Genomic DNA, 110863 nt, shown 5'->3' with positions numbered 1-110863 from the left:
GCCCAGCACGCGGCGGGCCCAGAGATGGTTGAAGCGTGCCAGGGCCTCCCCGATCCGGGTGCCGCCCGACCAGTCCGGCAGGATGTGCGAGACGGCCTGGAAGGCGACCTCCGGGTCGCGGTTGCGGAGCGCGCGCGTGATGTTGGTCAGCCGCGTGCCGAACACAAAGGAGTGGACGCGGGAGCGGTCGTTCGCGACCGCATGGAGGAAATGCAGCAGGATCTGCGCGTAATGCGCCATGCTCCCCGAGACGTCGCAGAGCAGCACCAGGGGCGGCGGCTGGGTGACGCGGCGGCGGCGGGACAGGGTCGTGATCTCGCCGCCCAGGCGCATGGAGGCGCGGATCGTGGCCCGGAGATCGGCGCGCGGACCGGACGGGTCCGGGCGGAAGCGGCGGGTGGGGCGCTCGGCCAGCGGCAGGGCGAGGCGCCGGATCTCCCGCTTGGCCTCGGCCAGTTCCTCGGCGCTCATGGCCTCGAAGTCGAGCCGGTTCAGACGTTCCCGGTCGCTCACCGCCAGGGCCGCGTCCTCGCGCCGCTCCTGCTCCCCGGCAGGTGGGGGCGGGGGGCTGGCGCCGGGCATGGCGTCCGAGACACGGCGGGCGGCGGGGGGAAGGCTCTCGGGAGGCGGTTCGTCGGGGTTGAAGGGTGCGACGGGGGCGTCGGGGTTGCGCCAGAACAGGTCGAAGGCGGTGTCGAACACCTCGAAATGGTCGCGCCGGTGGATCATGGTCGCGCGCAGGGCGGCGCGAAAGGCGGTGCGGTCCGAGAGCGGGACGTGGGACAGCGCCTCGGCCGCGCCGAGCGTCTCGGCGGGGCCGACCGGCAGCCCGGCGCGGCGGAGGACGCGCCCGAAGGCCAGCAGGTTGGGCGCGAGCGCGCTCACGAGGCGGCCTCGCGCGCCTCCTCGACCCGGCGGGCCAGCTCGGCGCCGCGCAGGCGGGCAATGTCGTCCTGGTATTTCAGCAGCACGCCCAGGGTGGCATCGGCCGTGGCGGGCTCAAGCTCCCGGCGGTCCAGGGCGGTCAGGGCGCGGGCCCAGTCGATGGTCTCGGCGACGCCGGGTGGCTTGAAGAACTCGTCGCCGCGCAGCCCCTGGGCGAAGGCCACCACCTGGGCCGAGAGGCCGGCGGGCACGTCCGGGGCGCGGCGGGCGAGGATGGCGCGCTCGCGCGCCGCGTCGGGATAGTCCACCCAGTGATAAAGGCAGCGGCGGCGGATGGCGTCATGCACCTCCCGCGTGCGGTTGGAGGTGATGATCACCACCGGCGGCGTCTCGGCCCGAATGGTGCCGAGTTCGGGCACGGTGATCTGGAAATCGGCCAGGATCTCGAGAAGAAAAGCCTCGAAGGGCTCGTCGGCGCGGTCCAGCTCGTCGATCAGCAGCAGGGCGGGGCTGCCCTCCAGCGCCTGGAGCAGTGGGCGGGCTTCCAGGAAGCGCCGGTCGTACAGGCCCCGCTCCAGGCTCGCGCGCTCCGACACGCCCGCGCTTTCGGCCAGGCGGATGGCCATAAGCTGCCGGGCGTGGTTCCACTCGTAGGCCGCCGAGGACAGGTCCATGCCGTCATGGCATTGCAGCCGCACGAGGCGGCGCGGAAGCTGCGCCGCCAGGACCTTGGCGATCTCGGTCTTGCCCGTCCCCGGCTCCCCCTCCAGCAGGATGGGGCGGCCCATGGTGAGGGCGAGGTGCACCGTGGTGGCCAGGGCGCGGTCCGCGACGTAGCCACCGGCTTCCAGCAGGGCCTGGGTGTCGGCGACGTCCCGCGGCAAGGCCGCCGATGGCTCAGCCAACGACAAAGAGCAGCGTCAGCACGCCGAGCATCACGGCGCCGCCGATCCAGAGGTTGATGGGCAGGCCCATGGGCTGGCGCGGAATGGCGTCCAGCGTGTCCCAGATGGTGCGCTTGGCATTGGCCGGGCGCAGCGCCGCGGTGGCGGTCCGGCCGGCGGAAATGGGGCTGCCATCGGGGCGCGGTGCGGTGGGAACGGTGTCGGTGCTGGCCATGCTGTCGGGTGCCGTCGTGTGTGTTGCGGGAATAGCCGCGGGAGCGGGCGCGAGTTGCGCGGCGAAGCGGTCGAAGAACTGGTCGGCCATCTGGCGGGCCGTGCTGTCCACCAGCCGGGCGCCGAGCTGGGCCATCTTGCCGCCGACCTGGGCCTTCACGGTGTAGTTCAGCGTGGTGGCTTCCGGGCCTTCCTCGACCAGCGCGACGTCCGCGCCGCCGCGGGCGAAGCCCATGGCGCCGCCGGAGCCCTCGCCGGTGATGGTGTAGCCCTCGGGCGGCCGGACGTTGGTCAGCGTCACCTTGCCGCCGAACTTGGCGGACATCGGCCCGATGCGGACGGCGACCTTGGCGGCGAAGCTGTCGTCGCCCGTGCGCTCGACGGACTCGCAGCCGGGGATGGCAGCCTGCAGCACGGCGGGGTCGTTCAGAGCCTCCCACACGCGCTGCCGCGGCGCCTCGATGTGGCGGCTGCCCGTCATGTCCATGCGTGCGCTCCGTTCCTGCCGTTCGGTGTCGCGGCGCAAACTAGGCGCTGGGACGGCCCGGGGAAAGGGCACCCCGCCCGCGCGGGGGCATTTGCCGGCACGGGCGGCCGGGCGCGCCGGCTGTCTGGCCGATGGGAAGGGGGGGTGGTAGCTTCCTGGCGCGGCGCACGGGCCGCGCGCGGGCGCCGGGGATGCACCCTGTCCGTTCCTGCGCGCGGAAGGCCCGGCGGCCGGGATCGCGGGAGGCGGTGCATGCCCTACGTCATTGGTGAAGACCTTCCGGAGGCGCCGGCCGGGGCGCGGTTCCGCGCCCTGCTGGACCGGCCGGGCATCCTGCGCCTGCCGGGCGCCCATACGGGCATGGCCGCCCTGCTCGCCAAGGGGGCGGGGTTCGAGGCGCTCTATATGTCCGGCGCCGCCATGTCCGCGAACATGGGCCTGCCCGACCTCGGCATGATCACGGTGGACGACGTGTGCTGGTACATCCGCCAGGTGGCGCGTGCCTCCGCCCTGCCGGTGCTGGTGGATGGCGACACCGGCTATGGCGAGGCGCTGAACGTCATGCACATGGTCCGCGCCTTCGAGGAGGCGGGGGCCGCGGCGGTGCACCTGGAGGACCAGCTGCTGCCCAAGAAGTGCGGGCACCTGAACGACAAGAAGCTGGCCGACCCGCACGACATGGCCGCCAAGGTGGCCGCGGCCCGCAAGGCCCGGCGGCACCTCCATATCATCGCGCGCACCGACGCCGCCGCCAGCGAGGGGATCGACGGCGCGGTGGGGCGGGCGAAGCTCTACCTGGAGGCCGGCGCGGACGCGATCTTCCCGGAGGCGCTGGTGACGGCGGAGATGTTCCGCGAGTTCGCGCGGCGCATGCCCGGCGTGAAGCTGCTGGCCAACATGACCGAGTTCGGCCGCACGCCCTTCTTCACGGACCGCGAGTTCGAGGAGATGGGCTATGCGATGGTGATCTGGCCCGTCTCCGCCCTGCGGGTCGCGAACAAGGCGATGGAGGAGCTTTACGCCGCCATCGGCCGCGACGGCGGCACGCACCGCATGGTGGAGCGGATGCAGACCCGCGCCGAGCTCTACGAGACCATCCGCTACCACGAGTACGAGGCACTCGACGCGAGCCTGGTCAGGACCGTGATCCCCGAGGGGATGCCCCAGCGATGAACCGCCGCGCGCTTCTGGGCCTGCTGGCTCTCCTGCCCGCCGTTGCCCTGGCGCAGGACGGCCCGCAGCCCAAGCTGCCGACCGAGCCGCTGGTGATCGTCACGCGCGACGGCAAGCGCCACGAGTTCCAGGTGGAGATGGCGCTCGATCCGCAGCAGCAGATGGTCGGCCTGATGTTCCGCCCCTCCGTCGGGGCCAACGAGGGGATGCTGTTCGACTGGGGACAGCCGCGCGAAAGCAGCATGTGGATGCGCAACACCATCACCTCCCTCGACATGGTGTTCATCACCCAGAACGGCACCGTGTTGCGGATCGCCGAGCGGACGGTGCCGCGCAGCCTGGCCACCGTCAGCTCCAACGGCCCGGCGCGGGCGACGCTGGAGCTTGCGGCGGGCACGGCGGAGCGGCTGGGCATCCGCGTGGGCGACAAGGTGGAACAGCGGATCTTTGGCACGGCACGCTAGCCCAGGCTTCGCCGCGCGGGCGGCCTTTCCGTGAGCGGCGGCCACGCGCCGCCGGCCGAGATCCTGCGCGGCTACGCCCCGGGCGTGCTCGGCCGTTGCGTGGAGCTGCACGCGCTCACCTATGCCCGTCTTTCCGGCTTCGGGCGCTTCTTCGCGAGCCGGGTGGGCGGCCGGGCTCGCCGACTTCGCGGATCGCCTGGACAGCCCCGGCAACGGCTCCTGGTGCGCCCGGCGGGGTCGCCCACCTGCGCTGGTTCGTCGTGGAGGAGGGCAAGCGCGGCGGCGGCCTGGCGCGGCGCCTGCTGGCGGAGGCGCTGGCCTTCCGCGACGGGCAGGGCTTCGCCGCCACCCGCCTCTGGACCTTCCGGGGCCTCGACGCGGCGCGCCGCCTTCACAAGGAGGCGGGGTTTCGCCTGATCGATGAGCGGCCCGGGCGGCAATGGGGCGGGGATGTCATGGAGCAGATCTTCGAGCGCCCGAGCCGCTAGGTTTTCCCATCGGTCTGGAAGGGAAGCACCAGCGTCTGGCCGAAGCGGGGCACGATGAAGTCGCCTTCCGCCAGCCCGGCCGCGGCGCGGGCCCGGGCCAGGGCGCGGGCGGGCTCGTCGATGCCTTCCTGGGTGAGCTTGAAGGTTCCGAAATGCATGGCGACCGCCGTGCGGACACCGAGCGCGTCGCGGGCCTGCACGGCCTCCTCCGGGTTCATGTGAACGGCCCGCATGAACCAGCGGGGCTCATAGGCGCCGATCGGGATCAGCCCGATGGGAAAGGGGCCCATCTCCGCGCCGATCTCGGCCAGGTGCGGGCCATGGGCGGTGTCTCCCGCGAAGAAGAGGGAGCCGGCTGGGGTGCGGATGGCGAAGCCGCCCCAGAGGGAGCGGCCGCGGTCGCGGATGCCGCGGGCGGAGAAATGGCGGGCGGGGAGGTAGGTGACGGTGGCGGTGCCCACGGTGGCCTCCTCCCACCAGTCCAGCTCCTCGGCACCGTGGATGCCGTTGCGGGCCAGGATTGGCGCGTTGTTCAGCCCGGTGATGATCCGGGGGGCGCCGAGGCGGCGGAGCGTGGCGACGTCCAGGTGGTCGTAGTGGTTGTGCGAGAGCAGCACGGCGTCGATGGCGGGCAGGGCCTCCAGCGCCAGGCCCGGCGCCCGGGCGCGGCGGGGGCCGAGGAAGGTGAAGGGGCTGCAGCGCTCGGACCAGATGGGATCCGTCAGCAGGGTGGGGCCGCCGGGCAGGCGGATCAGGAAGGTGGCGTGGCCGATGAAGGTGATGGCCGCGTGGCCGGGGGGCGGCTCGGCCGGCGGGGCCTCGGGCGGGTCCTGCACGGCGCGCGGCCAGGGGGTGCCGCCGCCCTCCCTCATCATGCGCCAGACCTGGCCGAGGGGCTGGCCGGACGGGCCGCCATCGGGGTTGAGGAAGCGGCCCTCGGCGTCGCGCCGGGCACCCCGGCGGGGCGAGCCTTCGCCGCTCAAGCCTGCACCTTCACGCCCAGCTCGCCCGCCATGTCCAGCGCGAACTGCCAGGCGACGCGGCCGGAGCGCGAGCCGCGGGTGATCGTCCATTCCTTGGCCCGGGCCAGCAGGGCCTCGCGCTCCATCGGCAGGCCGAGCGCCTTGGCGTAGCCTTCCACCATCGCGAAATAGGTGGGCTGGTCGCAGTTGTGGAAGCCGATCCAGAGGCCGAAGCGGTCGGAAAGGGAGACCTTCTCCTCCACGGATTCGCTCGCGTGGATGGCGCGCTGCTGCTCGTTCTCGATCATGTCGCGCGGCATCAGGTGGCGGCGGTTGGAGGTGGCGTAGAACACCACGTTGGCCGGGCGACCGGCGATGCCGCCGTCCAGCACCGACTTCAGCGCCTTGTAGTCGGCGTCCTCGCGCTCGAACGACAGGTCGTCGCAGAAGACCAGCACGCGGCGGGGCTGCTCGCGCAGGATCTCCAGCAGCTCGGGCAGGGTGACGATGTCCTCGCGCGCGATCTCGATGAGCGCCAGGCTGCCCGGGACCTCGGCATTGGCCTTCGCGTGGGCGGCCTTGACCAGCGAGGACTTGCCCATGCCGCGGGCGCCCCAGAGCATGGCGTTGTTGGCGGGCAGGCCGCGGGCGAAGCGCAGCGTGTTCTCCAGCAGCAGGCGCTTCTGCTGCTCCACGCCCTGGAGCAGGGCGATGTCCACGGCCGAGACGCGGCGCACGGGGGCGAGGCGGGGCAGGGGGTGGGGGTGCCAGATGAAGGCGTCGGCCCCGTCCAGGCGGGCGGCCGGGGCGGGCGGGGGCGCCATGCGCTCCAGCGCCTCCGCGATGCGGGTCAGGAGGGCTTGTTCCATCGTGGTTCCTGGGATGCTTCCGGGGCGCCCCGCCCGGCCGCGCTTGACGCGGGGGGGCGGGAAGCTAGTTTCCGCCCCTCTTCGCACCCACAACGCCCGGACGGAAGCCCAGCCCCATGTTCATCTCCCCCGCCTTCGCGCAGGACGCGGCCGCAGGCGGCGCCGCCGGCATGCTGATGCAGTTCGCGCCGCTCCTGCTGATCTTCGGCGTCTTCTACTTCATCCTCATCCGCCCCCAGCAGAAGAAGATGAAGGAGCACCGGGACATGCTCGGCCAGCTCAAGCGCGGCGACCGCGTGGTCACCGGCGGCGGCATGGTCGCCACCATCACCAAGGTGAAGGAGGGCTCGGACGAGATCGAGGCCGAGATCGCCCCCAACGTGCGCGTGACCATCGTGCGCACCACGATCGGCAGCGTGATCCGCCCGGTGCCCGCCAACGACGCGGCGCCCGCCAAGGCCTGACCCGGGCCTCCGGATGCGCGAAGGGCGCCGCGGGGATGACCCGCGGCGCCCTTCTTCGTTTCGGGCGAGTGCTTTAGGCCGACTGGCCGGAGGTCATGCCCTTGCCCATGAGGGAGGCCACGAACTCCCAGTTCACCAGCTTGTCCAGCCAGTTGGTCAGGTAGTCCGGACGGCGGTTGCGGAAGTCGAGGTAGTAGGAGTGTTCCCAGACGTCCACGCCCAGCAACGGCGTGCCCTCGCCGGTCGCGAGCGGGTTGGAGCCGTTCGGGGTCTTGGTGATCTTGAGCTTGCCGGAGGCGTCCTCGACCAGCCAGGCCCAGCCCGAGCCGAACTGGGTAACGCCGGCCTGCTTGAAGTCGTCCTTGAACTTCTGGAGGCCGCCGAGGTCGCTCTCGATGCGGCTCATCAGCGCGCCCGGGATCTTGTCGTCGCCGCCATTGGGCGACATGACCTGCCAGAACAGCAGGTGGTTCCAGTGCTGGCCAGCCTGGTTCAGCACGGGCAGGCCGTCGGCGCCGGCCTTGCCGGCCTCGGACACGATCTGCTCGAGCGTCTTGCCCTGCAGGCCCTTGCTCTCGACCAGGCCGTTCAGCGCCGTGACATAGGCCTGGTGGTGCTTGCCGTGGTGCAGCTCCAGCGTCTCCTGCTGCATGCCGCGGGCGGCCAGTGCGCCGGGATCATAGGGCAGGGGGGGAAGGCTGAAGGCCATGGGCATCTCCTGTTGGTGTGTCGGCGCGCAATGTCGCGCTTGTGAGCCGCCCGGCCAAGGCCGGCCGGCGTCACGCCGGCGCGAGACATGGGAGGCCGGAGGGCGCTTGCCACCGGCGCCCGGCGGGTCCAATTCGCGGCGATGCCCGCCACCACCGACCTTCCCGGCCTGGCCGGCTTCGCACGCCAGCACGATCCGGACCGCTTCCTTTGCTCCCTTTTCGCCCCCGCCGAAGCCCGGGACACGCTGTTCGCCCTGATCGCCTTCAACCACGAGCTGGCCCGTGCGCGCGAGGCGGCGCGGGAACCGATGATGGCGCTGATCCGCCTGCAATGGTGGCGCGAGGTGGTGGAGGAGGCGGCGGCCGGCGGCGCGCCGCGGCGGCACGAGGTGGCCGGCCCCCTCTCCGATGCGATCCGGCAGGGGCAACTGGAGCCCGGCGCCCTCCTGGCCATGGTGGAAGGGCGCGAGGCCGAGGAAACCGGCGAGGACGCGCCGCCATTGGCGGAGCGGATGCGCAGCACGGCCGGGATCATGGCGGCGGAAACGGGCCGGGTGCTGGGGGCGGGCGAGGCCGCGATGCCGGGGCTGCGGCAGGTCGGCACGGCCTATGGGATCGGCGGCACGCTGCGGAGCCTCGCGGTGCTTGCGGCGCAGGGCCGCGATCCCCTGCCGCCCCATGCCGACCCGCGGGAGGCGGCGCGGTCGCTGGCGCGGGATGGGCTTTCGCTGGAGGAGGCCGGCCGGAGGTCCCTGGCCGGGCTGCCCGCGCGAGCGGTGGCCGCGGCGCTGCCCGCCGTCCTGGCGCGGCGGGACCTCGGGCGCGTGCTCGCCCCGGGATGGCAGCCTGGCGATGCCCCTGCGCCGCGCGGCGCCGGAGACCGGCTCGCGGTCGCCTGGGCGGGGTGGCGCGGCCGCCTTTGACGGGTGACGGCCGCCTGATCACGCATTCTCGCCAGGACGCGCGGAGCACCGGCCCGTAGCGTCGGTGCCGAAACGCTTCGGATGATTCGCTTGAACCTTCCCTCCATACAGGCCGCCTTTCCAGAGCGGCCGCTCCGTATCGACGCGCCGGTGTCGCGCTGGAAAGGCTGGCTGACGGCGCTCGGCCTGCTGGTGGTCGCGCTCGGCTTCGGTTGGTGGGCGACGGCATCGCTGCTGCCCAACCTGCTCTCGGATTACGAGATCCGGGGTGGGGCGGTGCCGGCGGCGGGGCGTGTGGAGAACGGGCGGTGCAGCACGCGGCTGGGCTTGCTCCAGACCTGCTCCATGACCCTGATATCCGCCGCGCCGACCAAGAACGGCGAGCCGCTCCGCCAGGGCGCGGAATACATCTTCGCCGAGCCGCATCTCGGGAACTACAGCGTCCAGCTGCTCGCCGATCCCACCCGCCCGGGCAAGCTGACGACGGATATGGGTCTGAACCATCTGACCAACCGCGCCGTCACCTTCGCCGCGGCGGCCTTGCTGGTGCTGGGGCTGCTCGCTGGCGGGCTGCTGCTCGCCCGCGCCGGCGGGCGGGCGAGGCGCGACATGGAGGCGCTTTCCGGACGGCCGCTGATGCCGGTGGCGGTGGTTGTCGGCGCCGATCCCAACGGGTGGCAGGTGAGCCCGGCCGGGGGAGGCCGGGCGACGCTCTGGCCGCTTCCGAAGAAGGCTCAGCCGTTCTGGCTGAACCCGGAGCAGCGGGTGGCGCTCGGCGTGACCGCGCCGGGACTGCCGGTTTTCGCGCTGGACCGGGACCTGAGCTGGGCCGACTTTTCCGAGGAGGAGCGCGAGCGGCTGCGGCGGGCCGTGGCGGCCTGAGCCGCCTCAGGCCCGCTTGCGGCGCTTCGCCGGCGCCGCGGCGGGCCGGCCGGCCAGGAGGGGCGCGAGGAAGCGTCCCGTGTGGCTGTCAGGGCTGGCGGCCACCTGCTCGGGCGTGCCCTCGGCCACGATGCGGCCGCCGCCGTCGCCACCCTCGGGGCCCATGTCGAGCAGCCAGTCGGCGGTCTTGATGACCTCGAGGTTGTGCTCGATCACCACCACCGTGTTGCCCTGGGCGACGAGCGCGTGCAGCACCTCCAGCAGCTTCCGGACATCCTCGAAGTGCAGGCCGGTGGTGGGCTCGTCGAGGATGTAGAGCGTGCGGCCGGTGGCGCGGCGGGAGAGTTCCTTGGCCAGCTTGATGCGCTGCGCCTCGCCGCCCGAGAGGGTGGTGGCCTGCTGCCCCAGGTGGATGTAGCCGAGGCCGACCTCGGTGAGCACCTTCAGCTTGTCGCGGATGGCGGGGACGGCGGAGAAGAACTCCAGCCCCTGGTCCACGGTCATGTCCAGCACGTCGGAGATGGACTTGCCGCGGAACTTCACCTCCAGCGTCTCGCGGTTGTAGCGCTTGCCCTTGCAGGTGTCGCAGGTGACGTAGACGTCGGGCAGGAAGTGCATCTCGATCTTGATGAGCCCGTCGCCGCCGCAGGCCTCGCAGCGGCCGCCCTTCACGTTGAACGAGAAGCGGCCGGACTTGTAGCCGCGGGCGCGGCTGTCCGGCAGCTCCGCGAACCAGTCGCGGATGGGGGCGAACAGGCCCGTATAGGTCGCGGGGTTGGAGCGCGGGGTGCGGCCGATCGGGGACTGGTCGATGTCGATGATCTTGTCGAGGTGCTCCAGCCCTTCCAGCCGCTCGTGCGGCGCGGGCACGGTGCCGGCGCCCATCAGGCGGCGGGCAGCGGCCTTGTAGAGGGTCTCGATCACCAGCGTCGACTTGCCGCCGCCAGAAACGCCCGTGACGCAGGCGAAGGTGCCGATGGGCAGGGAGGCCGTGACGTTCTTCAGGTTGTTGCCCGAGGCGCCGACCACGCGGAGCTGGCGCTTGGGGTCCGGCGTGCGGCGGACCTCGGGGGTGGGGATCGAGCGGCGGCCCGACATGTAGGCGCCGGTGATGCTGTCCGGGTTGGCCGCGACCTCCTCGGGCGTGCCGTGGGCGATGATGCTGCCGCCGCCCGCGCCCGCCGTGGGGCCGATGTCCACGAGGTAGTCGGCGGCGCGGATCGCGTCCTCGTCGTGCTCGACCACCAGCACGGTGTTGCCGATGTCGCGAAGGCGCCGGAGGGTGCCGAGGAGGCGCTCGTTGTCGCGCTGGTGCAGGCCGATGGAGGGCTCGTCCAGCACGTAGAGCACGCCCGTGAGGCCGCTGCCGATCTGGGAGGCGAGGCGGATGCGCTGGCTCTCGCCGCCCGAGAGGCTGGCGCTGCCACGGGCCAGAGACAGGTAGTCCAGGCCCACATCGACCAGGAAGCGGAGGCGGTCGTTGATCTCGCGCAGGATGCGGCGGGCGATCTCCTGGCGCTGCGGGGTCAGCTGGTCGTAAACGCCGGCGAACCACTCCATGGCCTTGCGGATCGAAAGGTCCGAGGACTCCGCGATGTTGAGGCCGGCCACCTTCACGGCCAGGGCCTCGGGCTTGAGGCGGGCGCCGCGGCAGACGTGGCAGGGGCGGTCGGACTGGTAGCGGCTGAGGTCCTCGCGGATCCAGGGGTTGTCCGTTTCGCGCAGGCGGCGCTCGAGGTTGGGGATCACGCCCTCGAAGGGCTTCTTCACCTCGTAGGCGCGGAGCCCATCCTTGTAGCGGAGGGTGACGACCTCGGAGGTGCCGTTCAGGATGGCCTCCCGCACGGGCTTGCCGAGGTCGGCCCAGGGGCTCCTGGCGGAAACCTTGAAGTGGCGGGCCAGGCTCTCGAGCGTCTGGTCGTAATAGGGGGAGGAGGCGCCGCCGGCCCAGGCGGCGACAGCGCCCTCGGCGATGGACCGGGCGTCGTCCGGCACCACCAGGGCGGGGTCGAAATAGGTCTCGCTCCCGAGGCCGTCGCAGGCGGGGCAAGCTCCCTGGGGGGAGTTGAAGGAGAAGAGCCGGGGCTCGATTTCCTCGATCGTGAAGCCGGAGACGGGGCAGGCGAAGCGGGAGGAGAAGACCGTCCGCTCGCCATTGTCGGCGCCCTCCAGGTAGACCACGCCGTCCGAGAGGCCCAGCGCCGTCTCGAAGCTGTCGGCCAGGCGCTGCGCGGCGCCCTCCCGCACCACCACGCGGTCCACCACCGCCTCGATGTCGTGCTTCTTCTTCTTGTCGAGGGCGGGCACCTCCTCGATGCGGAGGAGGGCACCGTTGACCTTCACCCGCTCGAAGCCGCGGCGCTGGAGCTCGGCCAGCTCCTTCTTCCACTCGCCCTTCTTGCCGCGGGCGACCGGGGCCAGGATCAGGAGGCGCGTGCCCTCCGGCATGGCCATGACCCGGTCCACCATCTGGGAGACGGTCTGGGCCTCGATCGGCAGGCCGGTCGCGGGGGAATAGGGGATGCCGACCCGGGCCCAGAGGAGGCGGGTGTAGTCGGCGATCTCGGTGACGGTGCCCACGGTGGAGCGCGGGTTGTGGGAGGTGGTCTTCTGCTCGATCGAGATGGCTGGCGACAGGCCCTCGATGCTGTCCACGTCCGGCTTCTGCTGCAGCTCCAGGAACTGGCGGGCATAGGCCGAGAGGCTCTCGACGTAGCGGCGCTGGCCCTCGGCATAGATCGTATCGAAGGCCAGGGAGGACTTGCCCGAGCCCGAAACGCCGGTGATGACCGTCAGCGTCCCCTTGGGGATGTCGAGGTCGATGTTCTTGAGGTTGTGCTGCCGGGCGCCCCGGATGCGGATATACCCGCCGGTGCCCATCTCAAGGCTGCCGCGGTTGGCCAGGCGGTTCGCGCCGGTGCGGTTCGAAGCAGGCTCGGGGAGGCTGTCGGGCAAGGGAAATCCGGCCTTCGTTCGCATTGTGTTCTGGGGCTTGTGCCACCATATGTGGGCGGCGGGAAGGGGTCGCCGGGGGGCGCCCCGACCTTGGGCTCTCCCCGGGGGGTGGTCTCACCGCTCCCCGGGGGGTAGCTTCGTCGGCCCGTGCGCGAATCCCAAGGGGATTTTGCACGGGTCGGCGATGCGCGGGCTCGCGCGGGGCGGGCAACCGCCGGGTTGTTGATGGTTTCAGGCCGGGCTCGCCCGGCTATTCGAGGATGTGGGTGGCATGGCCGGCAGCGTCAACAAGGTGATCATCCTGGGGTCGCTGGGAAAGGACCCCGAGGTCCGAAACTTCCAGAACGGCGGCAAGGTGGTGAACCTGCGGGTGGCGACCAGCGAGCGCTACAAGGATCGCGAGGGCAACCAGCAGGAGCGCACCGAGTGGCACTCGGTCGCCATCTTCAACGAGAAGCTGGGCGAGATTGCCGAGCGCTACCTGAAGAAGGGCAGCCAGGTTTATCTCGAGGGCCAGCTCGAGACCCGCAAGTGGACGACGAACGAGGGGCAGGAGCGCTACTCGACCGAGATCGTCCTCCGGCAGTTCCGGGGTGAGCTGACCCTGCTGGGCGGCCGGAACCAGGGTGGCGGCGGCGACGAGGCCGGCGGCGGCTTCGGCGGGGACCGTGCCGAGCGCTCGGGCGGCTATGGCGGCGGCGCCTCCGGTGGTGGCGCCTCGGGCGGCGGCTATGGCGGCGGGCGCGGCGGTGCGCCCTCGGGCGGTGCCTCCAAGCCTGCGCGTGGCGGTGGCGGGGGCGGCTGGGATGCGCCCAAGGCCGACCTCGACGACGACATTCCGTTCTGAGACGGCATGCAGAGCCCTTCCCGACGCCCAGGCTGATCCATCTGGAACCCGATAAGTGAGCGATACCGAGAGCGGCGGTCCCTCCGACGAGCGGATGCCCGACGAAACCCGGCCGGTGACGATCGAGGCGGAGATGCGCCGCTCCTACCTCGATTACGCGATGAGCGTGATCGTGTCGCGCGCGCTGCCGGATGCGCGGGACGGGCTGAAGCCCGTGCACCGCCGCATCCTCTTCGCGATGAACGAGAACGGCTTCACGGCCGACAAGCCCTACAAGAAGTCCGCCCGCGTGGTGGGCGACGTGATGGGTAAGTACCACCCGCACGGCGACAGCGCGATCTACGACGCCATGGTGCGGATGGCGCAGCCTTTCGCCATGCGCGTGCCCCTGATCGACGGCCAGGGCAATTTCGGCAGCATGGACGGCGACCCGGCCGCTGCCATGCGCTACACCGAGGCGCGGCTGGCCAAGTCGGCGACGGCGCTGCTGGCGGGCATTGACGAGGACACCGTCGATTTCCAGCCGAACTACGACGAGAGCGCGGTGGAGCCGCGCGTCCTGCCGGCAGCCTATCCGAACCTGCTGGTCAACGGTTCCAACGGCATCGCCGTGGGCATGGCCACCAACATCCCGCCGCACAACCCGGGCGAGGTGATCGACGCGACGCTGGCGATGATCGCCGATCCGGCGATCACGCTGGAGCGGCTGATGGAGATCATGCCGGGGCCGGACTTCCCCACGGGCGGGCTGATCCTGGGCCGCGCGGGCATTCGCGCCGCCTTCGAGACGGGGCGCGGCTCCGTTCCCGTGCGCGCGCGCTGCGAGATCGAGGACATGCGCGGCGGGCGGCAGGCGATTGTCGTCTCCGAGGTGCCCTACCAGGTGAACAAGGCGACGCTGATCGAGCGCATCGCCGAGCTGGCGCGCGCCAAGCAGGTGGAGGGCATCTCCGACCTTCGCGACGAGAGCGACCGCGACGGCATGCGGATCGTCATCGAGGTGAAGAAGGACGCGACGGCCGAGGTGGTGCTGAACCAGCTTTACCGCTTCACGAACCTGCAAACCTCCTTTCCCGTCAACTTCCTCGCGCTCGACGACGGCACGCCCCGCCAGATGGGGCTGCGCGATGCGCTTCAGGTCTTCATCCGCTTCCGCGAGGAGGTGATCACCCGACGCAGCCGGTTCCGCCTGGCGAAGGCGCGGGACCGCGGGCACATCCTGATCGGGCTTGCCATCGCGGTGGCCAATATCGACGAGGTGATCCGCGTGATCCGCGCGAGCCCCGACGCGGCCGCGGCGCGGGAGGCGCTGATGTCCACCGACTGGCCGGCCGGCGACGTGGGCGCGCTGCTGGCGCTCGTGGACGATGCCGGCAACGTCGTCACCGGGGAGACGGTGCGCCTGACCGAGGCGCAGGCGCGCGGCATCCTGGAACTCACGCTGCGCCGCCTGACCGGCCTGGAGCGGGAGAAGATCCTGCAGGAGCTGGACGAGATCGCGGCCAGCATCCGTGAGCTGCTGGACATCCTTTCCTCCCGGCCTCGCCGGCTGGAGCTGATGGCGCAGGAGCTGGCCGAGGTGCGGGCGCAGATCGCCGTGCCGCGCATGACCTCGATCCTGGATGGCGTATCCGACCAGGACGACGAGAGCCTGATCGAGCCCGGGCTGATGGTGGTGACGCTGACGCGCGACGGCTACGTCAAGCGCACGCCGCTGGAGACCTTCCGCGCGCAGAACCGCGGCGGGCGCGGGCGCAGCGCTGCCGGGACGCGGGAGGACGATGTCGTCATCCGGTCGTTCAACGCGCACACGCACCAGCACGTGCTGTTCTTCACCAGCCGGGGCATCGCCTTCCGCGAGAAGATCTGGCGCCTGCCAGAGGCGGGGCCGACGGCGCGCGGGCGCTCGCTCCGGCAGCTGCTCCAGCTGCAGGACGGGGAAACGGTGACGGCCGTGCTGCCGCTGCCGCAGGACGAGAGCCTTTGGGAGAACCTGCACCTCGTCTTCGCGACGGAGTGCGGCAACGTCCGGCGCAACCGGCTGTCCGACTTCCGCAACGTGCGCGCGGCGGGGCTGATCGCCATGAAGCTCGACGAGGGCGACAGCCTTGTCGGCGTTCAGACCTGCCGGGAGGGCGACGACATCCTGTTGGCGACGCGCCTCGGACGCGCCATCCGCTTCACCGCGGAGGAGGGCGTGCTGCGCGTGTTCGCCGGCCGTGACTCGACGGGCGTGCGGGGCATCAAGCTTGTGGGCAAGGGGGATGCGGTGATCGCCCTCTCGGTGCTGCGCAACGTCCCGGCGACGCCGGGGGAGAGGACGGCCTATCTCAAATTCGCCGCGGCGAAGCGGCGGGCACAGGGAGAGGCCGCCGGCGAGGCACCGGAGGAGGCCGGGGACAGCGCGGCCGGCGCCGAGGAGGGCGAGGACTCCGCAGAGGAGGTCGCGCTCAGCGCCGAGCGGGCGGAGGACCTGGAGCAGGCCGAGGAAATCCTGCTGGTCGTGACGGATACCGGCTTCGGCAAGCGTGCCTCCGCCTATGAGTATCGTCGCAGCGGGCGTGGCGGGCAGGGGATCGCGAGCATCCCGCTCGGGCGCGGCAAGGGCCATGCGGTGGTCGCGACTTTCCCGGTGCGGCCGGGCGACGACGTGATGCTGGTGACCGATAACGGGCGCCTGATCCGCCTGCCTGCGGACCAGGTGCGGGTGATGGGCCGGCAGGCGGCGGGCGTCACGCTGTTCCGCCTGGACAAGGGAGAAGCCGTGACCTCCTGCTTCCCCGTGGTGGACGACGGCGCGGTGGTGAGCGAGGGCGTTGCGGCCGATGCCTGAGCGGATCGGGGTTTATCCCGGCACCTTCGACCCCGTGACCAACGGGCATATCGATGTGATCCACCGTGCCGCCCGTCTGCTCGACCGGCTGGTGATCGGAGTGGCCATGAACGCCGGTAAGGGGCCGATCTTCCCGATCGAGGAACGGGTGGAGCTGGTGCGGGCGGAAACCGACAGCGTCGCGGCGGTAACCGGCGCCACGATCGAGGTCGTGCCTTTCGACGGGCTGCTGGTGACGCTGGCGCGCGAGCACGGCGCGGGCATGATCGTGCGCGGCCTGCGGGCTGTCTCCGACTTCGACTACGAGGTGCAGATGGCCGGCATGAACCGCCGCCTGGACCAGGGCGTCGAGACCGTCTTCCTTATGGCCAGCGAGACGAACCAGTTCATCTCGTCGCGCTTCGTGAAGGAGATCGCGCGCTTGGGGGGAGACATTTCCTCCTTCGTGCCCCAATTGACGCTCGAGCGCACGCTCGCCCGCGTCCGCCCGGGCAACTGACTGGCGGCGCACCACGCCAACCACTCCGGGGAACAAACGCCATGCAGCGCCGGATCCTTATCGCCACCTCGATTGCGACCGCCACGGGAGTCATGATGAGCGACGCCACCACCAACGAGGCCGAGGCCCAGGCCAACGCCGACAATACGCTCTACCTGGACCTGAAGGACGGTCGGGTGACCATCGAGCTTCGGCCCGACCTTGCGCCCAAGCACGTGGAGCGGATCAAGACGCTTTCGGCACAGGGCTTCTACGACAACACGCCGTTCCATCGCGTGATCGAGGGCTTCATGGCCCAGGGCGGTGACCCGACCGGCACCGGTACGGGTGGCAGCCAGCTTCCCAATGTTCCCGCCGAGTTCTCGCCGCCGGCGAAGGCGCGCTTTCTGCGCGGCACCTGCGGCATGGCGCGCGCGGGCGACCCCAACAGCGCCAACAGCCAGTTCTTCATCATGTTTGGGCCCTATCCGAGCCTGGATGGCCAGTACACGATCTGGGGGCGCGTGACCTCCGGTATGGAGCTGGTGGACAAGATCAAGCGCGGCTCGGGCAGCAGCGGCCAGGTGCAGAACCCGGACCGAATCGTGAAGATGCGCCCGGCGGGTGCCGCCTGACCCCACCTTGACAGCAGGGGCGCGCACTTCCCATAGGACGGGCGGTGCGCGCCTGTAGCTCAGTCGGTAGAGCACGAGACTTTTAATCTTGGGGTCCTGGGTTCGAGCCCCAGCGGGCGCACCAAGAAAGCCGAACGGGTAGAGGGCTCGGTCCGTAGAGGCACGTTCCCTGCCTGGGCATCGCCCGGACAACTGAGCCGAAATGATTTGCTCGTCGGTGAGCGGCGGTCGTCTCGGTCGCGGCGCGCTGCCAGCCTGGCCAGGAGGTGTTCGCGAGAGGGCAGGGGGCTCCACCGGCACCAAGGCCGTAAGCGGGACCTTGTGCCGCCTTCCTGGAGACGTCGCTTCCCAAACTCGGGCAGGGAGCAGACATGCCCCAAACCTACAGCCCCGCGCGTCCTGCCTTTTGGTTTATTTCAGACTCCATGCTGCGGATGCGCGTGTTGCTGCGCGGCTTCAAAGAACCGGCCGCTTGAAGACGGGCATGCCGTGCCCCTTGAGCGTCGCGAAGGTGGATGGGTGATGCTGGCCGGGAGCAGACCCACCGCTTCCGGTATTCAAGCCAGAACGGCTGCACCGCGCAGCCATGAACAGCGGCCGAGGCGTGGCCTGGTCAGCCCGCCACACTTTCCGCCGCGATCCCGTTCAGCCGCCCCATCGCCGCCTCCGGCAGCTCGAGCCCGGCCGCCGCGAGGTTCTCCCGCAGATGCGCGACGGAGGAGGTGCCGGGGATGAGCAGGATGTTGGGCGAGCGGCGCAGGAGCCAGGCGAGCGCGACCTGCATGGGCGTCGCGCCCAGCCCCCCCGCCACCTCCGACAGGATCGAGGATTGCAGCGGGTTGAACCCGCCGAGCGGGAAGAAGGGCACATAGGGGATGCCGTCCCGCGCGAGACCGTCGATCAGCGCGTCGTCGCCACGATGGGCGAGGTTGTACTCGTTCTGCACGCAGGCGATGGCGCAGATGCCGCGCCCCTGCGCGACCTGGGCGGGGGTGACGTTGCTGAGGCCGATGTGCCGCACCAGCCCCTCTCGCTGCAGTTCGGCCAGCGCCGTCAGCGGCGCCTCGATCGAGCCCTCGGCGGGGCCATGGACGCTGAACATGATGCGCAGGTTCACCACCTCCAGCACGTCGCGGCCGAGGTTGCGGAGGTTGTCGTGCACCGCCTGCGTCAGATCCTCCGCCGAGAAGGCCGGGAGCCAGGAGGCGTCCTCGCCGCGGCGGGCGCCAATCTTGGTGACAATGACGAGGTCGTCCGGATAGGGGGCGAGCGCCTCGCGGATCACCTGGTTCGTGGCATGTGGGCCGTAGAAGTCGCTCGTGTCGATGTGGTTTACCCCCGCCGCGACCGCCTCGCGCAGCACGGTGAGCGCTTCCGCCCGGTTCCGCGGCGGCCCGAAGACGCCGGGCCCGGCGAGCTGCATGGCGCCGTAGCCGAGCCGCCGCACGCGGCGGTCGCCGAGGTGGAAGGTGCCGGAATTGTCGATGCTGGCCATGACCGTTCTCCTTGAACGCCCCCTAGCTAAGCCCTCCTCCGGTGCACGATAATCGGATATAATCCGTACAAGCCGTACGAAATGGCGGACAATGTCGGCAGACCTCAGCGACCTCAACGCTTTCCTCGCGGTGGCGCGGGCGGGGGGCTTCCGCGACGGCGCGCGCGCCGCCGGTGCCAGCGCCTCCGGCCTCAGTGACGCGGTGAGGCGGCTGGAGGCGCGGCTCGGCGTGCGCCTCCTGCACCGCACCACCCGCAGCGTCGTGCCGACCGAGGCCGGCCGGCGCCTGCTCGAGCGCCTCGGCCCCGCGCTGGGCGAGGTGGAGGCGGCGCTGGACGCGGTGAACAGCTTTCGCGACCGGCCCGCGGGCACGCTGCGGCTGAACGTGCCCGTCAGCGCCTCCCGCCTCGTGCTGCCGCGCCTCGTGCCGCCCTTCCTCGCGGCCTATCCCGAGATCCGGCTGGAGGTGATCGCCGAGGACGGCTTCGTGGACGTGCTGGCCGCCGGCTGCGACGCCGGCATCCGCTACGACGAGCGGCTGGAGGCGGACATGATCGCGGTGTCGATCGGGCCGCGCGTCCAGCGCTACGCCACGGCGGCCTCGCCGGACTACCTCCGCCGCCACGGGCGGCCGGAACACCCGCGGGATCTCCTCCACCACGCCTGCCTGCGCGGCCGCTTCGCCAGCGGTGCCATGACGGTGTGGGAATTCGAGCGGGAGGGGGAGGTGGTGCGCGTGGACCCGACCGGCCCCCTCCTAGTCAGCGTCGGTGGGGCGACAGACCTTGCGGTGGAGGCGGCGGTCGCGGGCACGGGGATCATCATCCTCTTTGAGGACTGGCTCCGCCCCCACCTCGACAGCCGCGCCCTGGAACCCGTGCTCGAACCCTGGTGGCAGGCCTTTTCGGGGCCGTTCCTCTATTATCCCGGCCGTCGCTTGGTCCCGGCGCCGCTGCGGGCCTTCATCGACTTCATCAAAGATGCAGCACGCTGAGCATCAGCCGGGAAAGCGGATGCCTCGCGAGCCGCACAGCCCAGGCTTGTGCTCGCGTCGCATCCTTGCGGCGGTGAGATCAAAGGTTGGGCGAGCCTCCCGTCACCAGCCGCCTCCGCCGTTCTCAGCCCCGACATAGGTGGTCAGTTCGTCAGGGGACCCCTTCGGCAAAGCGTCTCTGCTGCGTCATGGGCTTCTCCCCTTTCATGGGGAGATCCCACTATGTGCCTTACCGGACAGCAAACCTCTTGTTGCAGATACTGTTCAGGAACCCAGCTCGCGGTTGGGTTGCCACCATGCGGCTACAGCAGAGGTTTTTAGTTTCGTTAACCAGTTCATCCAACTTGCGCGTCTGGACGGGTTGCCAAAGGCGAGGGCCTGTTGATTGTTTGGAGGTGTCCAAGGCCCCGCCATCCCGTGCGGCTTGTAGAGCACCGCAGTGACCTGATCGCCGTTGTGTCCAACGGACCATTCAAGCCAGTGCTCGCGCTTGGCCGACCGGCGGAACTTCCTGATCGCCCGCTCGCTGTCTGCCCGCAATTCGATGAAGTCCCATCCGGCTGCACCACCCCAGGGGTGGCCGACATTTTCCCTGATGGTGACTGCGCACGGTCTCGTTTTCATGTCAGCCGCGGGACCCAAGATGATGATCGGAGATGTGGCTGGCCCGGCGCCGCTGAAAAAGGCCCATGCCGAGGAGGCCCATGCCGAAGACGGCAAGGGAGGTGGGCTCGGGGACGCTGATCGGAGCCGTGGATGCAATGAGGCCGGCTGCCTCGAAGGAAACAACGCCGCTCGACAGGGTGATTGTCGTGAAGGGCGTATCCGAGAGCACGCTGATATAGGCGCTTCCGCCCGGACCCTGGAAGCCGTTGCCAACAAAGCCGGCGGCGAGGCTCTGCACGGCGGAGCCAGTCAGAGTGTCGGTGGCCGTGTTGTTGAAGGTGATGGCATTGGAACTGTCGATCGAGCCCCAGAGCAGCGCAAGAGCGGTCTGCGGCGCGGCGAAGGTGATGATGATGCTCCCCAGCCCGGTGGACAGGTAATTCCCGCTCAGGCCCGCATTCGTGGTCTGGTCGGAGGCGAAGTCACCGGTCAGGTAGGTGGGATTGCCGCTGCTGACGCCCGCCACCGGAATGGCGTGGAGCCCTGAAGAGGCGCCCCGCACGATGCCCTGGTTCGCCCCGACAGCGAAGCCGATCGTGTAGCCGTCGCCGGAGAAAGCGGCCTGCGACGGTGCCGTCGTACCCTGCAGGCCGATGGTGGTCGTGGTGCCTGGAACAGGCACGGGCGTGAACAGGCTGGTAGTGGTGATCAGCGCCGCATCGGCATGGGCGGAGAGCCCGATCAGGGCAACTCCGGCGAGCAGGAGGTTTCGCATGTATAGCTCTTGGCATTCCAGCGGCAGGACCATCCCACCGATCGTTTCATATTGGTATCATGACCACCGTCCCAAAAACAAGATTAAGTTTCGTTTAAGCAACACAAAATGAGCGGTTCTGGCTTGCCGGCAGGAAGGCGTGTGGGCGCTGGTTGCCGCGGAGCTTGAGTTCGTCGTCCAGGCACCCGGGATGTCCTGTGAGCCTCGGCTACGGCGCAAAGCGAGGCGCGCTACCGTGCAACCTGCGAGCCTCCCGAAGTGCCGACGCACGCGCCTGGTGGCTCGCCGCCTTCCTGAGCGCCGAGCAATCCACGGTCACGCGTGCCTTGGACCGCCTCCCCGAACTCGATCTCACCCGTCGCAGGGGTGACCCCAAGGGTCGTTGCTCCGTACCTTTCCGGCTCATCGTGCTAGGTGCCGCCCCGCTGCGCGGGTTGCGCGCCCCTTGGGTGAGGTCGTCAAAGCATCCGCGCTGCAAGGCCCGGTCGGCGAAGCGCCCGAGGTTCGGACATGCTGTTGCGCCGACAAGGTGGCTGAGTTCGCCGGATTGGCCCCCTTGGACGACCGGAAGTGACGAAAAGGCGATGCGGCTGCCGCAGCGGAGGGGTAGCGGTGGGCTCCGAACTGCCTTTCCTGAGATAGGTTCACGGATGATTAACGAATCACGTGTGTTTCCGCTCGGCCGGGCCCTGCACTGCGGCGGCCCGGATCACCCTAGCCCTGCTGGAGCTCACCATGCACATCCAGAAGCGCTCCGGCCTAACCGCTTCCCGCTTCCTGTTCATGTTGGATGCAGCCTTTCTCGCTCTGGCCTGCTACGCCGCGGTTCTGCTTATCGCCACGGATCATCCGATCGGTCCCGCGGCCTTGGCCTTTCCAGCGACTGACCTGATGTTCCTCTACGCGCTGGGCCTCTACCGACGTGAGGCGTTAATCGAGACTGGGGACATGCTCGGGCGTGTGCCGATCGCGGCCGGTGCAAGCAGCTTGATCAGCTGGGCCGCAACGGCAGCCCTGCCGGGCGGCTTCGCTCTCCCGAATGCCCACCTGATGTTCGCCGCCTGTGTACCGTGCTTCGCGGCCGCTGGCCTTGCCGCACGCCTCACGCTCCAGTTGCTTCGACGCCGCGGTGCCTTCCGCCGCCGCCTCCTCGTTATCGGCGCCGGACGCCGCGCCTGGGACCTGATCTGGGTGCTGCGCCGGGAGGCACGAACCCTGGCCTTTGATGTCATTTTCGTCCACGCCGACGTCATGGGCGAAGTTGATCCACGCCTGACAAAAGATCCTGGCAGCCGAATTGTTGTCGGCCTGAAGGATCTTCTCGCGACGGTTCGCGGCCTCAACCCCGACCAGATCGTGGTGGCGCCGGACGAGCGGCGCGGCCTGGCCACGGACAGCCTGCTCGCATGCAAGATGGCGGGGTACCCGGTAACCGAGTACGCTCAATTCCTGGAGAAGGAGATCGGCCGGATCGACCTCAAGCGCCTCGATCTCGGCTGGCTGCTGTACTCAGACGGCTTCGTCATGGGAACGATGGACCGCTGCTTGAAGCGCGCACTCGACCTCACCATCGGCGCCGTGCTGCTGTTCCTCGTTTCGCCAACTCTCCTGGTCGCCGCCCTGGCGGTGAAGCTTGAGGACCCCGGCCCCGCGCTCCACCGTCAAGATCGCGTTTCGCGTGGAGGACGCGTGTTCCGCATTCTCAAACTTCGTACGATGGCATCGAACGCGGAAGGCTGTGGCGCTGTTCGTGTGGCGAAGGCCGACCCGCGCATGACAAGGATCGGCCTGATCCTGCGCCGCACGCGCCTGGATGAACTGCCGCAGCTTCTGAATATTCTGCGCGGTGATATGGCCTTTGTTGGACCGCGTCCGGAGCGGCCCGATTTTACCCAGAAGCTCTCCAGCCAGCTGCCCCTCTACGAGGAACGCCACCTTGTGCGGGCCGGCCTTACCGGATGGGCTCAGGTCAACTATCCTCATGGAGCATCACTGAACGATGCGCGCTCCAAGCTGAGCTACGACCTCTTCTACGTGAAGAACTTCGGCATCCTGTTCGACCTGCGGATCATCCTGCAAACCCTGCATGTCATGTTCTGGCCGAGTGGAGCTCGGTGAGGCGCCCTTCCCACCATCTGTTTTGGTTCGTCAGACGCCGGCACAAGGTTGAATGCAGTAGACCCGGGGCCTATCAACGATCCTCTTGATCTTCGATGCTGCTGCGAACCCCTGGTGTCCGGAGGTGCTGCCATGACTGACCTGTTCTGGCTCACGAAGACGCGGATCCAGCGGCCCGCCCTACCACCCGCTCTCGCGTGGAGTACCAAGCGTGGAGGACCGGCGAGTTGTCAGTGGCATCATCCACGTGAATCACATCCACCTTCGCTGATGCGTTGCGTCTGCCGAGTACGGCTCGCAGGAGAGACGCCATAATCGCTTCGTCCGACGGCCACATGGTCCGGAAAGTGCGGACCCACCAAGGCTGGCGAGCACGGAGCCAGCGCCCGCGCGTGCTGTGCGGCCAGTGCTACGAATGAAGCCCCCACTGCGCTGTCGTCCAACCGGCCACCGGTGTGGACTTCGCCCCCTGCTGCCGGTGGTCTCCACCGCAGCGAACCTGAACTTTCACTCTTCCGCACGGCAATCCAAAGTCAGGATAACGGGCTGGTGGTCGGACAAGCGTGTTTCCGTGTCGTATCGGACCGAATGAACCCTCGGAGCGAGGTCCTCCGTGACGAAGATGTAGTCACAGCAATGCGGCTGCCCATAGGTCTGGTCCGTGATGCAGAAAGAAGGTGGGTGCGGCGCGCCTCCATGGCGGATTTCCCAGCTGTCCAGAAACGGCGGTGCGCCGCGCTCCAGAGGCGCAGACAGGTGACGCTTCGTGGGATCCGACGGCGGCATATTAAAGTCGCCCGTCAGGATCGCGGAGGATGGATGCGGCTGAAGGGCATAGGCGCCGGTCCCTGGCTCCCGAGGCCGCGCGGCGCGGTCGTGGGCAAGGGCGTGCGCGACGCGGATCGCTTCCACCTGCAACCGTCGGTGCTCAGCCGAATGATACTCCAGGTGTGTCGTCATGATGCGCACGGGGCCGAACGTGGTCAGAACCGTCGCCTCAAGCAGCATGCGCGGCATGCTGTGCGGCCCTCCCCCAGGCCAGGGAAGCGTGTGGCGAAGGACCTGGCACACGGGCAGGCGTGACAGAATCATGTTGCCGAAGCGCCGGACCGCTCCGCCCTCGCCCATGACCTCCAGCCCTGCTCCGGCAATTGCCTGGAATCCAGGCAGCAGGTCCGCGACTTCGGCAAATTGGTTCTCGCCCCTGTTTCCCTTGAGATCGGGCAGGTTGTCGGAGAGCTCCTGCAGGCACAGCACGTCGAAATCCGCGAGCGACCGCGCGTGGGCAATGATGCGCGCTAGGTCAGCTCGTCCGTCCATGCCAAGTCCCCACTGGACGTTCCAGGTAGCAATCTGCATGGGTCAGCGGATTCCGGCGCGCATGAAGCTCTGAACGAATTGCCGCTGGAACAACAGGAAGCCGATCAGGAGCGGCGCTGAGGTCATCAGGGTCGCGGCGCAGATCACGGCCCAGTCCACACCCTGATCTCCACCTGCGAACACCTGGAGGCCAACCGTCAGCGGGCGCGCCCCAACCGAGTTCGTCACGATGAGCGGCCAGAGGAAGTTGTTCCAGTGGTAGCTCACCGAGACGAGGCCGTAAGCGATGTAGATGGGACGTGCCAGTGGGACGTAGATCTTGAGCAGGATCTGCAGGGCGCTCGCGCCCTCCACCCGCGCAGCGTCGTCGAGCTCGCGCGGGATCGTCTTGAAGGTCTGCCGGAGCAGGAAGATGCCGAAGGCCGAGGCGATGTAGGGCAGGGCGATGCCGGGGATGGTGTCGACCAGGCCGAGCTGGCTCATCGTGCGATAGTTCTCCACGATCAGCACGTCCGGCATGATCATGAGCTGAACCAGCACGAGCGCGAAGGCAATGCCTCGTCCAGGAAACTCGAAGCGCGCGAAGGCATAGGCGGCCAGCGTCCCCAGCACGACTTGGCAGAGGAAGATCAGCGTCACCAGAATGGTGGTATTGAGAAAGTAGCGCGCGAAGGGCGCCGCATCCCAGGCGCGCCGGAAGTTCTCCAGCGTCAGCGGCGCGTCCAACTGCAGGCGTGTCGTGTATTCCGCCTCGTGGAAGGCAGCCCAGAATGCAAAGAGCAGGGGCAGGATCCAGAGAACCGCGAGCAGGATCGCCCCCGTTCCTTCGAGCAGGCGCCAGGTGCCGGTGGGCGCATAGGGGGAGGCGCGCTCCTCCAGCCCTGCGCCGCGGCGGCCGGCTGGCCGGCGGGCCGGAACGGCAGGTTCCGCGAAGCCGTCTCTCACTGGTAATGGACCCTTCGTTCGAGCCAGCCGTACTGAACGAGCGCCGCGATCGCCAGGAGAGCGAGGAGCACAACGGTCAGGGCGGCCGCGTAGGACGTGTCCCAGAAGTTGAAGCCGACCTGATAGATGTAGAACAGCAGCAGCGAGGTGGCGTTGTCCGGGCCGCCCCGTGTCATGACGATGATGTGGTCGACGGTGCGGAAGGCATTGATGACGGCGTTGATCAGGACGAACAGCGTCGTCGGCATGAGCAATGGGAACTGGACGCGGCGGAAGAACGTCCACCGCGACGCCCCTTCGAGGGAGGCGGCCTCCGCCAGCACGGGCGAGATCCCCTGCAAGGCCGCGAGATAGAAGATCATGAAGAAGCCGGCCTCCTTCCAGACGGCCACGAGCGTGACGGCGGCCAGCGCGGTTTCCCTTGACCCGAGCCAGTTGTGCGAGCTGAACCCGAGCGCGCCGGTGATCTGCTCCAGAAGGCCGTATTGCGGCGTGTAGAAGAAGAGCCAGATGTTGGCGACTGCGATCATCGGCAGGATGGTGGGCGTGAAATAGGCCATGCGTGCGAAAGTGCGGCCGGGGATACGGTCGTTCACCCAGATCGCCATCAGCAGCGCGAGCCCGATCGCGAGGGGAATGGTGCCGAGCGCGAACCACAGATTGTTGGTCAGCGACTGCCAGAAGACGGGATCGGCGAGGATCTGCTCGTAATTCGCGGCACCGACGAAACGCGATGGGCGGCGCGGGCGGGCGGTGGAGGTGAAGCTCTCCACGAAGCTCGCGACCGCGGGCCAGTGCGTGAAGGCAACGAGAAGCACCATCGCCGGCAGCAGCAGCAGCCAGCCGTGGGCGGCTGAGGAAAGGCGGCTTTTCATCGATCCCTGTTGCTGGCTGCCCCCGCGGCATAGGGGGCTGTGACACGGAGCGGGCGGCACCAGGGTGCCGCCCGCGAGGCTTGAGGAGGGCTAGCGGTACGGACGGAGGATGCGCTCGGCCTCGGCCTGCGCGTCCCGGAGCGCCCGTTCGGGCGGCTTGCCGCCCGTCAGGGCTGCCTGGATGTTGTCGCCAAGCGCCTTGGTGACGCGCTGGTTCTCGTGGGTGGAGAGCTCGGCCACCGCGAACTCCAGCTGGTCGCGCGCCACCGCCGCCGCCGGGAAGCCCGCCACGTAATCCTTCATGGTCCCGGTGTTGTAGGTCGCGCGGCTCACGCCGACATAGCCGGTGTCGATGCTCCAGCGCGCGGCACGCTCAGGCTGGGTCATCCACTTCGCGAAGCGGAAGGCGGCCTCCTGCTGTGCTGGCGTGGACTTCTTGGCGATATTGAAGTTGCCGCCTCCGGTTGGGCTGCCGCGGCGCTTGTTGGCTGGCAACATGGCCACACCGAAGTCGAATCGGGCATTGGTCCGGACGTTCGTCAGGTTGCCGGTCGTGGTCCACATCATCGCGGTCTTTCCCTCGAAGAAATCCCGCGGCGTCGTGCCCCACTCCACGATGCCGGGTGCGTGGACCTTTTGCTTCTGGGCCAGGTCCACCCAATACCGCAGGGCCTCGACGACACCTGGCTTGTCGAAGAAGGTCCTGTCCCCCTCCTGGTTGGCGAGCACCTCGCCCGCCTCGATCGCGAGCGCCTGAAGCATCCAGTAGCCGAAGCCTGTTGAGGGGATCTGGGTGCCCCATTGGCTGACATTGCCGGCGGCGTCGCGCTTCGTGAGCTTCTCGGCGAAGGCTGCGTGCTCCACCCAGCTGGCCGGCGCCTTCTCCGGATCGAGACCGGCCTGCCGGAACAACTCCTTGTTCCAGTAAAGCACGATGGTCGATCGCTGGAACGGGATGCCCCAGGTCTGGCCGCCCGTCTGGCTGTTCAGCATGAAGGCGGGGAAGAAGTCGGCCAGCCACGCCTTGTCCGCGTCCGTCCTGATCAGGCCATCGAACGGAATCACGGCCTCCTCGTCGATCAGCGTGAACATGTCCGTGGAGAGCAGGACGGACAAGGTTGGGGGCGTGCCGCTCTTGTGGGCTGTCAGGACCTTGACGAGGGTCTCCTGATAGGTGCCGGCATAGACCGGCATCACCTTGATATCGGGGTTCTCCCGCGAGAAGTCGGCGGCGTAGCCGTCGATCACGCGGGTGATCGTGCCGCCGACGGCGACGGGATAGAAGAACGAGAGTTCGGTCGGGCCACCCTGCGCGAGGGCGGGCCTGGCCAGTGCCGCGGCCGAGAGCGCGGCGGAGCCCGCCATGAAATGTCGCCTGTGCATCATCCCTCCATTATCCGGCTTGCTCCGGAACGCCTTCTTATCACGACATCGATGACGCCTGCGTGACGGTGGATCAGGCCACCCGCTGCTCGCTGCCGCGCTCGAACCAGTGGGCGTCCTCGGGTGACCAGGCGAGATGGACCGTGTCACCTGCCTTGATCCCGACCCGCCCGCCGGTGCGCGCAACAAAGGTCGCGTCGCCAAGCCGCGTTTCGATCAACGTATCGGCACCGAGATATTCGGCTGCCACGATTTCGGCGGGAATACCGCCCGGGTCCAGCCGCACCGCTTCAGGCCGGACTCCCACGGAGAGATCTGGCAGCTGGTGAGTCTGGAAGCGCGGGAGTGCCCAGTCGCGCCCGGCCAGCACGGCGGCCGGCACGACATTCATCGGCGGTGTGCCGACGAAGCGAGCCGCGAAGGCGGATGCGGGGCGGCCATAGAGCTCGGCCGGCGTTGCGTTCTGCTCGATACGTCCGCCGCGCATCAGGATGACGCGATCAGCCATGGTCATCGCCTCCACCTGATCATGGGTGACGTAGATCATCGTCATGCCCAGGCGCTGCTGCAGGGCGCGAATCTCGCGGCGCATCTCCAGGCGCAGCTGCGCGTCCAGGTTGGAGAGCGGCTCGTCCATGAGGCAGACCGAGGTCTCGGCCACAATGGCGCGCGCAAGGGCCACGCGCTGCTGCTGACCGCCCGAGAGCTGGGATGGGCGACGTTCGAGGAATGGCTTCAGGCCCAGCATGTCAGTGGCCCGTGCAAGGCGGAGGTCGCGCTCGGCGCGCGGAACGCCGCGAACCTTCAGGCCGAACAGAATATTCTCCGCGACCGACAGGTGTGGGAACAGCGCGTAACTCTGGAAGACCATGGAAATGCCGCGCTTCGCTGGCGGCAGACTGGTTACATCCCGCCCGGCGATCTCGATTCTGCCGGAGGTGGGCGCATCCAGCCCGGCAATGAGGCGCAGGGTGGTGGACTTGCCGCAGCCTGAAGGCCCGAGCAGCGCGACGAGGTTGCCGGCCTCGGCGACAAAGCTCACCCTGTCGACGGCGGCCGTGCCCGCCCAATCCTTCGACACCCCGTCGACGACGATGCTGTGCATTCCTGACGCCCCTGACAAAGCGGTGGGGTTCCAGCTGCACCCCGTCGTTCTAGGCAGCCCGGATGTACATGCGGCTTCGTGCCACCCCATCCCTTGCTTCGATGTGGAATGTCGCACAGCATATTTTGAAGGTCAAACATCCCGAGACGATCAGGAAACCTGCGGGGAGACCACAGGTGCCGACCCGATGCCCCATCTATCTGACCTCCGCGGCTGGTTTCCTGCCCTGAACCGAAGGGGGATGAAGGGGGAGGGATACGGCAAGAGGCTGAGCGCGCGTGGGAACCCGATGGCGTGAGGCTTCCTTGGCATCCTCGCACGCAGCGAGGATTGCAGGCCGGAGGACCAGCCGCCCGTCCTGAGGCCAGGGTGGCATGGAACGGACGGAGGGGAAGCCCCGGGCAGCCGGAACGGCCGGCTTTGCGGAGCATTGGTGGCAGCGGTAGCGTCCCTCAACCGGCAGGGGAGGGGAGCATGGGCAAGCTCGACGGCAAGCTCGCGTGGATAACCGGCGCAGGCAGCGGCATCGGAGAGGCGGTGGCACGGCGCTTCGCCGCCGAAGGCGCGACCGTTGTGGCGACCGGGCGCCGTCTGGATCGGCTGGAGCAGGTGGCGGAACAGATCCGGAGAGAAGGCGGTCGTGCTGATGTGCAGTCCGCCGACCTGACGGCATCGTCCGAGGTGCAGCGGGTCGCGGACTGGATCGGCGCCACCTTTGGGCGGCTGGACATTCTGGTCAGCAATGCCGGACTGAACGTGACGGCGCGAAGCTGGGCCGATCTCACTCCGGAGGGGATCGACCAGCTCGTGCAAGGCAATCTCGCCTCGGCCTTCTACGTCGCACGGGCGGTGTTGCCGATCATGCGCGCACAGGGCGGCGGCGTGATGATCCATACGGCGTCGATGGCCGGCCGCAACGTGGGCGTGATGAGCGGCGCGGGCTACAACGCGGCCAAGCACGGGGTCGTGGCAATGAGCCATAGCATCAACATGGAGGAGTGCGTCAACAACATCCGCAGCACCGCCTTCTGCCCGGGCGAGGTGAACACAGAGATCCTGAAGAAGCGGCCCAACCCGCTGAGCGAGGAGGATCTGGGCCGCATGCTTCAGCCGGAGCACTGCGCGGACTTGATCCTTTATGCCGCAACGCTGCCGCCAGGCGTCACGATGAACGAGGTCTGGCTGACGCCGACCTACAACCGCGGCTATGTCGCGGCGCTCGGACGGAAGCTGTAGACGAACAGGGACCTGCTCCTCGAAGCCGTCTCGTTCTGCTGCCTGTGCGGTCAACCCTCGATATCCAGTCGGCTCGTGGCGCCACTCCATGTTGCGGTGCGACCCGAAAGATGCCGGAGGCCAAGCCGCAGAAGGCTGACCGGCCGCGGAAGGCGCCATAGGCGACACTCCCAGGGTGCCGGAGCGTCTCCGCCGGTTCGGAGACGCTCCGAGGTCCTGCTGTCTCAGCCGAGCATGCTGTCCGTAAGCACCTGGCGCCCCTCCGCTGCGCCGGCGAGCAGGAAGTGCAGCAGAGGGTTCACGCCTGCTGCCGCGACGTCTTCATAAGTCGCCAGGTATCATTTGGTGTCAAACGCGGCAGAAGGGTCACGTCCTTCACGCCAGCCGGTGGTCATGTAGTGTTCAAAGGCATCAATGCCGGCGCTGGCCACATCCGTGTAGCGGGCGAAGTCGCCATCCGTATCGAAATAGGCGTTGGGATCGCGGTGTTCCGCGCGGCCGCTGATTTCATAATGGGTCCTCGCATCGATCCACGCGAAACCGACGTCCGGATTGAGCAGTAGGTATGCCTCGCTGTCGAAGCCATCCGCGCTGACCAGCCCGGCACGACCCACGGCATTGAGGGCCACTCGTCCTTCCGACGCACCATTGGTGAGATAGTGGCTCAGCGGGTTGATGCCGGCGTCCCGTACGTCCGTGTAGCGAGCCAAGTAGTTGGCCGTGTCGAAATTGAAGGAAGGATCGCGTCCCTCCCTCCAGCCCGAACTCCGATAGTGCTCGAGAACGCTGACCCCTATCGCCATCGTCGTAGGGGGTGACACCATTGGCGAATCGCAGCACTTCACCCCCGATCACCGTATCGGCACCACTCAGACCCGTCACTTGGACGCGCGTGCCCAGGTCAATGACTGCGTAGTTCTCGAAGTTGGCGGAGAACACGATTGTATCCCGGCCAAGGCCGCCGTCTAGAAGATCGTTCCCGGCACCGCTGGCCAGGAGGTCGTTCCCGGCACCGCCAAGCAGGGTGTTCTCGCCGGATGAGCCGATCAGCGTGTCGTCGAACTCGCGGCCCCGCACGTTTTCGATCCCGGCCAGCACGTCGCCCTCGGCCGAACCGCCGGAGCCGGAGCCGGTGTTGAGATCGATGTTCACAGCTGCAGGGCTCCCGGAGTAGTCGGCCCAGTCATTGCCGTCGCCGCCGTTCAGGGTATCTGCGCCGGGGCTTCCGGACAGCGTGTCGTTCCCACCGAGGCCGATCTGCTGATCGTTGCCGTTGCTGCCGGAGAGCGTGTCATTACCCGGCTCACCAAGAACCGGAATGATCCCACCCGGGTTCGGAATCACGCCGAGGTTGAGGTCCGCCAGGTCAAGCGTGATCGCCGTTTGCGGGGCGTTCTGGCCGTCCGAGACAAGCTGGATCTGGACGTCGAAGGATTGCTGCCCCGCCGTCAGGGCGACGGTGTCGAGCAGGCGAAGGGTGTTGCCATCGAGGCGGACGAGAGCCGCATCGGCTCCGCCAGCAATTTGTGCGACGAGGCCATGTGTTGTGTCCGGATCCATCAAGGCAAGGTCGCCCAGCGCAGCACCCGTTACGCCTTCCAGGATGCCGCCGGCGATCGGCACGAAGTCAAGCCCCGTTTGGCGCGTTGTCGTTGGCGTCCGTTACGGTCACGCTGATCGGGTCGGACACCAAGGTGATGGCGCTGCCGAGAATGCTGCCCAACAACGCTGCTTGAAGGGCGACGTCGAAGTTGCGCTGGGCGGCATTCTCGAAGTCGAAGGGCTGCTTGGCGAAGATGTTCACCGCGAAGGTACCGTCCGGACCCAAAGTGGGCGAGGTAAGCCCGAACTTGTCAGCGTCGTCCCCCACCAAGGTCAGGGTGGATAGGTTGAGTGCGCCGAGAGCGCCAGCCGCGAAGCCAATAGTCCCGAAAGCTTGGTTGGGCGTGCCGTTCTCCTGGATCGTCAGCGGACCGGATGGCAGGGTGACCGAGAGCAAGGACATGGCGTTCCTTCTGGAAACGATGATTTGTCTTTGCGGCTTCTCCGATGTGGCTTTCCCCATCGGGTCGGCGGACCAAGCTTGGATTCATCGATCCGTACTCGCAATTGATCGTTCGGCCGGAAGATGCTTTTTTTGGATGTGAATGTACTGCGTTTCCAGCGCGACTATCTAACTGGGATTTTTGGCACTTTGCCGGACTAGGCATCAGCTTTGGCAGCCGCGCATAAATTTTACGGCAGTGATGTTCATTCCGGAAGCAACCAAACTGATAAATCGAAACCGGCCAATCGGCTGTTACTTCCTTTCCATGCCGGCGACGGAGGGATTTTTGTAATCTGATCGTCGCGCGAAAAGTGCTTTGGAGGCATTTTCAATGCGTCTGCGAGCGACATGTCGCAATAACGGGCTCAGGCATGACGAGGCTGTTTGCAGAAATCCTGGAAGGAACCGTCCTGAGATGAGTAATATGCATACGGTGTGGAGCAGGGAGCGGAGGAAAAAGACCGCAAGGGTTGTCGCCGAGATCCAATCGCCTTTTCTCAAGCAGCCCTGCGCCGGTGCGCTTCACTGACGGGTGCCGTTTGCCCAGACGCAGCCGTAGCCTTCGATGATCGGATGCGTGGTTGCCCGAAAATGGGTCCATGCGTGGCGATACAGCCCCTGGTCACAACAGCCGACATGACCGGGTCACGGTACAGGCGGAGACGCCCCCCTGCGGCTCCCGATCCTCGGGTGCTCCTTTACGCCGGGCGCTGCCGCGCGGGCTGTCCCATGTGAGGGCAGCACATCAATTCGGCGCCCTGGCGGGCTGCGCAGCGAACATCGCGTGAAGCTGGGACACAACGGCGGCTCCCTCGCCGACGGCGGCCGCAACGCGCTTGGTCGAGCCCGCGCGGACGTCGCCGATGGCGAAGACGCAGGGCATGCTGGTTTCGAGCGGCGAGGCGCCCGATCCGGTGACCACGAAACCCTTGGCGTCGGTGTCGACGCAGTCGCGCGCCCAACCCGCATTGGGGTCTGCGCCGATGAACAGGAAGACATGCCGCACCGCGCGCCGCTGCAGCGTGCCGTTGCCACGATCGCGGAAGGTAGCCGCAGCAAGGCCGGTTTCACGACTGCCCTCCAGGCCGACAATCTCGCTGCCGACGTGCAGCTCCACGTTGGGGAGCCCACCGATGCGATCGATCAGATAGCGTGACATCGTCTGTGCAAGGTCCCGCCGCACGACGAGGTGGAGCTTCTTGACCTGCGGGGCCAGGAACACGACGGCCTGGCCGGCAGAGTTGCCGCCGCCCACCAGGACGACCTCCTCGCCGGCGCATAGCCGCGCCTCAACGGCCGAGACCCAGTAGGAGACGCCGGCTCCTTCAAACTCCTCGAGGTTGGGGATGTCGGGCCTGCGATAACGGGCGCCGGACGCGATCACCACCGCGCGCGCCTTCACCCGGCGGTCGCCAGTGCAGAGCAGGGTCAGTGCGGAGCGATCGCACTCCATCCCCTGCACCGCGACGGGGATGGCCATCTCGGCGCCGAACTTCAGCGCCTGGTTGAAGGCCCGTCCGGCGAGCGCCTGTCCCGATATGCCCGTTGGGAAGCCCAGGTAGTTCTCGATCCGGGCGGAGGCTCCGGCCTGTCCACCCATGGCGCGCGAATCCAGCACCATCACGGACAGGCCCTCGGATGCCGCATAGACGGCCGTCGCCAGCCCGGCCGGCCCGGCGCCAACGATCGCGACGTCGTACAGCCGTTCGGGATCGATCGCCGGAACGATGCCCAGGCAGGCCGCCAGCTCGTCGTCGCTCGGGCGCTTGAGCAGCGGTCCGCTGGGGCAGACCACCAGCGGCAGCTCCTCCGGCAGCACGCCGGTGCGCTCCACCAGCGCACGGCCTTCCTCATCTGCCCGGATGTCGAGGACCAGGTTGGGCAGGCCGCTGCGGCCGAGAAAGTCCTGGAGCCGCAGGACGTCTGGGCTGCCGGGCACGCCGACCAGGATCGTGCCGGCGCCGCCCTCCTCGATCAGGGCGACCCTGCGCAGGATGAGGGCGCGCATGACGACCTCCCCCAGGTCCGCCGACCCGACCATCAGCGCGCGCAGGTGAGCGGGATCGAAGGGGAGCGCCACGCAGCCGTCCGGCCCCGCACGACCCGCCGCGATGGAGGGGCGGCCCGCCAGCTGATTCACCTCCCCCGAGAACTGACCGGGGTGGTGGGTGGTGATCACGGCATCGCGGCTCAGCCCGTCGCGCCGGACGACGTCGATCGACCCTTCCAGCACCAGCCAGGCGGGCGCGCCGTGGGCCCCGATCGCATAGAGCGTTTCGCCAGGAGGAAAGCGCACCGCGGCGCCGCTGGCGAAGCGTCGGGCCGTCTCCATCTGCGCGGGGGTGAGCACGGGGAACATCTGGTGCTCGCGCGTGTGGATGGTGCTCATGCCGCCCTCCGTGGCGCCGGCCAGCAATCTCCACACTATGGGGACACGGAGATTAGCGGGGCAGCGATCGTCAGAAAACCCGTGGGAACCATCCCCGCGTGGCGAGGCAGATGCCAGCTATACGGAGGCAGGCGCCGGCTATACGGAGGTCTTGGGTCCGCCATGAAGCCAGCGCAGAAGCCGACGGAGAGATGGAAGGCCGCGCTGCCCACGTCCGGCGAGGCAGCCCGGCCGCTGACGCCCACTTGCCGACGCCAGCGCACGAGCCAAGCGGGAGGGCTGACCTGGTCGGGTGTGTCCCGCTGATATGTTGCAACTGTAGGCCTCGCCGCCTCAGGTGGGCGCGATCGCCAACTCTCGATCTGAGAACATCGAATGGGCCGGGATGGCTGGGGAACCTGGATTCGAACCAAGACTGCCCGAGTCAGAGTCGGGAGTTCTACCGTTAAACTATTCCCCAACGGCAGGCGCCCGGCCCTATAGCCTCAGGTGCCGCACACTGCAACCCTCCGCCGCGTCCTTCCTGATGATCGCTGCCGAGCTTGGTGCAGCCGGCAAGCAGGCCCCCGCCATCGCGTCAGCGCGGGCGATCCCCCTGCGCCCAGGGCCGCGGATACGCCACGTCAGACCGCGGCAGCCGCTTCGTCATCAGCCGGCGGAAGCGAGAGTTGGAATACGCCCTTGCCGCGCCCCATCTAGGCATGGAAAATCCTGAATCCAACATCATGCAACCTCGGAACGCGCCCCAGCCATCGGGCGGCAGGCGGGGGGGAGCTCCCCCGGTGCCATCCAACACCGCCCACACGAACGTCCCGCCGGGGGCGCCGCTTTATGCCGCGCTCGACCTCGGCACCAACAACTGCCGCCTTCTCGTCGCCAGCCCTTCCGGGCCGGCTGGGTTCAGGGTGCTGGACAGCTTCAGCCGCATCATCCGCCTGGGGGAGGGGCTGAGTTCCACCGGCGCGCTTTCCGATGCGGCCATGAACCGCGCCGAGGCGGCGTTGGAGGCCTGTGGCCAGAAGCTGGCCCGCCGCCCAGTGCAGGTGGTGAACGCGGTGGCGACCGAGGCCTGCCGGCGCGCGACCAACGGCCCTGGCTTCATGCGGCGGGCCGAGCGGGCGCTGGGCGCCCCCATCCGCGTCATCCCGGCACGGGAGGAGGCGGAGCTGGCGATGGAATCCTGTGCCCCGTTGCTCCGGGAGGGTGACCGGCGTGCCCTGCTGTTCGACATCGGCGGAGGCTCCACCGAGATCGCCTGGATCCGGACGGATGGCCCGGAACAGCCGCGCCTGATCGGCACCATTTCCGTGCCGCTGGGCGTGGTCACCCTGGTGGAGCGCGACGGTCCGGCCTGCTTCAGCGGCGACGGCTTCGACCGCGTCGTGCAGGAAGTTGCCGGCCGCTTCGAGACCTTCGACGGCGTCCACCGGATTCGCCAGGAGATGCGGGCCGGTGGGGTGCGGCTGATGGGGACCTCCGGTACGGTCACCACCCTTGCCGGCATCGCCCTGGACCTGCCGCGCTACAGCCGGGCGGCCGTGGACGGGCACGAGCTGGCCATGGGCTGCGCGGATCGCGCGCTGGAGGCATTGCGGAGCATGGGGCCGGAGGGCTTGGCCGCGCATCCCTGCATCGGGCCCGAACGGGTTGATTTTGTGCTGCCAGGCTGCGCCATCTACGCCGCGATCCGCCAAGTCTGGCCGGCAGTCGGCATCACCGTCTGCGATCGCGGCCTGCGCGAAGGCCTGCTGCTGCGGGCCATGCGCGACCGTCGCCGCGCCCGCCGCGCCTGACGGACTGATCCCCGGAGCTGTCCGGAACCTCGAGGAACCACCCGTGACCGAATCCCAACGGCCGGGCGGCCAGCGCAGCGCCACGACCCGGCTGCGCACCGCCAAGGGCCGCACCACCGCCAGCCAGAAATGGCTCGAGCGGCAACTGAACGACCCTTACGTGAAGGCGGCCCAGGCCGCCGGCTGGCGCTCGCGTGCCGCCTTCAAGATCCTGGAGCTGGACGAGCGCTTCAAGCTGTTCCACCCGGGCCAGCGGGTCGTGGACCTGGGCGCGGCCCCGGGTGGCTGGACGCAGGTGGTGCTGCGGCGCATCGGCGATCGGGGCAAGGTGGTGGCGCTGGACATCCTGCCCATGGAGCCCATCAGCGGCGCGATCGTGCTTCAGGGCGACTTTCAGGAGGAAGCGGCCGAGCGCGCGGTGCTGGAGGCGCTGGACGGCCAGGCCGACCTCGTGATCTCCGACATCGCCCCCAACACCACCGGCCACAACGCGACCGACCACCTGCGCATCCTGGCCCTGGTGGAGCTCGCGGCGGACTTTGCCCGGAGGGTTCTCTCCCCCGGCGGCGGCTTCGTGGCTAAGGTCTTCCAGGGCGGCACGGAAAGGGAGCTGCTGGCCCGCCTCAAGCGGGACTACGCCACCGTCCGCCATGCCAAGCCCCCGGCCAGCCGCAAGGACAGCGCGGAGATGTATGTGGTGGCCCAGGGCTTCCGCGGTGGGAGCATCCGTGGCGAGGACCTGCGGGAAGGACAGGGGCGGTAGGGAAGGGGCACCCACGCCCCCGCCGGGCATCAGCGTCTCGCCCCGGTCATGGGATGGTCGCGCGCGCGGCCTTGCGGCCCGCCCCCGGGAGAGCGTAGGAGGGATCGCCAAGGCAGCGCCGCCCCGTTTCCGAGAGGCCCCCGCCAATGGCACCCGATAGCACCCCGCCCCGTTTCCTCGCCCGGTTCGAGGAGGCCTATGCCTTCGACGACGTCCTGCTCGTGCCGGCCTACTCGAAGGTGCTGCCGGCGGGCACCGACACCCGCACCCGCATCACGCGCGAGATTGCGCTGAACATTCCCCTCGTGGCGGCGGCCATGGACACCGTCACCGAAGGACCGATGGCCATCGCCATGGCCCAGGCCGGCGGGATCGGGGTGGTTCACAAGAACCTCACCATCGCCGAGCAGGCGGCGCAGGTCCGCCGGGTGAAGAAGTTCGAGAGCGGCATGGTGGTGAACCCCGTCACCATCCAGCCCGACCAGACCCTGGCCGATGTCCGGGCCCTGCAGGACCAGTACAAGATCAGCGGCATCCCGGTGGTGGAGCCCGAGAGCGGGCGGCTGGTGGGCATCGTCACCTCCCGCGACGTCCGCTTCGCGACCGACCCCAACCAGCGCGTCTACGAGCTGATGACGCGGGAGCACCTGGTCACCGTCCCGGCCGACGTGACGCCCGAGCGCGCCCGGGCCCTGCTGCACAAGCACCGGATCGAGAAGCTGCTGGTGGTGGACGAGCGCGGCCGCTGCGTCGGGCTCGTGACCGTGAAGGACATGGACAAGGCCCAGGCCAACCCGAACGCCGTCAAGGACGGACTGGGCCGGCTGCGCGTGGCCGCCGCCACCGGCACGGGGGAGGACGGGCGCGCCCGGGCCGAGGCGCTGGTCGCGGCCGAGGTGGACATCGTCGTGGTGGACACCGCCCACGGCCATTCCGCGGGGGTGCTGAAGTCGGTCGAGCTGATCAAGCGCCTCTCCAACTCCGTCCAGATCATCGCCGGCAACGTAGCCACCCCCGAGGCCGTGGAGGCCCTGATCGAGGCAGGGGCGGACGGGGTGAAGATCGGCATCGGGCCGGGCTCCATCTGTACCACGCGCATCGTGGCAGGCGTCGGCGTGCCCCAGCTCACCGCCGTGATGGAATGCGCCGCCGCCGCGCGCGAGAAAGACGTGCCGGCCATCGCCGATGGCGGCATCCGCACCTCCGGCGACATCGCCAAGGCCATAGCCGCCGGGGCGGACTGCGTGATGATGGGCAGCCTGTTCGCCGGCACGGACGAGGCGCCCGGCGAGGTGTTCCTCTACCAGGGCCGCTCCTACAAGTCCTATCGCGGCATGGGCTCCCTCGGCGCCATGGCCCGCGGCTCGGCCGACCGCTACTTCCAGGCGGACGTGCAGGACAGCCTCAAGCTGGTCCCCGAGGGCATCGAGGGCCGGATCGGCTACAAGGGGGCAGTGGGCAACGTCATCCACCAGCTCGTCGGCGGCCTGCGCTCCGCCATGGGCTACACGGGCAACGCCACCATCCCGGAAATGCAATCCAACTGCCGCTTCCGCCGCATCACCGGCGCCGGGCTGCGGGAAAGCCATGTCCACGACGTGGCGATCACGCGCGAGGCGCCGAACTACCGGCAGGACGGGTGACGCGCCGGCCGCGCTCCACCTGGCGCGCGGCCTGCCCCCGGTCCGGGGTGCCAGGATGAACCGGGCTGCTGCCTGGGCCCGCACCGTTGCCCTTCTTTCCGCGTTCAGCCTTCTTCCGGAACACCCGCCCGCGTGACCCCCACCGCCCGCATCGCCGCCGCCATCGCCCTGCTGGACGCGCTGGAATCCGCACCCCGCCGCCCCGCCGACGCGGTCGCGAACGATTTCTTCCGTGCCCGTCGCTTCATCGGCTCCGGTGACCGCCGCGCCATCGCCGACCGCGCCTGGGGCGTGGTGCGGGAGCGGGCGCGGCTGGACTGGCACCTCGACCATGTGGGTGCCGCTCCCAGCGGCCGCCTGTTGATGGCCGCCCACATGATCCTGGCAGAGGGTGCCGGGATGACCGGGGTCGAGGCCGCCTTCACCGGCGGGCAGTACGCGGAGCGGCCCCTCTCGGCGGAGGAGCGGCGCTTCGTGGCCAAGCTCGATGGCCGCCCGCTGCACCACCCCCGGATGGACGAGGCCACACGCCTGAACGTGCCCGAATGGGCGCTTCCCGGCCTTCGGGCGCGCTTCGGCGAAGGCTTGCCGGCGGCCGCTGCGGGGCTGGAGGGCTCCGCCCCGCTGGACCTGCGCGTGAACCTGCTCCGCACCACGCGGGAGACCGCCGCGGCCGCGCTGGCGGCGGAGGGGATCGAGACGGCGCCCACGCCCTTCTCCCCATGGGGCCTGCGCGTGGCGGAGCGCCGCCCGGTGCTGGCCACCCGCGCCTTCGAGGAAGGGCTGGTCGAGATCCAGGACGAGGGCAGCCAGCTGATCGCGCTGCTTGCCGACGCCCGGCCGGGCATGAAGGTGGCCGACTACTGCGCCGGCGCTGCCGGCAAGACCCTCGCCATGGCCGCCACCATGGGGAACCGCGGGCGGATCGCGGCGCTCGACGTGTCCGTGCCGCGCCTGGCGGGCGCGACGAAGAGGCTGAAGCGGGCCGGGGTGGACAATGCCGAAACCCACCTGCTGGAGGCCGGTGACCGCTGGGTGAAGCGGCGCGCCGCCAGCTTCGACCGCGTGCTGGTGGACGCGCCCTGCACGGGCACCGGGACCTGGCGGCGTAACCCCGACGCCAGGCTGCGCACCACCGAGCGCGACCTGGAGGAACTGATCACGAAGCAGCGCGCGATCCTGGATCGGGCCGCCTCGCTGGTGCGCCCGGGTGGAAAGCTGATCTACGCTACCTGCTCGGTGCTCCCCGGGGAGGATGACGAGCAGGTGCGACGCTTCCTGGACGACCATGGCGACTTCGCGGCGGTGGATCTCGCGCAGGCCTGGTCCGAGGCCGGGATGAGCGGGCCGGCGCCGGGTGAGGGGACCTTCATGGCCCTGGCCCCGCACAGCCACGGCACGGACGGCTTCTTCGCTGCCGTTCTGCAACGCCGACCCTAGCACCAGGAACGAGGTCGTCATGGCCGGGACGGGCGGATGATCCAGATCAGGCGTGCCCGGCCGGACGACGCGGCAGCCGTCGGGGCGATCCACCGCATCGCATGGCAGGATACCTACCCGGGCATCCTGCCCGACGCTTACCTGGCCGGGCTCGACCAGCGGCGCATCGGCGCGGGCTATCTGCGCTCCATGCTCGCCCGTGGCGGCGGCGAGGCGCTTTTCGTGGCCTGCGCCCCCGATGGCGCCGCGGTGGGCTTCGCCTCCGCCGGGCGCGCCCGGCGGACCGGCATCGCGGAAGGCGAGATCGAGACGCTCTACATCCTGCCGGACTGGCAGGACCAGGGAATCGGGCGGCGCCTGATGCGGGCGGCGGCCGCCCATCTCTCGGTGATCGGCTGCCGCTCCGCCATGCTCTGGGTGCTTTCGGCCAATGGCGCCGGCTGGTTCTACCGCCGCCTCGGAGGGCGCCTTGTGGGGCGGGAACGGATCTCCGTGGGAGGGCAGGCGGTGGAGCAGACCGCCATCCGCTGGGATCCCATCAGCCTCCTGCTGGACGCCACCGCCGCTTCCCGCGACGGCTCCTTCCCGGGGGAGAGCAAAGGGGAGGGTTGAAGCAGGGCGCATTCTGTGGTGATGGCCGCCATGCCCGACACGTCGCCCGAGCCCTCCGCCATCCTCCCAGGCAGCGAGCGCCACCAGCGCCTGCTCATCCTCGATTTCGGCAGCCAGGTGACCCAGCTCATCGCGCGCCGCCTGCGCGAGGACGGGGTTTACTGCGAGGTCTGGCCCTACACCGCCGACGAGGGCCGCATCCGCTCCTTTGACCCGCAGGGCATCATCCTCTCGGGCGGCCCGGCCAGCGTGACGCATGGCGAGAGCCCCCGCCCGGCCCCGGGCATCTTCGGCATGGGCCTGCCCATCATGGGCATCTGCTATGGCCAGCAGACCCTCGCGGCCCAGCTCGGCGGCAAGGTGGAGACCAGCGACCACCGCGAGTTCGGCCGCGCCTTCGTGGACGTGACCGGCGAATGCGCCATCACCCAGGGCGTCTGGGCCCCGGGCGCGCGCGAGCAGGTCTGGATGAGCCATGGCGACCGCATCACGGAACTTCCCCCCGGCTTCCGCGTGGTGGCCAGCAGCGAGGGCGCGCCCTTCGCGGTGATCGCCGACGACGCCCGCCGCTTCTACGGCACCATGTTCCACCCGGAGGTGGTCCATACCCCCCACGGCGCCCAGCTTCTGCGCAACTTCTCCCGCCTGGTCTGCGGGGCGGCCGGCGACTGGACCATGGGCGCCTTCCGCGCGGAGGAGATCGCCCGCATCCGCGCCAAGGTCGGGCAGGGTAGGGTGGTCTGCGGCCTTTCGGGCGGCGTCGACTCGTCGGTGGCCGCGGTGCTGCTCCACGAGGCGATCGGCGACCAGCTCACCTGCATCTTCGTCGACCACGGCCTGCTGCGGGCCGGGGAGGCGGAGCAGGTGGTCTCCACCTTCCGCGACCGCTTCAACATCAAGCTGGTCCATCGCGACGCCCGCGACCTCTTCCTGGGCGCGCTCGCGGGCGTGACGGACCCCGAGGTGAAGCGCAAGACCATCGGGCGGCTGTTCATCGAGGTCTTCGAGGAGGAGCAGGCCAAGATCGGCGGCGCCGACTTCCTGGCCCAGGGCACGCTCTACCCGGACGTCATCGAGAGCGTCTCGGCCACGGGTGGCCCTTCGGTCACCATCAAGTCCCACCACAACGTGGGCGGGCTGCCCGAGGGCATGCGCATGCGGCTGGTGGAGCCGCTGCGGGAGCTGTTCAAGGACGAGGTGCGAGCCCTCGGACGGGAGCTGGGCGTGCCCGAGGCCATCGTCGGCCGCCATCCCTTCCCGGGCCCGGGCCTTGCCATCCGCATTCCCGGCGAGGTGACGCCCGAGCGCGTCGCGATCCTGCAGAAGGCCGACACCATCTTCCTGGAGGAGATCCGCGCCGCCGGCCTCTACGACGCGATCTGGCAGGCCTTCGTGGTGCTGCTGCCCGTCCGCACCGTGGGCGTGATGGGCGATGGCCGCACCTATGAGCAGGCTTGCGCCCTGCGCGCCGTGACCGGCGTGGACGGCATGACGGCCGATGTCTTTCCCTTCGACGTTTCCTTTCTGTCCCGGGTCGCGAACCGCATCGTCAACGAGGTGCGCGGCATCAACCGCGTGACCTACGACGTGACCAGCAAGCCCCCCGGCACCATCGAGTGGGAGTGACCGCCCACCGGGGCGGCGCCCTGCCCAAGGCTGAGGCAGGAGAGCGCGCCGCCGGGTGAAACGCGGCGTCAGCGGGCCTTGCAGGGTGCCGGTGGGGCAGGGAAGAATTCCGCTTCGGAACCGCAACCGGCACAGAAGCCCGGGCGGTCCCCTCGGGAGAGCTTCCACAATGCGACTTGCCACCCTGGCCGCGGGCCTGCTCGCCGCGGCGGCCGCCGCGCTGCCCGCCATCCCATCCGCACAGGCCCAGCAACCGGCCGACACCGTCGCCGCCATCCGGGCGCGCGGAGTGCTGACCTGCGGCGTCGCCCCCTCCACCGCCGGCTTCTCCATTCCGGACAGCCGCGGGGAATGGCGCGGGATCGACGTCGATTCCTGCCGTGCCGTGGCCGCGGCCGTGCTGGGCGATGCCACCAAGGTCCGGTTCATCCCGGCCAGCACGCAGCAGCGCTTCACCATGCTGCAGTCGGGCGAGGTCGACCTGCTCGTGCGCTCCACCACCTGGACGCTGGGCCGGGAGGCCGCGCTCGGGCTCGCCTTCGCCGGCGTGAATTTCTATGACGGCCAGGGCTTCATGGTGAAGCGGGCCTCGGGCGTCACCTCGGCCCGTGCGCTGGACGGCGCCACCGTGTGCGTCCAGCCCGGCACCACCACCGAGTTGAACATGGCCGACTACTTCCGCGCCAACCGCATCCGGTTCACGCCCGTGATCATCGACAACATCGAGGAGCTTCGCGCGGCCTTCATCGCCGGGCGCTGCGACGTCTACACCAACGACGCCTCGTCGCTCGCCTCCTTCCGCGCGAGCCAGGGCGCGAATGCCGAGCAATACCTGCTGCTGCCCGAGATCATCTCCAAGGAGCCCCTGGGCCCGGTGGTGCGCAAGGGCGACTGGAAGTTCTTCGACGTGGTCCGCTGGAGCCACTTCGCCATGCTGACCGCCGAGGAGATGGGCATCAAGAGCACCAACCTGGCCAGCTTCAACGACAGCGCCAACCCCGACATCCAGCGTTTCATGGGACGCTCCGGCGATCTCGGCAAACAGCTCGGGCTGAACAACGACTTCGCGGTTCAGGTGGTGCGTCAGGTCGGCAACTTCGGCGAGGTGTGGGAGCGGAACATCACGCCGCTCGGCATCCAGCGCGGCATCAACAATCTCTGGACCCAGGGCGGGCTGCAATACGCGCCGCCGATGCGCTGAGGCCGGCGAAGAGCGGGGCCGGACCGGTGCGGGGCGCCGGTCCGGCCCCTTCTGATTCCAGGCCACCGGAGGACCGGCGCCCGGACGGTCCTGTGGATTGCGGGGATCACGGGGGCATATTCCTCTCACAAGAATGTTTCCGTGGAGCGGGACCGTGAAGCTCGCCGGGCGACTCGCTGAAATCGCGCGAGTCGTTGACCTCTGTGCGGTGCACCGTGTCCTGGACGCCACGGGAAACCGCTAGATGTGGGGTTCGTTTTCCCTTCGAAGCCCGATATCTTGTGCGGGCCGCCCACCAGGAGGCATCCTCCGGCGCGGGGGAATTCAGGGGTTTCGTTCCGATGTTTGACGCCATCCAGCTCGAGGGCCACGGCCAGGTTCAGGTCGACCGCTCGCGCGACGACCTGCTGACCGCGTTCGGCAAGGCCACGCTAAGCGACCGCTACCTGCTACCCGGCGAGTCCTATCAGGATCTCTTCGCGCGGGTCGCCAGCGCCTATGGCGACGATGCCGCGCACGCGCAGCGGATCTACGACTACATCTCGAAGCTCTGGTTCATGCCGGCCACGCCCGTTCTGTCCAACGGCGGCACCAAGCGCGGCCTTCCGATCTCGTGCTTCCTGAACGAGGCCGATGACAGCCTCGACGCCATCGTGGGCCTGTGGAACGAGAACGTGGCGCTGGCCTCCAAGGGTGGCGGCATCGGCTCCTATTGGGGCAACCTGCGTTCCATCGGCGAGAAGGTGGGGATGAACGGCAAGACCTCCGGGGTCGTGCCCTTCATCCGCGTGATGGACAGCCTGACGCTTGCGATTTCCCAGGGGTCGCTCCGCCGCGGCTCGGCGGCCGTCTACCTGCCGATCTCGCACCCCGAGGTCGAGGAGTTCGTCGAGATCCGCCGCCCCACCGGCGGTGATCCGAACCGCAAGGCGCTGAACCTCCACCACGGTATCCTCATCTCCGACGCCTTCATGCGCGCGGTCGAGGCCGACGAGGAATGGGCCTTCACCAGCCCCAAGGACGGCGCGCTGGTGCGCAAGGTGTCCGCCCGCGCGCTCTGGATCCGCATCCTCACGGCGCGCATCGAGACGGGCGAGCCCTACCTCATCTTCTCCGACCACGTGAACCGCGCGCGTCCCGAGCACCACAAGCTCGCGGGGCTGGAGGTGAAGACCTCCAACCTCTGCTCCGAGATCACGCTGCCGACCGGTCGCGACCACCACGGCAAGCAGCGCACGGCGGTCTGCTGCCTGTCCTCGCTGAACTGCGAGACCTGGTTCGATTGGAAGGACGAGCCGCGCTTCATCCCGGACGTGATGCGCTTCCTGGACAACGTGCTGCAGTCCTTCATCGACACCGCGCCGGACACCATGGCGCGCGCCAAGTACAGCGCCATGCGGGAACGCTCCGTCGGCCTCGGCGTGATGGGCTTCCACTCCTTCCTGCAGGCGCAGAACGTGCCCTTCGAGAGCGTGGTGGCGAAGGTCTGGAACATGAAGATGTTCCGCCACATCCGCGCCCAGGCCGATGCCGCCTCGCGCGAGCTGGCCGCCGAGCGCGGGCCTTGCCCGGATGCCGCCGAGTACGGCATCATGGAGCGCTTCTCCAACAAGATGGCGATCGCGCCGACGGCGAGCATCAGCATCATCTGCGGCGGTGCGAGCCCGGGGATCGAGCCGATCGCGGCCAACGTCTACAACCACAAGACGCTGTCCGGTTCCTACATCGTCCGCAACCCCTATCTGCGGAAGGTGCTCGCCAAGCACGGGCGCGACGACGAGGACACCTGGACCTCGATCACCACCAACAAGGGATCGGTGCAGAACCTCGACTTCCTGACTCAGCAGGAGAAGGACGTGTTCAAGACGGCCTTCGAACTCGACCAGCGCTGGGTGATCGAGCACGCCGCCGACCGGACGCCCTTCATCTGCCAGGCGCAGTCGCTGAACGTCTTCCTGCCCGCCAACATCCATAAGCGCGACCTTCACCAGATCCACTACCAGGCCTGGAAGAAGGGGGTGAAGACGCTGTATTACTGCCGCAGCCTCTCCATCCAGCGGGCGGACGTGGTCAGCGACAAGGTGGCCGTCCAGCCCAAGCTCGGCTACGCCGTCGAGGACGTGGTCGCACCGCTGCCGGTCGCTGCCGCGCCGGCGGAGAGCACCAACTACGAGGAATGCCTCGCCTGCCAGTGACCTGATCCGGCGCCCGGCCGCGCGCAGGCCGGGTGCCGCTCCCTCAGCCCGTGATTGGACCCCGGGAAGCCGTGGGCCAACACTCCTCCGTGACCGGCGAGCCCCGAGGCCGTCGGCCCGACGCTTCGGCCAGCCCGACTGGCCTCAAACCGTCCCTCCTGCCCAGGACCTTCTTGCCATGCCCGACGGCGCTATCTCCCGCGACGAGTTGCCGGTCCGCTTCGACCTGCTGACCGCCAACCCCGTCTACAAGCCCTTCCGCTATCCCTGGGCCTATGACGCCTGGCTGACCCAGCAGCGCGTCCATTGGCTGCCCGAGGAGGTGCCGATGGCCGATGACGTGAAGGACTGGCAGAAGAACGTCACCCCCGCCGAGAAGAACCTGCTGACGCAGATCTTCCGCTTCTTCACCCAGGCGGATGTCGAGGTGAACAACTGTTACATGAAGCATTATTCCCAGGTCTTCAAGCCGACGGAAGTGCTGATGATGCTGTCCGCCTTCAGCAACATCGAGACGATCCACATCGCCGCCTACAGCCACCTGCTCGACACGGTGGGCATGCCGGAACTCGAGTACAGCGCCTTCCTCAAGTATAAGGAGATGAAGGACAAGTTCGATTACATGCAGAACTTCTCGGTCGAGAACAAGACCGAGATCGCCAAGACGCTCGCCGCCTTCGGGGCCTTCACCGAGGGCCTGCAGCTCTTCGCCTCCTTCGCCATCCTCATGAACTTCCCGCGGCACAACAAGATGAAGGGGATGGGCCAGATCGTCTCCTGGTCGGTGCGCGACGAGACGCTGCACTGCCTGTCCGTGATCCGCCTGTTCCGCACCTTCGTGCAGGAGAACCCGGAGATCTGGACGGAAGAGCTGCGGCGGGACCTGTACCTGATCTGCGCCACCATCGTGGACCACGAGGACGCCTTCATCGACCTCGCCTTCAGCATGGGCGGAGTCGAGGGCTTGGACGCGGGGCAGACCAAGCAGTACATCCGCTTCATCGCCGACCGCCGCCTCCAGCAGCTCGGCCTCGAGCCGCTCTACCACATCGAGAAGAACCCGCTGCCCTGGCTCGACGAGATGCTGAACGCCGTGGAACACACCAACTTCTTCGAGAACCGCTCCACGGAGTATTCCCGCGCCTCCACCGAGGGGACCTGGGAGGAGGCCTTTGCCGACCAAGCCTTCAACGGCTCTCCCCAGCCCGAGGGCGAAATCCTTCTGGGTGAGGCGGCCCGGCACTAGGAGGCCGCCGCTCAAGTCGGCGGCGCCGGCTCCGTGCAGTCCCCGGGGGGGCCCCCCCTCCCGGGGGAGCGATCGTTCCAGCCCCGCTAACTAGGTCTTTTGCGCAACGGTCGGCGCCGGATCTTCGGGGCAATGAACTTTCGACAGTGTTATGACGTTCACGGTCTTGGCGTTAGCGCTTATCATCTGATGGCGCGATGGACGTGGATTGGAACAGGGCCAAGGCCCGCCCCGGCTTCCGCGCGTAACATTTTAGGAGACCGTGACCGGATGTCGGGGCAGGATACAGATGAGGTGGAACCGGCAGCTCGCCCGTCTTCGGTTCCGCGCTACACCCGGCGGCTCACCGACAAGATCCTCATCGCCTTCCACCAGGCCTGCGACCAGGGCGACTTCGAAGTGGCGGTGGAGATGCTCCGTGTGCTCGAGACGATGATCACCCGGCGAGAGCTTCCCCCAGGGCAAAATCGCCGCAAGAACATGGAAAGCCTGGTCGCCGCCCATGAGCGGCTCTGGCACCTCCGCCACCGCGAACACTGGGACTGACGCGGCGCGGATCAGCCATCCGGGGGCGCATCCCTTCCCCCCCTGCCAGGAACATCCCAGAGCAGGGGGGCGCCGCGCAGCACGGCGTCCGCCGCGGGCGTCCAGCCCTGTCCCTCGTGAAGAACGAGGCCTGGCAGGAGGGTGGCAGGAGCACGCGTCGCCCGGCGGGCGCGCAGCAGCACCCGGCCCGCCGCCCGGCCCGCCCTTGGCCAGAACGGCATGACCTCGATCCCGCCGAGCCGTGCAGCACGGAGGGAAAGGATGCCCTCGTCGAGTCGCGCGGCCGGCAGGACGAACACCGCCCTGCCGCCCCGCCCCAGCGGTGCCGCGAGGAAAGCCGCCCATTTGCCGAGTCCCACCCCCCCGCCATGGGTGGCGCCGGCGCGGTGCGGATCGGGCGGCGGCGAGCCGCCGGCCCAGAAGGGCGGATTGCTCACCGCCTGGTCGCAACGGGGCAGCCGGGCACGCAGCCCGGGGTCCGAGACATCGCCCTCCAGCACCTCGACCCGGTCGGCCCAGCCGTTCAGCGCGGCATTCTCCCGCGCGAGCGCCGCGAGCTCCGGGTCCCGTTCCACCGCCACCGCCCGCGCCCCCGGGCAGCGCGCGAGCACGCAGAGGAACACCGCCCCCGCGCCGCACCCCGCGTCCAGCACCATCGCGCCCGGCGCAGCAGCAACGGAGGCGGCGAGCATCACGGCGTCCAGCCCCGCCCCGAGTCCGGTGTCTGGCTGGCGCAGCCTGACCTTGCCGCCGAGCAGTCCCTGGACCGGCCCCGTTCGCATTCCCCCCTGGCTTTCCGGCAGGCTCAGCCCGGTTCCCACTCCCCGGCCTCGCGCAGCAGGGCTTCGGCCCGCGCCGCCTGTTCCTCCGGCACGGCCAGGCGTTGCGGGAAGGCGCCGATCCGTCCTTCCACCGCGCTCACGTGGCTGTCCAGCAGCAGCGGGCGCAGCCCGCCATCCCGCAGCAGGGCCTGCAGGAAGCCCAGGCGGACCGGATCGCCCTCACGCAGCAGCACGCGGATCATCGCCATCCATCCTTGTTCACCCGGGGGCCGGTTGCTGCCGGCGCACCCCGTGGTTATGGTGCCGCCCCCCATGGACAGGTCAATAACCGCGTGAGCGCCACCACCGCGCCTGTTCCAGCCGCGCACCCCGTCCGAGCCGTTGCCATGAACCCCGCGCCCGATCCCGAACTTGCGCTGGAGGTCCTCACCGATCTCGTCCGCACCGACCTGGAAGCCTGCAACCGCCTGATCGTGGAGCGGATGCAGAGCCCCGTTGCCCTCATCCCGCAGCTTGCCGCGCATCTGGTGGCCGCCGGCGGCAAGCGGATCCGCCCGCTGCTGACCCTGGCCGCCGCACGCCTCTGCGGTCACCGCGGGCAGCGCCACGTGGCCCTCGCGGCCTGCGTGGAGTTCATCCACACGGCCACCCTGCTGCACGACGACGTGGTGGACGAGAGCGCGCTCCGGCGCGGCGCGCCCAGCGCCAACGCCGTTTTCGGCAACAAACCGAGCGTGTTGGTGGGCGACTTCCTCTTTGCCCGCGCCTTCCAGATCATGGTGGCGGACGGCTCGCTCCGCGTGCTGGACATTCTCGCCACCGCCTCCGCCACCATCGCGGAGGGGGAGGTCCTGCAGCTTGTCACCCAGAACGACACCGCGACCACGGAGGAGCAGTACCTCCAGGTGATCGAGGGCAAGACGGCAGCCCTGTTCGCCGCCGCCACCGAGGTGGGCGCCGTCGTTGCCGAACGTCCGCAGGCCGAGGCGGAGGCCATGCGCGAGTACGGCCACTGCCTCGGCGTCGCATTCCAGCTGGTGGACGACGCGCTCGACTACTCCGCCAGCCAGGCGGCCCTGGGAAAGACGGTGGGCGACGATTTCCGCGAGGGCAAGATCACCCTGCCGGTGCTGCTCGCCTTCGCCACGGCCGACGAGACCGAGCGCGGCTTCTGGCGGCGCGTCCTCGAGGAGCGCGACCAGTCCGAAAGCGACCTCGATCGCGCGATCGGCCTGATGCAGGCCCGCGGCACGCTGCAGGCCACCATCACGCGCGCGCGCGAGTATGGCGCGCGGGCCCTGGAGGCGCTGTCCATCTTCCCGGACGGCGCCGAGCGGCGCGCCCTGGCGGGGATCGTGGAGTTCTGCATCGCCCGCGCCCGCTGAGGCGCGGGCGCGCCGCGCCTGAGGAGCGCGGCGCCATTCTCAGCCGCGCCCGATGAAGGGCATCTTCGTGGCCATGATGGTCATGAAGGGAATGTTCGCATCCAGCGGCAGGGCGGCGATGTGGGCCACGGCGCGCCCCACATGCGCCACGTCCATCCTTGGCTCCACCATCATCGACCCGTCCGGCTGGGGAACGCCCTTGGTCATGCGCTCGGTCATCGGCGTGGCGGCGTTGCCGATGTCGATCTGGCTGCCGGTGATGTCGTGCTTGCGCCCGTCCAGGGCGATCTGCTTCGTCAGCCCGGTCACGGCGTGCTTGGTGGCGGTGTAGGCGGCCGCCCCCGGCCGCGGCGCATGGGCGCTGATCGAGCCGTTGTTGATGATCCGCCCTCCCTTGGGGGATTGGTTCTTCATGATCCGGTAGGCGGCCTGGGCGCAGAAGAAGGTGCCGTTCAGGTTGGCGGCGACCACGCCCTCCCAGTCCTCGGGAGCCAGCTCGTCGAAGTCCACTGCGGGGGCGCCGCGCCCGGCGTTGTTGAACAGGACATCCAGGCGGCCGAAGCGCTCCAGCACCTGGGCGAAGGCCGCTTCCACCTGGGCGCGATCGCCGACATCGGCGGTGACCACGAACCCGTGCGACGCGCCGGACGGCGAGCCCGAGAGGGTTTCCTCCAGCGTCCCTGCCCGGCGGCCGAGCACGGCGACGTGCCATCCCTCCGCCAGCAGCGCCTGGGCGGCCGCCCGCCCGATACCCTGTCCTGCTCCGGTGACGACCGCGAACCGATCCGCCATGAACCTTCTCCTCCCTGGTGACTCCCGGGCGAGCCTGCTTGCCCGGCCGCACCGTGGCAAGGCGGCGCCACCGGGCAACCGCCCCGGAAAGGTCGCGTTCTGTTTTCCTGCAAGGGAAGACCACAGCCATGAGCGACAAGACGGACCGTCCCGCGCCCAAGCGGCCGGACACCAGCGTCACCCACGAGAACCCCATCCAGGACAATCCCCTGGCCCGGCGTCAGGCCCACGGCCGCATGGCCGAGGAGCGGGGCGACGACCCGGCGGCGGGCACCGCGGCCGAGCCCGTCTCCCCCGGCGAGTTCCAGGCAGGCGACCGCTCGGAACTCGGTCAGGCCTTGGGCGGCCCGGTCGACATCTCCCCCATTCGCGGCCGCCGGATGATCGAACGGCCCGAGGAATAGCGCGCGCGCCCGCAAATCGGCGCCGCGGGGCGCAGCCAGCGGCCCGCACCGGCGTTGGCGGGTCTCGGATTAACCTGCGTGATGGGATGCGGCCAAGATGAGCGACCGTCCGGACCCGGATGACGAGATGGACCTCGGCATCAGCCTCGCCACCATCGTCGGCATCATCGATGCCGCGCGCGCGGTGGGCGAGTTGGAGGAGGAAGGAACCAACGAGGAGGTGCAGGACGAGGAGCTGCCCGAGGACAGCGATCCCGACGCGATGGCGGACACCCTCAAGGGCCTGATCGACGAGCTGAACGAGGACGAGCAGGCCTCGCTGATCGCGCTGACCTGGATCGGGCGCGGCGACTACGACGCCTCCGAATGGGAGGAAACGCTGCGCCTCGCCAAGGAGCGGAACGAGAGCGGCACGGCCTCCGATTATCTTACGGGCATGGAGATGTTCGGCGACTATCTGTCCGAGGGCGTCGCCGCCTTCGGGATCTCGGCCGAGGAAGTGGCCCGCTAGGGCCCACCGCCTACCCGCGCCGGCCGGAGGGCCTATACTCTTCCGGCAAGCGGGGGGAGGCGGGCATGGAGAAGCACGGGATTGGCCAGCCGGTGCGGCGGCGCGAGGATGTTCGCCTGCTGACCGGCCAGGGCCGTTACACCGACGACCTCGACCCGCCGGGTTGCGCCCAGGCAGTGGTGTTGCGCTCCCCGCACGCCCATGCCCGCATCCTGTTCGTCCGGACCGAGGCCGCCCGTGCGGCACCGGGCGTCCTGGCCGTGCTGACCGGTGCCGACGCGGTGGCGGACGGGCTGGGCCGGCTGGCCACGATGTTCGACGTGCCGGGCCGCGATGCGCCCCTTTTCGATCCCCGGCGCGAGATCCTCCAGTCCACCCGGGTCCGCTACGTGGGCGATCCCGTCGCGCTCGTGGTCGCGGAAACGCGGCAGGCGGCGCAGGACGCCGCGGACCTGGTCGAGGTCGAGTACGAACCTCTGCCGGCGGTCACGGAAACCGCGGCGGCACTCGCACCCGGCGCCCCCGTGATCTGGGAAGGGCGGCCCGACAACCTCTGCGTCCTCTGGGACAGCGGGCGCGGCGACGAGGCCGACGCGGGCTTCGCGCGCGCTCACCGCACCGTATCGGTCGCTCTCGTCAACAACCGCATGGTCGCCAACCCGATGGAGCCGCGCGTCGCCATCGGGGAATGGGACGCAGGGACCGGCCGCTACCTGTTCCGCGGCCCGAGCCAGGGTGCCCACCGCGTGCGGGACGGGCTCGCGAAATACGCGCTGCAGGTTCCGGCCGCCGAGCTGCGCGTGGTATCGCCCGACGTGGGTGGCGGCTTCGGTGCGCGTGGCAAGCTCGTTCCGGAGAATGCCATGGTGCTCTGGGCGGCCCGGCGCCTCGGGCGGCCCGTCAAGTGGCTGGCCGGGCGAACCGAGACCTTCCAGTCCGACCCGCATGGCCGCGACCAGGTGACCGAAGCGGAGATGGCCCTGGATGCGGAGGGGCGATGCCTCGCGGTCCGCATCCGCACCACCGCCGCGATGGGTGCCTACCTGCAGGACATGGGGCCGCGCGTGCCGACCACCGGCGGCGCACGCGTGATGGGCACGGTCTACGACGTGCAGGCCGTGCACAACCAGGTGCGCTGCGTCTTCACCAACACCGTGCCCACCGATGCCTTTCGCGGCGCCGGGCGGCCCGAGACGGCCTATATCATGGAGCGCCTCTTCGACCGCGCGGCGGCCGCCTTCGGCATCGGGCGCGACGAGATCCGCCGCCGGAACTACGTGCGCCCGGACCAGATGCCCTATCGCAACACGGTCGGGAACGTCATCGACTCCGGGGCTTTCGCGGCCACCCAGGAGATGGCCCTCGGGCTCGCGGACTGGGCCGGCTTCCCGGCGCGGCTTGCGGCGTCCCGGGCAAGCGGGCGCCTGAGAGGCATCGGCCTCGGCTACTTCATCGAGGCTTCCGGCGGAATGCCGACGGAAACCGCGCGGCTGCGGATCACGCCAGATGGGCGCGCCGAGGTCCGGGTCGGCACCTTCAGCCACGGGCAGGGGCACGAGACCGCCTTCCTGCAGATCGTGGCGGAACGGCTCGGCCTCGACCCCACCGCGATGGACTTCATCCAGGGCGACACGGACGAGATCGAGAGCGGCTCCGGCACGGGCGGGTCGCGCTCCTCCCAAATGGGCGGCGTCGCCGTGCTCAGGGCCAGCGACGCGGTGGCGGAGAAGGCGCGGCGGATCGCGGCACACCTGCTGGAGGCCGCGCCGGACGACGTGGAGCTCTCCGCCGGCCGCTTCCGTGTCGCGGGCACCGACCTCGCCATCGACTGGCCACGCGTGGTGGCCGCGGCCCACGACCCGGCGCGGCTTCCCCCAGGCGAGTCCCCGGGGCTGGACGAGGCGCTGACCTACAAGCGCGACACCGAGTGCAACTTCCCCAATGGCTGCCATGTGGCCGAGGTGGAGGTCGATCCCGAGACCGGGCAGGTCACGCTTGTGGGCTACGCCGCGGTGGACGACGTGGGCCGCGTCATCAATCCCATGCTGGTCCATGGCCAGATGCATGGCGGGATCATGACCGGGATCGGCCAGGCGCTGATGGAGGAAGCTCGCTACGATCCCGCCAGCGGGCAGTTCCTCACCAGCACCTTCCAGGACTACGCCCTGCCCCGCGCGGGCGACGCCTGCGACTTCACGCTGGCCCTGAACGTCGTGCCCACCCCCACCAACGAGCTCGGCGTAAAGGGCGCGGGGGAGGGGGGGGCCTGCGGGGCGCCGCCGGCCATCGTATCGGCGGTCTGCGATGCCCTGGGCGTGGCCCATATCGACATGCCGCTGACCGCCGAGAAGGTGTGGCGCGCGCTCTCCCTCAGGGAATCGGCATCGCGCCTGGCCGCAGAATAGCCGCTGTCGTGGTCGCGAGGTTGCGGGGCGCTCCGGGCGGCATCTCCGGCCGTTCCATGCGCCCCCATCCCGCGGCATCGGCCACCACGCCGCCCCGCATCACCACCCGGCCGCGGACGATGGTGGCGACCGGCGCGCCCACCGTCCGCATCCCCTCGAAGGGCGTGAAGCGGCTGCGCAGCGAGTGCAGGTCCGCGCCGCGGATCTCCCCCTCGACCGAGGGATCCACGATGGCGAGGTCCGCATCCGCCCCCGGCTGCACGACACCCTTGCGCGGGTAAAGCCCGAAGGCCCGCGCCGGAGCCGCGCCGGCCATGCGCACGTACTGCTCGAGCGTCAGCCTGCCCTGGTTCACCAGGGTCAGCATCAGCCGCATGGAGGTCTCCACCCCCGGGAAGCCGCAGGCATTCCCCCAGATCGAGGGATCCTGCTTCTCCGACACCGCGTGCGGCGCGTGGTCGGTGCCGAGGATGTCGATGGTGCCCTCCGCCAGCGCCTCCAGCAGGGCCGCGCGCTGGGCGCCCTCGCGGATCGGCGGGTTGAGGCGGCCGATGCGCGCGGCTTCCCCGGTCAGGTCCTCGGCGGCCAGCAGCACGTATTGCGGGCAGGTCTCCACCGTGATGGGCACGCCCCGCGCCTTGGCCGCCTTGATATAGGGCACCGAGCGCGCGCAGCTTTCATGGGCGATGTGGATGCGCGCGCCCGTCCATTCGCTGAGCACGATGCAGCGGTTGAGGCTCTCGAGCGCCACGATGTCGGCGCGGGCGCACCAGTGGGCGTAGTCGTCGGTGCGGCCGGCGGCCTTCATGCGGTTCTCGCGCCAGAACAGCATCGGCGAGTTCTCGGCATGGATGGTGGTGCGGTGGCCGCGCGCCGCCAGCACCTCGAAGGCCTCCAGCACCGCGCCATCGTTGGGCGCGGGAAGGTTGCCGGTGGTGTTGCCATAGAACAGCTTGAAGGCGATCACCCCTGCATCCATCAGCGGTTCCAGGCTGTCGAGCTTGCGCTCGTCCACCAGGCCGTAGAGGCCGAAGTTCACGTGCGCCTGCCGTTCCGCGGCCTCGCGCTTGATCGCCAGCGCGTCCAGGTCCCAGGTCGGCGGGTCGGTGTTGGGCATGTCGAACACCGTGGTCACCCCGCCCGCGGCGGCGGCGCGCGTGCCGGTGGTCCAGTCCTCCTTGTGCGTCATGCCGGGCTCGCGGATGTGCACGTGCACGTCGATCGCCCCCGGGATGACGAAGCGGCCGCGCGCGTCGATCACCTCGCGCGCGCGGGGGGCGAGGGAAGGGTGCCCCATGAAGGCGATCACCCCGTCCTTCACGGCCACGTCGGCCGGGAAGCGTCCGGTCTCGTTCACCACCGTGCCGCCGGTGATGAGCAGGTCGGCCATCGCGTCCATCAGATCACCCATCCGCCATCCACCGCCAGGTCCTGCCCCGTCACCTGCCGCGACAGGTCGGAGGCAAGAAAGAGAACCGCGCCCGCCACGTCCTGGTCCGTGCTGATCCGGCGCAGCGCGTAGTCCTTGGAATATTCCTCCCGCGCCTGTTCCATGGAGATCCCGAGCCGCGCCGACATCTCGCCGCGCACCTTCTCGAAGCGCGGCCCCTCGATCATCCCGGGGCAGACGCAGTTCACGTTCACGTTGTGCGGCCCCAGCTCCAGCGCGGCGGACTTGGTGATGCCGCGCAGCCCCCATTTGCTCGCGGAATAGGCCGCGCGCCCGGCCTTGCCGCGCAGCCCGAAGGTGCCCCCGACATTGACGATCTTGCCCGCCTTCGCCGCGATCATGGCGGGCGCGAAGGCGCGCATGGTCAGGAAGCAGCCGGTGACGTTCAGGTCCAGGATGTCGCGGAACTCCTCGGGCGTGGTTTCCCAGAAGGTCTTGCCCAGCGGTCCCGTGCCGCCCGCGATGTTCACCAGCACGTCGGCGCGGCCGTAATCCCGCAGCACGGCCTCGGCCATGGCCTGCACGGCGGCGGCATCGGTGATGTCGCAGCCGTAGACGCCGGCACGGCGGCCCTTGGCGCGGGCTTCCTCCGCCACCGGGCCGATCGCCGCGGTGTCGCGCCCCACCAGGGCGAGGTCCGCGCCGTGGTCGGCCATGAGAAGCGTCGCGGCCGCGCCCATCCCCTTCGCGGGGCCGGTGACGACCACGACGCGGTCCTTCAGAAGCATCAAGTTCATTCCTTCAATGCGCGGGCAGCAGTCGCTTGGCTGCGGTGAAGCGACCGCCCAGCGCACGGCAGTGGCATGCCACCTGCGGGGCCACCGCCTCGCACCACTGCCGCGTCCCGGCGTTCATGCCACGCAGGCGGTCCGCCGCCTCTTGCGCGTGGCGTGCCAACGCCGCCTCGTCCACGCCGAGCACGCGGCCGTCGCGCAGCTTCCACGCGCCGCCGATCATCACCTCGCGCAGCGCCAGCCCGTCCTCGGTCCAGACAAGCTGGTTGGCGGCATCGTTGAAGGGTAGCCAGTTCACGTGCGACAGGTCGAGGAAGAGCAGGTCCGCGAGCTTGCCCGGGGCAATGACGCCGGCATCCAGGCCCAGCAGCCGCGCCGAGCCCTCGGTCGCCAGCCGCACGGTTTCCGCGGTTCCCAACCAGTCCTCCTCGGTCGCGTCCTCCCACAGGCGGGAGGCGAAGGCGGCCAGGCGCATGGCCTCGAACATGTTCTGGTTGTCGGACGAGCCCGAGCCGTCCGTTCCCAGCCCCACCGTCACCCCCGCGCGGATGGCCGCGCGGGCCGGCGCGATCCCCGAGGCGAGCCGCATGTTGGAACCGGGATTGTGCGACAGCCCCGCCCCGCGCTCCGCCAGCAGCGCAAGGTCCGCATCGGTCAGCCACACCCCGTGCGCCACGCTGAAGCGCGGGCCGACGAGCCCCATCCGGTCCATGTGGGCCAGCAGGGTCGAGCCGTAGCGGACCTCGCCGGCCCCGGCCTGGTAGCGGGCCTCGGCCACATGGGTCTGCACGGGCAACCCGTGCTCCTCCGCCAGGTCGCGGCAACCTGCCAGGAAGTCGTCGGAGCAGTGCAGCGGGATGGTGGGGGCGCAGCCCAGCCGCACGTCGCCGCCGCGCCAGCCCCGCGCCGCCTCGTGGATGGTGGAAAGGATGTCGTCCGCCCGGGCCATGGACATCGCGGCCGCGCGGGCGCGGTGCGGCTCGGGCAGGGCCTGGATCAGCCCGGGCGTTGCCTGGAAGAAGGTCAGGTCGGCCACCATGGGCGCCAGCACGGCACGCAGCCCCACGGCTTGGTAGGCCTCGGCCATGGCCTGCAGCCCCTCCACCGTCGGCCCCGGGAATTCGAAAGCCAGGTCGTAGCCGGCGGTGCAGCCCTTCCGCAGCATCTCCACGGCCGTCAGCGTGGTCGCGAGGCGCTTGTCCTCCAGCGTGCGGGAGCCGCCGATCCAGCCGGCATGCACCAGGAGCAGCGCCAGGTCCCACTTGTCGCCCATGCCCTTCGAGAGCCCGCCATGGCCATGGGTGTGGCCGTTGATCATGCCTGGCATCACCAGGCGCCCGGCGGCGTCGTGGCGGGCGGCGTCCTCCACGGCCGTGCCGGGGTCGAGCAGGGCGGCGATCCGGTCATCCCCGACCAGGATGTCGCGGTGCGGGGCGGCGGTCGCATCGGGGGAGAGGACCCGCGCGCCGGTGATCAGGAGTCGCTTCATGGGGCGACCATAGCAGGTGCCCGGCGGGGCGCACCCGGCGGCCGGAGCGCGCAACCGATCGTTTCGGCGCCGGCGGGCACCCGCGCCGGGGTCCGCGGCCGGGCGGCGCGCGCCCGCCAACACCGAACCTTGATCCGCCGACCCGCTCCGCACGGCTTCGGAACCATTGTGACAGGGTCCGGCCTGGGCACATAAACCTGCATGGTAGCTGCCCCGATCACGATTCCCCGGAGCACCGGCAGGGTGGAGCCGGTGCCTCATGCCGGCTGGACGGCGGCGCGGGATGCCGTCCTGCAAGCCTTTGCGAAGGGGGAGCACATCGCCGCGCTGCTGGGCCCGGCCGGCGTGGGCAAGACCCTGCTGCTGCGCGAGCTGGAGGCGGCGCTGCGCGCCCGCTCGATCCGGGTGCTGCGGCTGGACCACGGCGACGGGGCGGAGGGCGCGCTGGAGGCTGCCCCGGACACCGAGGCACTGCTGATCGACGAGGCCGACCGCATGGGCGAGGCCGCACTGGAGGAGGCGGCCGAGCGCCGGGGCTGCTTCACCGTGCTGGTGGGCTTGCCGGTTCTGGCACGGCGAATCGCGCCCTGGCCGCACCGCGTGGTCGAGCTTCTGCCCTTGCCGGCCGCGGAGGTTCCCTCCTACCTGGCTGCTCGCATGGCGGGCACCGGGCTCCGGGGCACCCGCTTGACGGAGGAGGCCGGCGTGGAACTGGCAGGGCTTTCCGGCGGCACCCCCCGGCTCCTCAACACCCTTCTCGCGATGGCCTTCCACGAGGCCGACATGACCGACGCGGTCGAGGTAAGGGCGGAGCACGTGCGCGACGCCGCCGCGCTTCGCGCCGAGATGCCGGAACGGAACCCCGCGCCGGAAACCGCCCCGGCCGAGCCGGCGCCGCCGGATCCGCCGCCGTGCCGCGAGACCGGAACCACGCTCCGCGCCCCTCCGGCGGCCGAGGCTTCGCCGCCGGCCTCCCCGGCCAGCCCCCGGACCCTCTCGCTGGCGGTGGCGCCGGGCACCGCATCCCAGGCACGGTCCCGCCGGCCGGCCGCGATCCTCGCGGGCACGGCGCTCCTCCTCCTGGGAGGCCTGGCCTGGCTGGAGTGGCGGAAACAGGCGGACACCACGTCACCGGAGGTTGTTCTCCCGCGCGCGGCAACGCCCGCGGCGGAAGCGGAAAGGCGCGCGGAGGGCCCGGCTCCCCCTGCGGCTGTGTCATCCAAGCCGGCGATGGCCGAGGCCGCGCAGGCACCCGGCCTGCCGGACGGCGCATTGGTGCGTGTGGTCATCACCTATCCCCGCGGAGTGGCCGAAGCGGGCCGGCGCGGCGCCGCGCTCTCGGCCGCGCTGGGACAGGCGGGGGTATCGGCCGGCGCGCCCTTCCCCGTTTCCCGCCCGCCGACCGGGCCCGAGGTGAGCTACTTCTTCCGCGAGGACCGCGACGCCGCCCTCCGCGTCAGGGGCATGGGCGGGCTTGAGGGGGCGCTCCCGGTGCTGGGCAGCACGGCCGGCACGGCGCCGCGCCCCGGGACCATCGAGGTTGCCCTCTCCACGCCCGGCGCCACGGGGGAGGAGCGGGACGGCCCGCTGCCCGAGGATGCCGCGCCCGGCTGGGCCCCACCCCCGGCCGTGCCGGTCTATCCGCCCGCAGGGGCCGCGCTGACGGCCGGCGCGGCATCCCGCGGGCTGCTGATGACCTGGGCGGCGACCGAGGCCCGGCCCGGATGCTGCTTCGTGGAGGTCATGTTCCTCGGTGGACCCGGGACCCCCGATGGACCGCCGCGCGAGGCCTTCGCGGCCTATGCCGAAGCGCCCGAGCAGCAGCTGGTGCAGCTCCCCGCCGCAGGCTCCTACGCCTGGCGGGTGCTGACCGTCTCCGCCGCCGCGCGCCGCTACACGGCCAGTCCATGGCGGCACTTCGTGCTGGGCGCGGCACCGTCCTGATGGTGTTCCTCCGCTGGCCTGCTTTCATCGCCCTGCCGGCCATCCTGGCCCTCGCCGCCTGCCAAGCCGCGCCGCCCGCCGGTCCGCCCGCGTCGCGCCCGGTGACACGCGCCGCCCGCCCCTCTCCGCCCACGCCGAGCCGCGTGGAGGGGGCCTGGTCCTTTGGCGTGGCCGGCGACCGCTGCACCGCACAGGTTGCCCATCGCGAGGCGACGCTGGGGATCACCGCCGGGCCTGGGCGCACGGTGACGCTTTCCGTGGGAGCCCCGGGCCGGCGGAGCGCGCGCAGCACGCGCATCGCCTTCCGGGGCGACGAGGGCGCCTGGGAAGCCCAGGGCCGCGGCGGTGCGGGGCGACTGGCCCTGGCGACCATGCCGCTGGACGAGGCGGCCGAGGGCCGGATCCGCGATCTTCTGGGCGGCGGCACCGTAACCGTGCAGGCACAGGGCGTGGAAGTGCCGGCGCTCGGCGTGCCCGATGCCGGCGTTTCCGGCCGCGACTGGTACGGCTGCGTGTCCCGCCTGGCGGAGCGCTGAACCGGGCCTGCACACGGGCCTCCGATCCGCTATAGGAGCCCCCCTTCCGGCGCGCGGGGACGGCGGGTTGAGGGGCGGGGAGGGGCATGACGGTCGGCATCGAGATGGGGCAGACAGGCGGCGGGGCCGCCCGCCTTGACCTGGAGGAGCTCCTGGCCACCCGGCTGCTCGTGCAGGGCAACTCGGGCAGCGGGAAGTCCCACCTGCTGCGGCGCTTGTTGGAGCAGTCGGCGCCCTGGGTGCAGCAGGCGGTGATCGATCCGGAGGGCGACTTCACCTCCCTCGCGGACCGCTTCGGGCACTTGGTCATCGACGCGGCCGCCCATGCCGAGGAAACCATGGCGGCCGCCGGGGACCGCGTGCGGCGCCACCGGGTTTCCGTGGTGCTGAACCTGGAGGGGCTGGAGACCGACCGCCAGCTCCGCCACGCCAGCGCCTTCCTGGGCGGCCTGTTCGACGCCGAGCGCGACCACTGGACGCCCATGCTGGTGGTGGTGGACGAGGCCCAGCTCTTCGCCCCCGCCGCGGGAGGCGACGTGTCCGACGATGCCCGGCGCGCCTCGCTCTCGGCCATGACGGACCTGATGTGCCGCGGGCGCAAGCGCGGCCTGGCCGGAATCATTGCCACCCAGCGCCTGGCGAAGCTGGCCAAGAACGTGGCGGCCGAGGCCTCGAACTTCCTGATGGGCCGCACCTTCCTCGACATCGACATGGCACGCGCCGCCGACCTGCTGGGCATGGAGCGGCGGCAGGCCGAGGCCTTCCGCGACCTCGAGCGCGGCCACTTCATCGGTCTTGGCCCGGCCCTTTCGCGCAAGCCCCTGCCGATCCGCATCGGTCCGGTGGAGACCGAGAGCCGCGGTGCCGGCCCCGCCCTCACGCCCCTGCCGCAGACCGCGCCGGCGGAGGCGCGGGAGCTGATCTTGGCCGCGCCCGACCCGGTGCAGCCGCGCGCGGCCAGGCGCCCGCCGCCGGTCGCGCCGCAGGACATGCTCGCCCAGCTCGCCCAGGCCCGCCCCGCGGCGCCGCGCGCACCGGAGCCCGAGCCGACGCCGGAGGAGGAGGCGGAGCGCCAGGGCCGGATCGCGGCCATCCTGCACGCCATGCTGGAGGAGACGGACGCCGCCTTCCGCCCGATCGGCGTGCTGTATCAGGACCTGCTGGTGCGGCTGCGCATCCATGCCGTGGCGGGCCGCCCGCCCGAGCTTCCGGCCTTCCGCCGGATGCTGGCCGTGGCCCGCGCGGGCGTCCCGCCCGAGGCCGCCAACGATCCCGGCTGGCCCGAGGCGGCGGCGCGGGCCGACACCCTGCCCGAGGACACGCAGGGCGTGTTCCTGCTCCTGGCCCATGCCGCGCGCCAGAGCCTGCCCTGCCCCTCGGATGCCGCGATCGCGCGTGCCTATGGCAGCCGCTCCGCCGGGCGGGCACGCCGGCTGCTGGGCTGGATCGAGGAACAGGGGCTGATCGTGACCCGCCCCGCCGCCGGGGGGCGGCGCGTGGTCGCATTGGTGGGCTTGGCCTGGGAAACGGCGCCCGGCGATCCCGCCGCCGCCTAGCCGCGGCGCCCCGCCGCCGCGTGATTGGCGGCTTCCGCGCGGCTGGGGCATCCTGGTCCCGAGGAAACGGGAGCCCTGCCATGCCGATCACGCGCCGTGCCACCGCCGCCGGAATTGCCGCTGCCCTCGCCGCGGGCGGGGCGGATGCGCAGGTGGCCACCGTCACGCTGGTGGTCCCGACGGCGCCCGCCGGTACCACGGATTTCGCGGCCCGGCTGCTCGCGGACCCGCTCGCGCGCCAGCTTGCCCAGACGGTGGTGGTGGAGAACAAGGCCGGGGCCAACGGCGCGCTTGGCACGCAGGACGTGGCGCGCGCCAGGCCGGACGGGACGCGGCTGCTGGTGCAGTATTCCGGCTACCATGTCGGCTCCCCCGCCATCGTGCCCAACATCGGCTACGATGTCCGCCGGGATTTCGCACCGGTCGCGCTGCTGCTGGACGCGCCGCAGGTAATCTTCCTGCATCCCTCCGTACCCGCCGCGACGGTCGCGGATCTGGTTGCCTACGCGAAGGCCAATCCGGGGGTGCTGAACTACGCCTCCTCCGGCACCGGATCGCTGCAGCACCTGGGAACGGAGCTGCTGAAGCTCCGCACGGGCACGGAGATGACCCATGTGCCCTATCGCGGCACCGGGCCCGCGACCCAGGACCTCCTGGCGGGCCGCGTGCAGATGATGATGACCACGCCCCCGCCGCTGATGCCCTTCGTGCGCGACGGAAAGCTGAAGGCGCTGGCGATCACCGCACCGACACGCTCGCCCGCGCTTCCGGATGTGCCGACGCTGGCGGAGTCCGGCCTGCCGGACCTGGAGGTGGTTGGCTGGTTCGCCGTCTTCGCCCCGGCCGCGACGCCGGCCCCCGTGCTCGCGCGGCTGGCGGAGGCCTGCAACGCGGTGGTCTCCTCGCCGGAGTTCCGCCGCCGTGCGGAGGAACAGGGCGCGGTGATCCGCATCATGCAGCCGGCCGAAATCCAGGCGCGGGTGAACCGCGAGCTGGAGGAATGGACGCGGGTGGTGCGCGAGGCCCGGATCACGCCGGACTGAGGTCCGCGCGTCCCGCCCGCGGTCAGGCCGCCAGGGCGGACTGGCCGGGAATGGCGCCGCCGCGCACTGCGCCGGGCGACGTGCTGCCCCATTGCACCGCATGCCCTGCCGGCAGTGCCCGGCTGTTGGGCGCCGAAAGCCAGATTCGCAGCAGAACGCGCGCGGCGCCCGCCGCCGCATCATCCGCGTAGGCGGTGCGCCCGTGATAGGTGACGTGCTGGTTCATCAGCTGGATCTGCCCGGCCTCGAAGGGCATCTGCAGGCAGAGCTCGTCGGCAATGGCGGCCAGCGCATCCATGGCCTCCACCTGCTCCGGGCGGAGCGGCGGCACGCCGGGCTCGGCATGCGCCATCTCCACATAGGTGCGCGAATACTGGCTGGTGAAGGCGCCGTCCGGCCCGCGGGAAAACACCGGCATGGTGAAGACCCGGTCGGCATGGCCCTCGCCTTCCTCGTCGGCAGGGCGCATGCGATGGAAATCGCCGTACAGCACCGCCAGCAGGTCAGGGCGGCGCGCGGCCAGCGCGTCATGGATGGCGACGGTGGACACGATGCGCGACTCCCCGCCCGCGATCCCGTTGGAGGCGCAGAGCAGGGCCAGCACGTCGCATTTGTCGGTGTGGAAGCGCAGCGGGCCGGTGGAGCGCGAGCGCGCCCGGGCGGAGGGCACGGCACCCGCCGCGTCCGCCCCCGTCACGGCGAGCCCTCTGCCGGTCTCGTCCCGCACCTCCGCCAGGATCTCGCCCTTGGTGTTCTGCGGCAACGGTGTGCCGAGATGGGCGGCCAGTCCCCAGAACACCGCCTTCATGTCATCCGGTGCGTAGCGCTCCGCCGGCAGGCCGGATATGCGGACCAGGCCGCGCCCTTCCTCCAGTTCGCGCGTCGCCGCCTCCAGCAGAGGGCGCAGTCCCGGAAGGGGAAAATCGGCAGCGCGGATCCGCGGCAGGGGAAGGCCGCGCGCCCGCACGCCCGCCAGGGCCGCGTCGATCTCGCTGATGCCCTCGGGACCGATGCGGAACATCCAGCCGGGGTCGCGCGCGAGGTCCGCGCCGGTCCAGGCGGCGGGGCCGCCGATGGGGGAAAGGTGGTCCTGCTGCATGGGTCAGACGGTCGCGCCATGTCCACGCGCGGTCAAGCGCATGGCATGATCGCTGCATCGATTGCCGCAATGGGCAAACGGCGCGCGGGCGCCGCCATCATGCAAGACAGCACAGGGGTTCGCATGCTCGATCCAGGCCGCCGGACGCTTCTCGCGGGCCTCGCCGCCGGTGCCACGTCGCTTGCGCGCCCGGCGCTTGCCCAGCCGGCCTGGCCCGCCAAGCCCGTCCGCTTCATCGTTCCCTGGCCGCCGGGCGGGCTGAACGACCTGATCGCGCGCGCCTACAACGACCAGGTGTCGCGCCGGCTGGGCGTCGCCGTGGTGAACGACTTCAAGGCGGGCGCGGGCGGGCGGATCGGGGTCGCGGAAATCGCCCGCGCGACGCCGGACGGCTACGTGATCGGCATGGGCAACCTCGGGCCGCTCACCATCTTCCCGCATCTTTACCGCGACATGCCCTATGACGTGCGCCGCGACCTGTTGCCGGTGACGATGTTCGCGGCCTCGCCGCTGGTGCTGGTGGTCAACAAGGACCTGCCGGTGAACAGCGTGGCGGAGCTGGTCGCGCTGGCGAAGCAGCGGCCTGGGCGGATGAACGCGGCCTCGGTCGGCGTGGGCACGGCGCAGCACCTGATCTTCGAGATGCTCAAGGAGCGCGACGGCATCCAAATGGAGCACGTGCCCTACAAGGGCACCAACGAATCCCTGCCCGCGATGCTGTCGGGCGACGTGCAGGCGATGTTCGACACGCTGCCCCTGATGCTGCCGCAGCTCAGGGCCGGCGCGATCCGCGCGCTGGCGGTGACGACCCCGGCGCGCCTGGCGCAGCTTCCCGAGGTGCCCACCATGATCGAGGCCGGCTATCCCGATGCGGACGTGGTCACATGGTATGCGGTGATCACCCCCGCCGGCACGCCGCGCGCCATCACCGACCGCCTCTTCGACGCCTACACCGAGGCGGCCGGGACGCCCGAGGTGAAGCGGCTGCTGGAGGAGCAGGGATTGATCTACCTGCCGAACACGCAGGACGGCTTCGCGCGGCGGATCGAAGCGGAATCCACCCGTTGGGCCCGCATCATCCGGGAGCAGCGGATCAGCGTGCAGTAAAGGCCGGGCGCGCCGCCGCTTGCCCCTCAACCCCGCCGCCGCCGCCGCGTTCAGCCAGACCGGCGCGGCGCGGCGGAAGGGAGACACGGGCTTGCCCCTGCTGACGCGCGACGACCTCCGCCGGCAATCACGGTTCGCCTGGTTCTGCATCCTCCTTCTCGCCGCCATGGCCGCCTGGTTCTGGTCGCTGGACAAGCGCAACGCCTCCATGGGCACGCTCGTCGCGCTGGTGGGCTGCATCGGCCTGATCCTGCCGCCGCGGGAACGCATGGCGGTTCTGCCGCAACGCCTGCGGGCGCTGCCGCGCGCGCTGGACTGCACGCCCGTCCTCGCGACCATGCTCAGCAGCCCCGGCTATGGCCTGAACTGGTTCTACGGCGAGAACCCCTACGACGAGATCGTCCATCTCTTCAGCGGCGCCATGGCCGGCGCGGTTCTCGTGGCGCTGCTGCTGGCCGACGGGCGCGCCCGCAGCGCGCGCCGCATCACCCTTTCCGGCCTGGTCTTCGGCCTGCTGCTCGGTTGCCTCTGGGAGGTCTTCGAGGGGATGACCGGCCTGATCGGCGACTTCACGGACACCTGGACCGACATTCTGCTGACCTGCCTCGGCGCCACCGCCGCCGCCATCATCGCGGCGCGCCGCCACGCGGCCCGCGCATGATCCACGCCCCGCCGCCCGCCGGGCCCGGGCGCGGGATGCTGGTCGCGACCTACAACGTCCATCGTGGCCGTCCCCCGGCGGGCCTGTTCCGGCCGGAGGGAATCGCGCGGGTCATCGCCGAGATCCGCCCGGACCTGATCGCCTTGCAGGAAGCCCAGCACTACCTGCGCCCCGACCGCGCGATGCTGGACGAGGACATCCTGGCGCGCGAGGCCGGGCTGCGTTCCCTCCGCCTTCCGGACCGCCCGGGCGAGCAGGGCTGGCGCAGCAACCTTGTCCTGGTCCGCCGCGACGCCGCCGTGCTGCGTCCGCCGCTGGGCCTGCGGATCGGCGGCATGGAGCCCCGCGGTGCCATCCTCGCCGAGCTGGATCTGGGCTGGGGACCGTTCCGGCTGATCGCGACGCATTTCAGCCTGGGCGCCTCCAGGCGCAAGCGCCAGGCGGAGGCCCTGCTGGCCGCCATGGAAGCCGGCGCCGGCTCAAGCCTGCCGACCCTGCTCATGGGTGACCTGAACGAGTGGCGCGCCGGCGGCTCCGCCCTGGGGGTGCTGGAGCCGGTGTTCGGCACCTCGCCGCAGGTGCCGACTTTCCCGGGCTTCCGCCCCTTCCTCGCGCTGGACCGGATCATGGGGCACCCGGCGGGAATGGTCACCGGACTGCGCGCGCACGACACGCCGCTGGCGCGGCGCGCCTCGGACCACCTGCCGCTGACGGCGCGGGTCTCGCTCCCCGCGCCGCGCTGACCGGGCGGCGCTCCGCGGCGCCGCCTGCCCCGGGATCAGGCGATCTTGCGGTCCGCCGCCGGGGGCAGGAAGCGGTCGGTGAACATGTCGCCCACCTTCGGCGGGTTGGCTACGCCATAGGCCTCCGCGTTCGCGCGGATCAGCGTCTCGGCGCGGGCCGCGTCCATCACGCCCGTGCCCCCGGCGCGCACATTGGGGGTCAGGATGGAGCGGTCGCGCGTCATGGCCCAGCGGCGCTTCTCCAGCGCCTCGTCGAACAGCGCCTCGCGCTTCTTGAGGGAGGCCATGCCGGCATCGGGATCGGCGATCAGCATCTTCAGCCCCTCCACCGAGGCGCGCACGAAGCCGGCCGCGAGCTGCGGGTTCTTGTCGAGCCAGTCGGCGCGGGCGATCAGGGCGCTGCCGTAGATGTCCAGCCCGTTCTCGGCATAGGGCCAGGCCACGATGTCGCTCTCGGGCGTGCCGAGGCCGACGAGGTTGAAGTAGGTCGTGAACAGGAAGCCCGTCACCGCGTCCACCTGGCCCTGGGCCAGCATGGTGTCGCGCAGGTTCGCCGCCATGCTGGTCCAGCGAACGCCGGAGGCATCGATGCCCGCCACGCGCGCGAAGGCCGGGAAGAGCATGCGGCTGCCCTCGCCCTCGGGTGCGCCCAGGCGCTTGCCGGCGACTCCCTTGGGATCGGTGATGCCGCTCTTCTTCAGGGTGATCAGCGCGGCCGCCGTGCGGTCCAGGATTTGGTAGAAGGTGACCAGCCGCTTGTCCGGGTTCTCGGCGTTGAACTTCACCAGGGTCGAAACATCGGTGTAGCCGACGTCGTAGGCGCCGGATGCCACCTTCACCGTGGTGTCGCCCGAGCCGAAGCCGCGGTCCATGCGCAGCCCGATGCCCTCGCGCCGGAAGATGCCGCGGTCATCCGCCAGCGAGAACATGCCGTGGTTGCCCTGCAAGGCCCAGTCGAGCGCGAAGCGCACGGGGGCCTGGGCATGGGCCGTACGGACCGCGGGAAGCGCCAGCCCGGCGGCGCCGGCGGCGATGAGGGTGCGACGAGCGATCATGGGATGGCGTTCTCCGAACTGAGCAGATCTGGTGGGCGTGTCCGGTATCGACCGGCGCGGGCCAGGCGTCCATGCAGGAAGGATGCCGCCCGGCGCGGCGCTTCGCTCAGCCCGGAACGGTGCTCGCCTCGTCCATGTCGACCCCGACGCTCACCGTGTGCTCGCCCCCGCCGAGGATCACGCCGAGCAGCGGGGAAACGTCGCCGAAGTCGCGGCCCCAGCCGAGCACCACGTGCTCGTCCGAAACGAACAGGCTGTTGGTCGGGTCCATCTCGACCCAGCCGGCCTCGTGGCCCATCCAGGCCGCCACCCAGGCATGGGACTGGTCCGCGCCCACGCGCCGCACCCCGCCGGGGGCGGGATGGGTGCGGATATACCCGGATACGTAGCGCGCGGGGATGCCAAGCATCCGCAGCCCCGTGACGAGCAGGTGCGCGAAGTCCTGGCACACCCCCGCGCGGCGCTTGAGCACCTCCTCCACGGGGGTGGAGACGGTCGTGACCCCCGCGCGGAAGGCCATGTGGTCGCGGAAATGGCGGATCATCTCCACCGCCGCCGCCCCGACCATGCGGCCCGGCGTGAAGTAGGGCGCGAGGAAGGCGCGGGCCGCCTCCACCGGCGGCAGCGTCGGGCTCGGGAACAGGAACTCCGCCGCGGCGGGATCGCGGAGCGCCATGGCGCGGATGGCCTCCCAGGGCGGCGTCTCGGCCGGCAGGGGCGGAGGGGCGGTGACCTCCACCAGGGATTCGGCCGTCACGGTCAGGCGGTCATGGGGCCGTTCGAGGTAGAACCAGGCCGTGGGATTGCCGAAGTGATCCAGCCCCTCGCTGCGCCGCCCCGGCGGAGGGTCGCAGGAAAGGCCGCTGCGCGCCACGCGCTGCCGGAACCGGGGCTGCAGCAGCGGCCGCGGCGTCAGATGAAGCAGGTGGGTCGCCATCTCCACCGGCAGTTCATAGGCATAAGCCGTGACATGGCGCAGGCGGTAGATCACGCCGCGCCCCGCACGACCGTGGCCGGGAACGGCGGCTCGGCCGTGTCCACGCCCAGCAGGCGAGGATGGCTGACCAGCGTGAAGTAGCGCCGCCCGATCGCGTCGGACAGCGACCCCACGGCGCCCTCCAGGGCGAGCAGCCGGGGCGAGAGGAGCGTGGCGGCGGAGGCGCCGTCCGCGGCGACGGCCACCTCGGCGGCCATGGCCTCGCCATCCCGGCGGAGGCGGCGCGCCCAGGCGGAAAGGCTGGGATCGCCTCCGCCCTCCACCCCCGCGAGGAGGCGCTCGGCCGCGGAAAGCTGGAACAGCAGCCCACGGGGGTTGGCGGGATCGGCCATCACGAGGTCCAGCGCCGGGGCCGGTTGCAGCACGTGCAGGTAGCGCGTGCGGTAGGTGATGACCGAATCGCAAAGCTCCAGCGCCAGCGCGAGCGCGCTCTCCACCCGCGCGGGCGGCTCGGCCAGCAGGTGGCCGAGCAACGCCGCCACGCTGGCACCGCGCTCCAGCCGCCGCCCCAGGTCGAGAAAGGTATGGGCCCCGCCGCGCACCATGTTCTCCGCGGCCACCCCCGCGACGCCCGAGGCATAGCGCACCAGCCCGCCCAGCGCGGCGCCCAGCGCGGCCGGGTTCGATGCGCCCATCAGCGCCGCCCGGCAGTCCCTGAGCGGCAGGGTGAAGGCCGCGTGCATGTCGCTGGTCAGGCGGTCGCGGGTGCCCTCCACCAGCCGGGCGACCTCTCCGGTCAGCCGGTGCAGCCGCCCGCCCTCGCGCCCCGCCTGGAGAATGGCACGGCGGAGCGCGGAATCGTCGCCGGAGGTGGGCACCTCCTCCTTGGTGATCAGCTTCGCGTCCAGCAGGCAGCGCGAGAGTGCCGCGACCTCCGCCAGGTCGCGGGGCAGCATCGGGGCGCGGTCCAGCCGCACCATGGTGGCCCGCAGCAGCCGCGCGGAATCGTCCAGCCGCTCCACGTAGCGGCCAAGCCAGAAGAGGTTGTCCGCCACACGGGAGGGAAGGTCCCCGGCGGCGCGGCGGATGGCCAGCATCGGCACCTGCAGCGCGCCGGGGCCGCGGATCTCCGTGCGTTCCCCGGACAGCACCCAGACATCCTTGGAAAGCTCGCCCCCGGCCTCCGGCGCCGCGGGATCGGCCACGCGGGCGAGGCCGCCCGGCAGGCAACGCCAGCCCTGCCCGTCATGCAGGAGGAAGAGGCGCAGGCTGACGGGCCGGGGCTCCAGGCGTTCGCCGACCAGGGTGGGCGCCAGGGAGGCGACCGGCCTCGCCACGGCGGCCAGGGCGCGCGGATCGGCGGCCGCGTGCCTTGCCGGCGCTGGCCCGGCCAGGCCGGCCGCGCGAAGGGTGAACTCCCCGGGCGAGGCGGCTTGGCGGGCGAGGGAGGCCGGGTCGCCCAGCCAGAGCGTCTCGACCGAGGGAATTGCCAGCTGCTCGCCCAGCAGGCGCCGGCACAGGGCGGGCAGGAAGGCGGGCAGGCCAGGCGCCTCGGCAAGGCCCGCGCCCGGGTGGTTGTGCACACTCAGCGAGCCGGCCCGCATCGCGTCCAGCAGGCCCGGCACGCCGGCGGCCGTGCGCCCGCCCAGCTCCAGCGGGTCCAGCGCCGCCCCGGGAATGCGGGACAAGAGGACGCGGACCGGTTGCAGCCCGCGGAGCGTCTTGAGGAACAGGGCGCCGCCCCGCGCGCTCAGGTCGCCGGCCTCCGCCAGGGCGCAGGAGAGGTCGCGCGCCAGGGTGACGTGCTCGGCCCAGGCGGGGTGGCCGACGCCGGGGGTGAGGAGGGCCACCGTGGCCGCTCCCTCCGGCTCCGTGCCGGCCGCGCGCTGCAGCACGTCCCTCCAGGCATCCACGAAGGGCCGGATCGGACGGAACTGCACGGCGCGGGCGCATTCCGGCAGCGTCCGCGCCATGTGGGAACGGTTGGCATAGGCCTGGGCCAGGCCATCCATGGCCACAACGCTGTCCCCCGACACCCGCCAGATGCCATCCGGCCCGCGCAGGAGATCCGCCGCGTAAAGGTGCAGGAAGGGACCGGGGACGCTGTTGCAGCAGGGGCGGAGGAAGGCAGGGTTGGGAAACACCAGCTCCGGCGGGAGGGCGCCCTCGGCCAGCAGGTTCTGCGGGCCGTACAGGTCGGTCAGCACCGCCTCCAGCAGGCGGGCGCGCTGGGCTAAGCCCTCGGCCAGGGTGGCGAACTCGGCGCCCTCCAGAACCAGCGGCACGGGGTCCAGCCGTCCCGCCGCGGCGCGGCCCTTGCCCCCATGGGCCGGCAGGAGGCCGGCGGAGCCCTCCTCCTCGAAGGCGCGGTCCAGGAGGCGGGCGCGGCCCGCCAGCCCCCCGTCCGGCAGGCTGGACAGCGCGCCCAGAAGGCCACGCCATTGCGGCCGCACATGGCCGCTGCCGTCCACCATCTCGTCCACCGGTTCGGCCACCGCTGCTCCGGCCGGGCTTGTCCCGTGCTGCGCGCTCACGTCGCCACCAGCGAGAGGGACGCGGAGAAGGTGACGCCGCAGGGCTCGTGCGTGCCGCTGACGGGCGCGGCCAGGCGCGGGTCGGAGGCGGCCGAAAGCGGGAGGTGGAACTCGGCGGCCAGCAGGCCGGAGGTGGGATCGAAGCCGACCCAGCCCGCGCCGGGCAGGAAGGCCTCCGCCCAGGCGTGCAGCTCCGCCGTGTTCTCGTTCGTGTCGAGCAGGTAGCCGGAGCAGAACCGTGCGGCGATGCCCATGGCGCGAAAGGCGTGCACCAGCAGCCAGCCAGTGTCCCGGCAGGAGCCCTGGGCCCGCGAGATCACCTCCTCCGGTTCCCAGATGCCGGGCTCGTCGCGGCGGATGTACTCGATCTCGCCGGCGACGCGGCGCGCCACCGCCAGAAGGGCCGGTATGGTGTCCTCGCCGTTCTCGCGTCGGGTGGGGATCAGGGCGGCGATGCCTTCTCCCGTGACCCCGGAGCGCAGGTTCGGCGCGAGCTCCGCCGCCAGCAGAGGATCGTAGCGGAAGGGCCAGCGGTCCGCGCCGTCCTCCAGCACGAAGGCGAAGGGGTTCACGGGCACCAGCTCCGCCTCCAGCTCGGCGACCACCGTGAAATGCTCGACCCGGCCGTCGAAGACTGCGAGCGACTCCGGATTGCCCTGCGGGTCCCGGCGGTGGAACAACCGGTGGTTCGCGGGCTCCACCTTCAGCGCATGACGCCGGACCACGGCCGCGGCGTGCGGCGCCGGAGACAGGCGGATCGTCTGCGGCCCCAGGAGCACAGGCCGGTCGTAGCGATAGGCCGTGACGTGGGTCAGGGTGACGAGGCTGGCCATGCGGGGTGGTCTGGGCCCTTCCGGAGCTGGGGCGGCGCAGCATAGCCGCCGGGGCGGCGCAGGATACCCCTGTTGCGCCCCTGCACGGAGGGAGGCCGCGCTGGCGCAGGGATCGCCCGGCGTGGCATCACGCGGCGCGCGCATCGCCACGGGCATTGGGCCCGCGGGCGGAACCGGCATCCGGCCTCGGAGAGACACCCATGGGCACCAAGTACCACATCCAACGCCGTGCCCTGCTGGCCGGCGGCACAGCCCTCTCCCTCGTGCCGGTGCCCGGCGCGCGGGTTTCGGCGCAGATCCTGGACAAGGTGTCCTTCCAGACGGATTGGCGGGCCCAGGCGGAGCATGGCGGCTACTATCAGGCGGTGGCGGCCGGCATCTACCGCCGGCACGGCATCGAGTGCGACCTGCGCCAGGGCGGCCCCATGCAGAACCCGGCGCAGCTCCTGATCGGCGGGCGGGCGGACATGATCATGTCCAATCCCTTTCAGGCCCTGAACTACGTGCGCGAGAACCTGCCCTTCCTCTGCATCGCGGCGATCTTCCAGAAGGATCCGATGATCCTGATGAGCCACGAGGAGGCGGGGATCACGGGCTTCGAGGCGATGCGCGGCAGGCCCATCATGATGAGCGCCGCGGGCCGGGTCACGCACTGGCCCTTCCTGCGCGGGCGCTTCGGCTTCACCGATGCCCAGATCCGCCCCCACGCCTTCAACCTCCAGCCCTTCATGGCCGACAAGGGCGCGATCCAGCAGGGAATGGTGTCCTCCGAGCCCTATGCCGCCATGCGGGCGGGCGCGCGGCCGCGCGTGCACATGATCGCGGATGCCGGCTACGAGGCCTACAACACCACCATCGACATCTCCGCCCGTATGATGGCCGGAAAGCGGGACCTGGTTCAGCGCTTCGTGGACGCGACCGCCGAGGGCTGGACCGAGTACATGAAGGGCCAGGACATCGGCGCCGCCAACGCACTGATCCAGGCGCAGAACGCCGAGATGCCGGCGGAGAAGATGGCCTACGGCCTGCGCGTCATGCAGGAACGGAAGATCGTCACCGACAACGAGGCCGCCACGCTCGGCGTCGGCGCCATGACCCATGAGCGCTGGGACCGCTTCTATGCGACCATGCGCGACAACGGCGTCTATCCCGCCGGACTGGACCTTCGGCGCGCCTATTCGCTGGACTTCGTGAACCGCAGGGGGGGGCTGGGCTGAGGCGGGGCGAGCCCCCGCGCATCGCCGCGCCGGCCATGGTTCCGGCGCGGCAGGATCGGGCGGGCGGTGTCACCACGGCAGGTCCACCCAGGACAGGTGGCCGCCCTTGCCGGCGCCGGTGTCCATGAACACCGCCGCGCCGCCGCCCGCGCCCACCTGCATCAGGGGGCGCCCGTTGGCGCTGCGCACCTCGTGGCCGCAATAGATGGTGAAGCCCTGGGGAATGCGGTCCACCCAGTCGTGCAGGCGCTCGGGGTAGCCGTCCTCGCGCATGCGGCTGGTCACCTGGCCGAACAGCGCGCGGGGCACCAGGCCCTCCGGCTTGCGCGCCCCGGCATCGGGTGGGGGCGCGGCATGCAGCATGCGCGGGTGGAATCCGCCATGCACGAACAGCCGCTGGTCGATCCGCAGCCAGGCCGGGGCACGGCCGATCTCCAGCACCGCCCGCCGCCGCAGCGCCTCGCCGTCCTCGGAGGCGTCGATCTGCTCCAGCGTGCGCCCGAGGCCGGCCGGTTCGATCCGGATGGGCGCGCCCTCCAGCGCACGGCGAAGCTTGTGGTCGTGGTTGCCCAGCACGAAGAGCCCCCGTCCTTCCGCCCGGAGCGAGAAGGCGCGGCGCAGCACGCCGGGCGCGTCGGGACCGCCGTCGGTCAGGTCGCCGAGCTGGATCAGGAACAGGCGCTCGGCCAGCGCGCCGTCGGCCGCGGCATGGAAGGCCGCCGCCTCGCCGTGCACGTCGCCCACGACGCGCAGGCCTTCGAAGCGGGCGCGCAACTCCTTCAAGCCGTCGCCTCCTCCCTCGGCGCGCGGGCGGCGGCGCGGAGGGCGGCCAGCGCCCTTGCGCGGCCTTCGGCATGACCGATCACGGGCCGCGGGTAAACGCCCTTGCCGGACCCCGGCCCGCGGCGGATCCCCTCCGGCACGTCCGAGGCGTGATGGATGAGGCGGAACGGCATCCGCGACGGCGCCCAGGGCCGGACATCGGCACCTTCCGGGCCGAGGTTTTCACCCGTGGTGCCGGAAAGGCGGATGTCCTGAAGGGAGCGGAGGATGGTGGAACGGCTCATGCCGGGCTCTCCGCGCGGCGGCGCATGGGCGCGAGCGGCACGCTGTAGAGGCGGTCCGGCCCGAGCAGGAAGACCCGCCCGCCCCGGGGAAACAGGCGGCCCAGGGCGGGGTCGCGCATGTCGAGGCCACCTGTATAGGCGCCGAAGGCCGGCAGGATGACGCGCCGGGCGTCGGTCGCGAAGCAGGGGCGGCTGACCGGGCCCGCGCGGGTGGCGAGCGTGGCCTTGGGGTGGAAGTGGCCGCTCAGTTCCCCGGCCGCGCGCGGGTCCGCCTCGTGCCGGAAGGTGAGGGGACCGTCCGAGAAGGTGTTCACCGCGATGCCCGGCAGGCCCACGGGGGCGATGGGGTCGTGGTTGCCCAGCACCCAGACCACCTCGCTCGCCGCCGCCAGGATGCGGGTGAGGGCGGCGCAGTCGGACGGCGCCATGCGCTGGCAGCCCAGGGCGTCGTGGAAGCTGTCGCCCAGCAGGATCAGCCGCGAGGGCCCGTGGCGGCGCACCGCCAGCGCCAGCTTCGCCAGGGTCTCGCGCGTGTCGTAGGGCGGCACGAAGAAGCCTCGCGCCGCGAAATGGCTGCCCTTCTCCAGGTGGAGGTCCGAGACGATCAGGCTCCGCCGCGCGGGCCAGGAAACCACGCCGGAGGGGTCGAGCATCAGGCGCTCGCCCGCCAGGTGCAGGGGCGCGGGGGTCATGGCGTGGTATCCCCGCCCGGCAGCCTGGCGCTGCGCACGAAGCGGCGCGGCGGGGGGCGGCGCTTACGGTCCTGTCGGCGGGGGCGGTCCACCACCCCCGAACGCACGCGAAGCCCCTCCGTCACCTCCGATAGAACGTCGGCGAAGTGCTCGGCGCCTCCCGTGGCGTCGTCCACCAGGGCGGCGGCTTCGGCCAGGAGCGCGTCCTCGGCGCCGCCGGCCACCCATTCGCGCCCTTCCTCGATCAGGGCTGGGACAGCGAGGGGGGAGACCCGGTCGAGCCGCCGGATGCGGATCGCGCCCCGGATGCGGGCGAGGAGGGTCGCGATGCGCCCCACATCGGTCAGCCCCGTCGCGGCCTCCGCCCTCGTCGCGCGGAGAAGGATGTGGTCGGGCTCGTGCTTGCGCAGCACGTCGTAGATCAGGTCGGAGTTCATGCTCATCTGCCGCCCGGACTTCTCGGCGCCGGGATGGTTCTTCTCGATCAGGCCCGCGATGGTCGCGATGTTGCGGAAGGTGCGGCGGAGCATGGAGCTTTCCGCGATCCATTCCTCCAGCTCCTCGCCGAGGATGTCCTCCTCGAAGAGCCGCTCGGGGTCGGTGGGCTCGAAGGCGCTCCAGGTGGCCAGCACGTAGTCCGTGCCGAGATAGCCCATGGGGCCGTAGCCCATGCGCTCCATCCGCTTGGTCACCAGCATGCCCAGCGTCTGGTGCGCAAGCCGGCCCTCGAAGCAGTAGGCGACCAGGAACCAGCGCCCGGCGCGGGGGAACACCTCCACCAGCATCCCGTCCCGCTGCGGCAGCTCGGAGCGTCGCTGCTGCAGGCGCAGCCAGTCGCGCACGGGGTCGGGCAGGGCGCGCCAGCGCCTGGGGTCGGACAGGATGGAGCGCACCCGGAAGGACAGGTTGGTGGAGAGCGGCAGGCGTGCCCCGGCATAGGCGGGCACGCGCGGCTCGCCCTCGCCCCCGCGCGTGACCACCATGGTCAGGGCATCGATCCCCTCGTAGCGCAGGGTCTGGCCGGCGAAGATGAAGCAGTGGCCGGGCTCCAGCGTGGAGGCGAACCATTCCTCGACCTCGCCGAGCACGGGGCCGCCGCGAATGCGCACCTTCAGCATGGGCGTGTCCACGATGGTGCCGAGATTCATCCGCGCCTGCCGCGCGACGCGGAGGTCGCGCACATGCACCATCCCCTCGGCATCCCGGAACAGCCGGCGGAAGCGCTCGTAGGCCCGCAGCGCGTAGCCGCCGTCCTCCACGAAGCGGAGCACGTCGTCGAAGTCGCGCCGGGACAGGGCGGCATAGGCGCCGGCGCGGGTGACCTCGGCGTAAAGATCGTCGGGGTGGAAGGGGGCCTGGCAGGCCATGGCGAGCAGGTGCTGCGCCAGCACGTCGAGCCCGCCGGGCCGGGGCGGCTCGCCGTCCAGCTCATGGGCGCGCACGGCCTCGGTGGCGGCGACGCACTCGATCACCTCGAAGCGGTTGGCGGGCACGAGAACGGCGCGGGAGGGCTCGTCCATGCGGTGGTTGGCGCGCCCGATGCGCTGGAGAAGCCGCGCGACCCCCTTGGGCGCGCCGACCTGGATCACCTGGTCCACCGCGCCCCAGTCGATGCCGAGGTCCAGCGAGGCGGTGGCCACCACGGCGCGCAGCTTCCCCGCGGACATGGCGGCCTCCACCTTGCGGCGCTGCTCGATCTGCAGGCTGCCATGGTGCAGCCCGATGGGCAGGTTGCCTTCGTTCAGCCGCCACAGGGCCGCGAAGATCAGCTCCGCCTGGGCCCGGGTGTTGACGAAGACGATGGTGACCGCCGCCCCGTCGATCCGGGCCAGCACGCCGGGGGCGGAGGCGATGCCCATGTGCCCGCCCCAGGGCAGGTGGCCCTCCGGGAGCATCAGGTCCATCACCGGCTCCGCCCCGCCGCGGCCGGTGACGAGGCGCACGTCCTCCGCGCGGGCGGTGGGGGAAAGCCAGGTGCGGAGCGCCTCCGGATGGGCGACGGTGGCGGACAGCCCCGTGCGCCGCAGGCCGGGCGCCAGGACATCGAGCCGTGCCATCAGCAGGCAGAGCTGGTCGCCCCGCTTGGTGCCGGCCATGGCATGGGCCTCGTCCACCACCACGGCGCGCAGGTTCCCGAAAAGCTCCGGCGCCTCCGGTGAGGAAAGAAGGACCGCCAGGCTCTCCGGCGTGGTCAGGAGGATCTGCGGCGGCGTTTCGCGCTGGCGGGCACGGCGGTTCTGGGGGGTATCGCCGGTGCGGGTCTCGATGCGGATGGGCAGGCCCATCTCCGTCACCGGGTCCATCAGGTTGCGCGCGATGTCCACCGCCAATGCCTTCAGCGGCGAGACGTAGAGGGTGTGAAGCCCTTCCCGCGGGTTTGCGTGCAGGTCCAGCAGGGTCGGCAGGAAACCCGCCAGGGTCTTGCCGCCCCCGGTCGGTGCGATGAGCAGCGCGCTTTCCCCAGCCTTCGCCGCGCGCCAGAGCGCGAGCTGATGAGGGCGCGGTGTCCAGCCGCGCGCGGCGAACCAGCCCGCGAAGGGTTCCGGCAATGTTCCCATGGGCCCCCGGTATATGGCATGCATTCGGGCGGCGGCGAGGGCCGCTGCGCGAGAAGCTGCTGCGCAAAAGGGTGGAAGACCACGGCATGAACGAGTTGGCGACGCTTCTTCCCCTGGTCCTCGCGGGGCTGGCCCTTCTCGGCGTGGCGGTTCTCCTGCTCCGCCGCACCGGGGGCGAGGAGGCGATCGGCGCCCTGGCCGGCAAGCTGGACGCCCTGGGTGCCGCGCAGGACCGCCAGGCCATGGCGGTGGCGGACCGTGCCGCCGCCAGTGAGCGCGCCCTGGCGGACCGGCTTTCGGCGACGACCCTGGCCCTGACCGAGACGCTCTCGGCAGGGCTCGCCAAGCAGAACGACCGCCTGGCCGCGACCGAGCGCGCCCTGGCGGACCGCCTGGCCGGGCAGAACGAGCGCCTGGGCCGGGCGATGAGCGAGAACGCCCTGAAGGCCGAGGAAACGGCCGGGAAGATCCACGAGCGCCTGGCCGTGATCGACGCCGCGCGGGCCAACATGGAGGCGCTGGGCGCGCAGGTGGGGACGCTCGCTCAAATCCTGGGCAACAAGCAGTCCCGCGGCGCCTTCGGGGAGGTGCAGCTCCGCCAGCTCGTTGAGGACAGGCTGCCGCCCGGCGGCTTCTCCTGGCAGCACACGCTGGCCAACCGCACCCGCTGCGACGTGCTGATCCGACTGCCCTATCCGCCCGGGCCCATCGCGGTGGACAGCAAGTTCCCGCTCGAATCCTGGCTCGCCGCGCGCGACGCACCGGACGATGCCGCCCGCATCGCCGCCACCAAGCGCTTCGCCGGCGACGTGACGCGCCACGTGGACGACGTGGCCGGGAAATACATCTGCCCCGGCGAGACCGCCGAGGGCGCGCTGATCTTCGTCCCTTCCGAGGCGATCTACGCGGACCTTCACGCCGCCCATAACCCGGTGGTGGAGGCGGCGGCCCGGCGCGGCGTCTACATCGTTTCCCCCAGCACGCTCTGGGCCGTGCTGGGCACCATGCGCGCCCTGATGCAGGACGTGCGGATGCGGGCAGAGGCCGGGCAGATCAAACACCAGGTGGCCGAGCTGATGAAGGACGTGTCCCGGCTCGACGAGCGCGTGGGAAAGCTGCGCAAGCACTTCGTGGACATCCAGATGGACGTCCAGCAGATCGAGATCACCACCGGCAAGATCGCCCGCCGCGGCGTCGCGATCGAGGCCGTGGAACTGAGCGAGGCGCCGGCGCTTGGCGCACCGGTCGGCCTGCCGGCGCCGGTGGCGGACTGAGGGCGGCCACGCCTAGGCGGCGGGGGAGCCTTTCACCCGCATGAGGTGATGCATGCCCACCTCCTTCGGCGACTGGCATCCCAGCAGCGCGAGGTTGCGATCCACCTCGGAGGACAGGATGGAGATGCCGTGGCGCACGCCCGCTTCCCCGGCCACGGCGGCGGCGTAGAGGAAGGGACGGCCGACGAAGACGAAGTCCGCGCCCATCGCGAGCGCCTTCAGCACGTCCGAGCCGCGCCGGATTCCGCCATCCATCATGACGGCCATGGAGCCGGCGGCCGCGCGCACCTCCGGCAGGGCGCGGAAGGCGGAGATCGCGCCGTCCAGCTGGCGCCCGCCGTGGTTGGAAACGATGACGCCGTCCGCGCCCTCCTCGCCCGCGCGGCGGGCGTCCTCCCCGTGCAGGATGCCCTTCACCACCAGCTTGCCCTTCCAGCGGCGGCGGATCAGGGCGAGGTGCGACCAGTTCAGGTGGTCGCGCGCGCCGAAGTCGCGCTCCACGTTGCGGGCGATGATGGGGGCGCCGCGGGTGGCGTAGGAGTTCTCGAAATGCGGCATGCCGTGGTGGCGCAGGGTGGGCAGCATGGTGTCCAGCAGCCAGCGCGGCCGGATCGCCCCGTCCCATGCCAGGCGAAGCGTGGGCTTGAGCGGGGTGGAGAAGCCGGATCGCACGTTGTTCTCGCGGTTGCCCATCGTGGTGGTGTCCACCGTCAGCAGCAGCGTGCCGAAGCCCGCGGCCGCCACACGGTCCACCAGTCCGGTGATCCGCGCCTCCTCCCCGGGGAGATAGGCCTGGAACCAGCTTCCCGGGGCCTCGCGCGCAATCTCCTCCAGCGGGATCAGGGAGGAGCCGCTCATGATCATGGGAATGCCGGCATCGCGCGCCGCGCGCGCGAGAACGAGGTCGCCGCGATAGGCCATCATCGCGCTGATGCCCATGGGCGCGATGCCGAAGGGCGCGCGGTACTCGGTGCCGAGCAGCGTGGTCGCCATGCTGCGGCGGGAGACGTCGATCAGGTATCGCGGGCGGAAGGCCCAGTCGGCGAAGACGCCGCGGTTGTCCGCCAGCGAGCTGTTGGTCTCGGCGGCGCCGGCGACGTAGCCGAACAGCGGCCGCGGCAGCTTGCGCCGCGCCGCCGGCTCGAAGTCGTCGAGCGCCAGGACCGGGCGGAGGACCCGCGGCAGATCCTTGGACACGCTGCGATAGACGCTCTTCGCCGGGGGCGGGACGGGGGCGGCTCCGTTGCCGTCGGGCGGGCTCATGCGATGCGCTCCAGCACGCGGTCCACGAAGAGCCCGGCGCTGCCCAGATAAGTGGCGGGATCGGTGATCCCCGCGATGGCCCCGGCATCGAGGCGGGAGGACACGGCGGGGTCGCGCGCCAATGCCTCGGCCAGCGGCACGCGATCGGCCAGCGCGACATCGCAGGCGTGGTGCACGGCGTCGTGCGCCGCGCCGCGGCCGAGCATCGGCGCCAGCCCCATCATCACCGCCTCCGCCATGATCGCGCCCCCCGTGGCCTCCAGGTTCCGCCGCATCCGGGCGGCGTCCACCGTCATGCCCTCCGCGATCTGCCGCGCCTGATCGATCGCGCCATGGGTCAGCAGCAGGGCCTGGGGGATGGCCAGGGGCTCGGCCTGCCAGGGGCCGGTGCCGCGCTCATGGTCCAGCGCCATGGCGGACATGACCTGCGGCACCAGCGCGTGCACACCGCGGGCCTGCGCCAGCACGTATTCGCAGGCAATGGGGTTGCGCTTCTGGGGCATGGTGGAGGAACCACCCCGCCCGGCCTCGTGCGGCTCGAACACCTCCGCCACCTCGGTCTGCATCAGCAGCATCACGTCGGTCGCCATCTTGGAGAGCGAGCCGCAGAGGATGCCGCACCAGCAGACCGCCTCCGTCACCGTGTCGCGGGCGACGTGCCAGGGTATCTCGGGCACGGCCAGGTCCAGCTCGCGCGCCAGGGCATCGGCCACCGCCGGCCCCTGATCGCCCAGCGAGGCCAGCGTGCCCACGGCGCCGCCGAACTGCACGCGAAGCAGGCGCGGGAGCAGGGCGTCCAGCGTGTCCCGCGCGTTGATGAGGGGCGCCAGCCAGACGGCGCATTTGTAGCCGAAGGTGACGGGCAGGGCGTGCTGAAGGTGCGTGCGCCCGGCCATCACCGTGCCCCGGTGCTCCCGCGCGCGGGCGGCCAGCGCCGCGATCGTGCTGTCGAGGTCGGCGCGGATGAGCGCGAAGGCGTCGCGCATCGCCAGCACCAGCGCGGTGTCCAGGATGTCCTGGGTGGTCGCGCCCCAATGGGTCCAGCGCGCGGCTTCGTCCCCGGCCAGCGCGCCGAGCTGCTTCACCAGGCCCACCACGGGATAGCCCGTGTTGCGCGTGGCGGCGGCCAGCTTCGGCAGGTCCAGCCGGTCGGCGCGCGCCGTGGCGGTGATCGCGTCCGCCGCCGCCCGCGGGACGATGCCCAACCCGGCCTCGGCGCGCGCAAGGGCCGCCTCCACGTCCAGCATGCGCTGGAGGAGGGCCATTTCCCCGACGGCGCCGCGCATCGCGTCGGTGCCGTAGAGGACGCCCCAGACCGCGCCGTCCGCCGGGTTGACCGCCACGCTCAAACCGCCATCCAGACCGTCTCGCCCTCGCCCTGCAGGCGGAGATCGAGGTTCCAGGCATTCCCGCCAGCGGGCTTCGCGATGATCGTGCCGCGCCGGGCCTCGGGCACCGCCGTCAGGACGGGATCCGTCGCGTTCAGGGCTTCGCCTTCAAAGTACAGGCGGGTGGAAACGTGCTGCAGCAGCCCGCGCGCGAAGACGGCGAAGGCGACGTGCGGCGCCTGCATGGCATTGGCACCCGCGTGCGGCCCGACCGGCACGGGGCCGGGCTTGAGGGTGGTGAAGCGGAAGCGCCCCTGCTTGTCGGTGGCGCAGCGGCCATAGCCCTGGAAGGCCGTGGGATCGCCGTTCGGGTCCGGGTAACGGCCCTGCGGATCGGCATGCCAGATCTCGACCAGCGCGTCCGTCACCAGCGCGCCCGTGCCGTCCGTCACGCTGCCGGTGATCACGATGCGCTGACCTTCCGGCAGGTTGCCCGCGAAGTGGCGCGTGGTGTCCGCCCATTCCGGGAAGTCCACCAGATGCCAGTAGGGGCCGGCCGTCTGGTGGGCGGAGGCGACCGTCGCCTCGGAAGGCGCCAGCTCGGGCGTCGCGTCGGCCATGGTCAGGTGTTCTCCATGGGGGTGGCCTCGCGGCCGCGGAGGACGATGTCGAAGCGAAAGCCCAGCGCCCATTCGGGCTTGGTCAGCTCCAGGTCGAACTTCGAGACCAGGCGGTTGCGCGCGGCCTCGTCCGCCACCGTGTTGAAGATCGGGTCCAGCGGCAGCAGCGGGTCACCCGGGAAGTACATCTGGGTGATCATGCGCTGGGCGAAGCCGTGGCCGAACAGGCTGTAGTGGATGTGGTTCGGCCGCCAGGCATTGTGGTGGTTGCGCCAGGGATAGGCACCGGGGCGGATGGTGACGTAGCGGTAGAAGCCGTTCTCGTCGGTGAAGACGCGGCCCATGCCCCGGAAGTTGGGATCGAGCGGCGCGTCGTGGTCGTCGCCCTCGTGGTTGTAGCGGCCGGCGGCGTTGGCCTGCCACACCTCCACCATGGCGTGCCGGATGGGGCGCCCGTCCTCGTCCGTCAAGCGGCCGCCGACGATGATCCGCTCGCCCATCGCCTCTCCGGCACCGTTCTCGAGCACGGTCAGGTCCGCCGTCTCCGGGTAGCGCGCCGCGGTGAAGATCGGGCTGCTCGTCTCGGTCAGCGTGTGCGGCAGCTCCAGCAGCGGCTGCTGCGGATGGCGCGCGCGCGTGCTGCCATAGGCCGGGGAGTTCAGGGGCGGCTGGGTCGCCGTCTGGGGACGGCGATAGCCGTGCACGACCTCGCTCATGGTGCCTTCTCCATTTCCGCCAGGATGTCCTTGGCGATCTTCAGCGCGTGGTTGGCCGCGGGCACGCCGGCATAGGCGCCCACCTGCAGCAGGACCTCCGCCACCTCCTCCGGCGAGACGCCGGTGTTGCGCGTCGCGCGCACGTGCAAGGCGAACTCGCCTTCCCGGACCAGCGCCGCCGTGATCGCCAGCGTGAGCAGGGAGCGTGTGTGGCGGGGCAAGCCGGGACGGGTCCAGATCTGGCCCCAGACGTTGCGGGTGATGTAGTCCTGGAAGGGCGCATCGAGCGGCGTGGCGTTCGCCTGGGCGCGGGCCACGTGGGCCTCGCCCAGCACGGCCTTGCGCACGGCCAGCCCCGCCGCCAGGAAATCGCCCTCGGCCGCGGGTGCCAGATGGTCGCGCAGCGCCTCCGTCACGGCGGCTTCCGCCTCAAAGGTCGGGATGTGCGCGAAGCCGGGCAGCACGATCAGGCGGCTGCCGGGAATGGCATCGCGGATGCCCTCCGCCGCGGCGACCGGGGAGGCCTGGTCGAGCTCGCCCACCACGACCGTGGCAGGCCCGCGAAGCCTGCCGGCCAGCGGCGCCGCGCGTGCATCGCGGAGCGCCGCCGCGGCGGCGGAATAGCCTTCCGCCGGGGTGGCCATCAGCATGGCCCGCAGCGCGAGCGACGAAGGCGAGGACCGGTCCACCACCCAGCGCGCCATCACGCCATCCGCCACCGCGGCCATGCCGCCGGCGGAGACGGCCTCGATCCGCGCCTGCCAGGTTTCGGGCGGCGGGAACTCCATGGCGGTGTCGAGCAGGAAAAGGGAAAGGACCCGTTCGGGATGGCTGGCCGCCATCTCCATGGCGATGCGCCCGCCGATGGAGATGCCGCCGACATGGGCGGCCGGCACGCCCAGGAAATCCAGCAGGGCGAAGGCGTCGTCGGCGAAGGCGGCCATGCTGCCCTCGCCGGAGGCGGCGCCGCTCAGCCCATGGCCGCGCAGGTCGAAACGGATGACGCGGTGCGTGCGGGACAGCGTCTCCGCCTGGGGATCCCAGACATGGAGGGAGGTGCCGAGGCTGTGCAGCAGGAGCAGCGGCGGCGCCCCGGGCGGTCCCTGCACCTGCACATGCACCGCCATTCCGCCCAGCGCAATGAACATCCGGCCGATCCACTCCCCCGGCGGCTTCCGCGGGCACCGTCCCGGCCCATGGCCGCGACGGCGGTGGGCGCGCCGTGATGAAGGCCTAGCACGCAGCCATTCCCGCGAAAACCCGTGGACCTTCCTGCCGGAAGATGCGGCCTAGACCCCGGCCACCGTGACCTGCCCCTGGTCCTGGCCACGCATGGCCCAGCCCGTGGTGCGGTTCTCGATGGTCACGGCCACCACATACATGATCACGCCCATGATGCCCGTGATGATCAGCCCGGCGAAGACCAGCGGCACGTCGAAGCGGGAGGAGGCGAGCATCATCAGGTGCCCGATGCCCTTATTCGCCGCCACCGTTTCCGCGATGATGGAGCCAACAAAGGCCACCGTGATCGCGATCTTCAGCGAGGCGAAGAAATAGGGCATCGCCCTGGGCAGACCGACCTTGCGGATGATGTCAGAGGGACGCGCGCCGAGCGCCCGCAGCACGTCCCGCAGCTCCGGCTCCACGGTCGCGATGCCCGTGGCCACGTTCACCACGATCGGAAAGAACGAGATCAGGAAGGCGGTGATCACGGCCGGCACCGTGCCGATCCCGAACCAGATCACCAGGATCGGCACCACCGCCACCTTGGGCACGGAGTTGAAGGCGATCAGCAGCGGGTAAAGCCCGTGATAGAGCAGCGTGGACGAGCCGATCGCGATCCCGAGCAGAAGGCCGAAGACGATGGCCAGGGCGAAGCCGATCAGCGTGGTCATCAGCGTCTGCCAGGCGTTGTCCAGCAGGGGCAGCCACCACTTCACCATGCTCGCCATGATCGCGGAGGGCGCGGGCAGGATGAACTGGGGGATCTCGAAGGCGCGGCAGATCACCTCCCAGACCACGAAGGTGCCGACGATGATGATCCAGGGAAGCGCCGTCTGAAGGCGCCGGCGGCGGCGCGCGGAGGCGGCCAGCGCCTCGATCCGGCGCTGGGCCGCCGTCGGCGTGCCGGGCGCGGCGGCGGGGGAGACGTCAAGCGGCATGAGGGGCCTCCTGCCCGGGGGTGATCGCGCCGGGCGGGGATACCGGCATGTCCTCGCCGCGACGGGCGGCGCTGATGTGCTCGCGCAGGTCGTGCACCAGCTCCTGGAAGGGCTGGGTGTAGGTCAGGTCCAGCGCGCGGGGGCGTGGGAAGGGCACGGTCCGCTCGGCGATGATGCGGCCCGGGCGGGCCGACATGATCATCACGCGGTCCGCCAGGAACACCGCTTCCTTGAGGTCGTGGGTCACGAGCACCACGGTGGGCTTGAGGATGTTGCAGACCCCTTGCAGCTCCACCCACAGGTCCTCGCGCGTGAACACGTCCAGCGCGCCGAAGGGCTCGTCGAGCATCAGCAGCTGCGGGTCGTGGATCAGCGCGCGGCACAGGCTGGCCCGCTGCTGCATGCCGCCCGAGAGCTGGTGCGGCGTCTTGTCCTCGAAACCGGCCAGGCCGACCAGCGCCAGCAGCTTGCGCGCCTTTTCCTCATACATGGAGCGTTCGCCCCGCAGGCGGCGGCGATGGGGCTCCACCACCTCCAGCGGCAGCATCACGTTCTGCAGGATCGTGCGCCAGGGCAGCATGGTGGGGGCCTGGAAGGCCATGCCGGCGATGGAGAGAGGGCCGTCCACCTCCTTCCCCGCCACGATCACGCTGCCCGCCGAGCACGGCCACAGCCCCGTTACCAGGCGCATCAGGGTGGACTTGCCGCAGCCCGAGGGCCCGACCACCGCGACGAACTCCCCTTTGGCGATGCGCATCGAGGTGTGGCGCAGGGCCAGCGTCCCTTCCGTGCCGCCATAGCGCATGGAGACGTCGTCGATCTCCACGAAGGGCCTCTCGAACCCGGTCATACCCGCACTGGCCTCCGCTCGCCCTGTCCCGTTTGCCGGGTTGTGCCCGGCGCGTGCCGCCGGGACGCTGAAAGAAACCGGCACGATGCGCCGGAACGATGCGACCCTCCTAGCAAGGGTTGCGCCAAAGAGGTTAGTGCAAAGGGTGGCGGCCGCGCATGGCGGCGCGCGCCGTGCTGCCGCCCTGGCATCGGCGCGTGCCGCACCCAATCTGCCGCCGGTTGCCTTTCTTCGTATCGCAGGAGTGCGCGTCATGACGGTCCAGGACATCTCGCCGCGGGACAGCTTCGAAGCCATCCGGGCCGACCCCGACGCCCTGCTGGTGGATGTCCGCACCGATGCGGAATGGAACTTCGTGGGCATCCCGGACCTGTCCGCGGCGGGCAAGCAGCCGGTGCTCATCCCCTGGCAGGTTTACCCCTCCATGGGCGTGAACGGCGCCTTCGTGGAGAACCTCCGCCGCGCCGGTGCCACGCCCCTGAGCAAGCTGCACTTCCTGTGCCGCTCCGGCGCAAGGTCCCTCGCCGCGGCGCAGGCCGCCCAGGCGGCCGGCTTCCCCAACGCCTACAACGTGGCGGATGGCTTCGAGGGACCGGTGGACGCCGAGGGGCACCGCGGCACCACGGCGGGCTGGAAGGCCGAAGGCCTGCCCTGGCGCCAGCGCTGAGGACGCCGGGGCGCCCCCGGCGGCCTATTCGACGCGGATATTGGCCCGGCGGGCGACCTCGCCCCAGCGGCGCGTCTGTTCGGCGACGAAGTCGCGGAACCGGTCCGGGGTGAGATCGCCGGCGGTGATCCCCAGTTCCTCGTAGCGGGCGCGGACGTCGGGCGTCGCCAGTGCCGCGATCGCCTCGCGGTTCATGCGCTCCACCACCGGCCGCGGCGTCGCGGCCGGGGCGAAGAGGCCGTGCCAGGAGACGCTCTCGAAGCCGGGCAGCGTTTCCGCCACGGTGGGCACGTCCGGCGCCTGGGGGACGCGCTGCAGGCTGCCGACGCCGAGCGCGCGGATGCGCCCTTCCTTCGCGTGCGGCCAGCCGGACGAAAAATTGTCGAAGGCCATGGGCAGCGTGCCGGAAAGCATGTCCGTCATGATCTGGCCGCTGCTGCGGTAGGGAACGTGGACGGCGTCCGTGCCGGTCATCTGGTTGAACAATTCTCCCGCCAAATGGATGGAGGTGCCCACCCCCGAGGAGCCGTAGTTGATGGTGCCCGGCCGCGCCTTCATCAGCGCCACCAGCTCCGCCACGTTCCGGGCCGGGATGGTGTTGGCCACCACCAGCATGTTCGGCTGGGTGCCGAGCAGCGCGAGCGGCGCGAAGTCGCGGATGTTGTCGAAGGGGAGGCGCGGGTAGATCGAGGGATTGATCGCGTGGCTGCTGATCGTGCCCATGCAGAGCGTGTAGCCGTCGGCCGGCGCCCGGGCGCAGGCCTCGGCGCCGATGTTCCCGCCCGCGCCCGCGCGGTTGTCCACCACCAGCGGCTGGCCGAGGCGGCGCGACATCTCCCCGCCCACGAGGCGCGCGATGAGGTCCGTGGTGCCGCCGGCCGCGAAGGGCACGATCACGCGGATTGGGCGGTTCGGCCAGGCGTCCTGGGCAAGGGAGGGCAGGGGCGCAAGGGCAAGGGCGCAGGCCATTCCCATCAGGCCACGTCGCAGGGTGCCGAAACGCCGGGTGCCGTGTCGCAGCATGGTTGTTTCCTCTTCTCGCCGGCCCGTGAACGCTGGCCGCCAGTTGCCGGCCCAGGCTTGTCGCCGGGACAGCATTGCGTCAAGCGGGCCGGCCGCCGAGGCAGGCGGGCCGCCGGGCACGGCCCTCAGCCGGCGCCGGCGGGCAGCCACACCTCCAGGGTTCCCGGGCGAGGGCGCGGGGTGAAGCTGGTGAAGTCCTGCACCATCCAGTCCCGGCCCAGGCTGCGGGCCAGCTGCTCCGCGTCGTGCTGGTCGGCCTGCGTGAAGAAGCGGACGATCTTGCGCGAGGTCGATGCGCCCACGACGCGCCGCTCCACCGGCACGCCGAAGCGGCTGATCTGGTCGACCACGCCCTCCACCCCATCCCAGAGGCCGGGGGCATGGTGGACCACCACGCGGCGCGCGAGCGGCGCGGGAAGGCGCTGCGCCTCCGGCTGAGGCCCCGGGGTGGGAACCAGCGGCTCGCCGCGGAAGGCTGGGCTCCGCTGCGTGGCCGGACGCGCGGCGGGCGGCGAGGGAAGCGGCGGCGGGAGCACCACCTCGGTCTCGTCGGCCTGCGGGGCAGGCTCGGAAGCGGCCGGCTGGGGCGCCGCCGAGGGAAGCGGCACGATGGCGGCTTCCTGAATCCGCTCGCCGGACACGTGCGGTGCCGGACCTTGGCCGGGCAGATGGCCGATCAGCGCGGTGGCGACCCCGCCGACCAGAAGCAGAGAGCCGAGCGCCGCCATGGCGAGCCTCCGCTTCCGGCTGCGGCGGCGGGTGGAATGATCGGCCGATACCGGCGGCCGCGGCGTGACAACGGGAAGGCTCCGGACCGCCGGCGTGGCGGGGACAGGCGGTATCCCGGGCACCGCTCCGGCGGGGGCGGCCAAGCCCTGCTCCTCCTCCTGGGGGCGCGTGTCCGCGTATCCTGTCGCCTCGGCCAGCCGCGCCGCCTGTGGGAAGGGCGGTTCGGCGCGGGGCAGCGGCGCGGGCGACGGCCGGGCGGGAGCCGCCTCCACCGAAGCCACCGATCTGGCAGGGGGAGCCTGGCGCGCCGCCGGCGGCCGTTGCGCGGCGGCGGGAACGGAGGATGGCTGCTCGGGCCGGAGGCTCCTGGCCGGCGGAACCGAAACCGCTTGCGGTGCCGCAGCCGGTCCCGGCGGCACCTCCGCTGGCACCATTGGAGGCGCGGGTGGCAACCGCCGGGGGCGCAGGTCTTCCAGCCTCGCCGGCAGCGACGGCCAGTCATCCAGCTCGGGTTCTTCGCGCGCGGAAACCAGGACAGGTGCAGGAACAGGTGCCGGGTCTGGAGCAGGAGCAGGAGCAGGATCAGGATCAGGATCAGGATCAGGGTCGGTACCAGCCGTGCCTTCCGCCAACACCTGGCGCACCAGCGCCGGCCAGTCGCCGGCCTGGGAGGGCAGGGGCGGCAGGCTGGCGAAATGCCGGTCCAGCACGCTGGTCAGGCGCCACAGGTCGTCCCCGGTCAGGGAATGCTGGATCACCGGCAGGCCAGGCGGCGCACCGGCCGCGTCCAGCCGACGGCGCAGCGCCGCCGCCGCATCCGGCGTGGCTTCCGGTGCGATATCGAGGAGCGCAATGCCGAAATCGGGGTGAAGCACGGTGAAGCGCGGCTCGTGCCGCACCGTGTCGCCCCCGACCTCGCCGGGCACGTGGGCCAGGATCTCCCAGCCGAGATCCGTCAGGGCCTCTTCGGCGGAAAGGTCCGTGGCGGCCTCGGTGACAAGGCCGGGGAAGGGGTGTGGCGTGGCGTTCATCTCGTGTCAGGCCTCCCTCGGGCCGGGGGGCGTCCGGCCAGGGCTGCGGAAGGAGCCGCCAGGCCGGCCATGCAGCCGGTGGGCGGGCATGCCGCTGCGGAGCGGGGGGGAGGTAAGGTTTCCGGCACCTCCTGTCACTTCACGATCACGGGGCCGCGACCCCGTTTCGGATCGGACACGGAATGCGGCGTCCCCTCCGGCCCCTGACGCGGTCGTCACCCCAGCGGGCCGGCACCGCCTTCGAGGGCGTGGCCGCGCGCTGCGGGCTGCGGCGCCGCCCTGCTGCGGGCCCGTCCGGTCGGGCAGATGTCGAGCAGCACGCAGCGTGCGCAGGCGGGTGCCCGGAAGTGGCAGACGCGCTGGCCGTGCAGCATCAGGACCTCGTGGTGATCATACACCTTCTGCGCATCCCATTCGGGCGGAAGCATGTCCTCCATGACCGCGTGGGAGGGGCCGACCGCCATGGTTTCCGGGATGATCCCCAGCCGCTGGGCCACGCGGTGGTGATGGCTGTCCACCGGCAGGGCGCGGAGCCGCAGCGCGGAAAAGGAGAGCACTGCGGCGCTGGTCTTGGGGCCGACGCCCGGCAGGGACTCCAGCCAGGCACGTGCCTCCGGCACGGGCATCCCGGCCAGATGGTCCAGGTCCAGCGCGCCGCGACGGCCGGTGATCAGTTGAAGGATGCGCTGCAAAGCCGGCGCCTTGGCCTCGGGCCAGGTGCAGGGCTGCAAGGCGTCCTGCACCGCCTCCACGGGTGCGTCACGCACGGCGGCCCAGTCGGGGAACCGCTCCCGCAGGTTGCGGAAGGCGCGGGCGCTGTCGGCGTTGCGGGTGCGATGGGAAAGCAGGGAGGAGACAAGCTCGTCCAGCGGACCGTGGGCGTGAAAATAGGCGATGGGGCAGCCGAACGTCTCGCAGAGCCGCCGATGGGCCTCGAGCAGGCGCGCGCGGGGGGAGGCCATGGCCTCGCCCGGCTCGTGGTCGGTCGTCGATGATGAATGGGCCATACGTCTTTTCCGGCGGAATGGAATGGAACGCGGGTGCGGGGGCGCCGGTTTGGGCAGGCCACGTCCTGCATCGGCCGTGCCGGTCGCGGCAGTTCCGGGCCGTCCGGCGCGGCATCACCGGCGCTGGCTGCCGCATCGTGGCTCCACAGACACGCCTGCCGGCGCCGTGGCCGATTGATCTGGCGGGGTGCACGGCCACGTAAGGCTGCGTGAACGCTCCTGACCGCTTCGACCCGCCTTACCGCCTCGTCATCCTCGACTTCGACGGCACCCTGGCCGACAGCGCCGAATGGGTGCTGGGCGCGCTGAACGACGCCGCCCGGCTCTACGGTTTTTCGCGCATCAGCGCGGCTGAGGCGGCGGCGCTGCGCGGCCATGACAACCGCGCGGTGATCCGCCGGCTCGGCGTGCCCGTGTGGAAGCTGCCCTCCATCGCCCGCCACATGCGGGCCCGCATGGCCGAGGAAGCGGAGGCCATCCAGCTTTTTCCGGGCGCGGAGGACATGCTGCGCGGGCTCGCCGGTGCGGGCGCGACGCTGGCGATCGTTTCCTCGAACGTGGAGGAAACGGTACGGCGCATCCTGGGGCCGGACCTCGCGGGGCTGGTTGCCTGCTTCGAGTGCAAGGCCTCCCTGTTCGGCAAGGCCCGCCGCTTCCGCAGGGTGCTCCGCCGCACCGGCATCGCCGCCGAGGCCGCCATCGGGCTCGGCGACGAAGCGCGCGACATCGACGCCGCGCGGGCGGCCGGTATCGACGCCGCCGCCGTCACCTGGGGCTATGCCACGGCCGGGCTGCTGGCCTCCCGCCAGCCCGGCGTCATGCTCCACGCCATGGAGGACGTGCTGCCGGCGCTGCTGGGCCAGCCCGCCTCAGCGCCCCGCGATCGCCTTGTTCTCCAGCCGTGAAAGCAGGCGCACCACCGGCCAGAGGATGATGAAATAGGCCATGGCCGCGGCGACGATGGGCGAGGCGTTGTAGGTCACGCTCTGTGCCTGCCGGGCCTGGAACAGCAGCTCCGGCATGGCGACCACCGAGGCCAGAGAGGTGAGCTTCACCACCTCCAGCGTGTTGGAAACGAGGTCGGGCAGCACGTTGCGCACGGCCTGGGGGATCACGACGAGCCAGAGCGCGAGCCAGGGGCGAAGGCCGAGGGCGCGGGCGGCCTCCATCTGCCCGGGCGGCACGCTGTCCAGCCCGGCGCGCAGCACCTCTCCATAATAGGCGCCGGTGTTGAGGAAGAAGGCCAGCGCCACGGCCCCCCATGGACCGAGATCCACGCCCATGAAGGGCAGGCCCGCATAAAGGAAGATGAGGAGCACCAGCGGAGGGAGGGAGCGGAAGGTGTCCGTCCAGGCCGCGAGCGGCCAGCGCACCCACCGGCTTCGGGCCCGTGACAGCAGGGCGATGGCCAGTCCGCCCGCCAGCCCCAGCGGCACCACCACCGCCGAGAGCAGCAGCGTCTGCCCGAGGCCGCGCAGCAGGATCGGCCAGGCGCGCAGCACGATCTCGACGTTGAGGAAGCTGTCGACGAAGTCCTCGAACATGCGCTCAGCGCCCGGGAATGGCGGCGAGCCGCTCGACCCAGCGCCCGATCCCCACAACCGGCAGGAACAGCAGGGCGTAGGCGATGGCGCCGAGGGTGAGTGGCGAGGGATTGCCCGAGAAGGCCATGGCCGACTGCGCCGATCCCAGGATCTCCCCCACCCCCACCACGGAAGCCAGGGCCGTGCCCTTGGTGATGGCGATGGTCCGGTTGGTGAGCGGCGGCACCACCATGCGCACCGCCTGCGGCAGGATGATCCGGAACAGGATGGGCAGGAAGCGCATGCCGAGCGCGCGGCCGGCATCCCACTGGCCCCGGCCCGTGGCGGTGATGCCCGCCCAGAAGATTTCCTCGGAGAAGGCGGCGAGAACCAGGGTGAGGGAAAGCCAGGTGGCCCAGAAGCCGGAAAGCGAGAGGCCCATGCCGGGCAGGCCGAAGTAAAGCAGCACGATGATCACCAGCGGGGGCAGCGCGCGGAACAGGTCAACCACGAAGACGATTCCCCAGTTCAGCACGCGCAGCCCGAAGGCCCGCAGCACCGCGAGGCCGAGGCCGAGCGCGAGCCCCGCCAGCACAATCAGCGCCGCCAGCGCCACCGTCAGCACGAAGCCCTCGGCGATCTTCGGCAGCCATTCCGCCATCACCTTCAGGTTGAGGAAGGTGAAGGCGAAGCCGTCCAGTCCACCCATGCCTAGCTGCAGCGCGGCTCGTGGGGGGTGGGATCGTAGCCGGGCAGGTCAGGCACCCCGTAGCCGGGAAAAACGGTGTTCTCGGCGTCATCCGCCGCCGGCTTGGCGCCGAACCACTTTTCCGACAGCGCCGCCACCGAGCCGTCGCGCTTCATGCATTCCAGCACGTTCTCGACGGCGTTGCGCAGCTCCACGTTGTCGCGGCGGAAGGGTGCCGCCCAGTGGGCGCGGGTTTCGCGCAGCACGAAGTCGGGCACGAGGTTGCGCTGCTGGCTGGCCGCGTACTTCACCACCGTGTTGCCGGCGAGCACCGCATAGGCCCGGTTGGAGATCACCGCCTGCACCGCGTCCGGGTTCGTGTCGTAGGCCTGGATGGTGAAGCCGAGGCGCTCGGCATTGGCCTGGGCCCAGGCGTCGTAGGCGCTGCCCTTGTTCACCGCGATGGCCTTGCCGCGGAGGTCATCGAGGCTGCGGATCGGGGTGTTGCCGCGGCGGATGCCGAGCTGGAACTCGGTGAAAAGATATCCCTCGGTGAAGAGCATGCCCTCGGCCCGCTCCTTCGTGACCGTGACGGGAGCGGCGAGGAAGTCGTAGCGCCCTGCGTTGAGCGCGGGCACGAGGCCCGAAAAGGATGCGCTGTCCACCGTGATCTCCCGGCCCATGCGGCGTGCGACCTCCCGGAACAGGTCCACGTTGAAGCCCTGCACGCCGCCCTCGAGCCTCGGAAAGGCGTGAGGGGCGAAGGTGCCATCCACCGCCGTCCTCAGCGGTGGGCCGCCCTGGGCCAGCGCGGGCAGCGCGAAGAGGGGGGCGGCGAAGGCGGCGGCAAGCAGAAGGCGGCGCATCGGGGTCTCCGGAATCGGGCGGGATCGGGAGCCTTGCACGCAAGCTCCGGGCCGGGGAGGGCTGGCAAGGGTCGGAGCAGGATTCCGCATCCCTGATCGAATTGCCCCATTCCTGCCACGAAGCGGTCGCGCGGCTGCCGCCTCCTGGGTGTTCTATTCCTACGTCGCCCGGCACATCGCCGGGCCGGAGGTTCCCATGGACCGCATCGCCCTTTCCGTTATCGCTTCCGGCCTCGTCGTCATCCTGTGCATCGTGGTCGCCGTTCTGGGCGGCACGCAGGGCGCCCTTGCCGAACTCGTCGCCCCTGGCGCCGCGTTCGGCGGCCTGAGCATCGTGGGTGGCCTCGTGATGCTGGAGCGCCGCGCCTTCGCCGCCGCCCGCCACAGCCGCGCCGGCGCTTTCTCCGCCTAGCCGGCCTTTTCGGGGTAGAGGGCGGTAAGCCCCGCCTCGGTGGCCTCGCAGCGTCCCCGCTCGGTGATCAGGCCCGTCACGAGCCGGGCGGGCGTCACGTCGAAAGCCGGGTTCGCGGCGGGGGTTCCCTCGGCGGCGACGCGGATGGTGGCTACGCTGCCATCCGGCAGCCGCCCTGTCGCATCCGTCACCTCGGTGCCCGGGCGCTCCTCGATCGGGATCTCGGCCAGGCCGTCCCGCACCTTCATGTCCAGCGTGGAATGGGGCAGCGCGACCCAGAAGGGCACGCCGTTGTCGCGCGCGGCCAAGGCCTTCAGGTAGGTCCCGATCTTGTTGGCCACGTCGCCCTGCCGGGTCACGCGGTCGGTTCCCACCAGCACGATGTCCACCAGGCCGCGCTGCATGAGGTGCCCGCCGGCATTGTCGGCCACCAGGGTGTGGGGCACGCCGTGGGCCCCAAGCTCCCAGGCCGTCAGCGCCGCGCCCTGGTTGCGCGGGCGGGTTTCGTCCACCCAGACATGCACGTCCAGGCCTGCATCATGTGCCTGGTAAATGGGGGAAAGCGCCGTGCCGAAATCCACCGTCGCGATCCAGCCGGCATTGCAGTGGGTCAGCACCCGCACGGGCTCGCCGGCCGGCTTGCGGGCCGCGATCTCCTGCAGCAGCGGCAGGCCATGGGCGCCGATGCGCCGGTTGGTCTCGACATCGTCGTCGCAGATCGCGGCCGCCTCGGCATAGGCGGCATCCGCCCGCCGCTCCGGCGGGTGGTTGCGCACAGCGGCGCAGATGCGGTCCAGCGCCCATTTCAGGTTCACCGCGGTCGGGCGCGTCTCGTTCAGCATCGCGGCCATGCGTTCGAGATTGGCGATCGAAGGATCGCGCCGGAGGGCCATGGCAAGGCCATAGGCCCCCACCGCGCCGATCAGCGGCGCGCCACGCACCTGCATGGAGCGGATGGCCGTGGCCACGGCTTCCTCGTCCGCAAGCCCGAGCACCTCGACCGCCCAGGGCAGGCGCGTCTGATCGAAGATGTGGATGGAACGCCCGTCCTCACCGAGCCAGACGCTGCGATGGGGCTTGCCGTCGATGTTCAAGGAGTCAAATCCGCTGGTGCATGGCACAAACAAGGGTGAAGAGACGGCGCGCGGTCTCGAAGTCGAGCTCCACCCGGCCCGCCAGGCGGTCCCGCAGCAGCTCGGCGGCCTCGTTGTGCAGGCCGCGGCGGCCCATGTCGATCGCCTGGATCCGCGCCTCGGCGGCGCCTTCGGCCACCGCCTGCTCGTGACCGTCGATCACCATCTGGTAGTCCTTGATCAGCCGCCGGAATGGACCGAGCGCGAGGACATAGGCGTGGAGGGGCGCATCGGCCTCGTCGCGGATGTCCAGCAGCAGCCGGCCGTCCCGCAAGGCCAGGTGCAGCACGTAAGGCCCGGGCGGCATCCCCGCCGGGGTGAAGCAGTTGCCTTCCAGGAGGTCCGCCACCGCCTGCTGCCGGTCCGCCTCCGCGAAGGGGGAGGGGAGGGGCGCGTGATCCGGCAGCTCGATCCGCACGATGTCCCGTGCCACGACGTGATCTGCCAGGGCCAGTTCAGTCATCCCGCGACGTGCCTGGCGAACCGGAGGGTGAGTTCTGGGGATGGTCGCCGTTCGCGAAGCCCAGCCTGATCATCCAGGCAACCACCGCCCCCTTCGCCGGCCGCAGCAGCAGGGTGCAGATCACGGTGAAAAGCGGCAGCCACACGACCATGTGGAGCCACATGGGCGGCTCATACGCCTTCTCGATCCAGAAGATCGGCGGCAGCAGCAGGTGCCCGGCCAGGAAGATCACGATATAGGGCGGCGCGTCGTCGGCCCGCAGCTCGCCGAGCGGCGCATGGCAGACGGCACATTCGGGCACCACCCGGAGGTAGCCCGCGAAGATCTTTCCCTCGCCGCAGACAGGGCACCGACCCATGATGCCGCGGCGCAGCGCGGTCCAGAACGACGTTGCCGGCACTTCGGCCTCGCCCGCGACCGCGTCGGGCCGCCACGTGACGGTCGCCTGGGGAACGCCGGGCTGGATGGGCATCTGTGCTATCCTCCGGAGATGGGTTCTGAACGCGGCCCCACCTCTTTTGTTGCAATGCAATATGGGCTCGCCCAGGTGATACGGCAAGGCACGCGCCGGTCTTGCCGGTCGGGAGGGCGAGCTTCACCATTGCCCCCATGGAACGCCGCATTCTGGTCATCAACCCGAACAGGGACGCTGCCTGCACCGCGGGCATCGCCGCCGCCGTGGCACCCTATGGCAGGCCCGGCTTGGTTCGCTACGACACCATCGGTCTGGCCGAGGGGCCGCCCGCCATTTCCTCCTGGCAGGACTGGTACGCGGCGGCCCTTCCGCTCTGCGATGCCGTCGGGCGCGAGGCAGCGGATGCCTATGTGGTGGCCTGCGTGTCCGATCCAGGCATCGACGCGTTGCGCGAGGTCACGGACCGTCCTGTCCTGGGCTGCTTCCGCTCCGCCGTGCTCGGGGCGCTCGCGCGGGCAGACCGCTTCGGTGTGATCGCCTTCGTCGAGGCCAGCAAGGCCCGGCAGCGGCGCGTGCTGCTGGCGCTGGGAGTGGAAGCGGGTCTCTCGGGCAGCGTGGCGCTCAACCTGCCGATGTCGGCGCTGACCCATCCCGAGGCAGCCCGGACCGCCCTGCTCTCGGCCGGACAGACGCTCGTGGAAGGGGGCGCCGGCGCGGTGGTTCTGGGATGCACGGGAATGGCTGGCCATCATGCCTGGCTCCAGGCCGCGCTGGGGGTTCCGGTGATCGAACCCTGTGCCGCGGCCGCGGCGCAGGCGCTTCTGGCCTTGAACTGAGAAGGGGCGCGCGTCCCGCGCCGCTTCAGTGGGCGGCTGCGACCTGATCGTGCAAGCCGCCGGCCTGTCCATCCACGGCGCCGGTGCGCCCCATGCGGGTTCTCTCGCTCTGCCACCGGGCGCGGCGAAGTTCCCGCGCTTCATGAGCACGTAGATCCCTCTCCGAGCCCTGGGGAGGCCATGGCTTTTCCGCGCCGGCCGGCCGGGTCAGGATGTCACCGAAAATTCCATCGGCCGCACGCGGCTGGGCCGGGAGAAGCAGGACGGTCCCGGCCAGAACCAGGGCGGCAGCACGTGCGGGCATGGGAAGCGTTCTCCTTCCCGGGGAACGCCGCCCCAGGCCGCCGGTTGCCCTCAGCGGCGGCGCCGGTCCTCCTCGATGCGGCGGCGTTCGTCGGCGATCCGCCGCTGTTCGTCATCCAGGCGGCGCTGCTGCTCCGCCAGTTGCCGCTCGCGGGCGCGGTCGTCGGAGAGGCCGCGCCGGTCACGGTCCCGGTCCCGGTCGCGATCGAAGGTGTCGCGGCGGCGATCCTCATCGTTCCGGGAACGGCCGCGGTCATCCCGCCGCTCGTCCTCCCGATCGCGCCGGAAATCGGCACGCCGCCGGCGCTCCTCCTCTTCCTCGCGGCGCCGCGCTTCCTCGGCGTTGCCGCCGCCGAACTGGCGCAGCGCCCCCTCCAGAAGCTGGTTCACGTCCTGCGCGTGGGCAGGACCGGATATCGCCGGTCCGAGAAGCGGCGAGAGCGCGCCGAAGGCCAGGGAAAGGAGAAGCTTGCGGCGCATGGTTTCCTCCATGTGAACGGAACGTCATGCAGGGAACGCGACCACGCAGGCACCGTTGCGGCCCCGGTGTGTCAACCCGGGGGCGGATCAGCGCTGCGGGTTGTCGCTCAGCAGCGGAACACCGGACTCCTGCGTGCTGCGCGAGGTGATCCCGGGCGTGGAAAGCCGCTCGGGCGTCAATCCCGGGCGGTCACGGTTCATGTCTTCGACCAAGGCGGGCGAACCGCCGCGCCCGCCAGTCTCGAGATCGCGCGCGACATCGCCGACGCGGTCCCTCGCCTGATCCCGGGCGACCTCCTGCTGGGCCTGGCGCTGAGCCGGACTTTGGGCGCCGGCCGGGGCGAGGGACGCGGCGATGAGCAGGGCAGCAAGGGCAAGGCGGCGCATGGCTGGGGTACCTCCGCCGGATCAACGCCGCCCGGCCATCAAGGGTTGTTCCGGCCGTTCCGTGCGCGGCGGCTCACCCGGCCGCCGGGTGCCACTCGGACGGCGCTTCCGCGCCCGTTTGCCCGGTGATGCGGCCATAAGCTTCCACGCGGCGATGGGCGGCGAAGTTGAAGATCGTCTCGCGCCCCAGGCGGCACATGCCGAGGTCGAGGTCGGCCGTGATCAGCTCGTCGTCCCAGGATGTCGCCTGGGCCATGATCTCGCCCTGGGGATTGACGATAATGGAATGGCCGAACAGCTCGTGCCCGTCCTCCACCCCGGCCTTGGCCGTCGCGATGCCGAAGGTGGCGTTCTGGTAGCAGCCCGCCTGGATCGAGAGATGCGAGTGCAGCACGCGCAGGTGGTGGGCCTCGAAGCCGCGGTTGTCCATGTTGAGGCTGGGCGTGTTGTAGCCGAGCATGACCAGCTCCACGCCCTGCAGGCCCAGCACCCGCCAGGCCTCCGGCCAGCGGCGGTCGTTGCAGATCATCATGCCGATGTTCACCGGCCCCGCGCCGCCCACCGGCGCGCGCACAACCGGGAAGCCGAGATCGCCCACCTCGAAGTAGCGCTTCTCCAGGTGCTGCACGGTGCGGACGGGATCGTGCTCGGCGTGCCCGGGCAGGTGGACCTTGCGGTACTTCAGCACGATCTCACCGGAGGGATGCACATAGGCCGCGGTGTTGAAGTGCCGGCCGTCCGGCGTCTTCTCGGCATAGCCCAGGTGAAAGCCGATGCCGTATTCGCGCGCGGCCTCGAACAACGGCGCCGTCGCGTTTGAGGGCATCGAGGTCTCGAACCAATGGTCCGCCGCGGCACGGTCCTCCTCATACCAGCGCGGGAAGAAGGTGGTGAGCGCCAGTTCGGGGAAAACCACCACTTCCACACCGCGGCGATGGGCCTGCTCCATCAGGCGCACCATCCGTCCGACGGCGACCTCCCGGCCCTCGGCCTTCTGGATGGGGCCGAGCTGGGCGGCGGCGACGGTCAGGCGGCGGGTCATGCGGTGCGCTCTCCGAGGTGGACCGCGCACACTATATAAGTGCGCGCGCCAGAACAGAGGTCGGTCCGAAAGTCAGAACAGGCCGAACCGCGCCGAGGAGCGCTTGCGCTGGTCGCGCTCGTTGTCGTTGGCGGCCGGCGGTCGCCCGGCTTCGGAGAAGGGCACGCTGACGGCGCGGCGGCGCTCCCAGTTTTCCACGTATTGCGCGGCCAGGGTGGGGTCGCGCAGCACCAGAAGGTTCTCCGCGTTGCGCTCCTGGGCGGAGCGGCTGAAGTTGAACGAGCCCGTGATCACGGTGGCGCGGTCGATCACCATGACCTTGCTGTGGGCGATGCCCGAGGGGTCGTCGACCCATACCTCCAGCCCCGCATGCGCCACCTCGTCCGCCTGCGAATAGCGCTCGGTCATCTGGCTGTCGTCCACGATGATGCGCACGCGCACGCCACGACGCCTCGCATCCTCCAGCGCGCGCGCGATCGGGGGGGAGGTGAAGGAATAGGCCTGCACCAGCACCTCCTGCCGTGCGGCGCCCACGGTTTCGATGATGCGCGCGGTGCAGTCGCCGCCTGGGGTGAAGCAGACCGCCGGGCGCGGAATGCTGCCGGCCTGCGGAGCGCCGGCGAGGGGCGCGCCCTCGTTGGTGAACCAGGCCCAGGCCAGCAGCGCCCCGAGCAGCACGCCCGCCAGGAGCGGCAGCAGGCCGGGCGGACCGGTGCGGGCACCGCTCACGGCGCGCGATCCGACGGCGCTTCCGGCCTGCCCTCGGGCGCGCCCACCGGCCGGCGCCAGGGCGCGGGATCGGCGGGAGGCGGCGCGCGGCGGCCCGCCGGGGGAGGCGAGGCGCGCCTCGCCTCCGCGGCCGCCGGCAGGGCAGGGGCATCCTCCTCCGGCAGGTCGCGCGCGGCGAGCGCCCAGGCGGCGCGGCCGCAGACCGTGGCGCAGAGCAGCGCAAGCAGCGCGTTCGGCACGGAGGTGCCGGGCCCGGTGAGCCAGACCCAGCCGCCGAAGCCGAGCAGTGCGGCCAGCACGGCGATCAACAGCGGGTTTCGCATGCCCATCCCTTCCTTGCGCTTCGCGCTGCGATCAGGTGACGGGGTCGGGCAATGCGACGGGCAGGGCGTTCTGGCGCGGCACGAAGCGTCCGTCGCCCGGCTTCGCGAGCACGGCTTCGCCGTCCCACACGCAGCGTCCGCGCAGGTAGGTGGCCGCCACCCGCCCGCGCAGCGCGCGGCCGTGATAGGCGGAGTGCTGGAATTCCGGCCGGTCGCGGATGGAGGCCTGGTCGAAGGTGAAGTCGCCACGCTCGATCACGCACAGGTCGGCATCGCCGCCGACGGCGATGCTGCCCTTCTTGGGAGCCAAGCCGTGGTAGCGCGCGGGCTCCGCCGAACAGTACTTCGCCATGAGGGTCAGCGGCAGGCCGCGCTCCTCCAGCAGGGTGAACATGACGGGAGCGAAGGACTGCATGCCCGTCAGCCCCGCACCGAGGGCGAAGATGTCGCCCTGGTAGATCTTGCGGTCGCGCTGCCAGGGCGCATGGTCGGTCGAGATGTAGGCGACCTTGCCGGCGAGCAGCGAATCCCACATGCGCTCCACCTCGTCCGCGGTGCGGAAGGGCGGGTTGCACTTGCCGAAACCCTCCAGCCGGACGACGTCCTCCTCGGTCATGCAGAGATAGTGCAGGCAGGCCTCGCCGGAGGAACGCGCCCCGGCGCGGCGGAAGTCCTCGGCGATGGCAAAGCCGCGCGCGAGGGAGGAGTGCGCGATATGCACATGCGCGCCCGTTTCCAGCCCGATCTCGAAGATGGCGAGGTTGGCCAGGTTCTCCGCCAGCGGCGGGCGGGTGCGGCAATGCATGATGGGATCGGTGCGCCCGGCGGCCTTGGCCTCCGCCGTCAGTTTCATCACCAGTTCCTGGTCCTCGTTGTGCACGGCGACCATGAGGTTGGTTTTGGCGATCTCCGCGAAGGCCTCCCGCATCAGCCCGGGATCGATGCGGGGGAAGCGCACGGCGTCGTATTCATAGGTGGAGAACTTGAAGGAGCAGGCCCCGGCCTCGGCCAGCCCCGCGATGGCCTCGACCACGCCACGGCCATGGGCGTCCTTGCGGATGGTGCCGTAGAGGGCGACGTCCACATGGGCCAGGCGGTGAAGCCATTCCACCTTGTCGCGCAGGATGGCGGCGTCGGTCACGGGCAGCGGAATGTCGTAAGGCATGTCCACGCAGGTGGTCACGCCGCCGGCGGCCGCGGACTGGGTGGCGCCCTCGATCCCCGGCCAGCCGATCGAGCTCGCGGTGTGCATGTGGCCGTCCACGAGGCCGGGGAACACCAGTCGCCCCGCATGGTTCTCGGTTGCGGCGGCGGGCGGCGCCTCGCCCTGGCCGATCGCCGCGATGGTATCGCCCCGGACCGCGACATAGCCGCCCGGCAGCACGCGGTCGGGAAGCACGACGTCACCGAGGATCACGCGGTCGAAGGGCTGGCTCATCAGGAATTCCCGGCGCTGTCTCTGCGGGGCGGAGGTTAGGGCAGATCGGCGCCGCCGGGTATCCCGCGGGAAGGCGGGGTGCCGGCCGGCTTGCCGGGGGTGCGGGGAAACAGCCCCTCCACCAGCGAAAGGGCCAGCGGCACCGCCTCGCCCTCCCGCTCCGCGTTCCAGGCCAGCGCGACGCCCACCGCGCGGATCGGTCCCGCGAGGACGCGAAAGGCCACGCCGGGCGGCCGCAGCCGCGCCATGCCGGATGACACCAGCGCCACGCCGAGCCCGGCCGCCACGAAGCCGAGCTGCGCCATGGCCGAGCCGACCTCCCGCACGGCGCGCGGCGCGAAGCCGGCCGCGTGGCAGGCGGCCACCATGGCGTCGGCATAAGCGGGGGAGATGGAGCGCGGCAGCATCAGCATCGCCTCGTCGGCCAGCAGCGCGAGCGGGAGTGGGTCGGGCAGGGCAAGCAGCGGATGCCCCTCGGGCAAGGCCGCCAGCAGGTGGTCCTCGCCCAGGGGGTGTATGCGGATGGGCGGACGGGCGCGGTCGTCGCGGAGAAGGGCGATGTCCACCTCGCCGCGCCGCAGCGCCTCCAGAGCGTCGGCCGTGTCCATCTCGCGCACGGCGATGGCGGTTTCCGGCCGCGCGGCGGAGATGGCGCGCACCAGCGGCGGCAGCTCCTCCAGCAGGGCCGAGGTGACGCAGGCGATGGCGATGGGCGCGTGCCGTCCGGCGCGCAGCTCCCGCGCCAGAGCCTCCAGCGCGCCCGCATCTTCCGCGAGCCGGCGCGCGAGCGGCAGCAGAGCCTCTCCCGCCCGCGTCGGGCGCGTGCCCCGTCCGCCGCGCTCCAGCAGCCGCACGCCAAGCTCCTTCTCCAAAGCCTGGATCTGCGCGGTGAGCGGCGGCTGCGACAGGCCGAGGCGGGCGGCGGCGCGGCCGAAATGCCCTTCCTCCGCCACAGCGAGGAAATGACCGAGGCGCCGGACGAGGCGGAAATCCATGCGTCATACCGAAAGCCTATCGCACGGCGCCGTCAATCGGATTGGACGATCACCCGCCACGGGTGCAGAACCGCGCCGGACTTTATCCAAGGGGAGAGAACCGGTGCAGTCGCATGCCGTGAAGGTTTATCCGTCGAAGGCGATGCTCAAGCGCGAGGACCAGCTCGCCTGGAAAATTGCGGGCGTCGCGGCCGATGCCGTCGCCGTGCCGGAGGAGACGGCGGCCATGATCATCAACCGGGTGATCGACAACGCTTCCGTCGCCATCGCCGCGATCAACCGCTCCGCGCCCACCTCCGCGCGCCAGATGGCACTGGGCCATGCGCGCGAGGGCGGCGCGACCGTGTTCGGGCTCGACCCCGCGCGCCGCTTCTCGCCGGAATGGGCGGCCTGGGCCAACGGCACGGCGGTGCGCGAGCTGGACATGCACGACACCTTCCTGGCCGCCGACTATTCCCACCCTGGCGACAACATCCCGCCCATCCTCGCGGTGGCGCAGACCATGGGCAAATCGGGCGCCGAGCTTCTGCGGGGCATCGCGACTGGCTACGAGATCCACATCGACCTGGTCCGCGCCATCTGCCTGCACGAGCACAAGGTGGATCACATCGCTCATCTCTGTCCGGCCGCGGCGGCGGGCATCGGCACGCTGCTCGGGCTCGACCAGGCCACCATCTTCCAGGCGGTGCAGCAGGCGCTGCATGTCAGCGTGACCTTCCGCCAGAGCCGCAAGGGCGAGATCTCCTCCTGGAAGGCCTTCGCGCCCGCCCATGCCGGCAAGCTGGCGGTGGAGGCGGTGGACCGCGCCATGCGGGGCGAGGGCGCGCCGAGCCCGATCTACGAGGGCGAGGACTCCGTCATCGCCTGGGTCCTCTCGGGCCGCACCCAGCGCTACCAGGGCGACGTCTACGGCCCCGTCTACTACGAGGTGCCCCTGCCGGCGCCGGGCGAGGGCAAGCGCGCCATCCTGGACAGCTACACCAAGGAGCACTCGGCCGAGTACCAGTCCCAGGCGCTGATCGACCTCGCCTTCCGCATGCGGGAGAAGATCGCGGACCTGGAGCAGGTGGAGAAGATCCTGCTGCACACCTCCCACCACACCCACTACGTGATCGGCACCGGCGCCAACGATCCGCAGAAGATGGATCCCACGGCCAGCCGGGAGACGCTGGACCATTCGATCATGTACATCTTCACCGTCGCCCTGCAGGACGGGCGCTGGCACCACGTGGACAGCTACGCCCCCGAGCGCGCTGCCCGCCCCGACACCGTGCGTCTCTGGCACAAGATGGAGACCCGGGAGGACCCTGAGTGGACGCGGCGCTACCATTCGCGCGACCCCAACGAGCTGGCCTTCGGCGGGCGCGTGGAGATCACCATGAAGGACGGCACCGTCCTGGCCGATGAGCTGGCCGTGGCCAACGCCCATCCGCTGGGCGCGAAACCCTTCGGGCGCGCCGACTACATCCGCAAGTTCCGCATCCTGACCGACGGCATCATCGACAAGGCCGAGCAGGACCGCTTTATCGCGGCGGCGGAGAACCTGGCTTCCCTGAAGGCGGGGGAGCTGGACCAGCTGACGGTGCGGCTCCCCGAGGGGCGGCTCGCGGCCGGCAAGCCCGGAATCTTCTGACCGCCGTCCCGCCGCGCCTGGGCCGGGGTGGCCATCCGCCCCCCCGCGCCCGACACACGCAACCGAGGAAAGTCCCATGAGCGAAAGCAAGACCGACATCCGCAAGGGCCTTGTCGGCGTCGTGGCCGATGTCACCGCCGTCTCCAAGGTCATGCCGGAGACCAACAGCCTGACCTATCGCGGGTATCCCGTGCAGGACCTGGCCGAGAACTGCTCCTTCGAGGAGGTGGCCTATCTCCTCTGGAACGGGGAACTGCCCAATGCCTCCGAGCTTGCCGACTTCCGCGCCGAGGAAGCGGCCGAGCGCGCGCTGAGCCCCGCGCTGCACGAGGTGATCCGCGCCTTTCCGCACGGCGCGCACCCGATGGACGCCATCCGCACCGCCGTGTCCTTCATGGGCATGGAGGACCCGGAGGCGGGCGACGTGTCCGAGCCGGCGACGCGGCGCAAGGCGATGCGGCTGCTGGCGAAGATCCCCGGTGCCATCGCGGCCGCGCACCGCGCCACCAAGGGCGAGGCGCCGGTTGCGGCCGATCCGTCGCTGAGCTTCGCCGAAAGCTTCTTCCACCTGGTCTTCGGCCGCGTGCCGCAGCCCGAGGTGGTGAAGGCCTTCGACGTCTCGCTGATCCTCTATGCCGAGCACGGCTTCAACGCCTCCACCTTCACCGCTCGCACCATCACCTCCACCGGCGCGGACCTGCACGGGGCCGTGGTGGGCGGCATTGCCGCGCTGAAGGGGCCGCTGCACGGCGGGGCGAACGAGGCGGTGATGCACATGCTGAGCGAGATCGGCGATCCCGCCCGGGCGGTGGAATGGCTGCAGTCCCGCTTCGACCACCGGGCGCTGGTGATGGGCTTCGGGCACCGCGTCTACAAGAACGGCGACAGCCGGGTGCCCACCATGACCAAGTATGCCGAGCGCATGGCCGAGGTGGTGGGCGACCGCCGCTGGATGGAGATGTCGCGCCTGTTGGCGGCCGAGATGCTGGCGAAGAAGAACATCCACCCCAACCTCGATTTCCCCGCCGGCCCCGCCTACCACCTGATGGGCTTCGACATCCCGCTCTTCACGCCGATCTTCGTCGCCTCGCGCATCACCGGATGGGCCGCGCACGTCATCGAGCAGTCGGCCGACAACCGCCTCATCCGCCCGCTTTCCGAGTACACGGGCGCCGCGCAGCGCAGCGTTCCCTCGATGGCGCATCGCGGCTGAACCGCGGCACGGCGGGCGCGCGACGTCCGCCGTGCCGCGCTCCTTTCCTGCGGATCATGCGTGGCACGCCGCAACGCGCTGACGTTGCGTTCGGCTGCATGCCAAAATCAGCACGCGCAACGTGTGTTTTCGTTGACAAGCCGGATGCGCGTGAAGATAGCGTTGCGGGCGCATGAACCGACACACGCGATTCGCACGCCACGCTGTCAAGCACCCCGTGCATCGAACATGCATCCGGCCTGCCGGCGAAGCGGCGAACACAGTGTTGGTGATCGGCGCGACGCAACGCGGAAGGATGGTTTTCGGCATCTCCGGATGAACCCGTGAACCAGAGGCAGGCGTGCACCGTGGTCCTCGCGAAGGGGAATTCGGTTGCCGCGCGAAGCCGGGCAGGGCGTGGCGCAGATGCCGGCTGGCAAGGCCCCGGCGCGCGCCAGCCGGACGGTCGCCTTTCCCTTCATCGTTGCGGAGACCCTGTGACGCCTCCCTCCCGAAAGGTGGGCGCGTCCTTGGGTCAGCATTGGCCCATCACGCGTCCCCATCGGCACGAATTCCACCAGGAGATCCAGCACGTGAGCGAAGAGAAGACCCCCCGGGCGGCCGCCATGGCCATGAGCGCGCCGCGCCGCAGCACGGCCTCGCGCAAGGCAAGCACCGCTGGCCGCGCCAAGCCCGCCGCCAAGACGACGAAGGCCCCGGCCGCCAAGAAGCCTGGCCCCAAGAAGGGCAGCACCACCGCGAAGAAGACCACCGCGGTTGCGCGCAGCGCGAAGAAGGCCGCTCCGGCCCGCAAGGCTGCCGCGAGCACCGCGCGCAAGCCTGCCGCCGCGAAGAAGGCCGCTCCGGCCCGCAAGACCGCCGCGAGCACCGCGCGCAAGCCTGCCGCCGCGAAGAAGGCCGCTCCGGCCCGCAAGACCGCCGCGAGCACCGCGCGCAAGCCCGCCACCGCGAAGAAGGCTGCTCCGGCCCGTCGCGCGACCGGTGCCAAGGCCGCCGCCAAGACGGCAACAGCCCGCCGCCCCGCCGCCAAGCGCACCAGCGCCGCCGCGAGCCGCACCAGCGCGACGACCGCCCGCAAGGCGCCGGCCCGCAAGGCCGTGACCGCCAAGCGCACCACCGCCGCGAAGCCCGCCGCCAAGGCGCCGGCCAAGCGCGCGGCCGCGACCCGCACCACGGCGGCCACGCGCAAGAGCGCGGCGACCTCGGCGCGCAGCGAGGCGGCGAAGAAGGGTGCGGCTACCCGCGCCCGCAGGAAGGCCGAGGCCGGTTCCGCACCGGCCGAGACTCAGGCGCCGGAGATGGAGGCTCCCTCCGGCACCGACGCGACCTGACCGCGCCGCACACGACGTGAAGGGGGCGCTCCGGCGCCCCCTTTTTTCGTCGGCGTCAGCCGGCGCCGAAAGCGCGCAGCATGATGTCGCGGCCGCCCGACTGCCCGGGCTTGAGCATCAGGTGCAGCGGTCCGTCCTCAACCCTGCACCAGGCAAGGCCCGCATCGGTCTCTGCGCCCATATGCAGCATGCGCGGCGCAAGTGTCGCGACCACCGCCTCGCAGGCCGTCTCGCCCGCCACCATCAGCCGCTGCACCCCGGCTGCGACCAGCGCCTGGGCAACGGCGCCGAGCGTTGCGGCGGAGCCCGGTGGCGCGACGATCACAACCGGACGCTCCTGGGAGAGGAGCGGCGCGGCTGCGGCGGCGGCATCCTCCGTGGCGGCAAGGTCGAGCACGGGTGCGTAGAGGCGGGCCAGACCGATCTGCGACAGCGTTTCCCGTGCTGAAGAGGCCGCGAGCACCACGCAGGCACCTTGCTCCGGGGGCTGCACGGCAGGACGCGCGATGGGCGCGAGCATGGAGGCCAAACCGGCCGCAAGCCCCGCGCCGCCAACCAGAAGCGCCTGCGCGGCGGCGGCCTCGGCCAGGGCGCGGAGGTGTTCGTCGGTCACCGCGTCCACGATGGCGAAGCGGCGTCCCCATTCGGCCATGCGCGACATTTCGGCGCGGATGGCGCCCGCGCCCTCGGCCACGGTGCGGAAGGAAAGCAGCCCGACCGGTTCGTCCGTCGCGGTGGTCAGGCGCCGGACCAGATTGGGCTCTCCCGGCGCCGGCACCGTGCCAAGGAAGAGGTGCCCGAGGTAGAGGCTGCTCCCGCGCGAGGGGAAAGCGGGCGACACGGGCGCGAAGCTGACCTGCAGCCTTCGCAGCAAGGCGTCGGCCAACGGCCCGGCCGCGGCGGCGTCGAGATCCGCCCCGACGACCTGCACGATCTGCCGCGCGCCGCCCGCGAGCAGGGCGTCGCAGGCAGCCAGCCCTTCGGCCACGCCGGGGCCGGTCAGCACAACCACGGCGTCCGCGTCCGGCGGCACGCCCTCCGGCAGGCCGATCGCCAGCGCGGTCGACAGCCCCCCCGCCGCCAGAGAGGTGCCGAACGCGACGGCGGCCGCCAGATTCTGCGCGATAGCGCCCAGCCGGGCCATCCTCAGCGCGCCCGCGCCGGGGGAAGCGCCAGCAGGTCGGCGTGACCGACGATGGCGCGAAGCGTGCCACGCCGCGCCTGGGCCGTGCGTGCCGTGGCCCAGCCCTGGATCGCGCGCCGCGCGCGCGGTGCCCGTGCCAGCGCGGCGGAGGCGTGCCCCGAGGCGAGTTGCGTCAGCATGCGTGTCTCGGACGCGCCGATCCGCCAGGGGGAGGGCGCGGTGCGCACGACGAAGCCCTCCGTGCGGAAGGCCGCGGCCATGGCGCGGGTGGCACCTGCCCCGAGGGCGCGGCCCGCAAAGCCCTTGTCGCGACCCTGGTCGCGCTCGAAGCCGCGCGCCACGGTCCCGTCCGCCGGATGCGGCGGCAGGAAGCGTGCGCTGCCCACCACGTTCAGGGCGGAATAGAAGGGGAGGCGCAATGCCCCGGCCATGCGCGCCACCCAGGGGCGTGAAACGAGGTCGCACAGCGCGGTGCAGGCCACGGCATCCGCACGGTCCAGCGGAAGGCCATCGGGCGCGTCGGCCAGGTCGCGCACCAGCCCATCCACGCGCCATGCGCCGGAGGGGGTATGCACCAGGAGCGTGCGCTTGTTGGGCGCGGAAACCTCGAAGCCGACCGACACGGCGCGGTCGGCGATGGTGTCGAAGGCGAATTCGATCAGCGTCACGTCCGCGTCCACGAGCGTCCATGCCTGCGGGCGGTTCAGGATGGGGGCGAGCCAGCGGAAAAGGCTGCCCGTGCCGGCGCCGAGGTCGAGCAGGCGCGGCCGGGCGGGCAGCGCCCTGGAAAGGGCAAGCGCGAGGGCGATGCTGCGTGCCCGCGCATCGGCGGGCTCGCGCAGTTCCAGCCAGTCGGCGTCGAAGCTCTCGGTCATGCCCCGGCACTCCCCTCGGGCCGGCTTTGCGAAGCCAGCGCCGCCTCGATCTCGCGCGCGAAGGCACCGGCGCGATCCGCCCAGCGCGGCAGCTGCTGCCCTGCACGCCAGGCGGCATCCGACATGGCCTGCCGCAGCCCCCGGTCATAGATCGGGCGGCGCATGGCGCGGGACAGGCTGTTGTGGTCGCCGGGCGCGCAGATCACGGCGGCATCGCGCGGCGCGAGGTCGGCGAGCGCCCCACCCTCGGTGACCGCGAGCGGCAGGCCGCGCGCCAGGGCCTCCGCGACGGCCATGCCGTAGCCCTCCCACCAGCTCGCGGAGGCGAAGAGATCGGAGCGTGCATAAAGCGCCTCCAGCGCCTCGCCCTGCAGCTCGCCGGCAAAGGTGATGCGCGAGGCGATGCCGAGTTCGGCGGCGAGGTCGCCCAGGGCGCGGGCATGCGCCGCGTCCCGCTCGCTGCCCACGATGGTGAGCGTCCATTCGAGGTCGGTCAGGCGGCCGAGGGCGCGCAGCAGCACGTCGTAGCCCTTGCGCGGCACGATGGTGGCGACCGACAGGATGGAGCAGCCCGGACCGCCTGAGCCGACGGCGCGCGGGGCGGATTCGGTTCCCGGCTCCACCGTTCCCAAGCGCGCGGGCTCCGCGCCGAAGTCGGCCGGCAGGCGCGAGGCGGTGAGGCGCGAGGTCGTCACCAGCCGTGCCAGGCGCGGGAACAGGGCGCGCTCGCGCTGGCGCAGCGCCTCGCGGCCGGCCTCGGGAAAGCCGTGCTCCAGCGCCGTCGGGTGATGGATCAGTCCGACCGCGCGGGCGGTCCAGGGCTGGTCGAGGAAGGGGGCAAAGGCCGGCAGGCCCAGTCCGTCCACCACCAGCGCCTCCTCGGCCGCCAAGCGCCCCAGCACCGCACCGGCCGCAGCCTCGGCATCGGTGTCGGGCAGCGGGTGGCGGCCCGGCATCTCCTCCACGCGAACCGCGTGGCCGAGGTCGCGAAGGCCAGCGAGGATGCGGCGGTCGTAACTGTAGCCGCCGCTGATGGCCGAGAGCGGTGCCGGCACCGCGAAGGCGATCCTCACGCCGAGGCGGTCCGGGGCACCTCGGCCTCATAGGCAGCCCAGGCGAGCGGGCTCTCGCGCAGCAGCACCTTCACCGCCAGAACGTCCCGCCCGCCCGTGCCGAGCTTGCCCTCACGCAGCGCCGCGCAGAGCAGGCCGTGCACATGGAAGCACAGGAACTCGGTGGTGGTGTTCTGCCCGGCAAAGGCGGGCAGGGTGTCCAGGTTGTCGTAGTCGAAGGTGTCCAGGATGCGGCGAAGCTCCACGCGGGCGGCGGCGATGTCGACCAGCAGGTTCGCGCCGTCCAGCCGGGGGGCACGGAACTCGGCCTCCACCACGAAGGTCGCGCCGTGGACACGCTGGGCCGGGCCGAAGCCCTCGCCGCGAAAGGAATGCGCGACCATGACGTGGTCGGCGACGGTCAGGCTGTACATGCGTGTCTCATTCATAGGTGACGACGGGGCAGAGCGGCGCGGCCTGCCCTTCGGGCGGATCGCCGAGAAGGCCGGGCATCGCGCGCGGCAGGTCGCGGAAGGCGACCATGGGGCCGCAGAGCGCATCCAGCGCGGGATCGGACAGAAGGGAGAGTGCCAGCGCCATGCGCTCCGCATGGGTGCGGCGCCCGCGCATCGGGCCCGCGACATGCCCGACCTGGGTGGAGCGGATGGAGACGCGGTTGGCGTGGAAGCCGCCGCCGAGCGGCAGGGTGCATTCCGCTTGCCCGAACCAGGAGGCTTCCAGGATGCGCGCCTCGAAGCCCGCGCAGCGCAGCGCGGTGCGCAGGCCCTCGGGGTTGCCGCTGGCATGCACGATCAGGTCGCGCCCGCCCGGCGCCTCCGCCGGGGCAACGAGGCGGAGCCCGAGCGCCCTGGCGACGCCCGCGCGCAGCGGATCCGGATCGGCGATGGCGATGGCGAGATCAATCGCCGGAAAGCGCGAAAGCAACCAGGCGGACAGCAGCCCGACCACGCCCGCCCCGATCACCAGGGCGCGCTCGCCGGCCAAAGGCTGCGCGTCCCAAGCGATGTTGAGCGCCGTTTCCATGTTGGCCGCCAGCACCGCGCGCCAGTCCGGCACGCGGTCCGGCACGATGGCGCAAAGGGAAACCGGGGCAACGAAGCGGTCCTGGTGCGGGTGGAGGCAGAAGACGCGCTGCCCCAGCCAGTCCGGCGGGCCCTGCTCAACGGTGCCGACGGCGGCGTAGCCGTATTTCACGGGAAAGGGGAAGTCGCCGGATTGCAGGGGCGCGCGCATCCGCCCCCATTCCCCCTCGGGCACCGCGCCCTGGAACACCAGGCGCTCCGTGCCGCGGCTGATCCCGCTGGCCAGCGTGCGCACCAGCACCTCGTCCGCGCGCGGCGCCCGAAGCGTTTCGCCGTGGATGGCGCCCTGGCCCGGCTCGGTGGTCCAGAAGGCCGTGGCGGTCAGCGCGTCGCTCATGCGCCCTCGCAGACGCGCGGACGCGTGCGGGCGAGAGGAATGTCGAGCAGGATGTCGCCGCCCTCCAGGGAATGGAGCGTCCAGGTGAAGCGCAGCCCGTCCGTGATGCGCGTCGCCTCCGGCAGGGTGAAGGCGGCGCGGCCGGATCCGAGGATCACGGGCGCGACGGTGACGTGAAGACGGTCCAGCAGCCCCGCCGCCAGGAAGTGCGACACGGTGACGCCGCCGCCCTCGACGAAGATGCGCGACAGCCCGCGCGCGTGCAGGGCGCCCAGCAGCGCCGCCAGGTTCAGGCCCTGTCCGAGGCGCGGCAGGCGCATCACCTCGGCGTCCCCATGCGACGGGCCGCCCGGCACGTCCTCGCGGCAGGCGAGAAGGGTGGGCGCGGCACCGTCGCGGAAAACCTTGCGCC

At 70.8% G+C, this 110863-nt stretch carries 104 protein-coding genes and 2 tRNA genes (2 of these 106 only partly in view); 44 read left to right on the top strand and 62 right to left on the bottom strand.

Annotation, left to right across the window (positions count from 1 at the left end):
• The 3 genes in view from ACFFIC_RS00810 to ACFFIC_RS00800 are tightly spaced (at most 13 nt apart) and all read right to left on the bottom strand, a layout consistent with a single transcriptional unit that may run on beyond the window.
• Nucleotides 1-885 carry the 5' portion of a vWA domain-containing protein gene (locus tag ACFFIC_RS00810; protein WP_377048105.1) on the bottom strand. It extends 273 nt beyond the left edge of the window, so only the first 885 of its 1158 coding nucleotides appear in the window; the start codon lies at nucleotides 883-885; its stop codon lies off the left edge, out of view.
• Nucleotides 882-1769 (bottom strand): AAA family ATPase, encoded by an 888-nt coding sequence (locus ACFFIC_RS00805; RefSeq protein WP_377048103.1) that lies wholly within the window; start codon nucleotides 1767-1769, stop codon nucleotides 882-884. Before ACFFIC_RS00805 ends, ACFFIC_RS00810 begins: the two co-directional genes overlap by 4 nt.
• Nucleotides 1770-1782: 13 nt before the next feature.
• Nucleotides 1783-2490: an SRPBCC family protein gene (locus ACFFIC_RS00800; protein WP_377048102.1), complete on the bottom strand. Its 708-nt coding sequence runs from the start codon at nucleotides 2488-2490 to the stop codon at nucleotides 1783-1785.
• A 252-nt stretch (nucleotides 2491-2742) separates the two neighbouring features.
• Here ACFFIC_RS00800 and prpB point away from each other — a divergent pair, with 252 nt between their 5' ends.
• From prpB to ACFFIC_RS00785, 3 genes are all read left to right on the top strand, one after another.
• Nucleotides 2743-3663, top strand: a complete 921-nt coding sequence (prpB, locus tag ACFFIC_RS00795; RefSeq protein ID WP_377048101.1) for a methylisocitrate lyase — start codon at nucleotides 2743-2745, stop codon at nucleotides 3661-3663.
• Complete coding sequence (locus ACFFIC_RS00790) at nucleotides 3660-4127, top strand: DUF192 domain-containing protein (RefSeq protein ID WP_377048099.1); 468 nt, start codon at nucleotides 3660-3662, stop codon at nucleotides 4125-4127. Before prpB ends, ACFFIC_RS00790 begins: the two co-directional genes overlap by 4 nt.
• A 260-nt stretch (nucleotides 4128-4387) precedes the next feature.
• The gene (locus tag ACFFIC_RS00785; protein ID WP_377048098.1) at nucleotides 4388-4615 is read left to right on the top strand and encodes an N-acetyltransferase; all 228 of its coding nucleotides are present in this window, start codon (nucleotides 4388-4390) and stop codon (nucleotides 4613-4615) included.
• On the opposite strand, the gene ACFFIC_RS00780 is transcribed toward ACFFIC_RS00785, so the two are convergent.
• Together ACFFIC_RS00780 and ACFFIC_RS00775 are read right to left on the bottom strand one after the other, a co-directional pair.
• Nucleotides 4612-5598: an MBL fold metallo-hydrolase gene (locus tag ACFFIC_RS00780; RefSeq protein WP_377048097.1), complete on the bottom strand. Its 987-nt coding sequence runs from the start codon at nucleotides 5596-5598 to the stop codon at nucleotides 4612-4614. The genes ACFFIC_RS00785 and ACFFIC_RS00780 overlap by 4 nt on opposite strands.
• Nucleotides 5595-6446: an ATP-binding protein gene (locus ACFFIC_RS00775; protein ID WP_377048096.1), complete on the bottom strand. Its 852-nt coding sequence runs from the start codon at nucleotides 6444-6446 to the stop codon at nucleotides 5595-5597. Before ACFFIC_RS00775 ends, ACFFIC_RS00780 begins: the two co-directional genes overlap by 4 nt.
• Nucleotides 6447-6562: 116 nt before the next feature.
• On the opposite strand from ACFFIC_RS00775, the gene yajC reads away from it, so the two are divergent.
• Entirely contained in the window at nucleotides 6563-6910 is a 348-nt protein-coding gene (gene yajC, locus ACFFIC_RS00770; RefSeq protein WP_377048095.1) for a preprotein translocase subunit YajC, read from the top strand.
• A 73-nt stretch (nucleotides 6911-6983) separates the two neighbouring features.
• Here the strand turns inward: yajC and ACFFIC_RS00765 are convergent, their stop codons facing one another.
• Nucleotides 6984-7619 (bottom strand): superoxide dismutase, encoded by a 636-nt coding sequence (locus ACFFIC_RS00765; protein WP_377048094.1) that lies wholly within the window; start codon nucleotides 7617-7619, stop codon nucleotides 6984-6986.
• 141 nt (nucleotides 7620-7760) lie between these two features.
• Here ACFFIC_RS00765 and ACFFIC_RS00760 point away from each other — a divergent pair, with 141 nt between their 5' ends.
• Together ACFFIC_RS00760 and ACFFIC_RS00755 are read left to right on the top strand one after the other, a co-directional pair.
• Nucleotides 7761-8543: a squalene/phytoene synthase family protein gene (locus ACFFIC_RS00760; RefSeq protein WP_377048093.1), complete on the top strand. Its 783-nt coding sequence runs from the start codon at nucleotides 7761-7763 to the stop codon at nucleotides 8541-8543.
• A gap of 90 nt (nucleotides 8544-8633) precedes the next feature.
• A complete protein-coding gene (locus ACFFIC_RS00755) occupies nucleotides 8634-9425 on the top strand; it encodes a hypothetical protein (RefSeq protein ID WP_377048092.1) in 792 nt (263 codons plus the stop codon).
• A gap of 6 nt (nucleotides 9426-9431) precedes the next feature.
• Here the strand turns inward: ACFFIC_RS00755 and uvrA are convergent, their stop codons facing one another.
• On the bottom strand, nucleotides 9432-12305 hold the full coding sequence (gene uvrA, locus ACFFIC_RS00750; RefSeq protein ID WP_377048274.1) for an excinuclease ABC subunit UvrA: 2874 nt from the start codon (nucleotides 12303-12305) through the stop codon (nucleotides 9432-9434).
• A 346-nt stretch (nucleotides 12306-12651) separates the two neighbouring features.
• Here uvrA and ssb point away from each other — a divergent pair, with 346 nt between their 5' ends.
• The 5 genes from ssb (at nucleotide 12652) to ACFFIC_RS00725 (ending at nucleotide 17297) form a co-directional block, all read left to right on the top strand.
• On the top strand, nucleotides 12652-13227 hold the full coding sequence (gene ssb, locus ACFFIC_RS00745) for a single-stranded DNA-binding protein (protein ID WP_377048091.1): 576 nt from the start codon (nucleotides 12652-12654) through the stop codon (nucleotides 13225-13227).
• Between the two features lie 94 nt (nucleotides 13228-13321).
• Entirely contained in the window at nucleotides 13322-16060 is a 2739-nt protein-coding gene (gene gyrA, locus ACFFIC_RS00740; RefSeq protein ID WP_377048273.1) for a DNA gyrase subunit A, read from the top strand.
• Nucleotides 16053-16559, top strand: a complete 507-nt coding sequence (gene coaD / locus ACFFIC_RS00735) for a pantetheine-phosphate adenylyltransferase (RefSeq protein WP_377048090.1) — start codon at nucleotides 16053-16055, stop codon at nucleotides 16557-16559. Before gyrA ends, coaD begins: the two co-directional genes overlap by 8 nt.
• A 95-nt stretch (nucleotides 16560-16654) precedes the next feature.
• Nucleotides 16655-17173, top strand: a complete 519-nt coding sequence (locus ACFFIC_RS00730) for a peptidylprolyl isomerase (RefSeq protein ID WP_456306910.1) — start codon at nucleotides 16655-16657, stop codon at nucleotides 17171-17173.
• A gap of 48 nt (nucleotides 17174-17221) precedes the next feature.
• Nucleotides 17222-17297, top strand: a tRNA-Lys gene (locus ACFFIC_RS00725).
• Nucleotides 17298-17786: 489 nt separating this feature from the next.
• Here ACFFIC_RS00725 and ACFFIC_RS00720 read toward each other — a convergent pair.
• Nucleotides 17787-18668: an aldo/keto reductase family oxidoreductase gene (locus ACFFIC_RS00720; protein ID WP_377048088.1), complete on the bottom strand. Its 882-nt coding sequence runs from the start codon at nucleotides 18666-18668 to the stop codon at nucleotides 17787-17789.
• Between the two features lie 91 nt (nucleotides 18669-18759).
• On the opposite strand from ACFFIC_RS00720, the gene ACFFIC_RS00715 reads away from it, so the two are divergent.
• Complete coding sequence (locus ACFFIC_RS00715) at nucleotides 18760-19662, top strand: LysR family transcriptional regulator (protein WP_377048087.1); 903 nt, start codon at nucleotides 18760-18762, stop codon at nucleotides 19660-19662.
• A gap of 625 nt (nucleotides 19663-20287) precedes the next feature.
• On the opposite strand, the gene ACFFIC_RS00710 is transcribed toward ACFFIC_RS00715, so the two are convergent.
• A complete protein-coding gene (locus tag ACFFIC_RS00710) occupies nucleotides 20288-21076 on the bottom strand; it encodes an Npun_F0296 family exosortase-dependent surface protein (RefSeq protein WP_377048086.1) in 789 nt (262 codons plus the stop codon).
• Nucleotides 21077-21778: 702 nt separating this feature from the next.
• Here ACFFIC_RS00710 and ACFFIC_RS00705 point away from each other — a divergent pair.
• Entirely contained in the window at nucleotides 21779-23161 is a 1383-nt protein-coding gene (locus ACFFIC_RS00705; RefSeq protein ID WP_377048085.1) for an exopolysaccharide biosynthesis polyprenyl glycosylphosphotransferase, read from the top strand.
• Nucleotides 23162-23668: 507 nt separating this feature from the next.
• Here ACFFIC_RS00705 and ACFFIC_RS00700 read toward each other — a convergent pair.
• The 5 genes from ACFFIC_RS00700 to ACFFIC_RS00680 form a co-directional block, all read right to left on the bottom strand.
• The gene (locus tag ACFFIC_RS00700; RefSeq protein WP_377048084.1) at nucleotides 23669-24520 is read right to left on the bottom strand and encodes an endonuclease/exonuclease/phosphatase family protein; all 852 of its coding nucleotides are present in this window, start codon (nucleotides 24518-24520) and stop codon (nucleotides 23669-23671) included.
• Between the two features lie 3 nt (nucleotides 24521-24523).
• Nucleotides 24524-25426: a carbohydrate ABC transporter permease gene (locus tag ACFFIC_RS00695; protein WP_377048083.1), complete on the bottom strand. Its 903-nt coding sequence runs from the start codon at nucleotides 25424-25426 to the stop codon at nucleotides 24524-24526.
• Complete coding sequence (locus ACFFIC_RS00690) at nucleotides 25423-26301, bottom strand: carbohydrate ABC transporter permease (RefSeq protein WP_377048082.1); 879 nt, start codon at nucleotides 26299-26301, stop codon at nucleotides 25423-25425. The genes ACFFIC_RS00695 and ACFFIC_RS00690 overlap by 4 nt, the downstream gene beginning before the upstream one ends.
• A gap of 90 nt (nucleotides 26302-26391) precedes the next feature.
• Nucleotides 26392-27666, bottom strand: a complete 1275-nt coding sequence (locus ACFFIC_RS00685) for an ABC transporter substrate-binding protein (protein WP_377048081.1) — start codon at nucleotides 27664-27666, stop codon at nucleotides 26392-26394.
• A gap of 91 nt (nucleotides 27667-27757) precedes the next feature.
• Nucleotides 27758-28789: an ABC transporter ATP-binding protein gene (locus tag ACFFIC_RS00680; RefSeq protein WP_377048080.1), complete on the bottom strand. Its 1032-nt coding sequence runs from the start codon at nucleotides 28787-28789 to the stop codon at nucleotides 27758-27760.
• Between the two features lie 474 nt (nucleotides 28790-29263).
• On the opposite strand from ACFFIC_RS00680, the gene ACFFIC_RS00675 reads away from it, so the two are divergent.
• Nucleotides 29264-30025: an SDR family oxidoreductase gene (locus ACFFIC_RS00675; RefSeq protein WP_377048079.1), complete on the top strand. Its 762-nt coding sequence runs from the start codon at nucleotides 29264-29266 to the stop codon at nucleotides 30023-30025.
• A 507-nt stretch (nucleotides 30026-30532) separates the two neighbouring features.
• On the opposite strand, the gene ACFFIC_RS00670 is transcribed toward ACFFIC_RS00675, so the two are convergent.
• The 4 genes from ACFFIC_RS00670 to ACFFIC_RS00655 form a co-directional block, all read right to left on the bottom strand.
• The gene (locus tag ACFFIC_RS00670) at nucleotides 30533-31648 is read right to left on the bottom strand and encodes a calcium-binding protein (RefSeq protein ID WP_377048078.1); all 1116 of its coding nucleotides are present in this window, start codon (nucleotides 31646-31648) and stop codon (nucleotides 30533-30535) included.
• Nucleotides 31649-31652: 4 nt separating this feature from the next.
• Nucleotides 31653-32024, bottom strand: coding sequence for a cadherin repeat domain-containing protein (locus ACFFIC_RS00665; RefSeq protein WP_377048077.1), 372 nt, complete (start codon nucleotides 32022-32024; stop codon nucleotides 31653-31655).
• 793 nt (nucleotides 32025-32817) lie between these two features.
• Entirely contained in the window at nucleotides 32818-34461 is a 1644-nt protein-coding gene (locus tag ACFFIC_RS00660; protein ID WP_377048076.1) for an FAD-dependent oxidoreductase, read from the bottom strand.
• 386 nt (nucleotides 34462-34847) lie between these two features.
• Nucleotides 34848-34921 (bottom strand) — tRNA-Gln (locus tag ACFFIC_RS00655).
• 322 nt (nucleotides 34922-35243) lie between these two features.
• Between ACFFIC_RS00655 and ACFFIC_RS00650 the strand changes: the two genes are divergently transcribed.
• The 10 genes from ACFFIC_RS00650 to ACFFIC_RS00605 all read left to right on the top strand — a co-directional run bounded on the left by ACFFIC_RS00650 (nucleotide 35244) and on the right by ACFFIC_RS00605 (nucleotide 47526).
• Complete coding sequence (locus ACFFIC_RS00650; RefSeq protein WP_377048075.1) at nucleotides 35244-36254, top strand: Ppx/GppA phosphatase family protein; 1011 nt, start codon at nucleotides 35244-35246, stop codon at nucleotides 36252-36254.
• Nucleotides 36255-36297: 43 nt separating this feature from the next.
• Nucleotides 36298-37017 carry an RlmE family RNA methyltransferase gene (locus ACFFIC_RS00645; protein WP_377048074.1) on the top strand — a complete coding sequence of 240 codons (720 nt, stop codon included), beginning with the start codon at nucleotides 36298-36300 and terminating at the stop codon, nucleotides 37015-37017.
• 146 nt (nucleotides 37018-37163) lie between these two features.
• Entirely contained in the window at nucleotides 37164-38660 is a 1497-nt protein-coding gene (gene guaB / locus ACFFIC_RS00640; RefSeq protein WP_377048073.1) for an IMP dehydrogenase, read from the top strand.
• Nucleotides 38661-38792: 132 nt separating this feature from the next.
• Nucleotides 38793-40100 carry an RsmB/NOP family class I SAM-dependent RNA methyltransferase gene (locus tag ACFFIC_RS00635; RefSeq protein WP_377048072.1) on the top strand — a complete coding sequence of 436 codons (1308 nt, stop codon included), beginning with the start codon at nucleotides 38793-38795 and terminating at the stop codon, nucleotides 40098-40100.
• A gap of 36 nt (nucleotides 40101-40136) precedes the next feature.
• Complete coding sequence (locus ACFFIC_RS00630) at nucleotides 40137-40712, top strand: GNAT family N-acetyltransferase (RefSeq protein WP_377048071.1); 576 nt, start codon at nucleotides 40137-40139, stop codon at nucleotides 40710-40712.
• 30 nt (nucleotides 40713-40742) lie between these two features.
• The gene (guaA, locus tag ACFFIC_RS00625; protein ID WP_377048070.1) at nucleotides 40743-42338 is read left to right on the top strand and encodes a glutamine-hydrolyzing GMP synthase; all 1596 of its coding nucleotides are present in this window, start codon (nucleotides 40743-40745) and stop codon (nucleotides 42336-42338) included.
• A gap of 169 nt (nucleotides 42339-42507) precedes the next feature.
• Nucleotides 42508-43539, top strand: a complete 1032-nt coding sequence (locus ACFFIC_RS00620) for an amino acid ABC transporter substrate-binding protein (protein ID WP_377048069.1) — start codon at nucleotides 42508-42510, stop codon at nucleotides 43537-43539.
• 341 nt (nucleotides 43540-43880) lie between these two features.
• Complete coding sequence (locus ACFFIC_RS00615) at nucleotides 43881-45734, top strand: ribonucleoside-diphosphate reductase subunit alpha (RefSeq protein WP_377048068.1); 1854 nt, start codon at nucleotides 43881-43883, stop codon at nucleotides 45732-45734.
• A gap of 178 nt (nucleotides 45735-45912) precedes the next feature.
• Nucleotides 45913-46980: a ribonucleotide-diphosphate reductase subunit beta gene (locus ACFFIC_RS00610; RefSeq protein ID WP_377048067.1), complete on the top strand. Its 1068-nt coding sequence runs from the start codon at nucleotides 45913-45915 to the stop codon at nucleotides 46978-46980.
• A gap of 270 nt (nucleotides 46981-47250) precedes the next feature.
• On the top strand, nucleotides 47251-47526 hold the full coding sequence (locus ACFFIC_RS00605; RefSeq protein ID WP_377048066.1) for a hypothetical protein: 276 nt from the start codon (nucleotides 47251-47253) through the stop codon (nucleotides 47524-47526).
• A gap of 11 nt (nucleotides 47527-47537) precedes the next feature.
• On the opposite strand, the gene ACFFIC_RS00600 is transcribed toward ACFFIC_RS00605, so the two are convergent.
• Nucleotides 47538-48308 carry a tRNA1(Val) (adenine(37)-N6)-methyltransferase gene (locus tag ACFFIC_RS00600; protein ID WP_377048065.1) on the bottom strand — a complete coding sequence of 257 codons (771 nt, stop codon included), beginning with the start codon at nucleotides 48306-48308 and terminating at the stop codon, nucleotides 47538-47540.
• A gap of 23 nt (nucleotides 48309-48331) precedes the next feature.
• Nucleotides 48332-48550, bottom strand: a complete 219-nt coding sequence (locus tag ACFFIC_RS00595) for a putative signal transducing protein (protein ID WP_377048064.1) — start codon at nucleotides 48548-48550, stop codon at nucleotides 48332-48334.
• 144 nt (nucleotides 48551-48694) lie between these two features.
• On the opposite strand from ACFFIC_RS00595, the gene ACFFIC_RS00590 reads away from it, so the two are divergent.
• Entirely contained in the window at nucleotides 48695-49693 is a 999-nt protein-coding gene (locus tag ACFFIC_RS00590; protein WP_377048271.1) for a polyprenyl synthetase family protein, read from the top strand.
• Between the two features lie 39 nt (nucleotides 49694-49732).
• On the opposite strand, the gene ACFFIC_RS00585 is transcribed toward ACFFIC_RS00590, so the two are convergent.
• Nucleotides 49733-50485, bottom strand: coding sequence for an SDR family oxidoreductase (locus ACFFIC_RS00585; RefSeq protein WP_377048063.1), 753 nt, complete (start codon nucleotides 50483-50485; stop codon nucleotides 49733-49735).
• A 128-nt stretch (nucleotides 50486-50613) separates the two neighbouring features.
• On the opposite strand from ACFFIC_RS00585, the gene ACFFIC_RS00580 reads away from it, so the two are divergent.
• The 3 genes from ACFFIC_RS00580 to ACFFIC_RS00570 all read left to right on the top strand — a co-directional run bounded on the left by ACFFIC_RS00580 (nucleotide 50614) and on the right by ACFFIC_RS00570 (nucleotide 53805).
• A complete protein-coding gene (locus ACFFIC_RS00580) occupies nucleotides 50614-50889 on the top strand; it encodes a hypothetical protein (protein WP_377048062.1) in 276 nt (91 codons plus the stop codon).
• Nucleotides 50890-50986: 97 nt separating this feature from the next.
• Nucleotides 50987-51400, top strand: coding sequence for a DUF3775 domain-containing protein (locus tag ACFFIC_RS00575; RefSeq protein WP_377048061.1), 414 nt, complete (start codon nucleotides 50987-50989; stop codon nucleotides 51398-51400).
• Between the two features lie 65 nt (nucleotides 51401-51465).
• Nucleotides 51466-53805, top strand: coding sequence for a xanthine dehydrogenase family protein molybdopterin-binding subunit (locus tag ACFFIC_RS00570; RefSeq protein WP_377048060.1), 2340 nt, complete (start codon nucleotides 51466-51468; stop codon nucleotides 53803-53805).
• Here the strand turns inward: ACFFIC_RS00570 and ACFFIC_RS00565 are convergent.
• From ACFFIC_RS00565 to ACFFIC_RS00555, 3 genes are read right to left on the bottom strand one after another with little or no spacing between them, the layout of a single operon-like run.
• Nucleotides 53771-55216 (bottom strand): dihydroorotase, encoded by a 1446-nt coding sequence (locus ACFFIC_RS00565; RefSeq protein ID WP_377048059.1) that lies wholly within the window; start codon nucleotides 55214-55216, stop codon nucleotides 53771-53773. The two genes, ACFFIC_RS00570 and ACFFIC_RS00565, sit on opposite strands and share 35 nt — an antisense overlap.
• Complete coding sequence (locus ACFFIC_RS00560) at nucleotides 55204-55983, bottom strand: SDR family NAD(P)-dependent oxidoreductase (RefSeq protein ID WP_377048058.1); 780 nt, start codon at nucleotides 55981-55983, stop codon at nucleotides 55204-55206. Before ACFFIC_RS00560 ends, ACFFIC_RS00565 begins: the two co-directional genes overlap by 13 nt.
• Before the next feature lie 13 nt (nucleotides 55984-55996).
• On the bottom strand, nucleotides 55997-57478 hold the full coding sequence (locus ACFFIC_RS00555; protein WP_377048057.1) for an amidohydrolase family protein: 1482 nt from the start codon (nucleotides 57476-57478) through the stop codon (nucleotides 55997-55999).
• Between the two features lie 243 nt (nucleotides 57479-57721).
• Between ACFFIC_RS00555 and ACFFIC_RS00550 the strand changes: the two genes are divergently transcribed.
• The 4 genes from ACFFIC_RS00550 (at nucleotide 57722) to ACFFIC_RS00535 (ending at nucleotide 62557) form a co-directional block, all read left to right on the top strand.
• Nucleotides 57722-59422 (top strand): hypothetical protein, encoded by a 1701-nt coding sequence (locus tag ACFFIC_RS00550; protein WP_377048056.1) that lies wholly within the window; start codon nucleotides 57722-57724, stop codon nucleotides 59420-59422.
• Entirely contained in the window at nucleotides 59386-59958 is a 573-nt protein-coding gene (locus tag ACFFIC_RS00545) for a hypothetical protein (RefSeq protein WP_377048055.1), read from the top strand. Before ACFFIC_RS00550 ends, ACFFIC_RS00545 begins: the two co-directional genes overlap by 37 nt.
• A gap of 86 nt (nucleotides 59959-60044) precedes the next feature.
• Nucleotides 60045-61514 carry a helicase HerA domain-containing protein gene (locus tag ACFFIC_RS00540; protein WP_377048054.1) on the top strand — a complete coding sequence of 490 codons (1470 nt, stop codon included), beginning with the start codon at nucleotides 60045-60047 and terminating at the stop codon, nucleotides 61512-61514.
• A gap of 80 nt (nucleotides 61515-61594) precedes the next feature.
• On the top strand, nucleotides 61595-62557 hold the full coding sequence (locus ACFFIC_RS00535) for a Bug family tripartite tricarboxylate transporter substrate binding protein (protein ID WP_377048053.1): 963 nt from the start codon (nucleotides 61595-61597) through the stop codon (nucleotides 62555-62557).
• Between the two features lie 22 nt (nucleotides 62558-62579).
• Here ACFFIC_RS00535 and ACFFIC_RS00530 read toward each other — a convergent pair whose 3' ends face one another.
• On the bottom strand, nucleotides 62580-63656 hold the full coding sequence (locus ACFFIC_RS00530) for a TauD/TfdA family dioxygenase (protein ID WP_377048051.1): 1077 nt from the start codon (nucleotides 63654-63656) through the stop codon (nucleotides 62580-62582).
• Nucleotides 63657-63779: 123 nt separating this feature from the next.
• On the opposite strand from ACFFIC_RS00530, the gene ACFFIC_RS00525 reads away from it, so the two are divergent.
• From ACFFIC_RS00525 to ACFFIC_RS00515, 3 genes are read left to right on the top strand one after another with little or no spacing between them, the layout of a single operon-like run.
• Nucleotides 63780-64763: a Bug family tripartite tricarboxylate transporter substrate binding protein gene (locus ACFFIC_RS00525; RefSeq protein WP_377048050.1), complete on the top strand. Its 984-nt coding sequence runs from the start codon at nucleotides 63780-63782 to the stop codon at nucleotides 64761-64763.
• A gap of 19 nt (nucleotides 64764-64782) precedes the next feature.
• Nucleotides 64783-65424, top strand: coding sequence for a hypothetical protein (locus tag ACFFIC_RS00520; protein WP_377048049.1), 642 nt, complete (start codon nucleotides 64783-64785; stop codon nucleotides 65422-65424).
• A complete protein-coding gene (locus ACFFIC_RS00515; RefSeq protein WP_377048048.1) occupies nucleotides 65421-66167 on the top strand; it encodes an endonuclease/exonuclease/phosphatase family protein in 747 nt (248 codons plus the stop codon). Before ACFFIC_RS00520 ends, ACFFIC_RS00515 begins: the two co-directional genes overlap by 4 nt.
• 35 nt (nucleotides 66168-66202) lie before the next feature.
• Here ACFFIC_RS00515 and ACFFIC_RS00510 read toward each other — a convergent pair whose 3' ends face one another.
• The 4 genes from ACFFIC_RS00510 to ACFFIC_RS00495 all read right to left on the bottom strand — a co-directional run bounded on the left by ACFFIC_RS00510 (nucleotide 66203) and on the right by ACFFIC_RS00495 (nucleotide 71526).
• The gene (locus ACFFIC_RS00510; protein WP_377048046.1) at nucleotides 66203-67222 is read right to left on the bottom strand and encodes an ABC transporter substrate-binding protein; all 1020 of its coding nucleotides are present in this window, start codon (nucleotides 67220-67222) and stop codon (nucleotides 66203-66205) included.
• Nucleotides 67223-67328: 106 nt separating this feature from the next.
• Nucleotides 67329-68213, bottom strand: a complete 885-nt coding sequence (locus tag ACFFIC_RS00505; RefSeq protein WP_377048045.1) for a transglutaminase family protein — start codon at nucleotides 68211-68213, stop codon at nucleotides 67329-67331.
• A complete protein-coding gene (locus ACFFIC_RS00500; RefSeq protein WP_377048043.1) occupies nucleotides 68210-70693 on the bottom strand; it encodes a circularly permuted type 2 ATP-grasp protein in 2484 nt (827 codons plus the stop codon). The genes ACFFIC_RS00505 and ACFFIC_RS00500 overlap by 4 nt, the downstream gene beginning before the upstream one ends.
• Nucleotides 70690-71526, bottom strand: a complete 837-nt coding sequence (locus tag ACFFIC_RS00495; protein WP_377048042.1) for a transglutaminase family protein — start codon at nucleotides 71524-71526, stop codon at nucleotides 70690-70692. The genes ACFFIC_RS00500 and ACFFIC_RS00495 overlap by 4 nt, the downstream gene beginning before the upstream one ends.
• 200 nt (nucleotides 71527-71726) lie before the next feature.
• Between ACFFIC_RS00495 and ACFFIC_RS00490 the strand changes: the two genes are divergently transcribed.
• Nucleotides 71727-72743 (top strand): ABC transporter substrate-binding protein, encoded by a 1017-nt coding sequence (locus ACFFIC_RS00490; RefSeq protein ID WP_377048041.1) that lies wholly within the window; start codon nucleotides 71727-71729, stop codon nucleotides 72741-72743.
• 69 nt (nucleotides 72744-72812) lie between these two features.
• On the opposite strand, the gene ACFFIC_RS00485 is transcribed toward ACFFIC_RS00490, so the two are convergent.
• From ACFFIC_RS00485 to ACFFIC_RS00470, 4 genes are read right to left on the bottom strand one after another with little or no spacing between them, the layout of a single operon-like run.
• On the bottom strand, nucleotides 72813-73526 hold the full coding sequence (locus ACFFIC_RS00485; protein ID WP_377048039.1) for a metallophosphoesterase: 714 nt from the start codon (nucleotides 73524-73526) through the stop codon (nucleotides 72813-72815).
• Entirely contained in the window at nucleotides 73523-73810 is a 288-nt protein-coding gene (locus tag ACFFIC_RS00480) for a hypothetical protein (protein ID WP_377048038.1), read from the bottom strand. The genes ACFFIC_RS00485 and ACFFIC_RS00480 overlap by 4 nt, the downstream gene beginning before the upstream one ends.
• Nucleotides 73807-74502 carry a ligase-associated DNA damage response endonuclease PdeM gene (gene pdeM, locus ACFFIC_RS00475; protein WP_377048037.1) on the bottom strand — a complete coding sequence of 232 codons (696 nt, stop codon included), beginning with the start codon at nucleotides 74500-74502 and terminating at the stop codon, nucleotides 73807-73809. Before pdeM ends, ACFFIC_RS00480 begins: the two co-directional genes overlap by 4 nt.
• Entirely contained in the window at nucleotides 74499-77060 is a 2562-nt protein-coding gene (locus ACFFIC_RS00470) for a ligase-associated DNA damage response DEXH box helicase (RefSeq protein ID WP_377048036.1), read from the bottom strand. The genes pdeM and ACFFIC_RS00470 overlap by 4 nt, the downstream gene beginning before the upstream one ends.
• An 86-nt stretch (nucleotides 77061-77146) precedes the next feature.
• Here ACFFIC_RS00470 and ACFFIC_RS00465 point away from each other — a divergent pair, with 86 nt between their 5' ends.
• Nucleotides 77147-78334: a DNA recombination protein RmuC gene (locus tag ACFFIC_RS00465; RefSeq protein ID WP_377048035.1), complete on the top strand. Its 1188-nt coding sequence runs from the start codon at nucleotides 77147-77149 to the stop codon at nucleotides 78332-78334.
• Nucleotides 78335-78346: 12 nt separating this feature from the next.
• Here the strand turns inward: ACFFIC_RS00465 and ACFFIC_RS00460 are convergent, their stop codons facing one another.
• The 7 genes from ACFFIC_RS00460 to ACFFIC_RS00430 all read right to left on the bottom strand — a co-directional run bounded on the left by ACFFIC_RS00460 (nucleotide 78347) and on the right by ACFFIC_RS00430 (nucleotide 85273).
• Complete coding sequence (locus ACFFIC_RS00460; protein WP_377048034.1) at nucleotides 78347-79597, bottom strand: alpha-hydroxy acid oxidase; 1251 nt, start codon at nucleotides 79595-79597, stop codon at nucleotides 78347-78349.
• Nucleotides 79594-80940 (bottom strand): 3-carboxy-cis,cis-muconate cycloisomerase, encoded by a 1347-nt coding sequence (pcaB, locus tag ACFFIC_RS00455; RefSeq protein ID WP_377048270.1) that lies wholly within the window; start codon nucleotides 80938-80940, stop codon nucleotides 79594-79596. The genes ACFFIC_RS00460 and pcaB overlap by 4 nt, the downstream gene beginning before the upstream one ends.
• Before the next feature lie 2 nt (nucleotides 80941-80942).
• The gene (gene pcaG / locus ACFFIC_RS00450; protein WP_377048033.1) at nucleotides 80943-81545 is read right to left on the bottom strand and encodes a protocatechuate 3,4-dioxygenase subunit alpha; all 603 of its coding nucleotides are present in this window, start codon (nucleotides 81543-81545) and stop codon (nucleotides 80943-80945) included.
• A 2-nt stretch (nucleotides 81546-81547) separates the two neighbouring features.
• Nucleotides 81548-82261 (bottom strand): protocatechuate 3,4-dioxygenase subunit beta, encoded by a 714-nt coding sequence (gene pcaH, locus ACFFIC_RS00445; RefSeq protein WP_377048032.1) that lies wholly within the window; start codon nucleotides 82259-82261, stop codon nucleotides 81548-81550.
• Nucleotides 82258-83409 carry a bifunctional 3-oxoadipate enol-lactonase/4-carboxymuconolactone decarboxylase PcaDC gene (gene pcaDC, locus ACFFIC_RS00440; RefSeq protein ID WP_377048031.1) on the bottom strand — a complete coding sequence of 384 codons (1152 nt, stop codon included), beginning with the start codon at nucleotides 83407-83409 and terminating at the stop codon, nucleotides 82258-82260. Before pcaDC ends, pcaH begins: the two co-directional genes overlap by 4 nt.
• A gap of 141 nt (nucleotides 83410-83550) precedes the next feature.
• The gene (locus tag ACFFIC_RS00435) at nucleotides 83551-84423 is read right to left on the bottom strand and encodes an ABC transporter permease (protein ID WP_377048030.1); all 873 of its coding nucleotides are present in this window, start codon (nucleotides 84421-84423) and stop codon (nucleotides 83551-83553) included.
• Nucleotides 84413-85273, bottom strand: coding sequence for an ABC transporter ATP-binding protein (locus tag ACFFIC_RS00430; protein ID WP_377048029.1), 861 nt, complete (start codon nucleotides 85271-85273; stop codon nucleotides 84413-84415). Before ACFFIC_RS00430 ends, ACFFIC_RS00435 begins: the two co-directional genes overlap by 11 nt.
• Before the next feature lie 253 nt (nucleotides 85274-85526).
• Between ACFFIC_RS00430 and ACFFIC_RS00425 the strand changes: the two genes are divergently transcribed.
• Nucleotides 85527-85940: a rhodanese-like domain-containing protein gene (locus ACFFIC_RS00425; RefSeq protein ID WP_377048028.1), complete on the top strand. Its 414-nt coding sequence runs from the start codon at nucleotides 85527-85529 to the stop codon at nucleotides 85938-85940.
• Between the two features lie 24 nt (nucleotides 85941-85964).
• Here the strand turns inward: ACFFIC_RS00425 and ACFFIC_RS00420 are convergent, their stop codons facing one another.
• From ACFFIC_RS00420 to ACFFIC_RS00410, 3 genes are all read right to left on the bottom strand, one after another.
• Nucleotides 85965-86963: a Bug family tripartite tricarboxylate transporter substrate binding protein gene (locus ACFFIC_RS00420; RefSeq protein ID WP_377048027.1), complete on the bottom strand. Its 999-nt coding sequence runs from the start codon at nucleotides 86961-86963 to the stop codon at nucleotides 85965-85967.
• A 125-nt stretch (nucleotides 86964-87088) separates the two neighbouring features.
• Complete coding sequence (locus tag ACFFIC_RS00415) at nucleotides 87089-88723, bottom strand: hypothetical protein (RefSeq protein ID WP_377048026.1); 1635 nt, start codon at nucleotides 88721-88723, stop codon at nucleotides 87089-87091.
• A 215-nt stretch (nucleotides 88724-88938) separates the two neighbouring features.
• Nucleotides 88939-89730 carry an endonuclease III domain-containing protein gene (locus ACFFIC_RS00410; protein WP_377048025.1) on the bottom strand — a complete coding sequence of 264 codons (792 nt, stop codon included), beginning with the start codon at nucleotides 89728-89730 and terminating at the stop codon, nucleotides 88939-88941.
• Nucleotides 89731-89939: 209 nt separating this feature from the next.
• Between ACFFIC_RS00410 and ACFFIC_RS00405 the strand changes: the two genes are divergently transcribed.
• Complete coding sequence (locus ACFFIC_RS00405) at nucleotides 89940-90635, top strand: HAD hydrolase-like protein (RefSeq protein ID WP_377048024.1); 696 nt, start codon at nucleotides 89940-89942, stop codon at nucleotides 90633-90635.
• On the opposite strand, the gene ACFFIC_RS00400 is transcribed toward ACFFIC_RS00405, so the two are convergent.
• The 3 genes from ACFFIC_RS00400 to ACFFIC_RS00390 are packed head-to-tail and all read right to left on the bottom strand — an operon-like array spanning nucleotide 90600 to nucleotide 92807.
• Nucleotides 90600-91274 carry an amino acid ABC transporter permease gene (locus ACFFIC_RS00400; RefSeq protein WP_377048023.1) on the bottom strand — a complete coding sequence of 225 codons (675 nt, stop codon included), beginning with the start codon at nucleotides 91272-91274 and terminating at the stop codon, nucleotides 90600-90602. The genes ACFFIC_RS00405 and ACFFIC_RS00400 overlap by 36 nt on opposite strands.
• A gap of 4 nt (nucleotides 91275-91278) precedes the next feature.
• The gene (locus ACFFIC_RS00395) at nucleotides 91279-91962 is read right to left on the bottom strand and encodes an amino acid ABC transporter permease (protein ID WP_377048022.1); all 684 of its coding nucleotides are present in this window, start codon (nucleotides 91960-91962) and stop codon (nucleotides 91279-91281) included.
• A 2-nt stretch (nucleotides 91963-91964) separates the two neighbouring features.
• Nucleotides 91965-92807 carry a transporter substrate-binding domain-containing protein gene (locus ACFFIC_RS00390; protein WP_377048021.1) on the bottom strand — a complete coding sequence of 281 codons (843 nt, stop codon included), beginning with the start codon at nucleotides 92805-92807 and terminating at the stop codon, nucleotides 91965-91967.
• Between the two features lie 196 nt (nucleotides 92808-93003).
• Here ACFFIC_RS00390 and ACFFIC_RS00385 point away from each other — a divergent pair, with 196 nt between their 5' ends.
• Nucleotides 93004-93219: a hypothetical protein gene (locus tag ACFFIC_RS00385; RefSeq protein WP_377048020.1), complete on the top strand. Its 216-nt coding sequence runs from the start codon at nucleotides 93004-93006 to the stop codon at nucleotides 93217-93219.
• Here ACFFIC_RS00385 and mtnA read toward each other — a convergent pair.
• From mtnA to ACFFIC_RS00370, 3 genes are read right to left on the bottom strand one after another with little or no spacing between them, the layout of a single operon-like run.
• Entirely contained in the window at nucleotides 93216-94313 is a 1098-nt protein-coding gene (gene mtnA, locus ACFFIC_RS00380; RefSeq protein ID WP_377048019.1) for an S-methyl-5-thioribose-1-phosphate isomerase, read from the bottom strand. The genes ACFFIC_RS00385 and mtnA overlap by 4 nt on opposite strands.
• Nucleotides 94314-94317: 4 nt before the next feature.
• Nucleotides 94318-94815: a UPF0262 family protein gene (locus ACFFIC_RS00375; RefSeq protein WP_377048018.1), complete on the bottom strand. Its 498-nt coding sequence runs from the start codon at nucleotides 94813-94815 to the stop codon at nucleotides 94318-94320.
• Nucleotides 94808-95287 (bottom strand): DUF983 domain-containing protein, encoded by a 480-nt coding sequence (locus ACFFIC_RS00370; RefSeq protein WP_377048016.1) that lies wholly within the window; start codon nucleotides 95285-95287, stop codon nucleotides 94808-94810. The genes ACFFIC_RS00375 and ACFFIC_RS00370 overlap by 8 nt, the downstream gene beginning before the upstream one ends.
• A gap of 137 nt (nucleotides 95288-95424) precedes the next feature.
• Here ACFFIC_RS00370 and ACFFIC_RS00365 point away from each other — a divergent pair, with 137 nt between their 5' ends.
• Nucleotides 95425-96066, top strand: coding sequence for an aspartate/glutamate racemase family protein (locus ACFFIC_RS00365; protein ID WP_377048015.1), 642 nt, complete (start codon nucleotides 95425-95427; stop codon nucleotides 96064-96066).
• A gap of 354 nt (nucleotides 96067-96420) precedes the next feature.
• On the opposite strand, the gene ACFFIC_RS00360 is transcribed toward ACFFIC_RS00365, so the two are convergent.
• The 7 genes from ACFFIC_RS00360 to ACFFIC_RS00330 form a co-directional block, all read right to left on the bottom strand.
• Nucleotides 96421-96849, bottom strand: a complete 429-nt coding sequence (locus ACFFIC_RS00360) for a hypothetical protein (protein WP_377048014.1) — start codon at nucleotides 96847-96849, stop codon at nucleotides 96421-96423.
• Between the two features lie 87 nt (nucleotides 96850-96936).
• The gene (locus ACFFIC_RS00355; protein ID WP_377048013.1) at nucleotides 96937-97236 is read right to left on the bottom strand and encodes a hypothetical protein; all 300 of its coding nucleotides are present in this window, start codon (nucleotides 97234-97236) and stop codon (nucleotides 96937-96939) included.
• A gap of 73 nt (nucleotides 97237-97309) precedes the next feature.
• Complete coding sequence (locus ACFFIC_RS00350) at nucleotides 97310-98278, bottom strand: N-carbamoyl-D-amino-acid hydrolase (protein ID WP_377048012.1); 969 nt, start codon at nucleotides 98276-98278, stop codon at nucleotides 97310-97312.
• A gap of 72 nt (nucleotides 98279-98350) precedes the next feature.
• Nucleotides 98351-99007 (bottom strand): phospholipase D family nuclease, encoded by a 657-nt coding sequence (locus ACFFIC_RS00345; RefSeq protein ID WP_377048010.1) that lies wholly within the window; start codon nucleotides 99005-99007, stop codon nucleotides 98351-98353.
• On the bottom strand, nucleotides 99004-99330 hold the full coding sequence (locus ACFFIC_RS00340) for a hypothetical protein (RefSeq protein WP_377048009.1): 327 nt from the start codon (nucleotides 99328-99330) through the stop codon (nucleotides 99004-99006). The genes ACFFIC_RS00345 and ACFFIC_RS00340 overlap by 4 nt, the downstream gene beginning before the upstream one ends.
• A gap of 31 nt (nucleotides 99331-99361) precedes the next feature.
• Nucleotides 99362-100768 carry a dihydroorotase gene (locus ACFFIC_RS00335; RefSeq protein WP_377048008.1) on the bottom strand — a complete coding sequence of 469 codons (1407 nt, stop codon included), beginning with the start codon at nucleotides 100766-100768 and terminating at the stop codon, nucleotides 99362-99364.
• Between the two features lie 35 nt (nucleotides 100769-100803).
• A complete protein-coding gene (locus tag ACFFIC_RS00330; protein ID WP_377048007.1) occupies nucleotides 100804-101763 on the bottom strand; it encodes a LysR family transcriptional regulator in 960 nt (319 codons plus the stop codon).
• A gap of 103 nt (nucleotides 101764-101866) precedes the next feature.
• On the opposite strand from ACFFIC_RS00330, the gene ACFFIC_RS00325 reads away from it, so the two are divergent.
• The 3 genes from ACFFIC_RS00325 to ACFFIC_RS00315 all read left to right on the top strand — a co-directional run bounded on the left by ACFFIC_RS00325 (nucleotide 101867) and on the right by ACFFIC_RS00315 (nucleotide 105940).
• Nucleotides 101867-103396 carry an MmgE/PrpD family protein gene (locus ACFFIC_RS00325; RefSeq protein ID WP_377048005.1) on the top strand — a complete coding sequence of 510 codons (1530 nt, stop codon included), beginning with the start codon at nucleotides 101867-101869 and terminating at the stop codon, nucleotides 103394-103396.
• A 76-nt stretch (nucleotides 103397-103472) separates the two neighbouring features.
• On the top strand, nucleotides 103473-104609 hold the full coding sequence (locus ACFFIC_RS00320) for a bifunctional 2-methylcitrate synthase/citrate synthase (protein ID WP_377048004.1): 1137 nt from the start codon (nucleotides 103473-103475) through the stop codon (nucleotides 104607-104609).
• 611 nt (nucleotides 104610-105220) lie between these two features.
• Entirely contained in the window at nucleotides 105221-105940 is a 720-nt protein-coding gene (locus ACFFIC_RS00315; RefSeq protein WP_377048003.1) for a hypothetical protein, read from the top strand.
• 55 nt (nucleotides 105941-105995) lie between these two features.
• Here ACFFIC_RS00315 and ACFFIC_RS00310 read toward each other — a convergent pair whose 3' ends face one another.
• The 6 genes in view from ACFFIC_RS00310 to ACFFIC_RS00285 are tightly spaced (at most 7 nt apart) and all read right to left on the bottom strand, a layout consistent with a single transcriptional unit that may run on beyond the window.
• A complete protein-coding gene (locus ACFFIC_RS00310; protein WP_377048002.1) occupies nucleotides 105996-107084 on the bottom strand; it encodes a four-carbon acid sugar kinase family protein in 1089 nt (362 codons plus the stop codon).
• A gap of 2 nt (nucleotides 107085-107086) precedes the next feature.
• On the bottom strand, nucleotides 107087-107959 hold the full coding sequence (locus ACFFIC_RS00305) for a class I SAM-dependent methyltransferase (protein WP_377048001.1): 873 nt from the start codon (nucleotides 107957-107959) through the stop codon (nucleotides 107087-107089).
• A complete protein-coding gene (locus tag ACFFIC_RS00300; protein WP_377048000.1) occupies nucleotides 107956-109032 on the bottom strand; it encodes a glycosyltransferase family 4 protein in 1077 nt (358 codons plus the stop codon). Before ACFFIC_RS00300 ends, ACFFIC_RS00305 begins: the two co-directional genes overlap by 4 nt.
• Nucleotides 109029-109445 (bottom strand): 6-pyruvoyl trahydropterin synthase family protein, encoded by a 417-nt coding sequence (locus ACFFIC_RS00295; RefSeq protein ID WP_377047998.1) that lies wholly within the window; start codon nucleotides 109443-109445, stop codon nucleotides 109029-109031. Before ACFFIC_RS00295 ends, ACFFIC_RS00300 begins: the two co-directional genes overlap by 4 nt.
• Nucleotides 109446-109452: 7 nt before the next feature.
• On the bottom strand, nucleotides 109453-110451 hold the full coding sequence (locus ACFFIC_RS00290) for a zinc-dependent alcohol dehydrogenase (RefSeq protein ID WP_377047997.1): 999 nt from the start codon (nucleotides 110449-110451) through the stop codon (nucleotides 109453-109455).
• On the bottom strand, nucleotides 110448-110863 hold the 3' portion of the coding sequence (locus ACFFIC_RS00285; RefSeq protein ID WP_377047996.1) for a RibD family protein. It continues 394 nt past the right edge of the window; only the last 416 of its 810 coding nucleotides appear in the window; the start codon falls outside the window, past its right edge; the stop codon is at nucleotides 110448-110450. The genes ACFFIC_RS00290 and ACFFIC_RS00285 overlap by 4 nt, the downstream gene beginning before the upstream one ends.

It is taken from the genome of Muricoccus vinaceus (genome assembly GCF_042433125.1).
Classification (GTDB): Bacteria; Pseudomonadota; Alphaproteobacteria; order Acetobacterales; family Acetobacteraceae; genus Roseomonas; species Roseomonas vinacea.
This window is presented reverse-complemented; position numbering and strand designations above follow the sequence as displayed.

Coding starts and splice junctions, on each gene's coding strand:
- ACFFIC_RS00800 (WP_377048102.1), bottom strand. CDS start 2,490: ATGGACATGACGGGCAGCCGCCACATCGAGGCGCCGCGGCAGCGCGTG.
- prpB (WP_377048101.1), top strand. CDS start 2,743: ATGCCCTACGTCATTGGTGAAGACCTTCCGGAGGCGCCGGCCGGGGCG.
- ACFFIC_RS00790 (WP_377048099.1), top strand. CDS start 3,660: ATGAACCGCCGCGCGCTTCTGGGCCTGCTGGCTCTCCTGCCCGCCGTT.
- ACFFIC_RS00775 (WP_377048096.1), bottom strand. CDS start 6,446: ATGGAACAAGCCCTCCTGACCCGCATCGCGGAGGCGCTGGAGCGCATG.
- yajC (WP_377048095.1), top strand. CDS start 6,563: ATGTTCATCTCCCCCGCCTTCGCGCAGGACGCGGCCGCAGGCGGCGCC.
- ACFFIC_RS00765 (WP_377048094.1), bottom strand. CDS start 7,619: ATGGCCTTCAGCCTTCCCCCCCTGCCCTATGATCCCGGCGCACTGGCC.
- ACFFIC_RS00760 (WP_377048093.1), top strand. CDS start 7,761: ATGCCCGCCACCACCGACCTTCCCGGCCTGGCCGGCTTCGCACGCCAG.
- uvrA (WP_377048274.1), bottom strand. CDS start 12,305: ATGGGCACCGGCGGGTATATCCGCATCCGGGGCGCCCGGCAGCACAAC.
- ssb (WP_377048091.1), top strand. CDS start 12,652: ATGGCCGGCAGCGTCAACAAGGTGATCATCCTGGGGTCGCTGGGAAAG.
- gyrA (WP_377048273.1), top strand. CDS start 13,322: ATGCCCGACGAAACCCGGCCGGTGACGATCGAGGCGGAGATGCGCCGC.
- coaD (WP_377048090.1), top strand. CDS start 16,053: ATGCCTGAGCGGATCGGGGTTTATCCCGGCACCTTCGACCCCGTGACC.
- ACFFIC_RS00730 (WP_456306910.1), top strand. CDS start 16,655: ATGAGCGACGCCACCACCAACGAGGCCGAGGCCCAGGCCAACGCCGAC.
- ACFFIC_RS00720 (WP_377048088.1), bottom strand. CDS start 18,668: ATGGCCAGCATCGACAATTCCGGCACCTTCCACCTCGGCGACCGCCGC.
- ACFFIC_RS00715 (WP_377048087.1), top strand. CDS start 18,760: ATGTCGGCAGACCTCAGCGACCTCAACGCTTTCCTCGCGGTGGCGCGG.
- ACFFIC_RS00710 (WP_377048086.1), bottom strand. CDS start 21,076: ATGGTCCTGCCGCTGGAATGCCAAGAGCTATACATGCGAAACCTCCTG.
- ACFFIC_RS00705 (WP_377048085.1), top strand. CDS start 21,779: ATGCACATCCAGAAGCGCTCCGGCCTAACCGCTTCCCGCTTCCTGTTC.
- ACFFIC_RS00700 (WP_377048084.1), bottom strand. CDS start 24,520: ATGCAGATTGCTACCTGGAACGTCCAGTGGGGACTTGGCATGGACGGA.
- ACFFIC_RS00690 (WP_377048082.1), bottom strand. CDS start 26,301: ATGAAAAGCCGCCTTTCCTCAGCCGCCCACGGCTGGCTGCTGCTGCTG.
- ACFFIC_RS00685 (WP_377048081.1), bottom strand. CDS start 27,666: ATGGCGGGCTCCGCCGCGCTCTCGGCCGCGGCACTGGCCAGGCCCGCC.
- ACFFIC_RS00680 (WP_377048080.1), bottom strand. CDS start 28,789: ATGCACAGCATCGTCGTCGACGGGGTGTCGAAGGATTGGGCGGGCACG.
- ACFFIC_RS00675 (WP_377048079.1), top strand. CDS start 29,264: ATGGGCAAGCTCGACGGCAAGCTCGCGTGGATAACCGGCGCAGGCAGC.
- ACFFIC_RS00660 (WP_377048076.1), bottom strand. CDS start 34,461: ATGAGCACCATCCACACGCGCGAGCACCAGATGTTCCCCGTGCTCACC.
- guaB (WP_377048073.1), top strand. CDS start 37,164: ATGGCACCCGATAGCACCCCGCCCCGTTTCCTCGCCCGGTTCGAGGAG.
- ACFFIC_RS00630 (WP_377048071.1), top strand. CDS start 40,137: ATGATCCAGATCAGGCGTGCCCGGCCGGACGACGCGGCAGCCGTCGGG.
- guaA (WP_377048070.1), top strand. CDS start 40,743: ATGCCCGACACGTCGCCCGAGCCCTCCGCCATCCTCCCAGGCAGCGAG.
- ACFFIC_RS00620 (WP_377048069.1), top strand. CDS start 42,508: ATGCGACTTGCCACCCTGGCCGCGGGCCTGCTCGCCGCGGCGGCCGCC.
- ACFFIC_RS00615 (WP_377048068.1), top strand. CDS start 43,881: ATGTTTGACGCCATCCAGCTCGAGGGCCACGGCCAGGTTCAGGTCGAC.
- ACFFIC_RS00610 (WP_377048067.1), top strand. CDS start 45,913: ATGCCCGACGGCGCTATCTCCCGCGACGAGTTGCCGGTCCGCTTCGAC.
- ACFFIC_RS00605 (WP_377048066.1), top strand. CDS start 47,251: ATGTCGGGGCAGGATACAGATGAGGTGGAACCGGCAGCTCGCCCGTCT.
- ACFFIC_RS00600 (WP_377048065.1), bottom strand. CDS start 48,308: ATGCGAACGGGGCCGGTCCAGGGACTGCTCGGCGGCAAGGTCAGGCTG.
- ACFFIC_RS00595 (WP_377048064.1), bottom strand. CDS start 48,550: ATGATCCGCGTGCTGCTGCGTGAGGGCGATCCGGTCCGCCTGGGCTTC.
- ACFFIC_RS00590 (WP_377048271.1), top strand. CDS start 48,695: ATGAACCCCGCGCCCGATCCCGAACTTGCGCTGGAGGTCCTCACCGAT.
- ACFFIC_RS00585 (WP_377048063.1), bottom strand. CDS start 50,485: ATGGCGGATCGGTTCGCGGTCGTCACCGGAGCAGGACAGGGTATCGGG.
- ACFFIC_RS00580 (WP_377048062.1), top strand. CDS start 50,614: ATGAGCGACAAGACGGACCGTCCCGCGCCCAAGCGGCCGGACACCAGC.
- ACFFIC_RS00575 (WP_377048061.1), top strand. CDS start 50,987: ATGAGCGACCGTCCGGACCCGGATGACGAGATGGACCTCGGCATCAGC.
- ACFFIC_RS00570 (WP_377048060.1), top strand. CDS start 51,466: ATGGAGAAGCACGGGATTGGCCAGCCGGTGCGGCGGCGCGAGGATGTT.
- ACFFIC_RS00565 (WP_377048059.1), bottom strand. CDS start 55,216: ATGGGTGATCTGATGGACGCGATGGCCGACCTGCTCATCACCGGCGGC.
- ACFFIC_RS00560 (WP_377048058.1), bottom strand. CDS start 55,983: ATGCTTCTGAAGGACCGCGTCGTGGTCGTCACCGGCCCCGCGAAGGGG.
- ACFFIC_RS00555 (WP_377048057.1), bottom strand. CDS start 57,478: ATGAAGCGACTCCTGATCACCGGCGCGCGGGTCCTCTCCCCCGATGCG.
- ACFFIC_RS00545 (WP_377048055.1), top strand. CDS start 59,386: ATGGCGGCACTTCGTGCTGGGCGCGGCACCGTCCTGATGGTGTTCCTC.
- ACFFIC_RS00540 (WP_377048054.1), top strand. CDS start 60,045: ATGACGGTCGGCATCGAGATGGGGCAGACAGGCGGCGGGGCCGCCCGC.
- ACFFIC_RS00535 (WP_377048053.1), top strand. CDS start 61,595: ATGCCGATCACGCGCCGTGCCACCGCCGCCGGAATTGCCGCTGCCCTC.
- ACFFIC_RS00530 (WP_377048051.1), bottom strand. CDS start 63,656: ATGCAGCAGGACCACCTTTCCCCCATCGGCGGCCCCGCCGCCTGGACC.
- ACFFIC_RS00525 (WP_377048050.1), top strand. CDS start 63,780: ATGCTCGATCCAGGCCGCCGGACGCTTCTCGCGGGCCTCGCCGCCGGT.
- ACFFIC_RS00515 (WP_377048048.1), top strand. CDS start 65,421: ATGATCCACGCCCCGCCGCCCGCCGGGCCCGGGCGCGGGATGCTGGTC.
- ACFFIC_RS00510 (WP_377048046.1), bottom strand. CDS start 67,222: ATGATCGCTCGTCGCACCCTCATCGCCGCCGGCGCCGCCGGGCTGGCG.
- ACFFIC_RS00495 (WP_377048042.1), bottom strand. CDS start 71,526: ATGGCCAGCCTCGTCACCCTGACCCACGTCACGGCCTATCGCTACGAC.
- ACFFIC_RS00490 (WP_377048041.1), top strand. CDS start 71,727: ATGGGCACCAAGTACCACATCCAACGCCGTGCCCTGCTGGCCGGCGGC.
- ACFFIC_RS00480 (WP_377048038.1), bottom strand. CDS start 73,810: ATGAGCCGTTCCACCATCCTCCGCTCCCTTCAGGACATCCGCCTTTCC.
- pdeM (WP_377048037.1), bottom strand. CDS start 74,502: ATGACCCCCGCGCCCCTGCACCTGGCGGGCGAGCGCCTGATGCTCGAC.
- ACFFIC_RS00470 (WP_377048036.1), bottom strand. CDS start 77,060: ATGGGAACATTGCCGGAACCCTTCGCGGGCTGGTTCGCCGCGCGCGGC.
- ACFFIC_RS00465 (WP_377048035.1), top strand. CDS start 77,147: ATGAACGAGTTGGCGACGCTTCTTCCCCTGGTCCTCGCGGGGCTGGCC.
- ACFFIC_RS00460 (WP_377048034.1), bottom strand. CDS start 79,597: ATGAGCCCGCCCGACGGCAACGGAGCCGCCCCCGTCCCGCCCCCGGCG.
- pcaG (WP_377048033.1), bottom strand. CDS start 81,545: ATGGCCGACGCGACGCCCGAGCTGGCGCCTTCCGAGGCGACGGTCGCC.
- pcaH (WP_377048032.1), bottom strand. CDS start 82,261: ATGAGCGAGGTCGTGCACGGCTATCGCCGTCCCCAGACGGCGACCCAG.
- pcaDC (WP_377048031.1), bottom strand. CDS start 83,409: ATGTTCATTGCGCTGGGCGGAATGGCGGTGCATGTGCAGGTGCAGGGA.
- ACFFIC_RS00435 (WP_377048030.1), bottom strand. CDS start 84,423: ATGCCGCTTGACGTCTCCCCCGCCGCCGCGCCCGGCACGCCGACGGCG.
- ACFFIC_RS00430 (WP_377048029.1), bottom strand. CDS start 85,273: ATGACCGGGTTCGAGAGGCCCTTCGTGGAGATCGACGACGTCTCCATG.
- ACFFIC_RS00425 (WP_377048028.1), top strand. CDS start 85,527: ATGACGGTCCAGGACATCTCGCCGCGGGACAGCTTCGAAGCCATCCGG.
- ACFFIC_RS00420 (WP_377048027.1), bottom strand. CDS start 86,963: ATGCTGCGACACGGCACCCGGCGTTTCGGCACCCTGCGACGTGGCCTG.
- ACFFIC_RS00415 (WP_377048026.1), bottom strand. CDS start 88,723: ATGAACGCCACGCCACACCCCTTCCCCGGCCTTGTCACCGAGGCCGCC.
- ACFFIC_RS00410 (WP_377048025.1), bottom strand. CDS start 89,730: ATGGCCCATTCATCATCGACGACCGACCACGAGCCGGGCGAGGCCATG.
- ACFFIC_RS00400 (WP_377048023.1), bottom strand. CDS start 91,274: ATGTTCGAGGACTTCGTCGACAGCTTCCTCAACGTCGAGATCGTGCTG.
- ACFFIC_RS00395 (WP_377048022.1), bottom strand. CDS start 91,962: ATGGGTGGACTGGACGGCTTCGCCTTCACCTTCCTCAACCTGAAGGTG.
- ACFFIC_RS00390 (WP_377048021.1), bottom strand. CDS start 92,807: ATGCGCCGCCTTCTGCTTGCCGCCGCCTTCGCCGCCCCCCTCTTCGCG.
- ACFFIC_RS00385 (WP_377048020.1), top strand. CDS start 93,004: ATGGACCGCATCGCCCTTTCCGTTATCGCTTCCGGCCTCGTCGTCATC.
- ACFFIC_RS00375 (WP_377048018.1), bottom strand. CDS start 94,815: ATGACTGAACTGGCCCTGGCAGATCACGTCGTGGCACGGGACATCGTG.
- ACFFIC_RS00370 (WP_377048016.1), bottom strand. CDS start 95,287: ATGCCCATCCAGCCCGGCGTTCCCCAGGCGACCGTCACGTGGCGGCCC.
- ACFFIC_RS00365 (WP_377048015.1), top strand. CDS start 95,425: ATGGAACGCCGCATTCTGGTCATCAACCCGAACAGGGACGCTGCCTGC.
- ACFFIC_RS00360 (WP_377048014.1), bottom strand. CDS start 96,849: ATGCGCCGCAAGCTTCTCCTTTCCCTGGCCTTCGGCGCGCTCTCGCCG.
- ACFFIC_RS00355 (WP_377048013.1), bottom strand. CDS start 97,236: ATGCGCCGCCTTGCCCTTGCTGCCCTGCTCATCGCCGCGTCCCTCGCC.
- ACFFIC_RS00350 (WP_377048012.1), bottom strand. CDS start 98,278: ATGACCCGCCGCCTGACCGTCGCCGCCGCCCAGCTCGGCCCCATCCAG.
- ACFFIC_RS00340 (WP_377048009.1), bottom strand. CDS start 99,330: ATGCGAAACCCGCTGTTGATCGCCGTGCTGGCCGCACTGCTCGGCTTC.
- ACFFIC_RS00335 (WP_377048008.1), bottom strand. CDS start 100,768: ATGAGCCAGCCCTTCGACCGCGTGATCCTCGGTGACGTCGTGCTTCCC.
- ACFFIC_RS00330 (WP_377048007.1), bottom strand. CDS start 101,763: ATGGATTTCCGCCTCGTCCGGCGCCTCGGTCATTTCCTCGCTGTGGCG.
- ACFFIC_RS00320 (WP_377048004.1), top strand. CDS start 103,473: ATGAGCGAAAGCAAGACCGACATCCGCAAGGGCCTTGTCGGCGTCGTG.
- ACFFIC_RS00315 (WP_377048003.1), top strand. CDS start 105,221: ATGAGCGCGCCGCGCCGCAGCACGGCCTCGCGCAAGGCAAGCACCGCT.
- ACFFIC_RS00310 (WP_377048002.1), bottom strand. CDS start 107,084: ATGGCCCGGCTGGGCGCTATCGCGCAGAATCTGGCGGCCGCCGTCGCG.
- ACFFIC_RS00305 (WP_377048001.1), bottom strand. CDS start 107,959: ATGACCGAGAGCTTCGACGCCGACTGGCTGGAACTGCGCGAGCCCGCC.
- ACFFIC_RS00295 (WP_377047998.1), bottom strand. CDS start 109,445: ATGTACAGCCTGACCGTCGCCGACCACGTCATGGTCGCGCATTCCTTT.
- ACFFIC_RS00290 (WP_377047997.1), bottom strand. CDS start 110,451: ATGAGCGACGCGCTGACCGCCACGGCCTTCTGGACCACCGAGCCGGGC.